General features: G+C 68.8%; 101 protein-coding genes, 1 tRNA gene and 3 rRNA genes (2 of these 105 running past the window's edge). 47 read left to right on the top strand and 58 right to left on the bottom strand.

Translation table 11 applies throughout. The features are described 5' to 3' along the window. The 3 genes from BJ992_RS27795 to BJ992_RS27785 form a co-directional block, all read left to right on the top strand. Positions 1-54, top strand: the final stretch of a protein-coding gene (locus BJ992_RS27795; RefSeq protein WP_184985980.1) for an acyl-CoA thioesterase domain-containing protein. The gene continues 828 nt to the left of window position 1, outside the view; 54 of the gene's 882 nt are visible here — the last part of the coding sequence; its start codon lies beyond the left edge, outside the window; it ends in the stop codon at positions 52-54. Between the two features lie 106 nt (positions 55-160). Further along, positions 161-505, top strand: coding sequence for a hypothetical protein (locus BJ992_RS27790; RefSeq protein WP_184985978.1), 345 nt, complete (start codon positions 161-163; stop codon positions 503-505). Positions 506-630: 125 nt separating this feature from the next. Then, positions 631-900 carry a WhiB family transcriptional regulator gene (locus BJ992_RS27785; protein WP_184985975.1) on the top strand — a complete coding sequence of 90 codons (270 nt, stop codon included), beginning with the start codon at positions 631-633 and terminating at the stop codon, positions 898-900. A gap of 379 nt (positions 901-1,279) precedes the next feature. Here the strand turns inward: BJ992_RS27785 and BJ992_RS27780 are convergent, their stop codons facing one another. Both BJ992_RS27780 and BJ992_RS27775 read right to left on the bottom strand, forming a co-directional pair. After that, entirely contained in the window at positions 1,280-2,617 is a 1,338-nt protein-coding gene (locus tag BJ992_RS27780) for an AarF/UbiB family protein (RefSeq protein ID WP_184985973.1), read from the bottom strand. 363 nt (positions 2,618-2,980) lie between these two features. Next, on the bottom strand, positions 2,981-4,114 hold the full coding sequence (locus tag BJ992_RS27775) for a ThiF family adenylyltransferase (protein ID WP_343072885.1): 1,134 nt from the start codon (positions 4,112-4,114) through the stop codon (positions 2,981-2,983). 230 nt (positions 4,115-4,344) lie between these two features. Here BJ992_RS27775 and BJ992_RS27770 point away from each other — a divergent pair, with 230 nt between their 5' ends. Then, positions 4,345-4,860, top strand: a complete 516-nt coding sequence (locus tag BJ992_RS27770) for a M48 metallopeptidase family protein (RefSeq protein WP_184985971.1) — start codon at positions 4,345-4,347, stop codon at positions 4,858-4,860. Continuing rightward, positions 4,854-5,444, top strand: a complete 591-nt coding sequence (locus BJ992_RS27765) for a hypothetical protein (protein ID WP_184985969.1) — start codon at positions 4,854-4,856, stop codon at positions 5,442-5,444. Before BJ992_RS27770 ends, BJ992_RS27765 begins: the two co-directional genes overlap by 7 nt. 4 nt (positions 5,445-5,448) lie before the next feature. Here the strand turns inward: BJ992_RS27765 and BJ992_RS34435 are convergent, their stop codons facing one another. The 3 genes from BJ992_RS34435 to BJ992_RS27750 form a co-directional block, all read right to left on the bottom strand. Further along, the gene (locus BJ992_RS34435; protein WP_343072883.1) at positions 5,449-6,465 is read right to left on the bottom strand and encodes an endonuclease/exonuclease/phosphatase family protein; all 1,017 of its coding nucleotides are present in this window, start codon (positions 6,463-6,465) and stop codon (positions 5,449-5,451) included. Positions 6,466-6,564: 99 nt separating this feature from the next. Continuing rightward, positions 6,565-7,131, bottom strand: coding sequence for an NUDIX hydrolase (locus BJ992_RS27755; protein WP_184985967.1), 567 nt, complete (start codon positions 7,129-7,131; stop codon positions 6,565-6,567). Beyond that, a complete protein-coding gene (locus BJ992_RS27750) occupies positions 7,131-8,408 on the bottom strand; it encodes a zinc-dependent metalloprotease (protein WP_343072882.1) in 1,278 nt (425 codons plus the stop codon). Before BJ992_RS27750 ends, BJ992_RS27755 begins: the two co-directional genes overlap by 1 nt. An 82-nt stretch (positions 8,409-8,490) precedes the next feature. Between BJ992_RS27750 and BJ992_RS27745 the strand changes: the two genes are divergently transcribed. The 5 genes from BJ992_RS27745 (at position 8,491) to BJ992_RS27725 (ending at position 14,517) form a co-directional block, all read left to right on the top strand. Continuing rightward, on the top strand, positions 8,491-9,561 hold the full coding sequence (locus BJ992_RS27745; protein ID WP_343072881.1) for an NAD-dependent epimerase/dehydratase family protein: 1,071 nt from the start codon (positions 8,491-8,493) through the stop codon (positions 9,559-9,561). A gap of 78 nt (positions 9,562-9,639) precedes the next feature. Beyond that, positions 9,640-10,065, top strand: a complete 426-nt coding sequence (locus tag BJ992_RS27740) for a molybdenum cofactor biosynthesis protein MoaE (protein ID WP_184985963.1) — start codon at positions 9,640-9,642, stop codon at positions 10,063-10,065. 63 nt (positions 10,066-10,128) lie between these two features. Continuing rightward, positions 10,129-11,172 carry a YlbL family protein gene (locus tag BJ992_RS27735; protein ID WP_184985961.1) on the top strand — a complete coding sequence of 348 codons (1,044 nt, stop codon included), beginning with the start codon at positions 10,129-10,131 and terminating at the stop codon, positions 11,170-11,172. A 274-nt stretch (positions 11,173-11,446) separates the two neighbouring features. Next, positions 11,447-14,359: a UPF0182 family membrane protein gene (locus tag BJ992_RS27730; protein WP_184985959.1), complete on the top strand. Its 2,913-nt coding sequence runs from the start codon at positions 11,447-11,449 to the stop codon at positions 14,357-14,359. Positions 14,360-14,443: 84 nt separating this feature from the next. Continuing rightward, positions 14,444-14,517, top strand: a tRNA-Met gene (locus tag BJ992_RS27725). Positions 14,518-14,618: 101 nt separating this feature from the next. Here the strand turns inward: BJ992_RS27725 and BJ992_RS27720 are convergent. From BJ992_RS27720 to BJ992_RS27700, 5 genes are all read right to left on the bottom strand, one after another. Continuing rightward, positions 14,619-14,945, bottom strand: coding sequence for a hypothetical protein (locus BJ992_RS27720; protein WP_184985957.1), 327 nt, complete (start codon positions 14,943-14,945; stop codon positions 14,619-14,621). A 166-nt stretch (positions 14,946-15,111) separates the two neighbouring features. Next, complete coding sequence (locus tag BJ992_RS34430) at positions 15,112-16,860, bottom strand: immunoglobulin-like domain-containing protein (protein WP_184985955.1); 1,749 nt, start codon at positions 16,858-16,860, stop codon at positions 15,112-15,114. A 300-nt stretch (positions 16,861-17,160) separates the two neighbouring features. Continuing rightward, on the bottom strand, positions 17,161-17,382 hold the full coding sequence (locus BJ992_RS27710; RefSeq protein ID WP_184985953.1) for a helix-turn-helix domain-containing protein: 222 nt from the start codon (positions 17,380-17,382) through the stop codon (positions 17,161-17,163). Further along, complete coding sequence (locus tag BJ992_RS27705; RefSeq protein ID WP_184985951.1) at positions 17,382-17,861, bottom strand: DUF2975 domain-containing protein; 480 nt, start codon at positions 17,859-17,861, stop codon at positions 17,382-17,384. Before BJ992_RS27705 ends, BJ992_RS27710 begins: the two co-directional genes overlap by 1 nt. Before the next feature lie 297 nt (positions 17,862-18,158). Then, on the bottom strand, positions 18,159-18,671 hold the full coding sequence (locus tag BJ992_RS27700; RefSeq protein WP_184985949.1) for a hypothetical protein: 513 nt from the start codon (positions 18,669-18,671) through the stop codon (positions 18,159-18,161). Between the two features lie 298 nt (positions 18,672-18,969). On the opposite strand from BJ992_RS27700, the gene BJ992_RS27695 reads away from it, so the two are divergent. Continuing rightward, the gene (locus BJ992_RS27695; RefSeq protein WP_184985947.1) at positions 18,970-19,773 is read left to right on the top strand and encodes a class I SAM-dependent methyltransferase; all 804 of its coding nucleotides are present in this window, start codon (positions 18,970-18,972) and stop codon (positions 19,771-19,773) included. 12 nt (positions 19,774-19,785) lie between these two features. Here the strand turns inward: BJ992_RS27695 and BJ992_RS27690 are convergent, their stop codons facing one another. Continuing rightward, the gene (locus tag BJ992_RS27690) at positions 19,786-21,096 is read right to left on the bottom strand and encodes an MFS transporter (protein ID WP_184985945.1); all 1,311 of its coding nucleotides are present in this window, start codon (positions 21,094-21,096) and stop codon (positions 19,786-19,788) included. A gap of 100 nt (positions 21,097-21,196) precedes the next feature. Between BJ992_RS27690 and BJ992_RS27685 the strand changes: the two genes are divergently transcribed. Continuing rightward, a complete protein-coding gene (locus BJ992_RS27685; RefSeq protein WP_221475005.1) occupies positions 21,197-22,105 on the top strand; it encodes a LysR family transcriptional regulator in 909 nt (302 codons plus the stop codon). 1 nt (position 22,106) lies between these two features. Here BJ992_RS27685 and BJ992_RS27680 read toward each other — a convergent pair whose 3' ends face one another. Continuing rightward, positions 22,107-22,919: a UbiA family prenyltransferase gene (locus tag BJ992_RS27680; RefSeq protein WP_184985943.1), complete on the bottom strand. Its 813-nt coding sequence runs from the start codon at positions 22,917-22,919 to the stop codon at positions 22,107-22,109. 95 nt (positions 22,920-23,014) lie between these two features. On the opposite strand from BJ992_RS27680, the gene BJ992_RS27675 reads away from it, so the two are divergent. Next, positions 23,015-24,655, top strand: coding sequence for a bifunctional 3'-5' exonuclease/DNA polymerase (locus BJ992_RS27675; protein WP_184985941.1), 1,641 nt, complete (start codon positions 23,015-23,017; stop codon positions 24,653-24,655). Between the two features lie 225 nt (positions 24,656-24,880). Here the strand turns inward: BJ992_RS27675 and BJ992_RS27670 are convergent, their stop codons facing one another. Next, positions 24,881-25,279: a hypothetical protein gene (locus BJ992_RS27670; protein ID WP_184985939.1), complete on the bottom strand. Its 399-nt coding sequence runs from the start codon at positions 25,277-25,279 to the stop codon at positions 24,881-24,883. A gap of 680 nt (positions 25,280-25,959) precedes the next feature. On the opposite strand from BJ992_RS27670, the gene BJ992_RS27665 reads away from it, so the two are divergent. The 3 genes from BJ992_RS27665 (at position 25,960) to rrf (ending at position 31,366) form a co-directional block, all read left to right on the top strand. Next, positions 25,960-27,483 (top strand): 16S ribosomal RNA (locus BJ992_RS27665). Positions 27,484-28,007: 524 nt separating this feature from the next. Next, positions 28,008-31,132, top strand: a 23S ribosomal RNA gene (locus BJ992_RS27660). A 117-nt stretch (positions 31,133-31,249) separates the two neighbouring features. Next, positions 31,250-31,366, top strand: a 5S ribosomal RNA gene (gene rrf / locus BJ992_RS27655). The 16S, 23S and 5S rRNA genes sit together here, the layout of an rRNA operon. Before the next feature lie 107 nt (positions 31,367-31,473). Here the strand turns inward: rrf and BJ992_RS27650 are convergent. From BJ992_RS27650 to BJ992_RS27635, 4 genes are all read right to left on the bottom strand, one after another. Next, positions 31,474-35,148: a tetratricopeptide repeat protein gene (locus BJ992_RS27650; protein WP_184985936.1), complete on the bottom strand. Its 3,675-nt coding sequence runs from the start codon at positions 35,146-35,148 to the stop codon at positions 31,474-31,476. Then, positions 35,145-35,492, bottom strand: coding sequence for a hypothetical protein (locus BJ992_RS27645; protein ID WP_184985934.1), 348 nt, complete (start codon positions 35,490-35,492; stop codon positions 35,145-35,147). Before BJ992_RS27645 ends, BJ992_RS27650 begins: the two co-directional genes overlap by 4 nt. 51 nt (positions 35,493-35,543) lie before the next feature. Beyond that, positions 35,544-37,286, bottom strand: coding sequence for a substrate-binding domain-containing protein (locus BJ992_RS27640; RefSeq protein ID WP_184985932.1), 1,743 nt, complete (start codon positions 37,284-37,286; stop codon positions 35,544-35,546). Between the two features lie 144 nt (positions 37,287-37,430). Continuing rightward, positions 37,431-37,910 carry an Lrp/AsnC family transcriptional regulator gene (locus tag BJ992_RS27635; RefSeq protein ID WP_184985930.1) on the bottom strand — a complete coding sequence of 160 codons (480 nt, stop codon included), beginning with the start codon at positions 37,908-37,910 and terminating at the stop codon, positions 37,431-37,433. Between the two features lie 152 nt (positions 37,911-38,062). Between BJ992_RS27635 and BJ992_RS27630 the strand changes: the two genes are divergently transcribed. After that, a complete protein-coding gene (locus BJ992_RS27630) occupies positions 38,063-38,968 on the top strand; it encodes a phenylalanine 4-monooxygenase (RefSeq protein WP_184985928.1) in 906 nt (301 codons plus the stop codon). A gap of 13 nt (positions 38,969-38,981) precedes the next feature. Here the strand turns inward: BJ992_RS27630 and BJ992_RS27625 are convergent, their stop codons facing one another. The 8 genes from BJ992_RS27625 to aroA form a co-directional block, all read right to left on the bottom strand. Next, positions 38,982-39,698, bottom strand: a complete 717-nt coding sequence (locus BJ992_RS27625) for a winged helix-turn-helix domain-containing protein (RefSeq protein WP_184985926.1) — start codon at positions 39,696-39,698, stop codon at positions 38,982-38,984. 16 nt (positions 39,699-39,714) lie between these two features. Further along, a complete protein-coding gene (pstB, locus tag BJ992_RS27620; protein WP_184985924.1) occupies positions 39,715-40,491 on the bottom strand; it encodes a phosphate ABC transporter ATP-binding protein PstB in 777 nt (258 codons plus the stop codon). Between the two features lie 12 nt (positions 40,492-40,503). Continuing rightward, entirely contained in the window at positions 40,504-41,415 is a 912-nt protein-coding gene (gene pstA / locus BJ992_RS27615) for a phosphate ABC transporter permease PstA (protein ID WP_184985922.1), read from the bottom strand. After that, the gene (pstC, locus tag BJ992_RS27610) at positions 41,415-42,392 is read right to left on the bottom strand and encodes a phosphate ABC transporter permease subunit PstC (protein ID WP_184985913.1); all 978 of its coding nucleotides are present in this window, start codon (positions 42,390-42,392) and stop codon (positions 41,415-41,417) included. Before pstC ends, pstA begins: the two co-directional genes overlap by 1 nt. Positions 42,393-42,396: 4 nt before the next feature. After that, complete coding sequence (pstS, locus tag BJ992_RS27605; RefSeq protein ID WP_184985911.1) at positions 42,397-43,503, bottom strand: phosphate ABC transporter substrate-binding protein PstS; 1,107 nt, start codon at positions 43,501-43,503, stop codon at positions 42,397-42,399. Between the two features lie 412 nt (positions 43,504-43,915). After that, positions 43,916-44,719 (bottom strand): histidinol-phosphatase, encoded by an 804-nt coding sequence (gene hisN / locus BJ992_RS27600; RefSeq protein WP_184985910.1) that lies wholly within the window; start codon positions 44,717-44,719, stop codon positions 43,916-43,918. A 109-nt stretch (positions 44,720-44,828) separates the two neighbouring features. Then, the gene (gene rsgA / locus BJ992_RS27595; protein ID WP_343072880.1) at positions 44,829-45,911 is read right to left on the bottom strand and encodes a ribosome small subunit-dependent GTPase A; all 1,083 of its coding nucleotides are present in this window, start codon (positions 45,909-45,911) and stop codon (positions 44,829-44,831) included. Beyond that, positions 45,881-47,155 (bottom strand): 3-phosphoshikimate 1-carboxyvinyltransferase, encoded by a 1,275-nt coding sequence (gene aroA / locus BJ992_RS27590; RefSeq protein ID WP_184985907.1) that lies wholly within the window; start codon positions 47,153-47,155, stop codon positions 45,881-45,883. Before aroA ends, rsgA begins: the two co-directional genes overlap by 31 nt. 101 nt (positions 47,156-47,256) lie before the next feature. Between aroA and BJ992_RS27585 the strand changes: the two genes are divergently transcribed. Together BJ992_RS27585 and BJ992_RS27580 are read left to right on the top strand one after the other, a co-directional pair. Continuing rightward, a complete protein-coding gene (locus BJ992_RS27585; protein ID WP_184985905.1) occupies positions 47,257-48,042 on the top strand; it encodes an SOS response-associated peptidase in 786 nt (261 codons plus the stop codon). 173 nt (positions 48,043-48,215) lie between these two features. Continuing rightward, positions 48,216-48,548, top strand: a complete 333-nt coding sequence (locus BJ992_RS27580) for a TraR/DksA C4-type zinc finger protein (RefSeq protein ID WP_184985903.1) — start codon at positions 48,216-48,218, stop codon at positions 48,546-48,548. A gap of 17 nt (positions 48,549-48,565) precedes the next feature. Here BJ992_RS27580 and BJ992_RS27575 read toward each other — a convergent pair whose 3' ends face one another. Next, entirely contained in the window at positions 48,566-49,306 is a 741-nt protein-coding gene (locus BJ992_RS27575; protein WP_184985901.1) for a methyltransferase domain-containing protein, read from the bottom strand. Positions 49,307-49,531: 225 nt separating this feature from the next. Here BJ992_RS27575 and BJ992_RS27570 point away from each other — a divergent pair, with 225 nt between their 5' ends. From BJ992_RS27570 to BJ992_RS33350, 8 genes are all read left to right on the top strand, one after another. Further along, complete coding sequence (locus tag BJ992_RS27570; protein ID WP_184989122.1) at positions 49,532-50,137, top strand: sigma-70 family RNA polymerase sigma factor; 606 nt, start codon at positions 49,532-49,534, stop codon at positions 50,135-50,137. A gap of 88 nt (positions 50,138-50,225) precedes the next feature. Then, a complete protein-coding gene (rsrA, locus tag BJ992_RS27565; RefSeq protein WP_184985899.1) occupies positions 50,226-50,498 on the top strand; it encodes a mycothiol system anti-sigma-R factor in 273 nt (90 codons plus the stop codon). 67 nt (positions 50,499-50,565) lie between these two features. Then, positions 50,566-51,498: an NAD-dependent epimerase/dehydratase family protein gene (locus BJ992_RS27560; RefSeq protein ID WP_184985897.1), complete on the top strand. Its 933-nt coding sequence runs from the start codon at positions 50,566-50,568 to the stop codon at positions 51,496-51,498. Between the two features lie 105 nt (positions 51,499-51,603). After that, complete coding sequence (locus tag BJ992_RS27555; RefSeq protein WP_184985895.1) at positions 51,604-51,780, top strand: hypothetical protein; 177 nt, start codon at positions 51,604-51,606, stop codon at positions 51,778-51,780. Positions 51,781-51,812: 32 nt separating this feature from the next. Then, on the top strand, positions 51,813-53,168 hold the full coding sequence (locus BJ992_RS27550; RefSeq protein ID WP_184985892.1) for an HD-GYP domain-containing protein: 1,356 nt from the start codon (positions 51,813-51,815) through the stop codon (positions 53,166-53,168). Further along, the gene (locus BJ992_RS27545) at positions 53,165-54,433 is read left to right on the top strand and encodes an HD domain-containing protein (RefSeq protein WP_184985890.1); all 1,269 of its coding nucleotides are present in this window, start codon (positions 53,165-53,167) and stop codon (positions 54,431-54,433) included. Before BJ992_RS27550 ends, BJ992_RS27545 begins: the two co-directional genes overlap by 4 nt. 120 nt (positions 54,434-54,553) lie before the next feature. Then, complete coding sequence (locus BJ992_RS33355; RefSeq protein WP_184985888.1) at positions 54,554-55,891, top strand: ATP-binding protein; 1,338 nt, start codon at positions 54,554-54,556, stop codon at positions 55,889-55,891. A 63-nt stretch (positions 55,892-55,954) separates the two neighbouring features. Next, positions 55,955-56,167 carry a biotin/lipoyl-binding carrier protein gene (locus BJ992_RS33350; protein WP_184985886.1) on the top strand — a complete coding sequence of 71 codons (213 nt, stop codon included), beginning with the start codon at positions 55,955-55,957 and terminating at the stop codon, positions 56,165-56,167. A 23-nt stretch (positions 56,168-56,190) separates the two neighbouring features. Here the strand turns inward: BJ992_RS33350 and BJ992_RS27530 are convergent, their stop codons facing one another. Beyond that, positions 56,191-56,571 carry a thioesterase family protein gene (locus BJ992_RS27530; protein WP_184985884.1) on the bottom strand — a complete coding sequence of 127 codons (381 nt, stop codon included), beginning with the start codon at positions 56,569-56,571 and terminating at the stop codon, positions 56,191-56,193. 108 nt (positions 56,572-56,679) lie between these two features. Between BJ992_RS27530 and bsaP the strand changes: the two genes are divergently transcribed. Together bsaP and BJ992_RS27525 are read left to right on the top strand one after the other, a co-directional pair. Further along, entirely contained in the window at positions 56,680-56,880 is a 201-nt protein-coding gene (bsaP, locus tag BJ992_RS34625) for a biotin synthase auxiliary protein BsaP (protein ID WP_484592960.1), read from the top strand. 130 nt (positions 56,881-57,010) lie between these two features. Then, the gene (locus tag BJ992_RS27525; protein ID WP_184985882.1) at positions 57,011-58,684 is read left to right on the top strand and encodes a serine/threonine protein kinase; all 1,674 of its coding nucleotides are present in this window, start codon (positions 57,011-57,013) and stop codon (positions 58,682-58,684) included. Positions 58,685-58,725: 41 nt separating this feature from the next. Here the strand turns inward: BJ992_RS27525 and BJ992_RS27520 are convergent, their stop codons facing one another. The 5 genes from BJ992_RS27520 to BJ992_RS27500 form a co-directional block, all read right to left on the bottom strand. Beyond that, the gene (locus BJ992_RS27520; protein ID WP_184985880.1) at positions 58,726-60,372 is read right to left on the bottom strand and encodes an acetolactate synthase; all 1,647 of its coding nucleotides are present in this window, start codon (positions 60,370-60,372) and stop codon (positions 58,726-58,728) included. Between the two features lie 111 nt (positions 60,373-60,483). Then, on the bottom strand, positions 60,484-61,482 hold the full coding sequence (gene bioB, locus BJ992_RS27515; RefSeq protein WP_184985878.1) for a biotin synthase BioB: 999 nt from the start codon (positions 61,480-61,482) through the stop codon (positions 60,484-60,486). 31 nt (positions 61,483-61,513) lie between these two features. Beyond that, positions 61,514-62,230, bottom strand: coding sequence for a dethiobiotin synthase (gene bioD / locus BJ992_RS27510; RefSeq protein WP_184985876.1), 717 nt, complete (start codon positions 62,228-62,230; stop codon positions 61,514-61,516). Between the two features lie 42 nt (positions 62,231-62,272). Continuing rightward, positions 62,273-63,019, bottom strand: coding sequence for a UTRA domain-containing protein (locus tag BJ992_RS27505; RefSeq protein ID WP_184985874.1), 747 nt, complete (start codon positions 63,017-63,019; stop codon positions 62,273-62,275). Further along, on the bottom strand, positions 63,016-64,173 hold the full coding sequence (locus BJ992_RS27500; RefSeq protein WP_184985872.1) for an 8-amino-7-oxononanoate synthase: 1,158 nt from the start codon (positions 64,171-64,173) through the stop codon (positions 63,016-63,018). The genes BJ992_RS27505 and BJ992_RS27500 overlap by 4 nt, the downstream gene beginning before the upstream one ends. Before the next feature lie 69 nt (positions 64,174-64,242). Between BJ992_RS27500 and BJ992_RS27495 the strand changes: the two genes are divergently transcribed. Beyond that, a complete protein-coding gene (locus tag BJ992_RS27495; RefSeq protein WP_184985870.1) occupies positions 64,243-65,700 on the top strand; it encodes a histidine kinase N-terminal domain-containing protein in 1,458 nt (485 codons plus the stop codon). Positions 65,701-65,768: 68 nt separating this feature from the next. On the opposite strand, the gene BJ992_RS27490 is transcribed toward BJ992_RS27495, so the two are convergent. Further along, positions 65,769-66,023 carry a WhiB family transcriptional regulator gene (locus BJ992_RS27490; RefSeq protein WP_184985868.1) on the bottom strand — a complete coding sequence of 85 codons (255 nt, stop codon included), beginning with the start codon at positions 66,021-66,023 and terminating at the stop codon, positions 65,769-65,771. 292 nt (positions 66,024-66,315) lie between these two features. Continuing rightward, positions 66,316-67,281 carry a diacylglycerol/lipid kinase family protein gene (locus BJ992_RS27485; protein ID WP_184985867.1) on the bottom strand — a complete coding sequence of 322 codons (966 nt, stop codon included), beginning with the start codon at positions 67,279-67,281 and terminating at the stop codon, positions 66,316-66,318. Between the two features lie 57 nt (positions 67,282-67,338). Between BJ992_RS27485 and BJ992_RS27480 the strand changes: the two genes are divergently transcribed. Further along, positions 67,339-67,716: a hypothetical protein gene (locus BJ992_RS27480; protein ID WP_184985865.1), complete on the top strand. Its 378-nt coding sequence runs from the start codon at positions 67,339-67,341 to the stop codon at positions 67,714-67,716. 13 nt (positions 67,717-67,729) lie between these two features. Here BJ992_RS27480 and BJ992_RS27475 read toward each other — a convergent pair whose 3' ends face one another. From BJ992_RS27475 to sodN, 3 genes are all read right to left on the bottom strand, one after another. After that, complete coding sequence (locus tag BJ992_RS27475) at positions 67,730-68,530, bottom strand: SigB/SigF/SigG family RNA polymerase sigma factor (RefSeq protein WP_184985863.1); 801 nt, start codon at positions 68,528-68,530, stop codon at positions 67,730-67,732. Next, positions 68,527-68,964 carry an anti-sigma factor gene (locus BJ992_RS27470; RefSeq protein WP_184985861.1) on the bottom strand — a complete coding sequence of 146 codons (438 nt, stop codon included), beginning with the start codon at positions 68,962-68,964 and terminating at the stop codon, positions 68,527-68,529. Before BJ992_RS27470 ends, BJ992_RS27475 begins: the two co-directional genes overlap by 4 nt. Positions 68,965-69,175: 211 nt before the next feature. Beyond that, the gene (gene sodN / locus BJ992_RS27465) at positions 69,176-69,577 is read right to left on the bottom strand and encodes a superoxide dismutase, Ni (protein WP_184985860.1); all 402 of its coding nucleotides are present in this window, start codon (positions 69,575-69,577) and stop codon (positions 69,176-69,178) included. A gap of 86 nt (positions 69,578-69,663) precedes the next feature. On the opposite strand from sodN, the gene BJ992_RS27460 reads away from it, so the two are divergent. Further along, positions 69,664-69,993 carry a S24 family peptidase gene (locus BJ992_RS27460; protein WP_343072879.1) on the top strand — a complete coding sequence of 110 codons (330 nt, stop codon included), beginning with the start codon at positions 69,664-69,666 and terminating at the stop codon, positions 69,991-69,993. Between the two features lie 126 nt (positions 69,994-70,119). Here the strand turns inward: BJ992_RS27460 and BJ992_RS27455 are convergent, their stop codons facing one another. After that, entirely contained in the window at positions 70,120-70,665 is a 546-nt protein-coding gene (locus BJ992_RS27455) for a CGNR zinc finger domain-containing protein (protein WP_184985858.1), read from the bottom strand. 957 nt (positions 70,666-71,622) lie between these two features. On the opposite strand from BJ992_RS27455, the gene BJ992_RS27450 reads away from it, so the two are divergent. Beyond that, positions 71,623-72,753 (top strand): NAD(P)-dependent malic enzyme, encoded by a 1,131-nt coding sequence (locus BJ992_RS27450; RefSeq protein WP_184989116.1) that lies wholly within the window; start codon positions 71,623-71,625, stop codon positions 72,751-72,753. 134 nt (positions 72,754-72,887) lie between these two features. Here BJ992_RS27450 and BJ992_RS27445 read toward each other — a convergent pair whose 3' ends face one another. The 6 genes from BJ992_RS27445 to BJ992_RS27420 form a co-directional block, all read right to left on the bottom strand. After that, positions 72,888-73,964: a trypsin-like serine peptidase gene (locus BJ992_RS27445; protein WP_246496796.1), complete on the bottom strand. Its 1,077-nt coding sequence runs from the start codon at positions 73,962-73,964 to the stop codon at positions 72,888-72,890. Positions 73,965-74,329: 365 nt separating this feature from the next. Continuing rightward, positions 74,330-75,868: a trypsin-like serine peptidase gene (locus BJ992_RS27440; RefSeq protein ID WP_246496795.1), complete on the bottom strand. Its 1,539-nt coding sequence runs from the start codon at positions 75,866-75,868 to the stop codon at positions 74,330-74,332. Positions 75,869-76,407: 539 nt separating this feature from the next. Further along, positions 76,408-77,949, bottom strand: coding sequence for a trypsin-like serine peptidase (locus BJ992_RS27435; RefSeq protein ID WP_246496793.1), 1,542 nt, complete (start codon positions 77,947-77,949; stop codon positions 76,408-76,410). Positions 77,950-78,448: 499 nt separating this feature from the next. Further along, the gene (locus BJ992_RS27430) at positions 78,449-79,990 is read right to left on the bottom strand and encodes a trypsin-like serine peptidase (protein WP_246496791.1); all 1,542 of its coding nucleotides are present in this window, start codon (positions 79,988-79,990) and stop codon (positions 78,449-78,451) included. A gap of 508 nt (positions 79,991-80,498) precedes the next feature. Continuing rightward, a complete protein-coding gene (locus BJ992_RS27425) occupies positions 80,499-81,674 on the bottom strand; it encodes a trypsin-like serine peptidase (protein WP_184985851.1) in 1,176 nt (391 codons plus the stop codon). Between the two features lie 166 nt (positions 81,675-81,840). Continuing rightward, positions 81,841-83,352, bottom strand: coding sequence for a trypsin-like serine peptidase (locus BJ992_RS27420; protein WP_184985849.1), 1,512 nt, complete (start codon positions 83,350-83,352; stop codon positions 81,841-81,843). A 272-nt stretch (positions 83,353-83,624) separates the two neighbouring features. Here BJ992_RS27420 and BJ992_RS27415 point away from each other — a divergent pair, with 272 nt between their 5' ends. Next, the gene (locus tag BJ992_RS27415) at positions 83,625-84,158 is read left to right on the top strand and encodes an SSI family serine proteinase inhibitor (RefSeq protein ID WP_184985847.1); all 534 of its coding nucleotides are present in this window, start codon (positions 83,625-83,627) and stop codon (positions 84,156-84,158) included. A 32-nt stretch (positions 84,159-84,190) separates the two neighbouring features. On the opposite strand, the gene BJ992_RS27410 is transcribed toward BJ992_RS27415, so the two are convergent. The 3 genes from BJ992_RS27410 to BJ992_RS27400 all read right to left on the bottom strand — a co-directional run bounded on the left by BJ992_RS27410 (position 84,191) and on the right by BJ992_RS27400 (position 87,367). Continuing rightward, on the bottom strand, positions 84,191-85,390 hold the full coding sequence (locus tag BJ992_RS27410) for a cysteine desulfurase-like protein (protein ID WP_343072878.1): 1,200 nt from the start codon (positions 85,388-85,390) through the stop codon (positions 84,191-84,193). 75 nt (positions 85,391-85,465) lie between these two features. Then, positions 85,466-85,912 (bottom strand): Lrp/AsnC family transcriptional regulator, encoded by a 447-nt coding sequence (locus BJ992_RS27405; RefSeq protein ID WP_184985843.1) that lies wholly within the window; start codon positions 85,910-85,912, stop codon positions 85,466-85,468. A gap of 72 nt (positions 85,913-85,984) precedes the next feature. Continuing rightward, the gene (locus BJ992_RS27400; protein ID WP_221475002.1) at positions 85,985-87,367 is read right to left on the bottom strand and encodes a transaminase; all 1,383 of its coding nucleotides are present in this window, start codon (positions 87,365-87,367) and stop codon (positions 85,985-85,987) included. Between the two features lie 136 nt (positions 87,368-87,503). Here BJ992_RS27400 and BJ992_RS27395 point away from each other — a divergent pair, with 136 nt between their 5' ends. Next, the gene (locus BJ992_RS27395) at positions 87,504-88,973 is read left to right on the top strand and encodes an AAA family ATPase (protein WP_246496789.1); all 1,470 of its coding nucleotides are present in this window, start codon (positions 87,504-87,506) and stop codon (positions 88,971-88,973) included. A gap of 6 nt (positions 88,974-88,979) precedes the next feature. On the opposite strand, the gene BJ992_RS27390 is transcribed toward BJ992_RS27395, so the two are convergent. Beyond that, positions 88,980-89,390, bottom strand: a complete 411-nt coding sequence (locus BJ992_RS27390) for a DUF2000 family protein (protein ID WP_184985841.1) — start codon at positions 89,388-89,390, stop codon at positions 88,980-88,982. An 81-nt stretch (positions 89,391-89,471) separates the two neighbouring features. On the opposite strand from BJ992_RS27390, the gene BJ992_RS27385 reads away from it, so the two are divergent. Then, on the top strand, positions 89,472-90,290 hold the full coding sequence (locus BJ992_RS27385; protein WP_343072877.1) for an AraC family transcriptional regulator: 819 nt from the start codon (positions 89,472-89,474) through the stop codon (positions 90,288-90,290). Between the two features lie 3 nt (positions 90,291-90,293). Here BJ992_RS27385 and BJ992_RS27380 read toward each other — a convergent pair whose 3' ends face one another. The 4 genes from BJ992_RS27380 to BJ992_RS27365 all read right to left on the bottom strand — a co-directional run bounded on the left by BJ992_RS27380 (position 90,294) and on the right by BJ992_RS27365 (position 92,915). Continuing rightward, positions 90,294-90,599: a winged helix-turn-helix domain-containing protein gene (locus BJ992_RS27380; RefSeq protein ID WP_184985839.1), complete on the bottom strand. Its 306-nt coding sequence runs from the start codon at positions 90,597-90,599 to the stop codon at positions 90,294-90,296. Next, positions 90,596-91,093 carry a hypothetical protein gene (locus tag BJ992_RS27375; protein WP_184985837.1) on the bottom strand — a complete coding sequence of 166 codons (498 nt, stop codon included), beginning with the start codon at positions 91,091-91,093 and terminating at the stop codon, positions 90,596-90,598. Before BJ992_RS27375 ends, BJ992_RS27380 begins: the two co-directional genes overlap by 4 nt. A gap of 108 nt (positions 91,094-91,201) precedes the next feature. Then, the gene (locus tag BJ992_RS27370; protein ID WP_184985835.1) at positions 91,202-92,038 is read right to left on the bottom strand and encodes a L,D-transpeptidase family protein; all 837 of its coding nucleotides are present in this window, start codon (positions 92,036-92,038) and stop codon (positions 91,202-91,204) included. A gap of 94 nt (positions 92,039-92,132) precedes the next feature. Then, the gene (locus tag BJ992_RS27365) at positions 92,133-92,915 is read right to left on the bottom strand and encodes an Ig-like domain repeat protein (RefSeq protein WP_184985833.1); all 783 of its coding nucleotides are present in this window, start codon (positions 92,913-92,915) and stop codon (positions 92,133-92,135) included. A 613-nt stretch (positions 92,916-93,528) separates the two neighbouring features. Between BJ992_RS27365 and BJ992_RS27360 the strand changes: the two genes are divergently transcribed. Next, positions 93,529-94,494: a zinc-binding dehydrogenase gene (locus BJ992_RS27360; RefSeq protein WP_184985831.1), complete on the top strand. Its 966-nt coding sequence runs from the start codon at positions 93,529-93,531 to the stop codon at positions 94,492-94,494. Positions 94,495-94,927: 433 nt separating this feature from the next. Here BJ992_RS27360 and BJ992_RS27355 read toward each other — a convergent pair whose 3' ends face one another. The 5 genes from BJ992_RS27355 to BJ992_RS27335 form a co-directional block, all read right to left on the bottom strand. Continuing rightward, positions 94,928-95,716: a helix-turn-helix transcriptional regulator gene (locus BJ992_RS27355; RefSeq protein ID WP_184985830.1), complete on the bottom strand. Its 789-nt coding sequence runs from the start codon at positions 95,714-95,716 to the stop codon at positions 94,928-94,930. After that, positions 95,713-96,507 (bottom strand): DUF4097 family beta strand repeat-containing protein, encoded by a 795-nt coding sequence (locus BJ992_RS27350; RefSeq protein ID WP_184985828.1) that lies wholly within the window; start codon positions 96,505-96,507, stop codon positions 95,713-95,715. The genes BJ992_RS27355 and BJ992_RS27350 overlap by 4 nt, the downstream gene beginning before the upstream one ends. Positions 96,508-96,604: 97 nt before the next feature. Continuing rightward, positions 96,605-96,778, bottom strand: coding sequence for a DUF6104 family protein (locus BJ992_RS27345; RefSeq protein ID WP_184985826.1), 174 nt, complete (start codon positions 96,776-96,778; stop codon positions 96,605-96,607). Between the two features lie 80 nt (positions 96,779-96,858). Then, positions 96,859-100,563, bottom strand: coding sequence for a multifunctional oxoglutarate decarboxylase/oxoglutarate dehydrogenase thiamine pyrophosphate-binding subunit/dihydrolipoyllysine-residue succinyltransferase subunit (locus tag BJ992_RS27340; RefSeq protein WP_184985824.1), 3,705 nt, complete (start codon positions 100,561-100,563; stop codon positions 96,859-96,861). A gap of 296 nt (positions 100,564-100,859) precedes the next feature. Continuing rightward, on the bottom strand, positions 100,860-103,394 hold the full coding sequence (locus BJ992_RS27335) for a glycoside hydrolase family 9 protein (protein WP_343072876.1): 2,535 nt from the start codon (positions 103,392-103,394) through the stop codon (positions 100,860-100,862). Between the two features lie 285 nt (positions 103,395-103,679). Here BJ992_RS27335 and BJ992_RS27330 point away from each other — a divergent pair, with 285 nt between their 5' ends. From BJ992_RS27330 to BJ992_RS27285, 10 genes are all read left to right on the top strand, one after another. Next, on the top strand, positions 103,680-104,255 hold the full coding sequence (locus tag BJ992_RS27330; RefSeq protein WP_184985822.1) for a winged helix-turn-helix domain-containing protein: 576 nt from the start codon (positions 103,680-103,682) through the stop codon (positions 104,253-104,255). Continuing rightward, positions 104,252-105,586 carry an MFS transporter gene (locus tag BJ992_RS27325; protein ID WP_184985820.1) on the top strand — a complete coding sequence of 445 codons (1,335 nt, stop codon included), beginning with the start codon at positions 104,252-104,254 and terminating at the stop codon, positions 105,584-105,586. Before BJ992_RS27330 ends, BJ992_RS27325 begins: the two co-directional genes overlap by 4 nt. 63 nt (positions 105,587-105,649) lie before the next feature. Further along, the gene (locus BJ992_RS27320) at positions 105,650-106,261 is read left to right on the top strand and encodes a DUF305 domain-containing protein (RefSeq protein ID WP_184985818.1); all 612 of its coding nucleotides are present in this window, start codon (positions 105,650-105,652) and stop codon (positions 106,259-106,261) included. Between the two features lie 100 nt (positions 106,262-106,361). Continuing rightward, entirely contained in the window at positions 106,362-107,258 is an 897-nt protein-coding gene (locus tag BJ992_RS27315; RefSeq protein WP_184985816.1) for an SDR family oxidoreductase, read from the top strand. Between the two features lie 175 nt (positions 107,259-107,433). Continuing rightward, on the top strand, positions 107,434-108,615 hold the full coding sequence (locus tag BJ992_RS27310) for an ROK family transcriptional regulator (protein ID WP_343072875.1): 1,182 nt from the start codon (positions 107,434-107,436) through the stop codon (positions 108,613-108,615). A gap of 62 nt (positions 108,616-108,677) precedes the next feature. After that, positions 108,678-110,186: a sugar ABC transporter ATP-binding protein gene (locus tag BJ992_RS27305; protein WP_343072874.1), complete on the top strand. Its 1,509-nt coding sequence runs from the start codon at positions 108,678-108,680 to the stop codon at positions 110,184-110,186. Beyond that, positions 110,183-111,247: an ABC transporter permease gene (locus tag BJ992_RS27300; protein ID WP_343072873.1), complete on the top strand. Its 1,065-nt coding sequence runs from the start codon at positions 110,183-110,185 to the stop codon at positions 111,245-111,247. Before BJ992_RS27305 ends, BJ992_RS27300 begins: the two co-directional genes overlap by 4 nt. Positions 111,248-111,409: 162 nt before the next feature. Beyond that, positions 111,410-112,468 (top strand): ABC transporter substrate-binding protein, encoded by a 1,059-nt coding sequence (locus tag BJ992_RS27295; RefSeq protein ID WP_184985814.1) that lies wholly within the window; start codon positions 111,410-111,412, stop codon positions 112,466-112,468. Between the two features lie 16 nt (positions 112,469-112,484). Continuing rightward, entirely contained in the window at positions 112,485-113,666 is a 1,182-nt protein-coding gene (locus BJ992_RS27290; RefSeq protein ID WP_343072872.1) for a Gfo/Idh/MocA family protein, read from the top strand. A 42-nt stretch (positions 113,667-113,708) separates the two neighbouring features. After that, positions 113,709-114,716, top strand: coding sequence for a sugar phosphate isomerase/epimerase family protein (locus tag BJ992_RS27285; RefSeq protein WP_184985812.1), 1,008 nt, complete (start codon positions 113,709-113,711; stop codon positions 114,714-114,716). A 98-nt stretch (positions 114,717-114,814) separates the two neighbouring features. On the opposite strand, the gene BJ992_RS27280 is transcribed toward BJ992_RS27285, so the two are convergent. Further along, positions 114,815-115,343: the 3' end of a Zn-dependent alcohol dehydrogenase gene (locus BJ992_RS27280; RefSeq protein ID WP_184985810.1), read on the bottom strand. 557 nt of this gene lie beyond the right edge of the window; only the last 529 of its 1,086 coding nucleotides appear in the window; the start codon falls outside the window, past its right edge — the gene reads right to left on this strand; the stop codon is at positions 114,815-114,817.

Raw genomic sequence — 115,343 nt, 5'->3', positions numbered from 1 at the left:
GACCTCGCCGTGTCGGTCGTCCAAGAGGTCATGATCCGTGTCTCGAAACCGTGAAATCGCAGGTAGAAAATATGTTGCCGGGGTGCGGGATCCCCGTTTAGAGTCATGCACAAGCCGGTCGGGCAGACCATGCCCGGCCCATCCGAGATCTGAGAGGGAGGTGACCACGGTGGAGATCAAGATGACGAGGACCGCCACGACGTGGCTCGCCTCCTTCTGCGTTGACTCCGCCGCCGTCGCCGGCACGCGGACCGTCATCGCGCCGGCCGATTGGCGTGGCACCCCCGGCATCACCGCCGCCGGCGCCGCCAAACTCCGACAGGACAAGACTGCCCTCATCCAGGTCCACCTGGGCCGGGGCGTCGCCCGCCACACCGCTACCGACACGGTCTTCGACCACCCGGCCGCCTACGGCCGTGGGCCGGTCGTCGACCCGCTGACCACGAGCACCGCCAATGGCGTGGTGCGAGGTCCGCAACCCTGGAGGCACCCGGTCATAACCTGACCGGGTAAATGAAAAGCCTTCAGGCCGCGGATCCGCACCGGGATCCGCGGCCTTTTTGATTCGCCGCCGCTGATCACCGCCGAAAGGTAACCGCACAATCACAACCAGACAGAAAGGTGACGCAGATGGCGGTTTGGACGACCATGGACCTGGTCGACGAAGCCGATATCCCGTGTCGTACAGAGCCGGACCTGTGGTTCGCCGAGTCCCCCGACGACGTCGAGTTCGCGAAGGCCCTCTGCGGAGGCTGCCCCATCCAGAAGGCCTGCCTGGCCCGAGCGCTCGAGCGCGAGGAGCCCTGGGGTGTCTGGGGCGGCGAACTCGTCCTCAGGGGAGTCGTCGTCCCCAAGAAGCGCCCCCGCGGCCGCCCCCGCAAGACCCCCGTCGCCGCCTGACCACCACCCCTTGACGCCGGTTCCGACCCGGCACCTCGAAAGGACCAGACCTCCAATGAGCTTCCTACCGACCTGGAACGCCGACACACCCTTCATTCATGAAGAACTGGTGCGCGACCGAATACGCACCCTCCACCGGGAGGCGGAACACCAACGCCTGGTCTCCAGCCTCCAACGAGTACAACGCGCCAGAAGGCAGGCAGAACGCGCCTCCACCCGCCTCCGCCACGCCATGGCCCGCCTCGTCTGACAATTGAAGGCGCGGCAGAGATGTCGCGCCTCGTCTGACAACCCATCCACTCTCATGAAAAAGGGACGGCCCCACCCGGGCCGTCCCCTTTTTCATTTTCCGAATATCCGGGTCCGCGGGTGACCGGCCTCAGGTGGTGGCCAGAGCCGGTTCGGCCGGGGGGTCGTCGGCGAAGCCGGGGACCCAGCGGATCACTTCGTCGCGGAAGCGGGCCGTGGCGCCGAGTTGGCACAGGACGCCGATGCCGGCGATGTGGACGCGGTTGATCAGGACGTAGGACGGCGGCAGGTTGAGCTGGCGTACGACGTTGGTGGGACGCAGGTCGGTCACCGTGGCGGCCTGGCGCTGGAGCCATTCGCGACTGAAGGTGAACTCCTCCACCTGCGTGGGTTCGACGTACGGGGTCAGGAACGCGCGCAGGGCCTCGGGGTCGATCTCGATGTGGGGACGGATGAAGCCTTCTTCGCGCAGGCCCCGCACGACCGTGTCCATGTCGCCTTGGATGAAGATGCGGGTCAGGGTGCCGAACGCCTCCGGGTAGCCGTCCGGCATGTGGCTGACGGCGCCGAAGTCGAGCACGCCGAGGCGGCCGTCGGGGAGCACGCGGAAGTTCCCCGGGTGGGGGTCGGCGTGCAGGAGGCCGGCGCGGGAGGGGGAACTGAACAGGAACCGCACGAAGAGCAGGCCCGCGCGGTCACGCTCCTCCTTGGTGCCGGAGGCGATGATCCGCGACAGCGGTGTGCCGTCGACCCACTCGCTCACGAGAATCTGCTCGTTGGCGGCGATGACCTCAGGCACCTTGAAATCGGGGTCGTCGCGGTACGCCACGGCGAACCCGTGCTGGGCCTGCGCCTCCTTGAGGTAGTCGAGCTCCTCGGCGACCCGCTCCCGCAACTCGCCGAGCAGCGCGGTGATGTCCAGGCCAGGCATCAGCACGCCGAAGAGCTTGCCGAGACGGGCCAGCTGGTTGAAGTCGCTGAGCAGGGCCTTACCGGCACCGGGATACTGGATCTTCACGGCGACCTGCCGGCCGTCGTGCCAGACCGCCTTGTGCACCTGGCCGATCGACGCCGCCGCGGTGGGGACGTCGTCGAAGTCCTGGAAGTGCTCCCGCCAGTCGTCCCCGAGTTGCTCGGTGAGGACCGCGTGCACGGCCGAGACCGGCAACGGCGGCGCCGCGTCCTGCAGCTTCGTCAACGTCGCACGGTAGGGACCCGCGATCTCCGGCGGCAACGCCGCCTCGAAGATCGACAAGGCCTGTCCAACCTTCATCGCCCCGCCCTTGAGCTCCCCGAGCACCTTGAACATCTGCTCAGAGGTGCGCTGCTGGATCTCCTGCGCGACGACCTCGGCGGATCTCCCCCCGATCCTCTTCCCCACTCCAAGCGCGGCACGTCCGGCGAACCCCAGCGGCAACGTCGCCAGCTTCGCGGAACGCGTGACGGCATTCCGAGGAAAGTCACTCACCTGTCCATTGTTAACGCCGTTACCACCTCCCGACCACCCATCACCCACCAAACCCCCACACCGGACCCAACTTCCCCCCACCCCACCGCCTCTCTCGTGAACTGTGTTTTTGCTCACACTCATGCAACCGGAGATCAACGACAGGGACCGCCGGGCCGGCGAAGCCTTCAGACTCCGTCCCGGAGGAGTGCGGCGGGAAGTGAGCCGGAGGCTTTTTCGGTGGTGCGCGGCGGGAAGTGAGCCGGAGGCTTTCCCGGTGGTGCGCGGCGGGAAGTGAGCCGGAAGCCTTCCCGGTGGTGTGCGGTGGGAAGCACGACCGGTCCATCCCGGCGGTGTGCGGCGAGTCGGTGATCATTCCGCACCTTAGGGGTCCTCGTACGTGGCTCCCTGCCACGGGCCCTGAGGGGACGGCCGGCAGGTGCAGGTGCAGTGGGGATGGATGGGCCAGGGACGGCGTTTCCACTGCCAGTCGGGGGTGATGTCGATGGAGCGGCCGACGATCTGGCACGGGAGGCCGTCGATGTGGGCCAGCGCGTGGCCGGTCGCCTGAGCGGCGACGACCGTGGCCAGCGCGGTGCCGCACGCGATCTCACCCGGTGGGTAACCCCCGAGGCGCGCGCCGACCAGGGGCCAGGCGGGATCGTGGTCCCGGCGCGTCAACTCCTGGCAGCGCAGGCACGGAGAGCTTCCCGGAAGAACCAGCGGACCGATGGTCCCCACGCCTTCGGTGGCCGAGACCAGCAGGTGGGGGATGCCGGACTGGAGCAACTCGGCGGCGGTCAGCGGGTCGAGAGGATCCACCGGGGCCAGGATCGCCAGGTCCGGCGGGGACGCGCGGTCGGCGGGCCGGGAGGCGGTGCGGCCGGTCCAGATGTTGGCGCCGGGAGCGATCTCGCGGGCCGCGGCGGCCGCGGCCTCCTCTCTCGGGCGGCCCACGTCGCCGAACGACAGGCCGCCTGGCACCACGTGCTCGTGGCGGGCCGGCGCCGGGTCGACGACACACAGGTGGCCGATGCCGGACGCGGCGAGCAGGACGGTGATCTGCGCGCCGACGCGACCGGCGCCGTAGACGCGGACCTGCGCGCGGCGGCGGCGGGCCAGCGCGCTCAGGCCGGCGTCCGCGGCGTCGGCGGGGGAGAGGGACAGCTCGTCCAGGTCGGGACCCAGGCGCTCACGCTCGGCAAGGGACAGGCCGCGCAGCGCGTCGGGACGGAGGGCGGCGTCGTCCAGCAGGCCGCCGTCCGTCAGCAGGCGCATCACCTGCCGTGCCTGCTCCTCACCGATCTCGGCCGTGGCGATCAACTCGTCCAGGGTGCGCGTGCCGTCCAGGGACTCGACGAAACCGCGCGCAGGCGGGTCGAGCTTGGTCAGCATCACCGCGCGCATCGGCTGGACGCCGAGTTGCAGCGTGTGGTCGTCGCGGACCACACGGCGCAGCATGGGCTTGAGGCGGGGCCGCAGCGGATGCGGCCGGGAGGAAGGCCTGGTCTCGGTCACGTCCGGGAGCCTCGCACAGGCCGCAAGGACGCGGATCGGCTCAGGACCCGCCTGTGGACAACTTGGCCGCATCCGGCCGTCCACGGACGATCTCACGATCGGGTGAGTTCACCGTCCGATGTGACGGATGTGAGGCGTGTGGTAGCTGAACACCTGGCGAACAGTGATTGACCAGCGAAAACGCGGATCCCCCCCTGTGGAATCCGGGCACACTCGGCTACCGTGCATATGTGCCCCCCGAGACAGTGGAGGTCCGTCGGAGTGCACGCCGACGGCGAACCGTATCCGCGTACCGCGATGGCGACAAGACCATCGTGCTTCTGCCTGCCGGTCTGAGCAGCACGGACGAGGAACAATGGGTGCGCCGGATGCTCGACCGGCTCGCGGCCAAGGAGCAGCGCAGACGGCCGAGCGACGACGACCTTCTCGAACGTGCCAAAGACCTGTCGGCCCGCTACCTGGGAGACCAGGCGACACCCGTGAGCGTGCGCTGGGTCGACAACCAGCGCCACCGCTGGGGATCGTGCACCCCCGACCACGGCACCATCAGGCTGTCCACACGCCTCAAAGGCATGCCGGCCTGGGTGGTCGACTACGTGATAATGCACGAGCTCGTCCACCTGCTGGTGCCGAGCCACGGCCCGCGCTTCTGGACCCTGGTGGAGCGTTACCCGAAGGCCGAACGAGCGCGGGGTTTCCTGGAGGGTTACTCCATGGCCGCACACGGGGCCACGGACGAGTGCTGAGGCTCGCGGCCGTCCTGGTCACGCCGGGCACAGGTGGTGGGGCACCGCCCGGCGTCGACCCCGGCGAGTTCCTGCGCGCGCTGGCCGAGGACACCTATGAGATCGTGGCGGGCCTCGACCTGGTCGAGCCGATGATCGTCTCGGCAGGCGTCCCCGGCATGCACGAGATCGCCTGGCCGGGTACCCGCGTCGTCGAGCTGCGGCGGGACGCGACACTGGCCGAGGTCTTCGCCGCGCTGCGACCGTACGGCGAGCAGGCCGTGGTGATCTCGGGTGACGCGCCTGACCTGCCGCCGTTGCTCATCGGCAAGCTCTTCCGTGAGCTCGGCCGCGCGCACCTGGCCGTCACACCGGCCGAGGACGGCACCGCCGTCGCCGTCGCCGCACATCTGCCGTACCCGGAGTGGGCCACCGCCGGCCTCGACACCCCCGGTGTCGTCAAGCACCTGCGCGGCGAGGCCCCCGGCCCCCGCATGGTCGCCACCGGCCCCGGCTGGCACCGCCTGCGCACCCCCGGCGACATCGGCCGTCTCGACCCCGGCCTGGAGGGCTGGGACAACACCCGCGCTCTGCTGCGCGCCTGACCGCTCAGCGCGCCGACGGCACCGACAGGTGCGCGAGCACGGCCCGATGGTCGGTGCCGGGGATGTCGTACACGTTGTAGCGCTCGACGGCGACCCGCCGGTCGGTCAGCACGTGGTCGATGGTGATCAGCGGCGGCACACGCTTGTTGGCCGGCCACGTCGGGATCAGCCCTTTGCCGGTGATGTCCGCCGCGTCGTGGTACCCCCGCGCGATCAGCCCGCGCATCTCCGCGTGGTCCAGGCTCGCGTTGAAGTCCCCCGCCAGAACGCGGAACGGCCCGGACGACGTCGCGGACGGCAGCGCGCGCAGCCCGGCCGTCCACAGCACGGTCTGCCGGCCGAGCGGCGGCAGGGTGTGCACGTCCACGATCTGCAGCCGCGCGCCGTCCGGCATCGTCAGCTCCGCCGCCGGCATGTTGTGGCCGATGACCTGGAAGAGCCCGTCCAGCCGGGTGAGCGGCCTGCTGGAGAAGATGCCGCTTCCCGCCGCGCTCCACTCGTCCTCGAGCACGCGGTACGGCATGAGCTCCTTCAGCCCCGCCGCGTCGAGTTCCGCCACCGCCTCCGGCGTGAGCTCCTGCGTGCTCAGCACGTCCGGTCGGTGGCGCCGCACGAGGTCCACCAGTGCGCTCGCGTCGGCGTGACCGAACAGCAGGTTGGACGTGAGCACCGTGAACGGCTGCCCCCCGGCCGCCTGTGCGGTGTCGCCGAAGGCGCGTGGGAGAACGCTCACACCGAGCGCCGCGGTCGTGGCCAGCGCCACCGCCGTCGCGGCCTTCTTGCGTGCGAGCAGCGAGAGCAGCACCGGCAGCAGCGAGCCGGCCGCGGCGTACGGGGTCGCCGTGATGATCTGGGCCAGGAACGATCCACGCTCAAGGCCCGCGACCCGCGCCACGGCCCAGGCCGCGAACGGGGTCACCGCAAGCCAGGCGAGCGTGCCGGGCACGCGCACACTGCGCCAGCGGAACGGTGGCGGGTCCGCGATGACCCCTCCCACCGGTGTGTCGGTCGTCGTGCCCACGTGACCCCCGTGCCTCGGTCGTACGACACCGACCCTATCCACCGGTTCATAGGGCGAGCGTGAAAAACCCGTCCTGACCGGGACGGTTCTCGGCCATGATCAGGAAAGCAGGACGGCCCTGGCGCGGCGGGCCAGCCGGCGGGTCGCCTCGTCGGTCGGCTCGGGGATGTCGTCCACCGGCACCCACCGCAGCTCCAGCGACTCCTCGCTGCGGACGAACTCCGCACCAGGCGGAGCCACCGCGCCGTACTCCACGTCGAGGTGCAGGCTGTGCGGCGGGTGGCACCACACCTGGTGCCGGTCCAGGGCCAGCGGTCCCGGCAGCAGTCGCAGCCCCGCGATGCCGGACTCCTCGGTGGCCTCACGCAGCGCCGCCGCCTCCAGGGACGCGTCCCCCGGCTCGCAGTGGCCTCCCATCGGCAACCACATGCGGGCCTTGGGGTGGTGGGTGAGCAGCACCATGGCGCCGTCGTGCGACAGCACCGCGGTGGTCGCCGTGAGATGTCCCGGCACGCACGAACGCCACATCGCGTCCTCGTGGGCCCGCAGGTGCGCGAGGAACTCCGACCGCAGTTCCTCCTCAGGCCCGGTGGGGGCCGTCCAGCCTGTCAGGGACGCCACCGCGGCCTCGTGCAGGGGAGACGGCGCGAGAAAGGGTGAGGTCATCAGGCGCCGGGGCCGTCGTCCCCGGGCTTCCCCTCGCCGGGCCGCTCGTCGTCGAAGGCCGACATGTCGAGCCCGCCGTCCCCGCGGACGAACGCCTCGGGGTCGTCGAGATCGCCGGCGTCGGGCATGAGGTCGGGGTGCGACCACACCGCGTCCCGGCCCTCGACGCCGCGGGCCGCCGCGAGGGCCTGCCACAGCGCCGCCGCCTCACGCAGCCGCCGCGGCCGCAGTTCCAGCCCGACGAGCGTGGCGAACGTGCGCTCGGCCGGTCCGCCGGTGGCGCGGCGCCGCCGCACCGTCTCCGACAGGGCCGCCGCGGACGGCAGCTTGCCGGTGGCCGCGGCGTCGGTGACCGTGCCGACCCAGCCCTCGACCAGCGCGAGCAGCGTCTCCAGGCGGGCCAGCGCGGCCTTCTGGCGGTCGCTCTCCTCGGGCTTGAGCAGCGCGCCGCCGCTCAGCGCCTCCTGGATCTGCTCGATGTTGTTGATGTCGAGACCGCGGACCTGCTCCTCCAGCGCCGAGACGTCCACGGTGATGCCCCTGGCGTACTCCTCGACCGCGCCGAAGAGCTGCGAACGCAGCCACGGCACGTGCTGGAACAGCCGGTGGTGCGCGGCCTCCCGCAGCGCGAGGTACAGCCGGATCTCCTCGGACGGGATCTCAAGGCCGTGGCTGAACGCCGCGATGCCGGCCGGCAGCAATGCCGCCGTGCCGGACAGCGGCAGCCCGATGTCGGTGGAGCCGATCACCTCGGGGGCGAGCGCGCCAAGGGCCTGACCGATCTGGCCGCCGACCATCATGCCGCCCATCTGGCGCATCATGCCGACCAGCGGCCCGAGCTGGGCCATCGCCGCGCCGCTCTCGCCGCCGAGCCCGCCGAGCGTGCCGCTCATCGTCTCGACCATGCGCTCGGCGATCGGGTCGCACAACTGCTTCCAGACCGGGACGGTCCGCTCGATCCACTCCGAACGGCTCCACGCCTCGGGAGTGCTGAGGCCGCTCGGCAGCGCGGTGGCCTCGTTGAGCCACAGATCGGCGAGGCGCAGCGCGTCGACGATCTGGCGCCGCTCACCCTCCATCACGCTCGGGTCCCCTTCGGCGACGACCGCGTGGCGCGCGATGTTCTTGGCCATGTCCCAGTTGACCGGCCCAGAGCCCTGGGGGGCCGACAGCATGTCGGCGAACTGACGCATGGCCGCGGCCATCTGGTCAGGATCACCGAACATCGCGAACGGGTTCTCGTTGGGGTCGTTTTCGCGACCTGGCAGGTCAGTCACCGCTCTACCTCGTGCAGGATGGAGGAGTCCACATCCGCCACGTTATCCGTCGCAGGGCGGATCAGTGCAAAGTGAGGACCTCGTGCCTACCTCGAAACGCGTCCGGCCACCGGTCATCGCCGTCACCGGCGCCGCCGCGGGACTGGGCCGGGAGTTCGTCTCCCGGGTCGCCTCGTCTGCGGATTTCCGCCGTGTGGTGGCCATCGACGACCAACGCGGCGACGTCCCCGACGTCACCTGGCGGGTGCTCGACGTCCGCGATCCGCTCTTGGCGAACCGCGTCTCGGACGTCGATGTGCTGGTCCATCTCGGCACCGACTGCGGGCTGGACTCCGAGCCCGGCGAGCGCCGCGCGTACAACGTCCGTGCCGCGCAGACCGTGCTCACCGCCTCGGCCGCCGCACGGGTGCGCCGCACGGTCCTCGTGACGAGCGCCATGGTGTACGGCGCCGCGCCGGACAACGCCGTGCCGCTCCCCGAGGACTCCCCGGTGGCCGCGGAACCCGACACCGGGATCGTCGGCGACCACCTGGAGGTCGAGGCGCTCGCACGCAGGGCCGCGCGCAGCCACCCCGGCCTGGAAGTCGTCGTGCTGCGGCCGGCCGCCGTGGTCGGGCCAGGCGTCGACACCGTGGTCACCCGTCACTTCGAGGCGCCACGCCTGCTGACGGTCAAGGGCTCCGAGCCGCGCTGGCAGTTCTGCCATGTGGACGATCTGCTGTCGGCGCTGCACATGGCGGCGCTCGGCACGGTGTCCGGTGTGGTCGCCGTCGGCAGCGACGGATGGCTGGAGATGGAGCAGGTCGAGGAGCTGTCCGGTCTGCGGCGGTTCGAGCTTCCCGCGGGGCTGACCTTCGGCACGGCCCAGCGCCTGCACCGCCTCGGCATCACCCCCGGCCCCGCCACCGACCTCCACTACGTCGTGTACCCGTGGGTGGTCGACTGCGCCGCGCTGCGCGCCGCCGGGTGGAAGCCCGTGTGGACCAACGAGAGCGCGCTCGAACAGCTCCTGGAGCTGCGCGAGGGCAGGCACGCCGTGGTGGGACGGCGGCTGTCGGGCAAGGAGGCCACGATCACGGCCGCCGGCGCGACCGTCGCGGTCATCGGCACGGCAGCCATCGTGCGCCGCGCGCGGCGCAAGCGCCGCGTCTGAGCCGTACCGGACGGACCTTCCGGCAGGCGCCACCGCGCCTGCCGGTGGTTTGTCGGCGCCGCCGAGTAGCCTCGTGGGGTGAACGCGATTCGTCTGCTCGCCATCCGCGACACACCGCTGTCCGTCGACGAGGTGCTCGCCGCGGTCGCCGACCACGCGGCCGGGGGCACCACGCTGTTCGTCGGCACCGTGCGCGACCACGATCAAGGCAAGGCCGTCACCACGCTGTCGTACTCGGCGCACCCCACGGCCGAGGCCGAGCTGCGCCGCGTCGCCGAGAAGGTCGCCGCCGACTTCTCGCTGACCGCGCTCGCCGCCGTCCACCGGGTCGGCGACCTGCGGCTCGGCGAGGCCGCGGTGATCGTCGCCGCCGCCGCGCCGCACCGCGACGAGGCGTTCCAGGCGGCCCGCCGCCTGATCGACGACCTCAAGAAGGAAGTCCCGATCTGGAAGAACCAGGAGTTCGGCGACGGCACCTCCGAGTGGGTCGGCGCTTGCGGCTGACTGCGTGATCTTCCGATGAGTGTTCGGCGCTGCGCCGTCCCGCGGAGAGCATAGAGTTTCTTCATGTCCCGACGAGGTCTGACGCTGGTCGTCGCAGGCTTGCTGACCCTCGCGCTCGGCGGCGCGGGTGCGGTGCTGCCCGTTCCGTACGTCGCGCTGAGCCCCGGCCCCACCGAGGACACCCTCGGATCGGTCAAGGGCAAACCCGTCATATCGATCTCGGGACACGAGACGTACCCGACCTCAGGCAAGCTAAGCCTGGTCACGGTCGCCTACCAGGGTGGCCCGACCGCGCACCTCGACCTGCTCACCGCGCTGCGCGGCTGGGTCGATCCCAACGTCGCGGTCGTCCCCGAGGAGACGATCTTCCCCAAGACCGTGACGGTCAAAGAGGTCGAGGAGCAGAACACCCAGGAGATGACCGGCTCGCAGCAGGACGCCACCGCCGCGGCGCTCAACGAGCTGAAGATCCCCATCGAGACGATCATCGTGGTCGCCTCCACCCAGAAGAACCGTCCCGCCGACGGCAAACTCCGGCCAGGCGACCAGATCACCAAGGTCGACGGCACCGCCATCCGCGACGTCGACGGTGTCGCCGCCGGAGTGCGCAAGCACAAACCCGGCGAGCAGGTGAAATTCGACGTGATCAGGGACGGCAAGCCGCTGACCGTGGACGTCGGCACCGTAGAGGGCAACGGCGGCAGCATCGTCGGCATGGTCATGGGCACGCGCTTCAAGTTTCCCTTCAACGTCAACGTCAACGTCGGCGACGTCGGCGGCCCGAGCGCCGGCCTGATGTTCTCGCTCGGCATCTACGACAAGCTGACCCCCGGCGCGCTCACCGGCGGCACGTCCATCGCCGGCACCGGCACGATCACCGCCGACGGCAAGGTCGGCCCGATCGGCGGCATCCAGCAGAAGATGATCGGGGCACGCGACGCCGGCGCCACCGTCTTCCTCACCCCCGCCGACAACTGCGACGACGCCGTGCGCTCGGTCCCCGACGGGCTCCGCCTGGTCCGGGTCACCACGATGCGCGAGGCCGTCCACGCCATCGACGCGCTGCGCACCGGCTCGGGGAACATCCCCGCGTGCAAGGCCCCCTGATGGCCGCCGCCACCCGCCACCGCTCCGGGGGAACCCGAGCGGCCCCCCGGCCGTTGGGCCACGTGAACGCGCGCGACCTGCCCGCAGGCGCCGCCATGCTCCGAGCCATCGCACCCGCCGGGGACCCCCGGCCCGGCCGCCGGTTGTGGCCGTACCGTGCTCGTGGCCCGAGGCGTGACGACGCCGTCACCGGTGTAGGTTGCGACACACCGACCGTTACTCAAGAACCAAGGGGTGGGCCTTGACCTTCCGGAACCCCGGCGCGGGTCGGGCGATGCGATTGCCCCGGCGACCGCGCCTTCTCGTCCCCGTCGCGATAGCGCTGGTCGGGATCGTCATCCTGTTCTTCGTCTTCGCGGGCCTTTTCACCGACTGGCTGTGGTTCGACTCGGTCGGCTACACCTCGGTGTTCTCCACCATGCTCGTCACGCAGTTGCTGCTGTTCATCGCCGGCGCGTTGCTCATGGCCGGTGTCGTCGGCGGCAACATGCTGATCGCCTATCGCGCACGGCCGCTGTTCGGCATCGGGCTGTTCAACGGGCCGCAGGGCGCCGACCGTTACCGCGCGGCGGTCGACCCCCATCGCAAGCTGATCTTCATCGCCGGCCTGGTGATCCTCGGGCTGTTCACCGGCTCCTCGACCGCCGGCCAGTGGAAGACCTGGCTGCTCTTCATGAACAGAGTGCCGTTCGGCAAGAACGACCCGATGTTCGGCTACGACATCTCGTTCTTCATGTTCTCGTACCCGTTCATCCGGCTGGTGCTGAACTTCCTGTTCACCGCGGTCATCATCTCGATCATCCTCGCGGCGATCGTCCACTATCTGTACGGCGGCTTCCGCTTCCAGTCGCCAGGCGTCCACGCCACCCGTGCCGCGCGGGTCCACCTGTCGGTGCTCGTCGGCCTGTTCGTCCTGCTGAAGGCCGTCGCCTACTGGGTCGACCGGTACGGTCTGGTGTTCTCCGACCGCGGCAAGGTCTTCGGCGCGTCCTACACCGACGTGCACGCCGTGCTACCGGCCAAGAGCATCCTCGCGATCATCGCGCTGATCTGCGCCTTGTTGTTCTTCGCCGGCGTCATCAGGCCCGGCGGCATGCTTCCTGGCGTCGGCTTCGGCCTGCTGGTCCTGTCGGCCGTCCTGGTCGGCGCGGTCTACCCCGCGCTGGTCGAGCAGTTCCAGGTCAAGCCCAACCAGCAGAGCAAGGAACAGCCGTACATCGGCTACAACATCGCGGCCACCAGAGACGCGTTCAACATCGCCTCGGCCAAGACCACGCCGTACAGCGCCAAGACGCAAGGGTCGCAGCAGGAGCTCCAGAGCGAGATCTCCACCATCCCCGGCGTGCGGCTGCTCGACCCGAGCGTGCTGTCGCCGACGTTCCAGCAGCTCCAGCAGATCAAGGGCTACTACCAGTTCCCCGACCAGCTCGACGTCGACCGCTACAACATCGACGGCACCTCGCGTGACACCGTGGTCGCGGTCCGCGAGATCGGCAACCCGCCGGACAGCAACTGGATCAACGACCACCTCGTCTACACCCACGGCTTCGGCTTCGTGGCCGGCCCCGGCAGCAAGACCGACGCCGGCGGCAAGCCCGAGTTCATCGTCAAGGACATCCCGCCGACCAACGGCCTCGGCACCTTCGAGCCACGCATCTACTTCGGCGAGAACTCCCCGTCGTACTCCATCGTCGGCGGCGACAAGAAGATGGAGCTCGACTACCCCGAGCAGAGCAACACCGGCACCGGCAGCGGCCAGGAGAACACCGTCTACACCGGCAAGGGCGGCGTGCCGATCGGCAACTTCCTCACCCGCATGCTGTACGCCGCCAAGTACGGCGAGACCAACCTGCTGCTGTCCTCCGACATCAACCCCAAGTCGCGCATCCTGTACAACCGCGACCCACGTCAGCGCATCGAGCAGGTGGCCCCGTTCCTGACCCTGGACAGCGACCCGTACCCCGCGATCGTGAACGGCCGCATCCTGTGGATCGTGGACGGTTACACGATGTCCGAGGACTACCCCTACTCCGAGCGCCGCAGCTTCGGCGACATGACCCGTGACACCACCACCGAACGCCTGCTGGCCGCGCAGCAGCCGCGCGACCACATCAACTACATCCGCAACTCGGTGAAGGCCACCGTCGACGCCTACGACGGCACGGTCACCCTGTACGCCTGGGACGACAAGGACCCGCTGCTGCGCACCTGGCAGAACGCCTTCGGCGGCGTCATCAAGCCGAAGAGCGAGATCACGCCGCAGCTGATGGACCACCTGCGCTACCCCGAGGACATGTTCAAGGTGCAGCGCGACATCCTCGGCAACTACCACGTCACCGACCCCAACGCCTTCTACGGCGGCCAGGACTTCTGGAAGGTCCCCGAGGACCCGGCGAGCAGCAAGACCAAGCAGCCGCCGTACTACGTGACGCTTCGCATGCCAGGCGAGACCCAGCCCCGCTTCTCGCTCAGCTCGACCATGGTGCCGAACAACCGCGACAACCTCGCCGCCTTCATGGCCGTGGACGCCACCGGCGACGCGAACACCCCCATCCAGATCCTGCAACTCCCGAGCGACACCACGATCCCCGGCCCCAAACAGGCCCAGAACACCTTCGACACCAAGGCCGCCAGCGTCCTGAACGAGCTGCGCATCGGCGGCACCACAGAGACCCTCAACGGCAACCTGCTGACCCTGCCCTTCGGCGGCGGCCTGCTCTACGTCGAGCCCGTCTACGTCCAGCCCAAGGTCCAGAACTCCGCTCGTTACCCGACCCTGGCCCGCGTCCTCGTCATGTTCGGCTCCGACGTAGGCATAGGCACCACCCTCACCGAAGCCCTGGACCAGATCTTCGGCAAGGGCCAGCCCCTCCCCAACACCCCCACAACCCCGACCCAGAACCAACCTGAGCAACCCCAGGTCCCCACTGACCTCGCCAGCGCCTACGCCAACGCGCAAAAGGCCTACGACGAAGGCCAGACCGCCCTGAAGGCCGGCGACTTCGCCGCCTACGGCGAAGCCAACAAGCGCCTGGCCGAGGCACTCAAGGACATCCAGTCCTCCCTGGAAAAGCAGAAGCAGCCAACCCCGGCCACCCCGTCGGCCACGCCAACCCCGACCCCGACCCCGACCCCGGCCCCGTCCTCAGCCACAGCAGCCACACCAGCCCCAACCCCCAGCTCATGACCAAGACGGGGCCGGTCCACCAGGCCGGCCCCGTCTTGATTTGCCTACACCCCCCCAGCCCTATAGTCTTTAGACACAACGCGACGCGGGGTGGAGCAGCTCGGTAGCTCGCTGGGCTCATAACCCAGAGGTCGCAGGTTCAAATCCTGCCCCCGCTACTAGCGAAGGCCCTGGTCTCCGGTTCACCGGAGACCAGGGCCTTACTCATTCCCCGACCAAAACGGCCGTTTGTAAACGGATTTGTCAACGGCGCCGCCATTTAGGCCACTTCGCCACTACCGCCGACCGGTACCGACGCGAGCTGCCCCCCGAGGATCAGCTCAGCCAGCGCCGTAGCGACCTGACGGTCCGCGATCAGATCGGTCTGCACGTACTGCCTCATGGTGAACACCACATCCGCGTGACCGATCCGGCTACTGAGCGCCTTCCAATCGATCTTCGCGTCCCGCCGTGGCGTGGCTGTGCCGGACGTCGTGCAGGTTGATGTCAGGCGGACCCGCTCGCGCCGCGAGCCGCCACCGCCGGAGGACGCGCGTCCTTGACCACCTTCCGATGCACCCAGTTCCAGGCCACGAAGCTCTCCCACGCGCGATGAAGCATGCGATGGCTGTTCACCACAGTCTTCGGTGCCAAGCCCGCAGAATCGCTCTGCGGCGTCCGTCCCGACCGGTACCGCTGCAGTGCGGCCCGAACTGCATGAATGCTCACCCTGGCATCACACGGGGCCGGAGGCGATCGAAGGTCCAGCGTCCTCAGCACCCAAGATCGTCACAAGAATCCTCCTTGCCGGCGCACCGGGTGTTCGCCGCGGCGGACACGTTGACCACGTCGACCTGGAACGTGGCGGTCTTCGTCGTGCCTGCCACCGTGTACGAGACGGTCACGGTTTGCGTCCCAGGAAGGGCTGGATCGTATCCCGACACGGAGTAGCCGCCGTGCCCTTCGGCCAGGACCTCATTGTTCACGCCGTCGGTGTAGTCGGCCGTGACCACGAGGCCCGTCAGGTCAAGGGGCTGGCCGACGGCGTAGACGGTCGTGGCCGGAGGGGTCTTCACCGAGACCGACGACAGGTCCGCCCCACGCAGGGCGGCGTGCTCCGCCTCGGTCAGCGCGAAGACGTGCCCGTGGCGGATGACACCGTTCGCGCGGTTGTAGTCCGGTGTCTGCCAGGTGATGGGTGTCCACTCCCCCGACGCGAGGTCCTTGCCCCAGTAGGGGCTGAGCTGCTCCTCCATGGGGTTCCCCGCGGGGGCGCCGGCCCACTTCTGGTCCGCCCACAGGTAGTAGCCCTTCCCGCGCACGTCGCCGGGGTTCGCCTTGACCACCATCGGCGCCTCGGCGTAGGTCGTGTTCATCGTGTCGTGGGTGATGCAGCCCTTGACCAGCGTCCAGTCCTCGGGCGGCGCCAGCACCGACGTCGCCCGTTCCTGGTAGATGTCGTCGATGGCGCACCCGGGGACATACTTGGTGACCCCGGCGCCGGTGGAGATGCGGTCGGTGACGAACCGGTGGTACGACCCGTCCAGGTCGTCCCTGATGATGACGGCGTCGAGCGTGCCGTGGCCGGGCCTGCCGCTCATCACCTTCGCCGGTGTGAACGTCACGAAGTCGCGCGTCGTGGTGTAGAGGGTCTGGTTCCTCGTCAGCGGACAGCGGCCGTTCGGGTCGTTGCGGTTGGGCGTGTAGGACGTCCCGGGTGGATACATGGACGAGGTCCAGTAGACGACGTAGGCCCCGATCATCACGTCCCAGATGGCCTCCGGGGCGAACGTCATCCCCGCCTCGTCCGGGGCCACCCGGACGTGCCGCTGCTCCGACCAGGTCCGCAGGTCACGGGACTCCCAGACCTCGATGTAGCGGCTGGCGTCGCTCTGCGCCCAGTCCCAGCCCTTCCACCCGTACGCCGTGCCGTCGACGTTCAGGTCCGTGGCGATGAGGTAGAACTTGTCCCCCTCCGGGGATCGGACGATCGACGGGTCACGCACGGCGTGCATGCCCTTGGTGGACTGGAGGACCATCTGCCCGTTGTTGGCCGCCACCCAGCGGGTCGGGTCGTTGCCGACGCTCGTGGCCATGTAGATCTGCTGCCCCGCCTGGCTGTTGGACCTGGCGAAGTTCACCATCCCATACCGCGAGAACGGGGCGAGCTTCACTGCGGGCCGCACCGTCAGGGTGAAGTTGCGGCACGCCTCGGCGGCGTCGACGGTGATGCACGCGGTCAGGGTCACTTTCGCCGGGCCGGCTCCGGCCGGTGGGCGCTTCACCGCACCCGCCGCGATCGCGCCGTCCGCCGTGTCGGACACGATGTCCGGGTTCGACGAGGTCCACCTCACCACCGCCCCCGGCGTCGTCGCCACCGTAGTCGGCAGGGTCACGTTTCCCCGCACGTCGTCGGCATCGGGAATCGCGATATCGGCCAGGGCCTGCTCCGCCGGGCCGGTTGCCGCGGTCACCTCGGCGCGTGCCATCTGACCATCCCCCGTCACCAGATCCACGGTCACGAGCGCCGCCACCATTGACGAGGCCGCTCAATGCCGTTGCCGTCTCCTTGTCATCGCCATTCTTTCTCTCCATTGCAGGGTGTGCCGCCTTACCGCTGTGAGCTTGGCACTCGGCTTTGACGGTCTCCCGATTCACGAGGTCGTATGACTTTGTGACAGGCACACCCGGGCTCCGGTGCATCGACGTGCTGATCATGTAGTGGACGTCCCACTGCTCCTTGTTCTCGGCGGCCGGGACGACACTCTCGCCGGTCGGCGGTGCCTCCTCCCGGTGGCACCGCCGTGTTTCCCCGCTGTACGTCATCCGCTCGCGGCGTCGTCGGCCTCCCAGCGCAGCAGGTCACCCGGCTGGCACTCGAGGACCTCGCAGAGCGCGGCGAGTGTCGTGAAGCGGACCGCCTTGGCGCGGCCGTTCTTGAGTACCGCCAGGTTGGCGGGGGTGATCCCCACGCGGTCCGCTAGGTCGCCTGCGGACATCTTCCGCTTGGCCATCATCACGTCGATGTCGACGACGATCGGCATCAGATCACCTCGTCCAGCTCGGCCCGCATCCGGGTCGCCTCGACGTCGCGCGCGACCGCCTGGGCAAGCAGCATCCGCAGCACGAACACGATGAGCGCGACCCCCAGGATGGCCAGGCCGATGCCACCCATGATGACCGTGACGCCAGGGTCTTCTCGCTGCCCTGGCGCGTTGACGGCCGTGACCGCGAACCACAGCAGGGCGGCCGCCACGATCGCGCCGATCACGGCGTCCACGTGCCGGAAGGCGGCGTGGGAGAACACGGTTCCGCGTCGCACCATCGTCACCAGCCGCCACACGCTGGTCAGCGCGATCTGGGCCGACACCATGCCGAGGACCGTGATCACGCGCATCGGGGTCAGCGGCCCGTCCCGTGGATCGGTGACCAGAGCCCAGAGCATCAACACCTGTACGAACACGGTTCCGGTGAGCACCACCGCGAGCACGGCACGTAGCGCGCGCACTGCCAGCTTTCCCATGAATTGTCCTCCCATCGACTTACGATGGAAAGCTATCGAATTTCGATAGGCTCGGCAAGGCTTGAGACAGAGGTCCGGCGGCGGATCCATGTCATGGCGGGCTCACGGCCACTGGCGACGGCCCAGGTCACCGGTCGGCCGGAGACCAGGCCTCCTCATCGGCCACAGACCTCTCCGGCCTGGCACCCGTCCTCGCCGGTCGCCTCCGATCGACGCGCGGCCAATGCGGAAGGACCGGTCTCCAGGAGAGGAGACCGGTCCTTCGTTCATTCACGCGGCTGTTTCGTCCCGTCCGGGTCAGTTCTGCTCGAAGTAGGTGTAGAGGTTCTTCCAGGTACCGGCGTAGAGACAGTTCAGGGACGGCTTTGCGGCCTTGGGCTCGGAGCAGACCTTGAGTTCCACCTGGTAGACGTTCTTGAAGTCGAAGGAGAACTTCTTGGCCTTGTTGTACTTGCAGGTCGTGAAGGTGCGGAACTTGTGGGGGACGTTGCCGGAGCTGTCGCCGTAGGAGATGCGGAAGACGGCCCAGCCGCAGGCCGAACCGGTGCGGGTCTTGTCGAAGACCTTGCCCTTGACCTTCACCAGGGAGGTGGGCCGGCTCGGGTCGTCCTTCGGAGCCGCCCACAGCGTGCCGTACGCCTTGGCCTTGCGGCCGGGGGCGTAGTAGGTGCCCCACTCCGAGGTCGCGGCGGACTGGGCCGAGACGGTGGTGCTGGGGGCGGCGGCGGTGTCGGCGTTGGCGGCCAGAGGGGTGAGGGCGAGGATGCCTGCGACTAGAGCGAAACCGGTGAGGGTGCGAGCGGCGGTCATTGGGTTTTCCTTTTCTCTTGAGCTGGTAGCAGTTTGTACCGGACCGCTTTCAAGGTTCTTGACGTCACATTGCACGCGGCGGCCTTGGCTTGACGTCGCATTGCATGTCGCTGGACGAGCAGGCCGGGAACGGGTCACGTGACGCGGGATGCGATGCTGGGGATGTGGCGCTCACTTCGCACACCCCCGAGGCCGCGAAGGCCCCGTCAATGAAAGCCCTGGTCACGACGTTCCGGTGACCAGGGCTTCGTCATCTGAGCGCCATGCAGGAGCCCGCCGCCCTCACGGAAGGACCCGCATGAAGCCCGACCAGGCCGCCGAAGTCTTCAACTCGACGAGCATCGAGTTCGCCGAGATCTCCCCCGTCCTGTGGGACCCCATCGGCGCCGCCACCGTCAAGGCCGCCGGCATACGGCAGGGGAATCGCGTCCTGGACATATGCTGCGGCGCAGGCGCCTCCGCGATCCCCGCGGCGCAGGCGACCGGGCCGCACGGTCATGTGGACGCCATCGACGTCGCCGCCGCACTGCTCGACCACGGCAGGCGCCGCGCCGCCGCGCACGGTCTGCGTAACGTCCGTTTCGTCGAGGCTGACGCCACCACGTGGACCCCGGACACTCCGTACGACGCCGCCATCTGCGTCCACGGCGTGTACTTCCTCCCCGACATGGACCGCTCCGTCGACCGCCTGACCACCCTCCTCACACCCGGTGGCCGGTTCGCCGTCACCACCTGGACCCAGAGCGCACTGGAGACGTACGGCGACGTCTTCCGCGCCGCGGTCGGCCACGTCCGCGGCGCTCCTGTGACGTCCCCCTCCTCCAGCCCGTCGGTCACCCGCATCAGAACCACACAGGGCCTCGCCACCTGGCTCACCGAACGCGGCCTGAGCGACGTCCAGGTCGCCGAGACCCCCCTGAGCGTCCCCCTGACCCCCGACATGGCCTGGCTCCTGGTCAACGGCACCGGCTACCGCGCCATGCTCACCGGCATGGACGCCACCGAGATCGCCGCGGTCCAGACGGAACTCCTCTCCCGGCTGGAACACGCAGGCGTGGAGGAACTCGACGCTTCTTTCCTGGTAGGCGTCGGCAGCGTCTGAGCCGTGGATGGTCTACCGCAGGAGGCGGCGGCTCACCGTGGCGCAGATGGCGATGAGGGTCGCGGCGAAGCCCAGAAGAGCCGTGGGGGAGGAGACGTAGTGGGTGGCGAGGCCTAGGGCCAGGATGGGGACGGTGAGGCCGATGTAGGCGGTGAGGAAGAGGCCGGCCAGGGCTTCGCCGCGACGGGTGGGAGTGGCGAGGGTGAGGACGCGGGTGACGGTGGCCTTGAACAGGGTGCCGGCGCCGGCGCCGGACAGGAGGCCGCCGGCGAGGAAGAGGGGGAGGCTGGTCAGCCAGACGGCGGTGGTCAGGGTGATCAGGCCGGTGGGGAGCAGGACCAGGCCGGTGGCGAGCTGTGAGCGCAAGGTCAGGCGGCGCAGTGCGGTCTGAGTGGTCGCGGCGGCGGCGAAGACGAGGAAGGTCGCGAAGCCGGCCAGTGCGCGGGAGGGGTGGTGCAGGGTGCCTGAGACGAAGCCGGGGGCCACGGAGGTGAAGAGGCCGAGGACGGCGAAGGTCGTGAAGGCGGCGGAGGCGGCGGCGAAGTACGCGGGGCGGTGTTCGTCGGGGACGGAGACACGCTGGGGGCGGTACGGGGGGCGGAGGGTCGTGGGTCGTACCGTCTCGGGGACCAAGGTCATGGCGATGACGCTGAGCACGAGGAGGACGAGGAAGACCAGGTAGGGGGTGCGCAGCGGGGACGGCGCGTACTCGGCGAGCAGGCCGGAGGCGAGCGAGCCGACGCCGAAGCCTCCCATGTTGGCGGCGGTGGCGACCAGGTCGGCGCCGGGGTGGACGGCGCGTGCGCGGGTGGAGCCGGAACGGATGGTCGCGCGGGGGTCGTCGGTGTGGGTGGAGGTGCGGCGGGCGGCGGTGTGGAGATCGGTCAGGTAGGCGGTGGCGGTGGCGGTGATCATGCCGATGGCCAGGCCCGAGACGGCGCGCGCGACGATGAGTACGCCTAGGGACGTGGAGGTCAGGAACATCGCGGCGGAGGCGAGTTCGATCAGCAAGGCGGGGATCAGTATCCGGCGGCGGCCGAAGTGGTCGGACAGGTGGCCCGCGAGGAACAGGCTGACGACGACGCCGACGGCGTACGCGGCGAAGGCCACCGTCACCATGGCGGTGGAGAAGCCGTCCTCCCGCTGATAGATGGCCCACAGCGGGGTCGGCACGGTCGTGAAGGCCATCGCCACGAGGAACGTCGCCGCGACGATCCAGAAGCCGGCCCGGTGACCGGCGGCACCGCGCGGCCCCACGGGTGCGGGGAGTACGACTTCTGATGAGATGTCGGTGTCGGGGGAGACGTCGGTCGTGGCGGACATGTAGGTTCTCCTGCTCGCTGCCATGAACTCCTCTCAGGATGCGTGCGTACCTGCTATCGCGTCCAACGCTTGTTTTCGATCGCGGTCATCGCTCCAGGAGATGATCAGAACCATGGAACTGCGCCACCTCGAGTGCTTCCTGGCCGTCGCCGACGAACTCAACTTCACCCGCGCCGCGCAGCGTCTCCACATCGTGCAGTCCGCCGTCTCCGCCGCCATCCGTACCCTGGAGCACGACCTCGGCGCCACTCTCTTCGAACGCGACTCCAAACGGGTCGCGCTCACCGACGCGGGGGCCGCGCTGCTGCCGGAGGCGCGGGCCACACTCGCGGCGGCCCAGGCCGCCAGGGACGCGGTGGGGCAGGTGAGAGGCGGCCTCCGCGGCACGGTGAACGTCGGCACCATGACGTCGGTCGAGATACTCGACCTGCCGGCGTTGTTCGGCGAGTTCCACACCAGGCACCCGGCCGTGACGATCCGCCTGCGCGCGGCGCAGAGCGGCTCGGCGGGTCTCGCGCAGTCGCTCCTGGACGGACGGCTCGACATCGCGTTCGTCTCCCTGCCGGGCCGTCCCCCCTCGGGGCTGACCGTGCGGGAACTCGCCACGGTGCCGCTGGTCGCCGTACTCCCCGTGGGTCACCGGCTGGCCGAGGCGCGGGACGTACGGCTCGCCGACCTGGCCGACGAGCCGTTCATCGACTCGCCGCTCGGCTACGGCAACCGGGGCGTCGTGGACCGCGAACTCGCCGCCGGCGGCATGCGGCGCCACGTCGCCATCGAGGTGACCGACATCGCCACGGCCGCCGCGTACGTCGGACACGGACTCGGTGTGGCGCTGATGCCGGCCTTCGCCGTACGGCCCGACCCCCGCGTGCGTGTGGTGCCGGTCGAGGAAGGCGCCTTGCGGTGGTCTCTCGGTGTCGCGACCGCGGCGGCGCGCCGTCCGAGCGCGGCGGTGAAGGCACTGATCGCGCTGGTGGACGGCCATGTGAGCACCGGCGCACGGTGACTCAGACCAGCCGTCCCCCCTGCGCCACGAAGATCACCAGGTCGACGCCGGCCACGGCCACCGTCACCGCGAACGCCGCGCGCCGCAGCGACCACCGTGCCATCACCGCGCCGGCCACCAGCGCCAGCCCCACCGCGCCGAGCCCCGCCACCGCGAGCACCGCGGAACCCCCCGGCGCCAGCGCGATCACCAGAGACGCGGCGACCAGCGACACCCCCGCGCCGGCCCGCGCGCCGGACGGGCCGAGCCGCTGCGGCAACCCCCGCACGCCGAGCGCCAGATCACCGGGGATGTCCGGCACGACATTGGCGAAGTGCGCACCCACGCCGAGCAGCGCGCCGGCCACCGGGGCCCACCACTGCGGCCACGGCGCACCAGGCAGTCCCAGCGTCACGAACGCCGGCAGCAGCCCGAACGCCACCGCGAACGGCAGCGGCGACAACGGCCCCGCCTTGAGCCACAGGTTGTACAGCCACCCGCACGCCACCGCCACCAGATGCACGACCCCCGCCACCACCCCGCTGGCCAGCGACAACGGCACGCACAGCGCGAGCGCCGTCCCCGCGGCCACCGCGATCGCGTGTGGCGTGACCGTCTCCTCGGCGAGCGGCTTGTCGGCCCGTCCCACGACACGGTCGCGCCTGCGGTCCAGCCAGTCGTTGCTCCAGCCGATCGACAACTGCCCCGCCAGCACCGCGGCCCCCACCAGCGCCGTACCGCCGGGCCCTCGACCGGCCGCCGCCGCCAGCGCGCACCCCGCGACGGTGACGACGGCGGTCGGGCCGGGGTGGGAAGCGCGCAGCACGGTCAGCATGCGACCAATCCTTGCTCACCTGGCACCGTACGACCCCGGATCGCCGTACTCGAACCTGTGATCGAAATGTCGGAGGCGGAGAGTAGTCTGGCGGCGTGCTCATCGCGGTGACGCCTGACGGAGGCGGTGCCACCCTGCGGCCCCTCGACGGAGGCGAAGGGGCCGTGACGCACGTCGACGACCTGGCGCAGGCGATGCGCGACCTCGACCGCGCCGAGCGTCCCCGCTGGGTCTGGGCCGACACCCGTGCCGTCTACCCGCCGCTGCTGGCCCGCGGCGTGCGTCCGGGCCGCTGTCACGACCTCACGCTCACCGAGGGCCTGCTGCTCGGCCACGAAGGCAGGTACGGCGAGCCGCGGTCGGCCGGCGCCGCGTACGCCAGGCTGCGCGGCCTGCCGGTCCCCGCCGACGAGCCGGGTCACCTCGCACGGCAGGCCACCCTGTTCGAGCCGGAGCCGCTGCCGGTCGACGTCGCCGCCGTGCACGCCGACCAGCTCCGGCGCATCGAGCGCACCGCCGACCCCGCGCGGTTCCGCCTGCTGGTCGCCGCCGAGTCCGCGGGTGCGCTCATCGCCGCCGAGATGGGCCACGACGGCATGCCGTGGCGCGAGGACGTCCACGACGCGCTGCTCACCGAGCTGCTCGGGCCACGGCCCGTGCACGGCATGCGTCCCGCCAAGCTCCAGGCCCTCGCCGACCAGATCGGCGCGGCGTTCGGCTCCGCCGTCAACCCCGACTCGCCGCAGCAGATCGTGCGCGCCTTCAAAGCGGCCGGCATCACCGTCGCGTCCACCCGGTCCCACGTGCTCAAGGAAGTCGACCATCCCGCCGTCGCGCCGCTGCTGGCCTACAAGGAGCTGGCACGGCTGCACAGCTTCCACGGCTGGGCCTGGGCCGACCAGTGGGTGCGCGGTCACCGTTTCCGTCCCGAGTACGTCGCGGCGGGGGTCGTGTCGGGCCGCTGGGCCACCAACGGCGGCGGCGCCTTGCAGATCGCCAAGGTCATGCGGCGCGTCGTGGTCGCCGACGAGGGGTGGCGCCTGGTCGTCGCGGACGGTGCTCAGCTGGAGCCGCGGGTGCTCGCGGCCATGGCGGGGGACGGCGGGCTGGCCAGAGCCGCCGGCGAGACCGACCTGTACGCCGCGCTGGCCCAGTCGTTCGGCGGGTCACGCCAGAGCGCCAAGATCGCCATGCTGTCCGCGATGTACGGCGGCACGAGCGGCGACGCGTCCAAGCTGCTCGCCGTGATGCGGCAGCGCTTCCCCCAGGCGTACGCGTTCGTCGAGGAAGCGGCCAAGGCCGGTGAGGAAGGACGGCTGGTGCGCTCCTGGCTGGGCCGCACCTGCCCGCCGCCGTCGGAGCACTGGACCCGCCTCGTCGCCGGCCCCGAGGGGGCTCGCGCGGTCCGCGACCGTGGCAGGTTCACCCGCAACTTCGTCGTGCAGGCCACGGCCGCCGAGTGGTCGCTCACCCAGATGGCACTGCTGCGCGGCCTGCTGCCGGAACCGGCCCGGCTGGTGTTCTTCCAGCACGACGAGGTGATGGTGCACTGCCCCGAGGAGCTCGTGGCCGAGGTGTCGGAGGCGGTACGCCGGGCGGCCACCGAAGCCACCCGGCTCCTGTTCGGGGAGACACCCGTGCGCATCCCCATGGAAGGGGTCGCGGTGACGTGCTACGCCGACGCCAAACCGGTCAGCGAGCCCGAGCCGGGACCAGCAGCGACAGCGACCGCCTGACCGCCCACCCGATCAGGCACACACCGAAGACCGCCTGCCCCGCGCGAACCCACCCCGGGCTGGCCGTGGCGGCGAACACCACCACGCCCAGCCACAAGACTCCGAACACCCCCACGAGCGACACGGCCGCCCAGTTCATCCCCCGCTTCCACATGGGTGGAAGTCTTACAGGCCCATTTCCAGGCCACGGTAAAGCGCGTCATCGGGAAAATGCGAGAATCCTTCTCAGCCGGCGAGCCGCCGTGGAGGCCTGACGCACCGGCGCATCCGCGCACTGGGACGGCTCCTGACCGGCGGCTCGGACAGCTGAGCGAGCAACTCGGCCGCGGTACGCGCGTCGGCGAGTATCCGCGTGATGTCCTCCTCCGCGGTCGGCAACTGGCCGTTCCTGCCGAGCTCGTGCCTCAGGAACGTCAGAGGGTTCGCATCCCCGACCGCGTCCGACGCGATCGTGGCGCGCGCCGCTGTCAGCAACTCCAGATAGCGGGCCCGCAGGGTCGCCTCACGCAGGCGAGCCTGCTCCAAGTCGTCCAACAAGGTCCGTGCCAGCAGCAGCAGACCGTCCGAGTCCCCCTCGTCGGCTGCGATGTGCGCACGGATGTCGTCGAACTCCGACCGCGTCATGATGTCCACCTCCACGGCGGGCCCCGGGCACCGGGTTGGTGCCTGCGGAGTCCCGCACCCTGTTCGTATCGGCCGGCGATTGCGGATGACTTGCCGGTGGGTTGCCCTCGCGCGGATCGCTCGCTCATGGGATGGCTGAGAGGGGCCGAAGGTTTACCGGTGAACGAAGTGGCGTCGGTGACTCCACTGGGCTGCTAGAGTTTTCCCTCGTTGGGCGCGATCGGCCCCCGAAAGATCCAAGAATCTTCCGGGTGTCGGCATGCCTGCGAACTCCCCTAGCTCCCGGTCTGTACCGGTTCGCGCACTTGATGTGCGTGTGTCCGGATCGTCTGGTAAGTTAGAGGGGTTGCCCTGGAGACGGGGCGCTGTGAACTTTAAGCGGTTCGAGATGGTTTCGACTAGATCAAGCGATTTGATCGGAATCGTCGGGATCTGCTAAAGTTACAGAGAGATGAACGCCCTGGTGGGGGCGGGTCTTAAGACCTGAACCGACCGGTGTACGCGTCCGTTTCTTGAGAACTCAACAGTGTGCTAAAAGCCAGTGCATGAAATACATGCATAACCCCGTCCCTTGGGGGTCTGCCGCCGTTGGTGGCAGGTGTTCCGGGGATGGTTTCCTTTGATGAGGGGTTCCCCTTTTAGCGGGGGGATCTTTCGCTGGGGTTTACTTTTTCAGACATTGTTTGGAGAGTTTGATCCTGGCTCAGGACGAACGCTGGCGGCGTGCTTAACACATGCAAGTCGAGCGGAAAGGCCCTTCGGGGTACTCGAGCGGCGAACGGGTGAGTAACACGTGAGTAACCTGCCCCTGACTTCGGGATAAGCCTGGGAAACCGGGTCTAATACCGGATATGACCTGCCACTGCATGGTGTGTGGGTGGAAAGTTTTTTCGGTTGGGGATGGGCTCGCGGCCTATCAGCTTGTTGGTGGGGTAGTGGCCTACCAAGGCGACGACGGGTAGCCGGCCTGAGAGGGCGACCGGCCACACTGGGACTGAGACACGGCCCAGACTCCTACGGGAGGCAGCAGTGGGGAATCTTGCGCAATGGGCGGAAGCCTGACGCAGCGACGCCGCGTGGGGGATGACGGCCTTCGGGTTGTAAACCTCTTTCAGCAGGGACGAAGTTGACGTGTACCTGTAGAAGAAGCGCCGGCTAACTACGTGCCAGCAGCCGCGGTAATACGTAGGGCGCGAGCGTTGTCCGGAATTATTGGGCGTAAAGAGCTCGTAGGTGGCTTGTCGCGTCTGCCGTGAAAGCCCATGGCTTAACTGTGGGTCTGCGGTGGATACGGGCTGGCTAGAGGTAGGTAGGGGCAAGCGGAATTCCTGGTGTAGCGGTGAAATGCGCAGATATCAGGAGGAACACCGGTGGCGAAGGCGGCTTGCTGGGCCTTACCTGACGCTGAGGAGCGAAAGCGTGGGGAGCGAACAGGATTAGATACCCTGGTAGTCCACGCTGTAAACGTTGGGCGCTAGGTGTGGGGTCCTTCCACGGGTTCCGTGCCGTAGCTAACGCATTAAGCGCCCCGCCTGGGGAGTACGGCCGCAAGGCTAAAACTCAAAGGAATTGACGGGGGCCCGCACAAGCGGCGGAGCATGTTGCTTAATTCGACGCAACGCGAAGAACCTTACCAAGGCTTGACATTCATCGGTAACATCCGGAGACGGGTGCCCCCTTTTGGGCCGGTGGACAGGTGGTGCATGGCTGTCGTCAGCTCGTGTCGTGAGATGTTGGGTTAAGTCCCGCAACGAGCGCAACCCTTGTTCCATGTTGCCAGCACGCCCCTAGGGGTGGTGGGGACTCATGGGAGACTGCCGGGGTCAACTCGGAGGAAGGTGGGGATGACGTCAAGTCATCATGCCCCTTATGTCTTGGGCTGCAAACATGCTACAATGGCCGGTACAGAGGGTTGCGATGCCGTGAGGCGGAGCGAATCCCGTAAAGCCGGTCTCAGTTCGGATTGGGGTCTGCAACTCGACCCCATGAAGTCGGAGTCGCTAGTAATCGCAGATCAGCAACGCTGCGGTGAATACGTTCCCGGGCCTTGTACACACCGCCCGTCACGTCACGAAAGTCGGCAACACCCGAAGCCCGTGGCCCAACCCACTTGTGGGGGGGAGCGGTCGAAGGTGGGGCCGGCGATTGGGACGAAGTCGTAACAAGGTAGCCGTACCGGAAGGTGCGGCTGGATCACCTCCTTTCTAAGGAGCACCGATCCCTACCCCACCCCCCGGCCGGGCGACCGGCCGGAACCACGGAGTGCGGGTGCAGGGATCCAGCTGGTGTCGGTGAGCGTACGTCTCACCCACCGGCACGCTCATTAGTGGAGCACTGGCTACTCCGGTCACCAGGCCGGCCTGGTTCAGGTAGTACCGCCACCTCAGACCTTCGCGGGTCGGGGTGGAGTGGGAGTCCTGACGCAGGGGGTCTGGGGGTTGGAGCACACTGTTGGGTCCTGAGGAAACGGACCGTTGGACGCGCCCCGCGACCTGATCCCTGTCACGCACGTTGGTGTGTGAGTGGGTGTGGAAGCGGGGTGTGCTTCGACAGGAGTGTTTTCTCGTCTGCGGGACCGTCCGCCTGTCATACCGGCCTGGTGTCTGTGGTGGTGGTGACCTGGTTCGTCTGGGTTGTTGCTTCACGGCGTGGGTGTTTGGTGACGGTGTTGGTGCGGTTGTCTCGTTTGTTGTTTGTGAATTGCATAGTGGACGCGAGCATCTTTTGTGGCCAAGTTTTTTAGGGCACACGGTGGATGCCTTGGCATCAGGAGCCGATGAAGGACGTGGGAGGCTGCGTTAAGCCTCGGGGAGTCGCCAACCAGACGTTGATCCGGGGATGTCCGAATGGGGAAACCTGGCACCAGTCATGTGGTGTCGCCGCCGTCTGAATGTATAGGGCGGTTGGTGGTAACGCGGGGAAGTGAAACATCTCAGTACCCGTAGGAGAAGAAAACAATAGTGATTCCGTGAGTAGTGGTGAGCGAAAGCGGAGGAGGCTAAACCGGGCGCGTGTGATAGCCGGCGGGCGTTGCGTGTCCGGGGTTGTGGGACCTTGCTTGCAGTTTCTGCCGGGGCTGCGGGGAGTGATAAATCTGTGGGGTAGCCGAGCCTGCTGGGATGCAGGGCCGTAGACCGTGATAGCCGGGTAGGCGAAACTTTGCAGACTTCCTTGTGGGTGTTCCCAAGTAGCACGGGGCTCGAGGAATCCTGTGTGAATCTGCCAGGACCACCTGGTAAGCCTGAATACTTCCTGATGACCGATAGTGGACCAGTACCGTGAGGGAAAGGTGAAAAGCGCCCCGGTGAGGGGTCGTGAAATAGTACCTGAAACCGTGTGCCTACAAGCCGTGGGAGCGTACATCGGGCTTGCCTGATGTGTGATGTGACCGCGTGCCTTTTGAAGAATGAGCCTGCGAGTCATGGTGTGTGGCGAGGTTAACCCGTGTGGGGGAGCCGTAGCGAAAGCGAGTCTGAATAGGGCGTTTTTAGTCGCATGCTGTGGACCCGAAGCGGAGTGATCTACGCATGGGCAGGTTGAAGCGCGGGTAAGACCGTGTGGAGGACCGAACCCACCAGGGTTGAAAACCTGGGGGATGATCTGTGTGTAGGGGTGAAAGGCCAATCAAACTCCGTGATAGCTGGTTCTCCCCGAAATGCATTTAGGTGCAGCGTTGCGTGGTCCTTGCCGGAGGTAGAGCACTGGTTGGCTGATGGGCCTTACCGGGTTACTGACGTCAGCCAAACTCCGAATGCCGGTGAAGTGTAGCGTGGCAGTGAGACTGCGGGGGATAAGCTTCGTAGTCGAGAGGGAAACAGCCCAGATCGCCGACTAAGGCCCCTAAGGGTGTGCTAAGTGGGAAAGGATGTGGAGTCGCAGTGACAACCAGGAGGTTGGCTTAGAAGCAGCCATCCTTGAAAGAGTGCGTAATAGCTCACTGGTCAAGTGATTCCGCGCCGACAATGTAGCGGGGCTCAAGCACACCGCCGAAGTCGCGGCATCGTTGCCACTCTTTGGGTGGTGATGATGGGTAGGGGAGCGTCGTGCGTGCTGTGAAGCGTTCTGGTGATGGGGCGTGGAGTGCGTGCGAGTGAGAATGCAGGCATGAGTAGCGATTCGAGGGTGGGAAACCCTCGCGCCGAATGACCAAGGGTTCCTGGGGCAGGCTGATCCGCCCAGGGTAAGTCGGGGCCTAAGGCGAGGCCGACAGGCGTAGTCGATGGATGACGGGTTGATATTCCCGTACCCGCGGGTTCGCGCCAATACTGAGGCCGGTGATACTAAGACTTGCCTGATCCATTTCCGGCTTCGGCTGGGGCGGTGAGGGGGGTTGGCCTGATCTGGTAGTAGGTAAGCGATGGGGTGACACAGGAGGGTAGCCCAGCCCAGGCGATGGTTGTTCCTGGGGTAAGCATGTAGGGATGGAGCGCAGGCAAATCCGTGCTCCCGTTAGGAAGTCCTGAGATGTGATGCCGAGCCGATTGTGGCGAAGTGGGTGATCCCATGCTGTCGAGAAAAGCCTCTAGCGAGTGGACCGGCGGCCCGTACCCTAAACCGACTCAGGTGGTCAGGTAGAGAATACCGAGGCGATCGGGTGAACTGTGGTTAAGGAACTCGGCAAATTGCCCCCGTAACTTCGGGAGAAGGGGGGCCTCTGCTGGTGATGATACTTGCTGTCTGAGCTGGTGGGGGTCGCAGTGGCCAGGGGGAAGCGACTGTTTACTAAAAACACAGGTCCGTGCGAAGTCGTAAGACGATGTATACGGACTGACGCCTGCCCGGTGCCGGAACGTTAAGGGGACCGCTCAACTCAGATTCGTCTGGGTGAAGGTGAGAACTTAAGCGCCGGTAAACGGCGGTGGTAACTATAACCATCCTAAGGTAGCGAAATTCCTTGTCGGGTAAGTTCCGACCTGCACGAATGGCGTAACGACTTCCCCGCTGTCTCAACCGCAGACCCGGCGAAATTGCAGTACGAGTAAAGATGCTCGTTACGCGCAGCAGGACGGAAAGACCCCGGGACCTTCACTACAGCTTGACATTGGTGTTTGGGACGGCTTGTGTAGGATAGGTGGGAGACGGTGAAGCTGTCACGCTAGTGGTGGTGGAGTCATTGGTGAAATACCACTCTGGTCGTTTTGGATGCCTGAACCCGCGCCCGTGGATCCGGGTGGGGGACAGTGTCTGGTGGGTAGTTTAACTGGGGCGGTTGCCTCCTAAAGAGTAACGGAGGCGCCCAAAGGTTCCCTCAGCCTGGTTGGCAATCAGGTGGTGAGTGTAAGTGCACAAGGGGGCTTGACTGTGAGACCGACGGGTCGAGCAGGAGCGAAAGCTGGGACTAGTGATCCGGCGCCGGCGTGTGGAAGCGGTGTCGCTCAACGGCTAAAAGGTACCCCGGGGATAACAGGCTGATCTTCCCCAAGAGTCCATATCGACGGGATGGTTTGGCACCTCGATGTCGGCTCGTCGCATCCTGGGGCTGGAGTAGGTCCCAAGGGTTGGGCTGTTCGCCCATTAAAGCGGTACGCGAGCTGGGTTTAGAACGTCGCGAGACAGTTCGGTCCCTATCCGCTGCGCGCGCAGGAGACTTGAAAGGAGCTGTCCCTAGTACGAGAGGACCGGGACGGACGAACCTCTGGTGTGCCAGTTGTACCGCCAGGTGCATGGCTGGTTGGCTACGTTCGGCAGGGATAACCGCTGAAAGCATCTAAGCGGGAAGCTCGCCTTGAGATGAGGTCTCCCACCCCGTTGTGGGGGTAAGGCTCCCAGGAGATGACTGGGTTGATAGGCCGGAGGTGTACACGCTGTAAGGCGCCCAGCCGACCGGTACTAATAGGCCGAGGACTTGACCACAAAAACTTTTATCCGGCTCTGAGCACGTTGCGTGTGACGGGTTGGGTGATGCTCGCGTCCACTGTGTGACTCAGAGACAACAAACCCCCCGCAGGGGTGGTGGTTGTTTCATGGGGTTACGGCGGTCATAGCGGATGGGAAACACCCGGTTACATTCCGAACCCGGAAGTTAAGCTGTCCAGCGCCGATGGTACTGCACCGGGGACGGTGTGGGAGAGTAGGACACCGCCGGACAAACATTCACAGCACACTGCTGCTGTCACGAAAAGCCGCTCAGGCACTGCCTGGGCGGCTTTTCGCGTTCAGGATCGTCTTCCGCAGCCGTGCTTCAGACGATGGTCTCAGCCGTCGGGCTGCTTCTCGACCATGGGTGCGAGACGGGAGCAGAACTCCGTCGCGAACCGGATACGTTTCTCATGGGGCATGTTCGCGAGCACTTCAAGCACGTCCTGCCGGTCGGTGACGATGAGGAATCCTCTTCGTTCGATCGTCTCCGCCTCGTACGTGGCGGCCACCCGTTCGATATCGGCCTGCTGGACGGCTTCGCGGATCGTGATGGGGGGATCCGTGAACTGTTCCAGGCACTCACACGCCTGTACGACCTCGGTCAGGTAGCCGGTGATTTTGTCCGTGACACCGGTTCGCGCCACGGGATCGGTGAGCTCCATGAGGACGTGGAGGGCCTCGTCGTACCGCTGAGCGTCGCGGAGGGCGAGGTAGATGTTCTCCAGTGCGATGACCTCGCCCCCGATGTCGCCGGCTCGCCGGAAGTGGAACACGCTCAACCGTAGTAACTCGATCGCGTCGTCCGTCCGGCCCACGCTTGCTACCCGGTAACCCCGGTCGCAGTACCGTTCCCCTTTGCGCCGTTCCTGCGTGAGAGGGGACGCGGCGGAGCCGTCGGAGGTCGTGGGTCCCTTGCTCGCTGTCGAGATCGCCTGTCGGTCGGCCTCCGTGGCCTCCGTCTCGCGCCCCATCGCGTCGAGGGTCGCGGCCAGTTCCAGGTACGCGAGAGAAATCAGTTCCTCGGCCGCAGGCGACGAGAGCTCGATGAGCTTGCGGTAGATCTCGATCGCTTCCGTCTGGGCGAGCCGCTTTTCCTCCAGGTCGCCTTCGCTCGGTGCCAGCCCTTCCGCGTGCTCCCTCAGCACCCCGGCGAACCTCAGGCTGTGTGCGGCGAGGTTTCCGCCGGCTGCCGCCCGGTAGGTCGCGATTCCCCGGCGTGACGCGGCCAGCGCCTCCTCGCGGCGTCCGAGCATGCCGAGTATCACACCGAGCCCGTTGAGTGCCATGCCGAGTGGCTCCTGGTAGTGCGCAGGATCGTCGGCCGAGTGGGTCTCAAGAAGCTCGATGGCCCGCCGCGCCGACAGTAGGGCTCCTTCGGGGTTTCCTTCCCGCACGAGATGCATGGCACGACTGTGGAGCAGCCTGCCGAGATCCGCGTCGTAGGTGCCGGGGTACTCCGATGCCAGCCGCTCGATGATGGCGAGCGATTCGTTGAGCGCACGCGCGGCCGCTTCGGGGCGTCCGGCGGCGGAGAGGTCGTACGCGAGATTTCCGAGCGCGACGCCGAGCTCGTACCGGCAGGATCCGGGGCTCTGTTCCTCCTGGTGCCTGAGGATCTCGACCGCCTGTTCCGACGCGGCGAGCGCGTCGGCGTCCCGGCCCAGCTCGGTGAGGGATCTGCTCGCGGTGACGAGCGACCGGCCGACGTGACCCAGGTGCTTGGGCTCCGGTGGCTGTGCTGTCCGCATGGCCTGGTGCAGCAACGTCACGGCTTCGGTGTGCCGTCCCTGTTCCGCCAGTGTGACGCCCACGAACTCCAGCAGGCGGGTGAGGCCGCGTTCGTGGGCGATCGGGTTGAGCTCGGCCAGGCGCTGTCGTATCGCGACGGCATGTTCGCTGGTCGTCAGGGCCTCGTCGATGAGGCCGAGACCTCGCTGGACCACGATGAGCGTGTCAAGGGAACGTGCCAGTTCGGGCTCGAAACCGGAGGTGCCTCCGTCCACCAGTGCACGGTGAATCCCTGCGACCTGGTCCAGGATCGGCAGTGCCTCCTCCAGCCGCCCGAGCGACGACAGGTGGGTACCGACGTTGAAGAGGGCCAGCGCCAGGTTCGGCTCGTGTGTGCGGGAGGTGTCCTTGGTCAGTCGCCGGTAGATGTCCACCGCCTGCTCCGCCGCGGCCAGTGCCTCCGTGAAGCGGCCCGCGTGCCCGAGGTCGACGGACAGGTTGTTGGTCGCGAGCGCGAGTCCACGTTCGTATGCAGCGGGTGACGCACGCGCGAGTATCCGGTAGATGCCGACGGCCTCCTGGGTCGCCGCGAGTGCCTCGGCCGCGAGACCGTTGCGGGTGAGGTGGGTGCCGTGGTTGATCAGGACGGAGCCGAGTGCGGGGGCGTGACCCGGGTCGCGTTCGAACAGGAGCCGGCTCTCGGCCAGCGCCCGCCGTGAGTTGTCCAGCGCCGGCCCGACGAGGCCGGCGCGGGCGAGCCGCTCGCCGAGCACGGAGAAGAGCCCGGCCCTCCGGCCGGGGTCGGACGTCGTGGCGAGGCGGTGCTCGGTGAGCCGCTGAGTGATCAGAGCGATGGGCAGGTCGAGCCCGGCGTGACGGTCGGTGGGGAAGCCGGCCTCAAGGCCCTCCAGGACGTCGACCGGCGCGTAGCCGACGAGAGCGGACACGGACGCGCTGCCTGCCTCGTGCGTGAAGCCCGGATGACCGCGTAACAGGCGGTACAAGTGTTTCTCGCGGACATGCGGCCACCGCCGGCCGGTCTCGACCAGAACCGTCCAGGTGCGCCTCCGGTGTGCGGGGACGGCGTGAGCGAGGAGCCGTTCCGGCAGATCGGCGCACCAGCCGTCGCCTTCCCTGCCGCGGTCGTCCGTCGCGGCGCCGGGGAGCCGGTCGGCCACGAGGTCCTCACCCAGCCGATCGGGGTACAGCGGTTCGAGCGCCGTAGCGGGCGTGCTCCGGGGATAGCAGCGCGCGTGGTCGTCCAGGAGGGTGAGCGCGGTCGCGGGGGAGTCGGCGAGGCCGAGGGTGGTCAGCAGTGCCGTGGCGGTGGCGTGGGGCAGTGGGCCGGCCAGGGTGGCGGTGGTCGCGAGGCGTGCCATCGTATCTGGATCGGTCGTGATCTTTCCTGCTTCGCGCATCCGCCCCCAGTGGGCGTACTCCCGATCGAGCAGGTACTGCGACAGCTCGCCCGGGTCCGCCGGCGGCCGATGCTTGTGCGCGTCGGCGTGGACGGTCGCCAGCGCGGCCATGTGCACCGTCAGCACCACACCGTAGTCGGGAGCGGCCAGGGAGCCTGCCGGTTCGAGCGGGACACCCGGCGTGCCGTAGATGGCTGAGAACACTCCGGCCGCCTGTGCGAAGACGGCTTCGCGCTGGGAGACGTGGTCCGCCAGGGACGTGAGCTTGTGCTGCGAGAGAGCGTAACCGGATTCACGCAGGGGATGACGCAGCACATCCCACCACCCACCGTCTGTGCGTGCGAGCAGCAGGACGCGTACCGGCCCGTCGCCCGCGAGGAGCGGCTCGGCGCGCAGCAGCCGGTCGAGGACGGTCACGGGCCAGCGTTCGGCGTAGTCCACCACGAGCAAGCGTCCACGTCCGTCCGGCCCGGCGTGTGCTGCTTGCCACGTGCCCTCTCTGTGGCGAGCGATGAGGACGGCCCATCCCTGGTGCGCCGACAACTCGGCGAACCGCGCCGCCAGGCGCGTCTTGCCCTGGCCGCCGGTCGCGTACATCAGCCGCGCCGCCCGGTGCTCGGCGTTGTCCCGCCAGACGGCCAGTTCGTCCAGCTCCGCGCCGCGGCCGGTGAACGGCACCACCGCGTTGCGCGTCGCCAGTAACTCGCTGGGGGCCACGTCCCGCCACTCTTCGGGGGCGCGCCGCGGAGGGACCTCGAACCGGCCGATGGTGTACTCGGACGTGCCGAAATACTGGCTCTGCGCGACGTAGGCGTCGCGGGTGGCGTGGACATGCGGCACCGGGCCGGGCGGCACGGCGGTCATCGGGTGTGCTCGGACGGCCCGCTGTCGCCTTGGCGGTCCGACCGGGGACCGAAGTACTGGGTCTCGGCCACGTAGGCGTCACGTCCGGCGCTCACCGATCCCACCGTGAACGGCGTCGCGGCCGTGGAGGTCTCCGGAGCGCGGCGCGCGTCCCGCCACGCCAGGATCGCCACCACAACCCCCGCCGTGCCCAACGCCACGCCCATGATGTTCAGGAACAGGCCGAACACGCCGGACCATTGATCTGCGCGTTCCAACCCCTGCCCCCGCAGGAAGAAGGCCAACCCCCACAAGGATCCGGCGAAGATCAGCAGACCACCGGCGATCAGCACCTTCCTTCTCATAGTCGTAGATCCTGCAACAGTCGTGTGCCTCACGGTGGCTGGAACACCGAATCAGCCGTTCTGTGTCGGGCAGCGGTCCTGGTCGATGCAGAACTTGGTGGTCAGGGACTGTAGGAAGATCTGTGCGGCCTGGGGGAAGGTTGTGGCGGTGAAGGCGGCGCCGTTGGTCACTTCGGCGATCGCGCGTAGTGCGGCGCGGTCGGTGGATTCTCCCCAGGCGATCAGGGTGATGGGGACGGGGTGGAGGGGGTCGAACTCGCGTTGGAGGGTGGCGGTCAGGTCTTTGTGGGTGATGCCTGATTTGTCGTCGTTCTTGCCGTCGGTGAGGACGACGACGGAGGTGAGCATGCCGTCGATCTGTTGTCTGGACGCGGCGCGGAAGGCGGCGAGTACGGAGTCGTACAGGCCGCTTCTGCCTTTGGTGTGTGACGGCAGCAGGCGCACTTCGCGCAGGATGTCGGGGGTGCTCTGCCGGAGGGGGCCGAGGGGGACGAGTTCCTGGTGGTCCTTGTCGCCGTCGAGGCCCGTGGAGAAGATCCACAGGCCGACGTCGCTGCCTTCCGGCAGGCTGCGCAGGCCTTGGCCGACGAGGTCGGCGGTGGCTTCCATGCGGCTCTTGCCGAGGCCGGGGACGGGTTTGTCCATGGACGTGCCGACGTCCAGCAGCAGAAGTGTGCGGGTGTCGGCGAGGAGCAGGCGCATGGTGAGGAGGGAACGGAGCTGGGTGCGGGGGTCGGGGCTCGGGATGTCGGCGGGTGGCGCGAAGCGGACGCCGTGGCGTGTGTCCATGGCGGGGCCGGCCTTGGCGTCGGGGGTGCGGAACCCGGCGCTCTGGAGGAGGCTACGGCCGGCCGGGGACAGGATGGTCTCCTGGAAGGCGGCCGCGGCTTCCAGCGTGGCGGGGTCGGCGGTGAGGGGGACGTAGGGGTAGTCCAGGGAGATGGCGCCTTCGCCGGGGTAGAGGCCGATGGCGGGACGGTCGGAGCGCAGGGTGTTGTAGCTCCAGATGGCCTGCTCGGTCGCGACGATCACCGGGTCGCCGGACGCCGGGGAGTGGTCGAGGAGGCCGAACAGCGCGTCGTCGGAGGTCGTGATGGAGCGTTTGAGGTTCATCGTGATGCCGCGGACGATCGGGGCCAGCTCGCGCCGGGTCGCGACGACGGTGTCGAGTGAGCTGACGGCGGCGAGGCCGGAGGAGAAGCGGTTCGGTGCGAGAAGCGTCACGGAGGCTTTGGGAAGCTTCTTCTTGTTGCGTGCCGTGGGGAGGAGCAGGGTCCAGCTCGGGTCGTCGCCGATCCGTCCCGCGGTCTCCTTGGGGACGGCGAGGATGACCGGGGTACGCGCGATCGAGACGCTCCGGCGGGGAAGGATCTTGCCGGCGCCTTGGACGCGGGCCAGGGAGATCCAGACCGACGCGTCGGGGATCCAGACGTCGGCCATGTTCGTGCGGACGCCGAGTTCGTCGGCGACCTCGGCGGCCTGGCGGGTGCGGACGGAGATGTCGGCGCAGGCGGCTTCGGCGGCGTGGTGGCGCGCGATGCGTTCCAGTGCGGGGCCGATGTCGGGGGACGCCATGACGCGCAGCCGTGGCCGTTCGGTGCAGAGGGTCTGGCTGATCACGATGTAGGCGCCGCCGGCCAGCACCAGCACGAGGGCCGCGCCGACGGCGAGCGCGGCGATCAGCTTTCGGCGGGCCGCCGCGGTGACGACGGCCGTACGTGACGGTGGCGGCGGTGCGCCGGGTGTGAACGCATCGTAATCGGGTGGAACGGGATTGCGGTGCCTGCCTGCCACGACGTCACATCCACCTTGCGCGAACGGTCACAGTAAGCGAAGAATTCCACCCGAGTATCGCGAAGCTACACCCTTCACACGAGTCACGAACCCAAAACTTAACCAAGCACTTGCCTAAATCTCACATGCCGAGTAATCGCGGCCTCATGAGCCGTCCGGGGCCGTGTGGAGCAGAGGGCCGATCCGGTACGGGATCTGCGTGGACAAGGCGATGGTGGTGTCGGTGCGCTGGACGGCGGGGGACGCGAGGACCTGCGCGATGATCTCCTGGAGGTGCTCGGTGCTGCGGGCCACGACCCGGCACAGCAGGTCGGCCTGGCCGCTGGTGCCGTGGACCTCGAGGATCTCGGGGACCAGGTCGAGCGCCTTCACCGCTTCGGCGAGCCTGCCTTGCGAGATCTGCAGGGAGACGAAGGCGAGGATGGGGTAGCCGACTTCGGCGGGGACGACGGTGGGGCCGAAGTCGCCGATGACGCCGCGCGAGACGAGCTTGTCCACGCGGGCCTGCACGGTGCCGCGCGCGACGCCGAGCAGCCGGGCCAGCTCGGTGAGGCCGACGCGGGGGTTGGCGCGCATGGTGGTGAGGAGGCGGACGTCCAAGGCGTCGATGGGACCATTGGCCATGGGGTGAGACTACGGGGCCGCCGGGAGAGACGGTGGCGAGACTAGGCGGAATGACCAGTCGACTGGTGGGATCAAGGGGATGAAGTGGACGGAAATGCCACTCGGATTGGTCGCTCTTGCCATCCGGTCCGGGGATTGCCGTTAATTGTGACATGTTCGAAGAAGCCCAGTATTTCGCTCCTGTGGCCACCGGGGAGGACGGCTCCGTCGTCGTCCAGCTCGCCACGAGTCACCCGGGGTTCGCGGACAGCGCGTATCGGGAGCGGCGTAACGCCATCGCCGCTCTGGCGTTGAATCACGTGCCGGGAGAGCCGATCCCCGCGGTCGAGTACACCGCCGAGGAGCACCAGGTGTGGGTGCTCGTCGCCAGGGAACTGGCGATCAAGCACCGGACGTACGCGGCGACGGAGTACCTGCGCGGCTGCGAGCGGCTCGGGTTGCCGAAGGACCGCATCCCGCAACTCCAGGAGGTCGGGGACCTGCTGGCCCCGCTGACCGGGTTCAGGTACCTGCCGGCCGCGGGGCTCGTGCCGCTGCGCGAGTTCTACGGCGTGCTGGCGGACGGGCTGTTCCACTCGACCCAGTACATCCGTCATCACTCGGTGCCGTTCTACACACCGGAGCCCGACGTCGTGCACGAGGTGATCGGTCACGCCAACGCGCTGGCCTCCGACCGGTTCGCGCGCCTGTACCGGCTGGCGGGGAACGCCGCGCGGCGGGTGGAGACCACCGAGGCGCTGGAGTTCGTGTCCAAGGTCTTCTGGTTCACGCTGGAGTTCGGGGTGCTCGCCGAGGACGGCGTGGACAAGGCGTACGGCGCGGGGATCCTGTCGTCGTACGGCGAGATCGAGGAGTTCCGCGGCATGGACATCTTGCCGCTGGACCTGACGGTGATGGGCACCACGACCTACGACATCACGAAATATCAGGACGTGCTGTTCCGGGCCGAGTCGCTCGACCACCTGGAGGACGTCGTCGGCGCCTTCTGGGACACCTGTGACGACGACACCATCGCCCGCATGGTCGCCGAAGGCGCAGGCGCCAGAAGCTCGGTGTAGGCGCCTCGCGTCCTCAGGCGGGGGTGACCATCCGGTAACCGACGCCGCGTACCGTCTGGATCAACTGGTCGTCGTCGTCCCCCAGGCGTGCGCGCAGACGTTTCACGTGGACCGCGATGGTGTTGGTCGACATGCCGTCGCCGGCGTGCCACACGTTCCGCATGATCTGTTCGCGGGTCACCGTGCGGTCGGCGTTGCGCATCAGGTAGTGCAGCAGCTCGAACTCGCGAAGCGGCAGGTGGACCGGCATGCCGCCGACCCGCACCTGGTAGGCGCTCGCGTCCAGCTCGACACCCCCGACCGCCAGCACCGGCCGAGCCCGCGCCTCGCCGGGGAACGCCGCCTGCACCAGCGGCATCAGCTCGGGGACGCGGTACGGCCGCGCGACGCACGCGGTGGCGCCGACGGCCAGCGCCTGGACGGCCTGTTCGGCGTGGCCGTCCCCGACGCCGAGCAGCACGGGGACGGGCCGGGTCAACCGCAACGCGCGGATGAAGTCGACCGGCCCGATCACCGTGAGTGTGGCGCTGACCAGCACCACGTCGGGACGCAGCGCTCCTGCCTGGAGCAGGGCCTGGGCCCCGTCGAGTGCCCCGGTGACGAGGACGCCTTCGCGTTCGAGCGTGGCGGCCAGTTCGCCGACCATTCCCGCATCGGGATCAGCGACCAGCAGCATGGGCGCCGACCTGGTGTCCCCGTCCACTTCAGGTGCCGCCTGCGGCTGGCTCACACCATCTCCTAACGGATCATCCGAAGCGTCCGGTGATGTAGTCCTCGGTCGCCTTCTCGGTGGGGTTGGTGAAGATCTTCGACGTGTCGTCCATCTCGATCAGCTTGCCGGGCTGGCCCTGCGCGGCCAGGTTGAAGAACGCGGTCCTGTCGCTGACCCGCGCGGCCTGCTGCATGTTGTGCGTCACGATGACGATCGTGTAGTCGTTCTTCAGCTTGGCGATCAGGTCCTCGATGGCCAGCGTGGAGATCGGGTCGAGCGCCGAGCACGGCTCGTCCATCAGCAGTACGGCCGGGCTGACGGCGATGGCCCGCGCGATGCACAGCCGCTGCTGCTGACCGCCGGACAGCCCCGCGCCGGGACGGTTCAGCCGGTCCTTGACCTCGTTCCAGAGGTTGGCCCCCTTGAGCGAGCTCTCCACGATGCCGTCGGTCTCGGACTTCGACACGCGGCCGTTGAGCTTGAGGCCGGCGGCGACGTTCTCGTAGATGGACATCGTGGGGAACGGGTTCGGCCGCTGGAACACCATGCCGATGTTGCGGCGCACCGACACCGGGTCCACGTCGGTGCCGTAGAGGTCCTGGTTCTCCAGGAGGATCTTCCCGTCGACGCGAGCGCCGGGGATGACCTCGTGCATGCGGTTGAGCGTGCGCAGGAACGTCGACTTGCCGCAGCCGGAGGGGCCGATGAACGCGGTGACCGAGCGGGGCTCGATCGTCATCGTGATGCCCTCGATCGCCTTGAACGAACCGTAGTACGCGTCGAGGTCGGAGACCTCGATCTGACTGGCCATGTCGTTAACCCCTTATCGGCCCTTGGCAGGCGCTCGCCACCACGCGATGAGGCGGGCCACCAGGTTGAGCAGCATGACGATCACGATCAACGTGAGTGCCCCGGCCCACGCGCGCGCGATGGCGGTGTCGTTGGGGCGGCCCATCTGGTCGAAGATGTACAGCGGAAGCCCCATCTGCGGCCCGTTGAACGGGTCGGGGTTGATGGAGCTGGTGAAGAACACCGTGAGCAGCAGCGGCGCGGTCTCACCAGCGACGCGCGCGATGGCGAGCATGACACCGGTGATGATGCCGGTGAGCGCGGTCGGCAGCACGATGCGCACGATGGTCTTCCACCTCGGCACGCCGAGCGCGTACGACGCCTCGCGCAGCTCGTTCGGCACGAGCTTGAGCATCTCCTCGGCGGCCCGCACCACGGTCGGCAACATCAGGATCGACAGCGCGAGCGCGCCGGCGAATCCGGAGAACTGGAAGCCGAGGATCAGGATCCAGAACGCGAGCACGAACAGACCGGCCACCACCGAGGGGATGCCGGTCATCACGTCGACGAAGAAGCTGATGTAGCGCGCGAGGCGGCGGCCCTTGCCGTACTCCACCAGGTAGATCGCGGTGAGCAGACCGATCGGCACCGAGATGATCGTGGCGATCAGCACCTGTTCCAGCGTGCCGAGGATGGCGTGGTAGGCGCCGCCGCCGGGGTCCCGCGGCGCGATGTTGCGCATCGAGTGGGTCAGGAACGTCATGTCGATGCGCGCGAGGCCGTTCTTGACGACCAGCCAGATCACCGACACCAGCGGCACCACGGCGATGGCGAACGCGAGCCACACGAGCACGCGGACGAACAGGTCCTTGAGCCGCCTGCCGAGGGAGACGGACGCGACGACGTCGACCGGGCCGCGAGGGACGATGTCCTGTGTAGTGGTCATTATCCGTTCCCTGAGTACTCGCGCCGGCGGGCGATGATCAGGCGGGCCGCCATGTTGATCAGCAGGGTGATGACGAACAGCACGAGGCCGGACGCGATCAGCGCGCCGCGGCCGACGTCGGTGGCCTCACCGAACCCGTTGGCGATGTTCGCCGCGATGCTGTTGCCGTTGGCCGACAGCACCCGGAACGTGATCTCGAACGTGGCGGGGAAGATGAGCGCGACCGCGATCGTCTCACCCATCGCGCGGCCGAGCCCGAGCATGGCGGCACTGATCACGCCGGGACGGCCGAACGGCAGCACCGACATCCGGATCATCTCCCAGCGCGTCGCGCCGAGAGCGAGCGAGGCCTCCTCCAGCGACTTCGGCGCCTGGAGGAACACCTCACGGGAGATCGCCGCGATGATCGGCAGGATCATGATGGCGAGCACCACGGAACCGGTGAGGATGGACCGGCCCACCACCTGGTCGCCGCCGAACAGCGGGATCCACCCGAAGTAGGTGTTGAGGAACTGCGACGGGCCGACCATGAACGGGACCAGGAAGATCACTCCCCACAGGCCGTACACGACACTCGGCACCGCCGCGAGCAGGTCGATGACGTAGCCGAGCACGCCGGCGAGGCGACGCGGCGCGTAGTGCGAGATGAACAGCGCCACCCCGACCGCGACCGGCAGCGCCATGATCAGAGCGAGCAGTGAGCTGATCACCGTGCCGAACGCCAGGGCGGCGATGCCGAACACCGGCGTGGTGCCGTTCGGCGACCAGACCTGCTCGGTGAAGAAGTTCGCCGTGTTGGCTCGCAGCGCGGGGATGGCCCGGATGATCAGGAAGACGGCGATCGCCGCCATGATCACCAGAAGCAGTACGCCGGCCCCCGTCGTGGCGTACCGGAACGGGCCCTCACCACGGGTGCGCCGGAAGGCGGGCCGGCCGGCGGCCGGCCCGCCTTCGCGAGTGCGAAGTGACGTGGCCATCAGGTCAGGAGATCGCGTCGATCGCCGTGCGGACCTTGGCCACCAGCGCGGACGGCAAAGGCGCGTAGCCGAGGCCGGTCAGCGCCTGCTGTCCCGCGTCGCTCGCCATGTAGGCGAGGAACGGCTTGACCAGCTTGACCTCGTCGGCCGACAGGCCCTTCTCACAGGTGATCTCGTAGGTCACCAGGACGATCGGGTAGGCCCCGGCCGCGCTGGTCCCGTAGTCGATCTTGAGCTTGAGGTCGTTGCCCGTGCCCTGGACCTCGGCCGCCTCGATGGTCTTGGCCGCGCTCTCCGGGGTCAGCTCGACGAACTCGCCGGAGCCGTTGGCGACCTTGGCCTTGGTCAGGCTGGAGTTCTCGGCGTAGGAGAGCTCGACGTAGCTGATGGCGCCTTCGGTGGACTTCACGGCCTGCGCGATGCCGTCGGAGCCCTTGGCACCCTGGCCCTTGGCCTCGGCGGGCCAGGCCTTCGCCGGCTCGTACGGCCACTTGTAGGCGGCGAGGAACTTGGTGAAGTTGTCGCTGGTACCCGACTCGTCGGAGCGGTGGAACGGCTGGATCGCGGTGGACGGCAGCTTCGCGTCCGCGTTGTCCTTCTTGATGGCCTCGTCGTCCCACTTGGTGATCTTGCCGTTGAAGATCGCCACCAGGTTCGCCGGGGTCAGGTTCAGGCTCTCCACACCGGGGAGGTTGAACACCACGGCCACCGGGCCGGTCACCATCGGCAGGTTGATCGCCTTGCCGGTCTTGCACCGCGCGTCGGCCTGCGCCGGCTCACCCTTGTCGTCCTTGAGCGCGGAGTCCGAACCCGCGAAAGCGATGGTGCCCTGGATGAAGGACTGGACACCGGCGCCGGAACCACTCGGCTGGTAGTTGATGCTCACGCCGGGGTTGGAGGACTGGAACTGCTTGGTCCACTCGGCGATCGCGTTGGCCTGGGCGGAGGACCCGGCCGCGTTGACGGTGCCGCTCAGCGTGGCGCCGCTCGCGTCACCCGACGGGGCCGCGGCGGCCTCGTTGCCACCAGGATTGTTGTCGGTCCCGCAAGCGGCGAGCGAAAGCACGCCGGCGATGGCGGCCGCGGCGGCGAGCCGGCCTGCATATCTCACAACTATGTCCTTCCACGTCGTTCTCTCAACGGGTAGGACGGTAGGGAGCCAAGATGACTTGATTCCCGGTGAAAGGTGAACGAGGGGTGAACGTGCCCGGTCACTCTCGTTGTGAACGGTCCAAACCGCTTTGCCCCGGCTTGACGCACCGCACCTGGCTCGTCACGCGCCTGCTCGCCACCGCGTGACCGTCCCGTTCCTGCGCGTGAACCCGACTGTGGCGCGGCGGTCACGGCGCGGGTGGCGGCGCCTGCCGTACTTTCGAGGCACACGAGAGGAGAGGCGCATGCTTCCAGGGTGCGGGCAATGTGACTGTTACCTCGACGACCGGGTGAACCTCAGGCCGCCGGACGAGCGCTGAGCCGCTTCCCGCGGGCCGTTCACCCGCTGGACGGGCCGCGGGGACGGGTGCTTAACGTACGCTGACACCGCCGGTGCCGAGACGCTTGATCACCTCGGCGTGCAGTGCCGGGTTGCCGCACACCATGCTGCCGCCGTCGACGTCCGGCGTGCCGGACAGGTCGGTCCACACGCCGCCGGCCTCCTCGATGATCACGGTGAGTGCCGCCATGTCCCACGGCGACAGCTCGGGCTCGGCCGAGATGTCCACCGCGCCTTCGGCCACCAGCATGTGCGACCAGAAGTCGCCGTACGCGCGGGTGCGCCACACGGCCCTGGTGAGGTCGAGCACGGCGTCCAGTTTGCCGCGGTCCTCCCAGCCGGTGAGGCTGGAGAACGAGAACGACGCGTCCGCCAGCGTGCTCACCCCGGACACGTGGCACCGGGTCGCCTTGGTCAGCCCGCGGCCGGTCCACGCGCCGCCGCCCTTGGCGGCCCACCAGCGGCGGCCGAGCGCCGGAGCCGACACCACGCCGACGACCACCTCGCCGTACTCCATCAGCGCGATCAGCGTGGCCCACACCGGGACGCCGCGCACGTAGTTCTTGGTGCCGTCGATGGGGTCGATGACCCAGCAGCGGGTGCCGTGGCCACGGGTGCGGCCCATCTCCTCGCCGATCACGGCGTCGCGGGGCCTCGCGCGCCGCAGCGTGCCGCGGATGGCCTCCTCGACCGCCTTGTCGGCGTCGCTCACCGGCGACAGGTCCGGCTTGGTCTCGACCCGCAGGTCGGAGGCCCGGAACCGGCGCATGGTGAGATCGTCGGCACTGTCGGCCATCATGTGCGCCAAGCGCAGATCGTCGCTGAAGCCCGTCACACCGACAAACGCTATCGTGCGGCCTCCGCCGGCAGCAGTCCCCTGCCGATACCCGTCCGTACCGGAGCCGTTCCCCGGCGTGTCCTCAGGCGGTGTTTCAGGTGGGGTGTCAGGTGGGGTCGCCGGCCTCCACGGGAAGCTCCCCGGTCTCGCCGGCGTCGTCGGGCTCGCCTTCCCGGCTGGCCAGCAGGCGGCGCAGTGACGCGAGCCGCACCGGCTCGGCGTTGCCCTTGGCGACCCACTCGTCCAGGGAGCAGTCGTCGCCGCGGTGCGTGCAGCCCTTGGGGCAGTTGACGGTGCCTTCGGCGAGGTCGGGGAACGCGGCGAGCACGTTGTCGATCACCACGTGGCCGAGGCCGAAGCTGCGCACCCCCGGCGTGTCGATGATCCAGCCGCCTCCCGGCAGCTCCAGCGCCACCGCGGAACTGGAGGTGTGCCTGCCGCGTCCGGTAACGGCGTTGACCTGGGACACCGCGCGTCCGGCGTCCGGTACCAGCGCGTTGACCAGGGTGGACTTGCCGACCCCCGAGTGGCCGACGAGCACACTGAGCCGGCCGTCCAGCCGTGCGCGCAGCTCCGACAGGTCGCCGCCTTTGCGCACCACGAGATAAGGCACGCCGAGCGGTTCGTACCTGGCGACGATGGCGTCCGGCGGGGCGAGGTCGGCCTTGGTGAGACACAGCAGCGGCTCGATGTCGGCGTCGAACGCGGCCACGAGGATGCGGTCGATCATGCGGGGCCGCGGCGGCGGGTCGGCGAGCGCGGTGACGATCACGAGCTGGTCGGCGTTGGCCACGATGGGCCGCTCGACCTCGTCGGTGTCGTCGGCGCTGCGCCGCAGCATGGACGTGCGCGGCTCCACCCGCACGATGCGCGCCAGCGTGTCGGCGCGGCCCGAGGTGTCGCCGACCAGGCCCACGCGGTCGCCGACGACGATGCCTTTGCGGCCGAGCTCACGGGCCCGCATCGCCATGACGGCCACCGGCTCGGCGGCCGGGTGACCGGTGAGGTCGGTGCCGACCAGGCAGGTGTAACGGCCGCGGTCCACCGCCACCACGGCCGCCGGCACGGCGTCCTCGTGCGCGGGACGGCGCCGGGTGCGCGGCCGGGACCCCTTGCCGGGCCGGACCCGGACGTCGTCCTCGTCGTACTCGCGTCGTCTCAGCGGCCGTCCCCCAGCATCTCGGCCCACATGCGGGCGAACTCCGGCAGGGTCTTGGCGGTGGTCGCGATGTCCTCGACCTGGACCCCCGGCACGGCCAGGCCGATCATCGCGCCTGCCGTGGCCATGCGGTGGTCGGCGTAGCTGCGGAACACGCCGCCACGCAGCGGACGCGGCCGGATGACCAGGCCGTCCTCTGTCTCGGTGACGTCGCCGCCGAGACCGTTGATCTCGGCGGCCAGCGCGGCGAGCCGGTCGGTCTCGTGTCCCCTCAGGTGCGCGACGCCGCGCAGCGTGCTCGGCGAGCCGGCGAGCGCCGCGAGGGCCGCGATCGACGGGGTCAGCTCGCCGACGTCGCGCAGGTCGGCGTCGATGCCGGTCAGCCGGCCGCCGGTCACGGTGAGGCCGTCCGGGCCGCGGGTGACCGTGGCCCCCATGGCGGCCAGCAGGTCGCGCAGCGCGTCGCCGCCTTGCGTGGTGTGCTCAGGCCAGTCGGGGACGGTCACCGAACCGCCGGTGATGGCGGCGGCGCCGAGGAACGGCGCGGCGTTGGACAGGTCGGGCTCGACCACCATGTCACGCGCGCCGATCGGGCCGGGCTCGATGCGCCAGACGTCGGGCTCGGTGTCGTCCACGCTCACCCCGGTGGCGCGGAGCATGGACGTGGTCATCTCGATGTGGGGCATGGACGGCACCGGCGGGCCGTCGTGGCGCAGGATCAGGCCCTTGGCGAAGCGCGGCGCGGCGAGCAGCAGGCCCGAGACGAGCTGTGAGGACGCCGAGGCGTCCAAGGTGATCTCCCCGCCGGTCACCGGCCCGGTGATCGTGAACGGCAGCGCGTCGCCGTCCACCGTCGCGCCGAGGCTCCGCAACGCCGACAGAAGAGGGCCCATCGGACGCACCCGGGCCTGCGCGTCGCCGTCGAAGAAGACCGGCTCGGCGGCGAGCGCCGCGACCGGGGGGACGAACCGCATCACCGTGCCGGCCAGGCCGACGTCGATGGATGCGCCGCCACGAATGGCGTGCGGCGTGACGTGCCAGTCGGCCGTGGCGGTGCCGCCGCCGGCCGCGGTCAGCTCGGTGCCGAGCGCGCGCAGCGCGGCCACCATGAGGTCGGCGTCACGGCTGCGCAGCGCGCCGCGCACGACGCCGGGAGCGTCGGCGACGGCGGCGAGCAGCAGCGCGCGGTTGGTGATCGACTTGGACCCCGGCAGGCGCACGGTCGCGCGCACAGGACCCGGCGCCGACGGCGCCGGCCACAAAGGAGCTGGCATGCTCCGAGCCTACCGGGACCCGCGGTCCCACAGGGGCGGCGCGGGCTCGGGTGTGTGGTCCGGGGTGACCATGACAGGGGGATTGGTGGCAGGCTGAGGACATGTGTGGGAGATACGCATCCGCGCGCAAGCGTGAGAAGTTGCTGCAGGAGTTCGAGATCGGGTACGACGGCACGTCCGAGGAGCTCGCCGCGGACTACAACGTCGCCCCCACCAAGAAGGTCTACGCCGTGCTCACCCGGCCGCACGAGGACGACAGCGACAAGAAGGACAAGAAGGACAAAAAGGAGAAGGCGGAGCCGACCCGGCAGCTTCGTGTCCTCAAGTGGGGCCTTGTGCCGAGCTGGGCCAAGGACCCCTCGGTGGGCTCACGCATGATCAACGCGCGGGTCGAGACGCTGGCCGAGAAACCGTCGTACCGCCGCGCGTTCGCGCAGCGCCGCTGCCTGTTGCCGGCCGACGGCTACTACGAGTGGTACAAGGTCGACAAGAAGACCAAGCAGCCTTACTTCATCCACCCCGCCGACGGCGCCGTGATGGCGATGGCCGGGCTGTACGAGTTCTGGAAGGACCCCTCGCGCGCCGACGACGACCCGGACAAGTGGCTCGTCACCTGCACGGTCATCACCACCACTGCCGAGGATCGGCTCGGCCGCATCCACGACCGCATGCCGATGATCATCACCCCCGACAAGTGGGAGGACTGGCTCGACCCCGGCCTCACCGACGTCGACCGCGTCCGTTCCCTGCTCCAGGACTCCACGGCCCCGCGCGGCCTGGCCGCCTACCCGGTCTCCAGCGACGTCAACAACGTCCGCAACAACGGCCCCCACCTGCTCGATCCCGAAAGCGAGGAGGAGTCCCTGTTCCGTATCGAGGCCGGGTAGGAAAAGCAGGCTCACACCGGTGTAAGTAACCGGCCGGATGGGCATCCGGTGAAGAAAGAGCGATGGCTCATGTGCAGACGGTCACCGCCTCAGGCACCCCCTCGGCGCCTGGCGGGAGTTCCGGGGGATCCCGCGCACAGCCGTGTCCAGATTCTTCCCGGAGGTGCGGATTCGTGGACGACGCGACCGCTCGTACCCAGCTGGAAACCATGCTGACCGAACTCGACCGTTCCATCACCGTCCTGCGCGGCGACCCCGCGACCCCCGCCGACCGCTCCCAGGCCGACGGCGGCTCCCTGCTGACGGAGACCGACCGCGCACGCGCCATGCTCGAAGCCGCCACCCGCCAGCGCACAGCCGTACTCGCCGCACTCAAACGCCTCGACACCGGCGACTACGGCCGCTGCGTCGACTGCGCGCAACCGGTCCCCGAAGGCCGCCTGGCCGCACGACCCGAGGCGGCCCGCTGCGTCCAGTGCCAGTCCGCGCGCGAACGCCGCCGCTGACCGTTCTCGCCGCGGCCTCAGCCGGGCCGGCGCGCGCTCGCGACCAGGTGGATGCCGACCGTGTCGTCGTCGTCGGGGTGGGCCTCGAGTTCGGTGCGGACGAGCCAGGCGAGGGCCTTGGCGTCGGCGGCGAGGACATGGTCCACCGTGGACGGGGAGAGGACGGTGCGGGGGCGGACCCATTCGACTTCGAGGCCGGCGTCGGTCAGGAGTTCGCGTAGCTGGGTGCTGGTGAAGCAGCGGGTGATGCTGCCGTCGGGCCAGGGGACGAGCATGACCTCGCTGGTCTGGCAGAGGTGGGCCCAGTAGTTCTGCTCGGCCATGATGGCCATGCCGAGGACCAGGGAGTCGACGGAGGCGAGGACGCGGCCGCCGGGTTTGAGTACGCGGACGACGTCCTGCACGGTGGACTCGGCCATGAGTTCCAGGGAGAGCACGCGTTCCTCGGCCACGACGGCGTCCACGCTGGCGTCGGGGAGGAAGCTCAGGTCGTCGGCGCGGACCCGGCGGATGTGGTCGGGGATGTCGCGCTGGCTGGGGTCGAGGGGACGGCGGAAGTCGACGACCTCGATCACGTGGTGGCCGGCCTTGGCGGCCTGGACCGGCCAGTGGCCGCGGCCGCCGGACAGGTCGAGCAGGAGGCAGGGGCGGTCGGGGAGCCAGCGGCGCAGCTGCTCGGCGACGACGGCGTGGTAAAAGGTCCAGTACGGCCCTAGTGCGCCTGAGCCGTTCAGTTCGTTGGCCGGGATGGGCAGCACACGTGGCTCCTGGACGGTCGGGGCTGGACCAGCCGGTACGTATCTTTTTCCCCGTACCGGGTCGTTCGTCACCTTCTAGTTACCGGGAACAGATGCTATGCCTCGCGTGTTGCACACGTGCGTAAACACGCGAGGAGGTTCCGTCTCATGCTGATGGCCGAGGTCGGCGATCGGGTCGTGACGCACCAGCCGGTATTCTCGGCTGTGTACGGCGCGCATGAGGGGGTGGGTCCGGTCTCAAGGACAGCCGAGGAGACACTGGAGCAGCGCAGCGAGCGGTTCGAGCGCGACGCCATGCCGTACCTCGACCAGCTCTACTCAGCCGCGCTCCGGATGACGAGGAACCCCGCCGACGCCGAAGACCTGCTTCAGGACACCTTCGCCAAGGCGTTCGGCTCGTTCCACCAGTTCCAGCAGGGCACCAACCTGAAGGCCTGGTTGTATCGCATCCTCACCAACACCTTCATCAACAGCTACCGCAAGAAGCAGCGCGAGCCCAAGCAGTCCGGCACCGAGGACATCGAGGACTGGCAGCTCGCCCGTGCCGAGTCGCACACCTCGGCCGGCCTGAAGTCCGCCGAGATCGAGGCGCTCGAGCACCTGCCCGACAGCGACATCAAGGACGCGCTCGCGGCGTTGCCCGAGGAGTTCAGGATCGCGGTCTACCTGGCCGATGTCGAAGGTTTCCCCTACAAGGAGATCGCCGACATCATGGGCACCCCCATCGGCACCGTGATGTCACGTCTCCACCGGGGACGGCGGCAGCTGCGGACCCAGCTAGAGGATTACGCGCGCGAACGCGGGCTCGTGCGATCGGAGGACGCGTCGTGATGGCGCTCGGCGGCATGGATGTGAACGGGGCCGCGCCGGCGGCGTGGGGGACGTCGCCGGCACCGACGGTACTGGTGAGGTGTTGGCGATGAGTTGCGGCGATCCGCATGACACCGACTGCAGGGAAGTGCTCGACCGGGTCTACACCTTCCTGGACGGTGAGCTCGACGAGAGCAAGCGTTCCGACATCCGGCAGCACCTGGACGAGTGCGGTCCGTGCCTGGAGGAGTACGGCCTGGAGACGGTCGTGAAGCAGCTCGTGGCCAAGCACTGCGGCTGCGACGCCGTCCCCGAGGACCTGCGGGCCAAGGTGCTCAACCGCATCGCCTCCGTCCGCAGCGAGCTGGCCGAGGCCGAGTAGCGCCGAGGCGCGCGGCACGTCCGTCCACCAGGCGTGGGACGACGCGCCGATCTCCTAGGATGCCGGGATGCGGGTACTCGTAACCGGCGGCGCCGGCTTCATCGGATCCACTCTCGTCGACCGCCTGCTGGCCGACGGCCACGAGGTCGCCGTGGTGGACGATCTGTCGTCAGGAGACCACGCCAACCTGGCCGGCGCGGAGCGCAGCCCGCGGTTCACCCTACACACGCTCGACGTGCGCGACCCGGCCCTGACGGGCCTGATGGCGCAGGTGCGGCCCGAGGTCGTGTGCCACCTGGCCGCGCAGATCAGCGTGCGGATCAGCGTCGCCGACCCGGTGCGCGACGCGCGTACCAACGTCGAGGGCACGGTCAACGTCCTGGAGGCCGCGCGTGCCGCCGGCGGCAGGAAGATCGTGTTCGCGTCCTCGGTGGCGGTGTACGGCAGGCCCGAGGTGATCCCGGTGCCGGACGGTGCGGCGACCGATCCCCGCTCGCCGTACGCGGCGTCCAAGCTCGCCGGCGAGACCTACCTGTCCATGTACCGCGCGCTGCACGGCCTCGCGTACACGACGCTGGTGCTGTCCAACGTGTACGGCCCCCGCCAGTCGCCGGACGGTGAGGCGGGAGTGGTGTCGATCTTCACCGACGCCTTGCTGCGCGGCGAGCCCACCGTGGTGTTCGGCGACGGCTCGCAGACCCGCGACTACGTCTACGTGGACGACGTCGTGGACGGCTTCACGCGCGCCTGCGGCCCGCACGGCGACGGCCGCAGGCTGAACCTCGGCACCGGTGTGCGCACCACCGACCGTGAGCTGCACTCTCTGGTCGCCGCCGCGGCCGGCGCCCCCGACGAGCCGCGTCCCGCGCCGCCGCGCCTCGGTGACCTGCCGGCCATGGCCGTCGATCCCGCTCCCGCGCTGGACGCGCTCGGCTGGCGGCCGCGCACCGACCTGGTGACCGGCCTGAAAGCCACCGTCGAATGGGCCAGATCGCGTTAGCTGCGGGTAGTGGTTTGATTACGCTTTGGATGCGATTCTTTCGACTTCCCGTACGCGAGCGGCGGTTTCTGTAGCCTGAGTCCCGACTCGATGGGGAGGGGGAACATGGTGAAGGAACTGGCCAGACGCATGATGGCGGCCATGATGACGGCCGTGGTGAGCCGCACGGTGAGAGGTGCCGGCCCGGTGTGGGTCATGGCCGCTCTCACGGTCGTCCTGGCCGCGGCGGCCATCGTCACCGGCACAGGCGGCGGCGTGCCGACGGGGATCTCCTGGATCTGAGCGCGTGGCCGTGACGGCCGGAGGTGGCGGCGATGCGTGATCTCCCGTGGCCGGCGAGGGTCTATCTGACCGCGCTCGTCGGCGCCGCTGTGGTGTTGATAGGACGCGGCCTTTTCCCGCCGGACCGCTTCGCGGGGCACGAGTGGCCGACGTTGCTGGTCCTGGCCCTGCTGTTCCTGGTGTGCGAGTCGGTGCCGACCTTGCTCAACGTCGAGCAGGCGGCCATCTCGGTCAGCTTCTCGGCGGCGCTCGCCGCCGTGGTGCTCGTCGGTGACGTCGGCGCCGCCATCGTCGGCGCCACCGCCGTGCTCAGCGTGCGGCCGGGCCTGGCCCTGCACAAACGTCTGTTCAACGGCGCGCAGTTCGCCGTCTGCGGCCACTCCGCCGGGCTGGTCTACGCCATGCTCGGCGGCCCGTCCGACGTGCCGTCCATCGACGGGTTCCCGGCCCTGCTCGGTCCGTTCATGGGGGCCGCCGCGGTGTACGTCGTGTTCAACGTCCTGCTGTTCGGGGCCATGCTGTGGCTCGTCGGCGGCCTGCGCGCTCCTGAGCTGTCCCTGCGGGCCCTCGTGCAGCCGCTCGGCTCCTACTTCGGCTACGCGACCTTCGGCCTGCTGATCGTGGGGCTGTGGGCCACCGTGCAGTCCATCTCGGCGGTGCTCGTGCTGCTGCCGTTGTTCATCGCGCGGTGGACCTTCGGCCAGTACCGCGCGCAGCAGCGCTCGTACGACGCCACCATCGCGGCGCTGTGCCAGGCGGTCGAGACCAAGGACTTCTACACCAGGGGCCACTGCACCAGAGTGTCCAGCGCCGCCACGATGATCGCGCAGGAGATCGGCATGGGCTCCGAGCGCACCAAGGCCATCGGGTACGCCGGCATGCTGCACGACGTCGGCAAGCTCGGCGTGCCGACCAAGGTGCTCCAGAAGGAAGGCAAGCTCACCGAGGAGGAGTTCGCCGCGATCCAGCTCCACCCGATGCGAGGTCTCGAGATCGTGCGCGGCATCGACTTCCTCGACGAGGCGTTCGCCGGCATCATGCACCACCACGAGCGCCAGGACGGCCGGGGGTACCCGATGGGCCTCGCCGGCGCCGAGATCCCGGAGTTCGCGCGGGTCATCGCGGTGGCCGACGCGTTCGACTCGATGACCTCCGACCGCTCCTACCGCAAGGCCAAGTCGATCGACGAGGCCCTCACCGAGCTGCGCAAAGGCGCCGGCACGCAGTTCGACCCCGAGATGGTCACCGCGTTCGTCCGCGCGATCGACCGCCGCGGCTGGGATCCCCCTGGCCGGGTCACCCGGCCGCAGGCCGGTGAGGTGGTCGAGCCCGTGGCCAAGGACCACGACGACCCGACGACACCCATCGAAGTGGTGTCGGAGCGGTGACCACGGCCGAGCGGGCCTTCCCCAGAGTGGACACCGGACGGCTGCTGCTGATCTGCGCCGCCGGGCTGGTCACCGTGGCCGGTCTCGCGCACACCGCGGCGACCGGCCTGCTCGACTACGAGAACGCCGTGGCGTTCGGCGCGCTGGTCGCCGCGGGGGAGCTGGCGCGGCTGACGATGCCGGGCAACCGCGAGGTCGCGCCGATCGGCGCCGCCGCGGCCCTCGGGTACACCCTGCTGCTCGACGTCGGGGGCCGGCCCGCGACGCATTCGGCGTTCCAGGTGGTCGCGGTCATGGCCGGCGGCATGGCAGTGGGTGCGTTGCCGCACCTGGCGGTCGGCCGGCCGCCGTACCTCGACGCCATCGCGAGGCGCCTGCTGTGCGGCGCGCTGCTGGCCTTCGCCTACCGTCCGCTGGCCGCCGATCTGTTCGCGACCACCGGGCCGGGCCATGACTCGTGGTGGGTCGTCCTCGGCGTGATGGCGCTGCTCGTCACCGTGACGCTGGCGGCCGACATCGTCGTCGCGGCGCTGTTACGCGCCGAGCAGGTGCGCACCGCGTTCCGTGTCGCGGTGCGCGACGAGATCAACATGGCCGCGCCGCTCGGCGCCGCGGTCGCCGCGTCCGGCATCCTGCTGGCGCTGGCCTCTCACAGCATGAGTCTCGCGGCGCTGCTGGTGTTCGCCGCGCCACTGCTGGTCACCCAGATCGCGTTCCGCAAGTACGCCGGCATCCGCGCCACCTATCTGCAGACCGTCCGCGCGTTGTCCCGTGTCACCGAGGTCGGCGGGTACGTCGAGCCGGGGCACTCGCTGCGGGTCAGCCGTCTCGCGCTCGCCATCGGCAGGGAGCTCGGCATGGCGGAGCCCGAGCTGCTTGAGCTGGAGTACGCCGCGCTGATGCACGACATCGGCCAGCTCTCGCTGCGCGACCCGATCCCCGGCGGCGCGACCGTGCTCGCCGACCCCGAGCAGGCCCGCAGCATCGCCGAGCTCGGCGCCGAGGTCATCCGCAAGACCGGGGTGCTCGGCCGGGTCGCCGAGATCGTGCGGCGCCAGTGCGACCCGGTGACCGCCGCCGACCCGCCACCCCTCGCCAGCCGCGTCATCAAGGCCGCCAACGCCTACGACGACCTCATGGGTGGTTCCGCCGACCGTGACCGCGCCGCCGCCACCCTCGACCGTCTGCGCCTCGATCCCCGCCGTGAGTTCGACCCCGTCGTCGTGGAGGCGATGGCCAAAGTGGTCGATCGTCCCGCGCGATGACCCTTCCGTCCGGCATTGTGGGTTTCCTACAGACGCGACACGGGGGTTCGGTGGTTTCCCCGGGGGCTGTGGATGTGGTCGCGGTCATAGGGTTGTGATCCGTCGAAGGGAGCCTGCACGGTGTTCGGAAGCGTTCTTGTGGCGAACCGCGGGGAGATCGCACGACGGGTGATCCGCACGGTCAGAGGCATGGGGTTGCGCGCGATTGCGGTCCATTCCGACGCGGACGCCGAGTTGCCGTTCGTCGCCGAGGCGGACGACGCGTTCGCGCTCGGGCCGGCGGCGCCGGCCGGCAGTTATCTCGACATCTCCCGCGTGCTCGAGGCGTGCCGCGCGACCGGCGCGGAGGCCGTGCACCCGGGGTACGGCTTCCTGGCGGAGAACCCCGCGTTCGCGCGTGCCGTCACCGAGGCGGGCCTGGTGTGGATCGGGCCGTCCCCGGACGCCATGGAGCGCATGGGTGACAAGATCAACGCGCGGAACCTCATGGAGGCGGCCGGGGTGCCGGTCGCCGCGGGCACCCGCGAGCCGGTCACCGATGTGGACGGCGCGCTGGTGGCCGCGGCCGAGGTCGGCTACCCCGTCATGGTGAAGGCCTCGGCGGGTGGCGGCGGCATCGGCATGGGGGTCGCGCACGACGAGGACGGGCTGCGCAAGGCCTTCGACGCGGCGGCGAGGGCCGCCGCGCGGTTCGGCGGCGTCCCGTCGGTGCTGATCGAGCGCTACATCGCGCGCGCCAGGCACGTCGAGGTGCAGATCCTCGGCCTGGCCGACGGCACGGTGGTCGCGCTCGGCGAGCGCGACTGCTCGGTGCAGCGCCGCCACCAGAAGGTCGTGGAGGAGTCGCCGTCACCCGGCGTGAGCGCCGGCCTGCGTGCGCGCATGCTGGAGGCCGCGGTCCGTGCCGGTGAGGCCGTGTCCTACCGCGGCACCGGCACGGTGGAGTGCCTGGTGGACGTGGAGCGGGACGATTTCGTGTTCCTCGAGATGAACACCCGGCTTCAGGTGGAGCACCCGGTGACCGAGCTCGTCACCGGCGTCGACCTGGTGGAGCAGCAGCTCCTCGTCGCGGCGGGTGAGCCGGTCACGTTCACCCCGGGGGCCGATCCGCAAGGGCACGCCATCGAGCTGCGTGTGTACGCGGAGGACCCGAAGCGGTTCTTCCCCGGACCCGGCAAGATCGACGTGTGGGAGGAGCCCACGGGTGCCGGCGTGCGGGTCGACTCCGGTTACACCACCGGCAACACCGTCACGGCGTTCTACGACCCACTGATGGCGAAGCTGTGCGTGTACGGCGCCGATCGAGGGGAAGCGCTCGCTCGGGCCCGTGCCGCCGTGGCGGCGTTCCGCGTGGAAGGTCCGAAGAACAATCTGCCGTTCTGCGCGGAGCTTCTGGAGCATCCTGAGTTCGTGACCGGTGACTACGACACGGGATTGGTGAGTCGCATGCGTGCGTGACCGGTAGCCGCAGAAACGGTTCCGGTCCGTATAGTTCTTGATCATCGATTGAGGGGAGTAGCCGTGGCGGAAGTACGCGCGGAGCTGGTGGCCAACGTCTGGAAAGTCGTGGTCGCCGAGGGGGACACGGTCGAAGAGGGTGACACCTTGGTCATCCTGGAGTCCATGAAGATGGAGATCCCCGTGGTGGCCGAGGACGCCGGCGTGGTGAGCGCGCTGAAGGTGTCGGAAGGCGACGTGATCCAGGAGGGCGACCTGATCGCCGTCATCGATTGACCTGTGAGCGGCGACCGGGGGCCTCAGCGGCCGAGGCCGCCGAGGAAGCGCTCGCGATCCACGACCAGCCGTTCGATGACGGCCGTGGCGACGGTCCGCGTGCGGTCGTTCGCGGTGACCTGGAAGACCAGGCGCCTGCCGTCCACCTCGACCAGCTCGGCCACCACCTCGACATGGGTGCCGACCGGGCTGGCCGCACGGTGCTCAAGGGTGACCTTGGTTCCCACCGAGGTGCTCCCGGCCGGCAGGTGACCCTGCACCGCGCGCACGGTGGCGGCCTCGGCGAACGCCAGCAGCCGGGGTGTGCCGAGCACCGGGACGTCGCCACTGCCCTGCCTGATGGCGGTGTCCCCGCGCTCGACCATGATGAGGAGCTCGGCGCGCAGCCCGGCGGCGATCGTCATGCGGGTCACCCTATTGGAAGAGAGTCGCATGCGAGGTGCCGCGCACAGGGGACGCCGCTCGTCCCGGCTCGTCCCGGCTTCACCGGTTCCCGGTCCTGACGGGGAACCATGCAATACGCTTCTGGCGTGAGCCCCTTCTGCGACCACTGCGGTCGCCGTCACGACGACGGCGAGCATTCCGCATGCCGTGCGGCGCGGCTCATGGAGCCACCTCGCTACTGCCCGGCGTGCCGGCGTCGGCTCGTCGTGCAGGTGACCCCACGGGGCTGGTCGGCCCGCTGTGTCGAACACGGCATGACGGCGAGCTGAGCGGCCCATGTGAATCCAGTGACCACAGGGTTTTGTGATGGTGGCGTGACCTGGCCGCGACACTGATCCGCTTTGTTGGAGAACTCTGGGGCGTCATCTGGTTGTACGGATTGGGGTAAGCGGGGGAGACATGGTGGCCCAAGGGACCACGCTGGCGGGACGTTACCGTTTGGACGTCCGTATCGGCGCCGGCGGCATGGGTGAGGTGTGGCGCGGTGAGGACATCGTGCTGGCCCGCACCGTCGCCGTCAAAGTGCTCTTACCCGGACGCAGCGACGACCCGGGCTTCGCGGCACGCTTCCAAGGGGAGGCGCGTGCCATGGCGACGATCAACCACCCGGGGGTCGTCGATGTGTACGACTACGGTGTGAGCGACGTGCCGGGGGCCGGGCCGACCGCCTACCTCGTGATGCGTTTCGTGGACGGCGAGCCGCTGGACCGCCTGCTGGCGAGGCTCGGCCGCATCGCGCCTGAGCCCGCCGTCGAGCTCATCGCGCAGGCCGCGTCCGCGCTCCAGGCCGTGCACGACGGCGGCATCGTGCACCGTGACGTGAAGCCCGGCAACCTGCTGGTCAGGCCGGACGGCACGCTCGTGCTCACCGACTTCGGCATCGCGCGCGCCGAGGTCGGCCACCGGCTCACCGACGCCGGCATGGTGCTCGGCACCGCGGCCTACTGCGCGCCTGAGCAGGCCGAGGGCCAGCCGGTCACCCCGGCCGTCGACATCTACGCGCTCGGCGTGGTCGCCTACGAGTGCCTGGCGGGCCGCCGTCCGTTCGACGGCGACACCCCGGTCACCATCGCCTTGAAGCACATCCGCGAGGATCCGCCGCCGCTGCCTCCCGACATCCCGCCACCGGTGCGTCATCTGGTGGAACGTGCCCTCAGCAAGGATCCCGCGCGCCGCTGGCACAGCGCCGCCGAGATGAGCGCCGCGGCCCGTCTCACGCTGCGCGGCGACACCGGCACCCCCGACGGCGTCGTGACCGGCCTCACCGGCATGGTGTCCACCGGACAGCACCTCCATCTGGCGTCCCCCGAGACCGGCACGAACCTGGCGTGGCGGGAGAGTGACCCCGGCAGGCCCACCACGGCCACCCCGCCGCCGTACATCATGTCCGCCCCCACCCAGGGCTCCGCCGTCCCGCCGCGCCAGGACCCTTCCGGGCCTCCCGGTGGGCCGTCGTCCGGATCCCGGCGCGGACGCCGGGCCGCGCCGCGCCGTGGCCGCGTGGGGCTGGTCGCCGGCATCGTCGCGGTCGGCGCGCTCCTCGGCGGCGGAGGCGCGGTGGTGTTCAACCAGCTCGCCAACACCGGGGCCTCCGCCGCGGGGACCACCCCGACGCCGACGGTGGAGCCGACCGAGAGCCACGCGCGGTCCACACCCTCCGGCCGGCGTCCCCGCCCCACGCCGACGCCGCGCACGCCGACCCGTGCCGTCGAGCCCACCGAGAACGACCCCACCCCCACTCCTACCCCCACCCCGACCCCCACGACGACCAGGACACCTTCGCCGTCCCCCACCCCCACCAAGGAACAAGCCGCCAAGAAGGTCGTCCCCGCGGTCATCAACCTGACCCAGACGCAGGCCACCACCCGCCTGCGCGCCGCCGGGTTCAAGACCAAGGTCGACATCAGTGGCGAACCGAGCGACGAGGGCTGCACCCGCGTGCTCGACCAGACCCCCGCCGCCGGCACCTCGTGGGCCGTCGACCGTTACGTCACCATCGTGGTCGAGCAGGGCATCCCGTGTCCCGGCCAGAACGAGCCGTCGACGCCGACCCCCACCCCGTCAGGCGGCTGACCTCCCCGGCCGGCCAGGAGCCGGCCGGGGGACGAGGCGCGTCAGATGCCGGTGGTGGTGCGGGGGTAGGCGATCTGCGGGTCGGTGGCGATGTTGACGAGGTACGGCACGCCGGAGTCGAACGCGCGGCGCAGCGCGGGCCCGATCTCGGCGGGTGAGGTGACCAGCTCGCCGGCGCCGCCGAGCGCGGTCACCACCTGGTCGTACCGGCACTGCGGCTGCAGCTCCGCGGCCACGTCGTAGCCGTACAGCATCTGCATGGGGTGCTTCTCCAGGCCCCACATGCCGTTGTTGCCGCACACCATGACGACCGGCAGCTTGTGCCGCACCAGGGTGTCCACGTCCATCAGCGAGAACCCCGCGGCGCCGTCGCCGAGCAGCAGCACCACCTGCGACCGCGGCCGCGCGAGTCGCGCCGCGATGGCGTAACCGAGGCCCGTGCCGAGGCAGCCGTACGGCCCGGGGTCCAGCCAGCAGCCGGGCCGGCGCGGCTCGACGTACTTGCCGGCGTACGACACGAAGTCGCCGCCGTCGCCGATCACCACGGCGTCGTCGTCGAGCAGGCGGTTCAGCTCGCCGTACACCCGCATCGGGTGGATGGGGTCGGCGTCGGACTCCATCAGCTCGGCGTCCCCCGCGATGGCCGCGGCGGCATTCTCCGACAAGGTGGTGAGCCACGGCGCGTACGCCTTGGGGGACACCCCGGCCTCGCCGCAGGCCGTGCCGAGGCTCCAGAACAGCAGGGACAGGTCCCCGGCCGCGGACGCCGCGGTGCCGACGTGCGTGGCGAGTTGCGACGGCGCGCACGCCAGGTGGACGACCTTGGCGAGCGGCGCGCCTTCCTTGCCGCCGAAGAAGCCGTACCCGAGCCGGAAGTCCAGCGGTGTGCCGGCCACGATGACCAGGTCGGCCTGCGAGAACGCCGTGCCGCGAGCCCGGGTGACGAGCAGTTCGTGACCGGCCGGCAAGATGCCGCGGCCCTGGCCGTTCGGGACGACCGGCAGCCGGTAGGTCTCGGCGAAGTCCCGCGCGGCCTCCTCGGCGCGGTCCATCCAGACGTCGGAACCGAGCACGAGCACCGGACGCTCGGCCTCGGCGATGAGCCGCGCGATGCCGGCGAGCGCCTCGCCGTCCGGCTCAAGCGGTGACGGGGTGAGGGTCTCGGCCTCGTGCGGCGGCGACGGCGCGAACAGGTCGTCCATGTAGAAGTCCAGGAAGACCGGGCCGCGGTGCGGGGAGATGGCGGTGCGGAACGCCATCTCGACGTCCTGGCCGATCGAGTCGGCGCCGCCGGCGGTGAACGCGAGCTTGGTGATGCTCTCGAACAGCGGCGGGTGGTCCATCTCCTGCAGCGCGCCGGAACCCCAGCGCGACCGCGGCGCGCGGCCGCCGAGCACGACCACCGGAGAGCCGTTGAAATGGGCCGTGGTGACGCCGCTGACGCCGTTGGTGATGCCGGGCCCCGCGGTCAGCACGGCGAGACCGGGCCGGCGGGTCAGCCGGGCCATGGCCTCGGCGGCGAACACCGCGCTCTGTTCGTGCCGTACGTCGACGATGCGCATCCCCTCGTGGACGGCCCCGTCGTACAACGGGAAGACGTGGCCGCCCGAGAGGGTGAACATGATCTCGGCACCGTAGGCTTGTGAGACGGCGACCGCGATGTCGCCGGCGTGCTTTGCAGACTCCATGCGCTGAACTTACCTATTTACCGCCGGGTCAATCCTGCTGGTGGCCCCGTGTTCGAGGCCGGGACGGCGGCCCGCTCACGGGCCGCCGCGCGCAGGGGACCGCGCACCCTGTCAGAGGGTCGGCGACAGCGCCTTGATCGGCATCTTCAGGTCGGCGAGCAGCTCGAGATCCTGCTCGGGGGTGCGGCCGAGAGTGGTCAGATAGTTGCCGACGATGATCGCGTTGATGCCGCCGAGCATGCCGTCCCTGGTGCCGAGGTCGCCGAGCGTGAGCTCGCGGCCCCCGGCGTACCGCAGGATGGTGCGCGGCAGCGCCAGGCGGAACGTCGCGATGGTCTTCAGCGCCTCGGCGCCCTCGACCAGCGGGTAATCGGCGAACGGCGTGCCGGGCCTCGGGTTGAGGAAGTTCAGCGGCACCTCGTCGGGGGCCAGCTCGCCGAGCTGGCCGGCGAACTCGGCCCGCTGCTCCCTCGTCTCACCCATGCCGATGATGCCGCCGCAGCACAGCTCCATGCCGGCCGCGCGGACCATCTGGCACGTGCTGAGCCGCTCCTCCCAGGTGTGGGTGGTGACGACCGCGCCGAAGTGGGACCGCGCCGTCTCCAGGTTGTGGTTGTAGCGGTGCACCCCCATCTCGGCCAGCTCGTCGACCTGCTCCTGGGTGAGCATGCCGAGCGAGCAGGCGACGTTGATGTCCACGGCGTCCTTGATGGCCTTGACGCCTTCGCGCACCTGGTCCATGAGCCGCTGGTCGGGCCCGCGCACGGCCGCGACGATGCAGAACTCGCTGGCCCCGGTCTTGGCGGTCTGGACGGCGGCCTCGACCAGCGAGGGGATGTCCAGCCACACCGATCGCACGGGGGACTCGAACTTGCCGGACTGCGAGCAGAAGTGGCAGTCCTCGGGGCACCCCCCGGTCTTCAGCGAGATGATGCCCTCCACCTCGACCTCGGGGCCGCACCACTTCATGCGTACCTCGTGGGCGAGCCCCAGCAGCTCACCGAGACGCTCGTCGGGTAGTTCCAGGCAGGTCAGGGCCTGCTCGGCGGTCAGGCCGCGACCTTCGTCGAGCACCTGAACCCGGGCGATCTCCAGGATGTCCATACTCATCGGTCCCGCTTGCTCCCTCGCGTCGGCTGGGTCACAGACTAAGGGCTGCCCGGAAGCCGGAAGGATCGAACCCGCCTCCAAGTGGCGATCCGAGCCCTCGCCTGGCCGTCCGCGCGAACTCCGCACGGTCCAGCGCGGCCGCGCCGGCCGGCAGCACGCCGGCCAGGGGCCGCGCGGCCAGCATCTCCAGGTCCGGTACGTTGCACCGCTCGGCGAGGCCCGGCTGTTCGGGCCAGGAGCCGATCACCACGCCGGCGAGGTCCAGGCCGCGGCCCGCCAGGGCCTCCAGGGTGAGCGCGGTGTGGTTGAGTGTGCCGAGACCGGCCCGCGCCACGACGAGGACGGGGGCCCGCAGCGTGCGGGCCAGGTCGGCGATGGTGGCGCCGTCCTCGTCGAACCGCACCAGCAGCCCACCGGCGCCTTCCACCAGCACCAGGCGGTGCGTCTCTGCCAGCTCTGAGACGCGCGTGGCCGCGGCGTCCAGGGACAACGGCGGCAGCCCGGCGGTGCGCGCCGCCGCGGCGGGGGACAGCGGGTCGGGGTAGCGGGCCAGCTCGAACGTGGTGGTGACCCCGGCGAGCCTGACCACCTCGTCCAGGTCGCCGGGTTCACCGGGGCCCACACCGGTCTGCGCGGGTTTGACCACGGCGACCGGCGCGCCGCGTTCGCGGGCCAGCGCCGCCAGCGCGGCCGTGACGACCGTCTTGCCCACCCCGGTGTCGGTGCCGGTGATCACCAGAACGCTCACCGGCACCACACTAGGGGTTGTCACACACAGGCGCCGCGCGGCTCAGGCGCCGTGCGTGCCGTCCTGCCGCGCGGGCCGGTGCAGGCGCGTGACGAACTTGTACCGGTCCCCCCGGTACAGGGACTGGGCCCACTCCACCGGCTGGCCGTCGGCGTCGAAGGCGTGCCGCGTGAGCAGCAGCATGGGGAGCCCCACGTCCACGCCGAGCACCTGTGCGTCGTACGGCGTGGCGAGCACCGTCTCGATGACCTCCTCGGCGTCGGTGAGCCGTACGTTGTAGGCGTTGTGCAGCGTCTCGTACAGCGAGGCGTGCACCTCCAGCTCGCGCCGCAGCCGCGAGAAGCGCCGCGCGGACAGGTGGGTGGTGTCGATGGACATCGGCTCGCCGTTGGCCAGGCGGAGCCGGTGGATGCGCAGCACCCGGCCGCCGGGGTTGATGCCGAGCCGCTTGGCGAGGGTCTCGTCGGCGGAGATGTAACTGATGTCCAGGATCTTGGTGTCCGGTTCGAGGCCGACGGTCCGCAGGTCCCCGGTGTAGGAGGTCAGGGCGAGCACCTGCGCGACCTTGGGCTGGGCCACGAACGTGCCCTTGCCCTGGATGCGCAGCAGGCGTCCCTCGACGACGAGTTCCGTCAGGGCCTGCCTGACGGTGGTGCGCGACGTCTCGAAACGCACGGCGAGCGCGCGTTCCGGCGGCAGTGCCGCACCGGCGGGCAGAGACTTGGTGAGCTCCAGCAGGCTGCGTTTGACGTCGTAGTACTTGGGGATCCGGGGAGATTCTTCCGTCACACGTTCACCTTCATCTCGGCCACCGCGGTGAGCGCGCGTCCGATCACCACGAGATCATCCGAACTCAGATTGGCCCGTGCGGTCAATCTCAGGCAAGACCGGCCGGACGGCACGGACGGCGGACGGAAACATCCGGCACGCACGCCGAGCTCGGCCAGCATGGCCGCCGCGCGCACGGCGGCGTCCGGCGGGCCGAGCACCACCGGCACGACGGCCGCCGCCGGGTCCGCGGTGGCGAGACCACGGTCCCCGGCCATGCGTGCCAGCGCCGACGCGTTGTCACGGGCCTGCCTTGGCAGGTCGGGATGGCCGCCAACGATATCAATGGCCGCGAGCGCGGCCGCGGCGGCCGCCGGGGCGAGCGCCGTGTCGAAGATGAAGGGACGGCCGGTGTCGATCAGGGTCTCCACCACCTCAGGCGCGCCGAGCACGGCGCCACCCTGCGAGCCGAGGGACTTGGACAGCGTGACGGTGCGCACGACGTCAGGCGCGCCGGCGAGGCCCGCGTCGTGCACCGCGCCTCGGCCGCCGTCGCCGACCACGCCGAGGGAGTGCGCCTCGTCCACCACGAGCAGCGCGCCGTGCGCACGCGCGGCGGCGTGCATCTCGGCGACCGGCGCGAGGTCGCCGTCCACGGAGAACACCGCGTCGGTCACCACCAGCGCGTGCTCCTCCTCCCGGTCGGCCAGCACCTTGGCCACGGCGCTCGCGTCCTTGCGCGGCGTCACCACCACGCGCGACCGCGACAGGCGGCAGGCGTCGATGATGGACGCGTGGTTGCCGGCGTCGCTCACCACCAGGCCGCCGGCGCCGAGCGTCGCCACCGCCGCGAGGTTGGCCAGGTACCCCGAGGAGAACACCAGCGCGCGCGGCGCCGCCGCGAAGGCCGCCAGGCGCTCCTCCAGCTCGGCGTGGACCCCGGTGGTGCCGGTGACCAGCCGGGAACCGGTGGACCCCGTTCCCCAGCGTTCCGTGGCGCGTACCGCGGCGGCGATGAGGCGCGGGTCCCTCGACAGGCCGAGGTAGTCGTTGGACGCCAGGTCGATCAGGCCGTCGTGGTCGGGGGTACGGGGACGCGCGGCCCTGCGCAGCCCCGCGGCGTCACGCGCCGCGGCGGCCACACGCAGGCGGGCCAGGGGATCGTTGTGCTCCATTCGCAGAATCTTCCCAGTGGCCGCCTGCTCGATTCGCTTTCCGGGGTGGTTAGCACGCATGATGCACACGTGCCGACGCTCAGCGACCTCGTGGGTCGCCACACGACCCTGGACCCGGCCGACCTGGAATGGATGCAGTCCCTGGTGTCGGACTGGCAGCTGCTGGCCGACCTGTCGTTCGCCGACCTGATCCTCTGGGTGCCGCTGCGAGAGGAGTCGGCGTGGCTGGCGGTGGCGCAGATGCGGCCGACCACCGGCCCCACGGTGTACCACGACGACGTCGTCGGGACCATCGTCGCGGCGGGGGAGCGTCCACTGATCGACACGGCGTGGCAGGAGCGGCGCATCTGCCGTGAAGGTGACCCCGACTGGTCCAGTGGTGTGCCGGTGCGCGAGGAGACCATCCCGGTGCGGCGCGACGACCACTTCGTGGCGGTCATCCAGCGCTCCACCAACCTGTCGTCGGCCCGCACACCCTCACGCCTGGAGCTGACCTACCTGCAGAGCGCCTCCGACCTCGCGCAGATGGTCGCCGAGGGCCGGTTCCCCTTCCCCGACGAGGGCCCCATCCTGGTCCGTTCGCCGCGCGTGGGGGACGGGCTGCTGCGCCTGGACCGCGCGGGCCGGGTGACGTACGCCTCGCCGAACGCGCTGTCGGCGTACCGGCGGCTCGGGCTGCACGCCGACCTCGTCGGCACCGACCTCGGCCGCACCACGGCGGCACTGTGCTATTCCGACGAGCCCATCAACGAGGACCTCATGCTGGTGGCGAGCGGCCGCACGCCGCGTGAGACTGAGGTCGAGGCGGGGGCCAGCGTCGTGCAGCTGCGCGCCATCCCGCTCATCGTCGGCGGGGGCCGCATCGGCGCGCTCGTGCTGATCAGGGACGTCACCGAGCTGCGGCGCCGTGAGCGCGAGCTGATGACCAAGGACGCCACGATCCGTGAGATCCACCACCGGGTGAAGAACAACCTCCAGACCGTGGCGGCGCTGCTGCGGCTCCAGGCGCGGCGGCTGCGGGTCCCCGAGGGCCGGGAGGCGCTGGAGGAGGCGGTGCGGCGCGTCGGGTCGATCGCGATCGTGCACGAGACCCTGTCGCACACCCCTGAGGAGATCGTCGACTTCGACGACATCGCCGACCGCGTGATCGCGATGACGGGTGACGTGTCGGCGGCCAATGTCATGCCGCGGCGGGTCGGCAGTTTCGGCATGCTTCCCGCGATGGTGGCCACGCCGATGGCCATGGTGCTCACCGAGCTGCTGCAGAACGCCGTGCAGCACGGGTTCTCCTACGGCAGCGGCAGCATCACGGTGGTGGTCGCGCGTACCGAGGAGCGTCTCGATGTGACCGTGGCCGACGACGGCCAGGGCCTGCCTGAGGGGTTCGACCTGGAGTCCTCGACCAGCCTCGGCCTGCAGATCGTGCGCACGCTCGTGGTCGGCGAGCTTTCCGGCCGGCTCGCCGTGCGGCCGCGCCAGGGCGGGGGAACGGAGGTGTCGCTCACGATTCCCGTTCAGCCGGCCTAGCGCGGTGTCCTCGTCGTCCGCGGACCTCGGGGTCCCGCGGTCGTGCTTGTGCTTGTGGTGGTGCTCGGTCAGACGGCCAGGCGTGCGCGGGTGCGCGCGCTGCGGCGCTTGAGAGCGCGGCGCTCGTCCTCGCTGAGCCCGCCCCACACGCCGGCGTCCTGGCCGGACTCAAGGGCCCACTTCAGGCAGGAGTCGACTACCGGGCACGAACGACAGACCTGCTTGGCTTCTTCGATCTGCATCAGTGCGGGGCCGGTGTTGCCGATCGGGAAGAACAACTCGGGGTCCACGTCACGGCAGGCAGCGCGGTGGCGCCAGTCCATGCGTTCCACTCCTTCGTAGGCGGAGCCTCGTCGGGGGCTCCGAGCGGTGACGAATGATTGTGAACTCTTTCACTAGCAAGGGCGAAATTTTGCCTGGACCTTGGGATGGGGTCCAGGAAACATCGCTGTGACCGCGGCGGGGACCTTTGAGGACAGTTCGCACCCTCAAACGTCCTACGTTCCGACGTCACGTTGAGCTTTTCAGGCATGCCCAGGTCACGCAAGAGGTTTGGGGGAAGGTTTTGCCGGAGTTAGATGTCGGATGCGTCACACTATGACGGGAAGTGAGCGTTTAGACCAAAACGTGTAACGCGGCCGGAACCGAAACAAAGGTCACCCGTTCCCGCTCCCCGAGGTAGTCACCGTCGAGCTGGAACGCCGTCGGACGCCGCGCGACCAGCGTGAACTCCTCCTCGTCGTGGAGTTGCACCAGGTGACTGCCCCGTGCCAGGCCCGTGCGCTCACCGATGATCTGCTGGACGATGCTCGCCATCGCCACCGGCCCCATGCGCCGCAGACCCAGCATGTCCAGGCCCGTGTCGAACCCGGCCCACGGGGTGGGGTTGACCGGCCGGCCACCCGCGTACGTCCACGGCGCGGTGTTGGAGATGATCGCCATGTGGATGCCGTCGATCGGGTGGCTGTGCGGCCGCTCCAGGCGCAGCGCCGGACGGTGGCGGTCGGTCATGAGGTAGTGGCGCACCGCCGTGCCGATGTACCGGGTGGGGGAGGCCTTGTACCCGGCGGCGCGCAGGCCCTCGACCGCGCGGATCACCTCCGCGTCGTACCCCATGCCGGCGGCGAACGTGAAATACCTGCTCCTGGTGGTGCGGCCCGCCACGCCACCACCGATCGCCGCGTCGTCCCACGTCGCCTTGCCGAGCCCGACCGTGCGGCGGCGATCCTCACGCAACGCCTCGAGCACCGCGCCGGTCGCCTCCACCGGATCGTTCGGCAGCCCGAGCGAGCGCGCCATGACGTTCGCCGAACCACCCGGGATCACGATCAGCGCCGGCGGCTCACCTTCGCCGTCCAGCATGCCGTTCACCGCCTCGTTGACGGTGCCGTCACCGCCGAGCACGGCCACCGTGTCGAAACCCTTGGCCCGCGCCGTACCCGCGAGCAGCGAGGCGTGACCCCGGTAGGCGGTCTCCTCGACCGTGAGGTCCACAGCCGCGCCGAGCGCGCGGATCAGCACCTGGCGGGTGCGCCGGTGCGTGGAGGTGGCCTTGGGGTTGACCAGCAGGAGAGCGCGCATGTCGCCAGCGTAGCCACCGGCCGCCGGGCCGGCGCACCGGTCCAGTAGGGTCCCGATATGTTCAACCGCCCGGTGACCCTGATCGTCGCCGCCGCCGTGCTCGCGGTCGAGGGCCTCACCGCGATCGGCCTCGGCGGCTACGCCGGTGTGGAGACCGTCGCCGGCGGCGCCACGACCCTCGGCGACTCCATCGTGATCTCGGCGTTCGGCGTCGTCATCGGCGCCGCGCTGCTGTGGGTCGCCTGGGGAGTGCTGTCCGCCGCGCGGTGGAGCCGCGCACCCGGTGTGGTCACGCAGATCTTCTGCGTGCCGGTAGGCGTGTCGCTGGTGCAGTCCGAGCAGTACGTCCCCGGTGCGCTGCTGCTGGCTTTCGCGCTGGCCGGCACGGTGGCGCTGCTCGCACCACCGACGACCCGAGCGATGATCAGGGAATGAGGACGGCCGCCGGTCAGTCCTCGGCGGTGAGGCCCTCACGCAGCTGCGCCAACGTGCGGGCCAGCAGGCGTGAGACGTGCATCTGCGAGATGCCGAGCTCGGTGGCGATCTGCGACTGCGTCATGTTGCCGAAGAACCGCAGCAGCAGAATGCGCTTCTCCCGCGGCGGCAGCCGCTCCAGCAGCGGCTTCAGCGACTCGCGGTACTCGACGCCTTCAAGCGACTCGTCGACGATGCCGAGCGAGTCCGACACCGCGGGAGCGTCGTCGTCCCCCGAGTCCGGCGCGTCGAGCGACACCGTGGAGTAGGCGTTGGCGGACTCCAGGCCCTCCAGCACCTCCTCCTCGGTCATCGACAGGTGCGCCGCGAGCTCGGCCACGGTGGGGGCCCTGCCTTGGCGCTGGGACAGCTCGCTGATCGCCTTGGTGAGCGACAGCTTGAGCTCCTGCAGCCGGCGCGGCACGCGGACGGCCCAGCCCTTGTCACGGAAGTGCCGCTTGATCTCACCCACGATGGTGGGGGTGGCGTACGTGGAGAACTCGACGCCACGGGCCAGGTCGAAACGGTCGATCGACTTGATCAGGCCGATCGTGGCCACCTGGGTGAGGTCGTCGAGCCACTCGCCGCGGTTGCGGAAACGACGTGCGAGGTACTCGACCAGCGGCAGGTGCAGCTCGACCAGCTCGTCGCGGATGCGCTGACGCCGCGGATCGTCGAGAGGCAGCTCCGACAGCTCGCTGAACAACCCACGGGCACGGACCCGGTCGGGAACGGTGCTGTCACTGCCGGCCACGGCGCGGGCCCTGTCGCTCACAACGGCCTCGCAGCGCCTCGGCGCTTGTGCAGCACGATGGCCATGCGGTCGGGGGTCTCGGTCTCGGCGTCCACGCTGTCGGTCAGCGCGGTCAGCACCATCCAGGCGAAGTCGTCACGCTTGGGCTCGGCCTGGCCGACGGTGCTCACCTCGACCCGGACGATCATCTCCTGGCCGGTCAGCTCGAACTCGGCCACCAGATCGGTGCCGGGCACGGCATGGCCGAGCAACATGGCGCACGCCTCGTCGACGGCGATACGGAGATCCTCGATATCGTCCAGGGTGAAGTCGAGGCGTGCCGCGAGGCCCGCGGTGGCCGTACGGAGCACCGACAGGTAGGCGCTCGCGGCGGGCAACCGCACGCTCACCGCGTCACGGATCCCCGCCAAGCCGTCGGAGATGCCATCTGCACGCGTCGCTGTCTCGTCGGTCACGTTCCTCCTCGCGCAGAGCTGCTGACTAGCAACTTACCGCCCCCGGACCGCTGATGCAGGATTGGGACGCGCCGATAGTGCTGATCTTGCGTGATTGCGGCCCGGTTTCCGTGACGTCCCGCTGAACCTGTCTTGACGTCTATGCCACGAGACCTGGTCCCGGCCCCACGTGGTCCTGGTGCCACGCGAGGCCGGTGACGGGCCAGGGGGCTCAGGCGGCCTTGGTCTCCCAGAAGATCTTCGAGATTTCCTCGATCTTTCCGAGGAGCTCGTCGGCCTTCACGACGTCGACGGTGCCCTTGGCGCCGGCCGCTCCCGCGAGCTTGGTGGCGTCCCAGAAGAGCTTGTGCAGCTCAGGGTACTGCTCGACGTGCGGCGGCTTGAAGTAGTCGGTCCACAGCACCCACAGGTGGTGCTTGACCAGCTCGGCCCGCTCCTCCTTGATCGTGAGGGCCCGCGCGCGGAACACCGGGTCGTCGTTGTCGGCGTACTTCTGCATGATGGCCTTGACGGACTCCGCCTCGATGCGAGCCTGCGCCGGGTCGTAGACACCGCAAGGGAGATCGCAGTGCGCGGAGACCACGTGAGCCGGCCGCAGCAGTCGTGCGAGCATCGGTTTCCTTCCTTGACGCTTGAATAGGGAACAGTCGTTGTCCCGGTTCCCAACTTACTCGCGTCGATTCACCCCGGAGGAGCCGGATGTCGTTCATGAAGGTCCGCGTCGCCGGCGACTCCATGCTCCCCACCCTCCACCCCGGCGACCTCCTCCTCATCCACCGCAACGCCTCCATCCACCCCGGCGACCTGGTCGTCGCCCCCCTCCCCGGCACCCCGTCCCAACTGATCGTCAAACGCGCCACCATGCACACCAAAGACGGCTGGTGGCTCGAAAGCGACAACCAACGCGCCCCCGGCAGAAAAGACAGCTGGGACTTCGGCCCCCTCCCCCCCTCAACCCTCCTAGGCCGAGTAATCCTCCGCTACGCCCCCCTCCACCGCACCCACCTCTTCCGCCCCTCCCCAACCTGACCCCATCCACCGACCCCTACGCCGGCCGGTCAGGTGCGTCCCCTTCCGTGCGGACGTCTCCTTTCGGTGCCGACGCGGTGGGACGTTGTACGGCGATTCCGGCGCCGTCGTACGGTGGCCGGCCGGTCAGCGGCCCGGGACGCGTGCGGCGTCGCGGCGGCGGGCCCGGTAGGCGGCGACGTTGGCGCGGCTGGCGCAGCGTTCCGAGCAGTAGCGGCGGGAGCGGTTGGAGGAGGTGTCGAGGTACGCACGGCGGCACGGGTCGGCCTGGCAGACGCCGAGGCGGTCGACGCCGAGGCCCGTGACCAGTGCGGTGAGGCCCATGACGGCACCGGCCGCGTATTCGCCGCTGAGCCGGCCGCCTTCAGTGAGGTGGAGGTGCCAGCGGTGACCGTCGTGCCGGGTTATCTGGGGGTGCACCGGGTGCAGGGTCAGCAGCGCGTTCAGCCGCTCGACGGCTCCCTGCTCGTCCTGCCGCGCGGCGGCCGCGAACACAGCGATCAACTCGTGCCGTAGTTCGGAGAGGATCGCGAGATCGGCCCGGGTGAGCCGCGCCGCGTCCCTCTCACGACCGGCGGCGGCGAGAAACCGCCTGGCCTCCTCCAAGGAGTCCAGCGCGTGACCACTGTTGACCAGCAGCACCGCGAGTTCCGCGTACGAGGTGAGGTCCACGTCCTGTCCAGGTAAGGGATGGGTAGGAACTACGAGTATTACACCCCATCCTTCCCACACGGTGCCCGTCTGACAGCCCCGGGCGAGCCGCCGTAAACGGCGCCGGATTCGCCGTACAACGTCCCACCGCGTCGGCGCCGAAAAGGACGTCCGTACGGCCGGGGTGGACATCTGACCGGCCGACGCAGGGGGTCGGCCATGGCACGACATGGGAACACCCGGCCCGACCACCATGAGACCCCACTCGGCGAGCCGCCGTACGACGGCGCCGGAATCGCCGTACAACGTCCCACCGCGTCGGCGCCGGAATGAGTGGAGCCATGCGGTGCTGGGGGCAGCTTTGGCCTTGCGGGGGCAGGTTGTTGTGTCGGCCTGAAAGGGGGTCGAGGTGGTGCTGGGGGCGGGGTTGGTCTTGTTGGGGTGGATGTGGAGGGTGTCGCTGCAGGTTGTCGTTTCGGTGTGGAGTTGGGGTCATGTGGTGTGGGAAGCGGCTTGGTCATGCTCGGGTGATGGGGTGGGGGTCGGTGGACGGGGTCTGCCAGGGAGAAGGAGGGCTTCTCGTGGGTGGCAGGGGTTTGCGGTGGTTTGCGGGTGGTGGGGAGGAAGTGGAGGTAGTGGGGGATAAGGACGGGGTACGGGCGGGAGCAAGGGGGAGGTGGGGGTCGGGCCGGTCTCTGGGGTGGGATATGGGACGGGGGCCCCGGTGTCGGGAGTTGTGCCATGTGGGCTTCGGCAGGGGGCGGGGTTCGTGTGGCACAATCGAGCGAACGGGTGACCCCCGTACCCCCTCACGAGACGACCGTCAACGACGACGGCCGCCGGGCGGCTACCGAAGCCTGGGCCTCGCTCCAAGCGGCGTCTACCGAAGGAATCCGTCCTTACGACACAGGGGTCGCTGTGGCAGTCACGCCGTTCTCCGCATCCTTGCAAGATCTCGATCTGGATCCCGCTTTCGCCATGCATCGCGGCGGCAAGCTGGAAATCCGTTCCACCGTCCCGGTCCGCGACGCCGACGACCTGTCCCTGGCCTACACGCCAGGGGTGGCGCGGGTCTGCACCGCCATCGCCGAGCAGCCGGATCTCGTCAACGACTACACCTGGGTCTCCAACGTCGTGGCCGTGGTCAGCGACGGCACCGCCGTGCTCGGGCTCGGCGACATCGGCCCGGCCGCGGCCATGCCGGTCATGGAGGGCAAGGCCCTGCTGTTCAAGCAGTTCGCCGGCGTGGACGCGGTTCCCGTCTGCCTCGACTGCACCGATGTCGACGCGCTGGTGGAGACCGTGGCACGTCTCGCGCCGTCGTTCGGCGGCATCAACCTCGAGGACATCAGCGCTCCCCGCTGCTTCGAGGTCGAGGACCGCCTGCGGGAGCTGCTCGACATCCCCGTGTTCCACGATGACCAGCACGGTACGGCCATCGTGGTGCTCGCCGCGCTCCAGAACGCCGCGCGGCTGACCGGCCGTGCGCTCGGCGACCTGCGGGCCGTCGTGGCGGGGGCCGGCGCCTCCGGTGTCGCGGTCACCAACATCCTGGTGAACGCCGGCATCGGCGACATCGCGGTGTCCGACTCCAAGGGCCTGATTCACCAGGGCCGCGACGGGCTGAACCCCGTCAAGCAGGTCTTGGCGTCCCGCACCAACAGGGCCGGGCTCACCGGCTCCACCGAGGAGGCGCTCACCGGAGCCGACGTGTTCATCGGCCTGTCGGGCTCGACTCTCGCCGAGAGCGCCGTGGAGTCCATGGGACGCGACCCCATCGTGTTCGCGCTGTCCAACCCGACCCCGGAGATCCACCCCGAGGTCGCGAGGCGGCACGCCACGGTCGTGGCCACCGGCCGGTCCGACTTCCCCAACCAGATCAACAACGTGCTGGCCTTCCCCGGTGTGTTCCGCGGCGCGCTGGACGTGCGGGCCTCGGCCATCACCGAGAACATGAAGGTCGCCGCGGCCCACGCGCTGGCCGACGTGGTGGGTGGCGACCTGTCACCCGAGTACGTCATCCCGAGCCCGTTCGACGCGCGCGTGGCCCCCGCGGTGATCGCCGCCGTCGCCGCGCAGGCCCGTCAGGACGGCGTCGCGCGCAAGTAGTCACACCGGCTCACGACAGAGCCCTGTCCGCTGTTTCCGGCCGGCGGACAGGGCTTCTTGCCGACCTGCCTTGCTCTTCACACGAAATGGAACGGGGCCCGGCGTTCTCGCCGGGCCCCGTCACCGGGTGGAACTCACTTGCCGATCTTGCCGGTCCACAGGTTGGCGGCCAGCGAGTAGACGGCGTAGGTCTCGCTGTCGAAGTACGGCGAGGTCGCGAAGTCGAAGCGGCCGTTGGCGTCCTTGTCGCCGACCAGGCTGGTCACACCGTTGATGTAACCGAGGCGCTTGGTGCTGCTGTACCCGGCGATCCAGGGGCCGCCGGAGGCGCCGGCGGTGAAGGAGCACTTGATGGCGATCTGCGCCTCGGCCTTGAACGCGCTGACCGGGCTCGCGGCCGTGGTCTTGCCGTAGCAGTACTTCGGCGTCTGACCGGTGTAGGGGAAGTCGCCGTCGGGGTGCGGGCCCGCGGGGTAGCCGAAGGCGTACACCGGCTTGCCGATGGGCTGGTTCCACGCGAAGCCCTGGCCGCCGACGTTGTCGCCGAGCCGGCCGGCGTCCTTCCAGGTGCCGGCCTCGACGCCGTTGTAGACGTTGACGAAGCCGTAGTCGCTGTCGAAGTCCTCGTACACCGCGAAGTCGAAGTGGGTGTAGGCGGACTTGCCGACGTAGATGCCCCACGGCGCCTTGCCCTGGTAGTAGCCGGGGATGAAGACCCAGCGGTCCAGGGTGTCGCGGTTGGCGTCGGTGTCGTACACGCAGTGGCCGGCGGTGGCGACCAGGTTGCGGTACTTGCCCTGGACCGACGAGCCGGAGCACCAGTAGGTCTTGCCGTCGAGGCGGAAGAAGACCTTGCCGATGGTACGCGGCAGGTTGACGTTCTTGACCTTGGTCGGGGTGACCTTCTCCTGGCCGATCGGCGGCACGGTGCCGGTCTTGCCGTCGGGCTCGGCGTCCCCGCCGCCGAGCTTGATCTTCGCCTTGGTGGCGGCGTCCTCGGTGTACTTGGTCGCGGACTTCAGCGACTTGCCCCCGTTGGCCGCCCAGAACTTGACGGTCTCCATCGCGGCGGCCTTGGTGGTGGCCATCGGGTCACTCGCGGGAGCGGCCGCGGCGGCGCCGCCGGCGGTGGTGAGGGAGACGGCGATCATGCCGGTGGCGACGGCCGTGCCACCGAGAGGGAGCATGAGGCGCTTGACTCGGGTGTTCAATGAGACTCCTTGTTTAGCCACAGGAGAGGACTCCTGCCCCAGTGGTCCCTAAAGGGACGTAAATGAACCTAGCGGTGGATCTTGAAATAGGGGCTGAGTACGGCAACCGCCTATGAGCTTGGACAAGGGTGGCGATAGGGACGGATCACTGATCACCACTCGGAAGCGCTGGTGGAAACGGTCCAATGAACTGAGGCGCAGGCGGTGGGAGAGGTCCGGTGTGACGCGAATCACATATGCTCGCGGTACACCGTCCGGGGCCGACGTGCGTCGTCGGCCCCGGACGGGGCCCGTACAAGGCGAAGGGCCCGGCGCGAACGCCGGGCCCTTCGTTAGGTGCTGCTGCGTTCTGGTGGAGCGGAACGTCAGGCCTTGGTGACCAGGTCACCGTCGGCGGTCACGATCTTGCCGGACCAGAGGTTGGCGGCGCTCTTGTAGATCGCGTAGGTCTCGCTGTCGAAGTACGGCGAGGTGCTGAAGTCGATCCGGCCGTTGCCGTCGGCGTCGCCGATGAGGCTGCTGACACCGTTGATGTAGCCGAGACGCTTGGTGCTGCTGTACTTCAGGATCCACGGCGCACCGGAGGAGCCGGCGGTCATGGAGCACTTCAGGCCGATCTGGGCCTCGGCCTTGAACTTCGCGGCGGGCTTGGCCGCGAAGGTCTTGCCGTAGCACCACTTCGGCGTGACACCGGTGAACGGCTTGTCACCGTCGGGGTGCGGGGCCGCGGGGTAGCCGAAGATGTAGACCGGCTGGCCGACCTTCTGGTTCCAGGTGAAGCCCTGGCCACCCACGTTGTCGCCGAGACGACCCGCGTCCTTGTACAGCTCGATGATGAAGACGGTCTTGTAGTACTTGGTGGAGCTGCTCTTCTTCACCTTGTAGGCCACGTAGTAGTGGGTGATGGTGAAGGCGCCGTCGACGATCTTCTTGTAGCCCGGGCCGGTGTAGGCCTTGTAGGTGGCCTCGTCCACGATGTCCGTGCGGGTGAGTTCCTTGGCCTGGTGGTAGTTCTGGTTCATCGGAACCGAGGCGGCCTTGTCGAACTCTTCCTTGGTGACTTCCTTGGTCGCGGTGTCCGCGCCCTCGGTGGTCCAGGGGACGACGACCTCGCTACCGGTGGTCTTGGCCCAGCAGTCGAACGTCTCGCCGCCGTTCTCGTCGAAGCACTTCTTGTACTCCGCGGCCGTGATCTCCACGTCCTTGGCGTACTTGTAGCCCTGCCACTTGTCGTACGCGTCCTTGGAGACAGCCTTCTCGCCGGCGTAGGCGATGCCGTTGTAGACGGTCACGAAAGCGTAGTCGCTGTCGTAGTCCTCGTAGACGGCCAGGTCGTAGTGGGTGTAGGCGGCCTTGCCGACGTAGATGCCCCAGGGAGCCTTGCCCTGGTAGTAGCCGGGGACGAACACCCAGTTGTCCAGAGCGCCGTTCTGCAGGCCCTCGTCGAAGACGCAGTGGCCGGCGGTGGCGACGAGGTTACGGTACTTGGCCTGCACGGAGGAACCGGAGCACCAGTACTCCTTGTCCCCGACGGTGAAGAACACCTTGCCGATGGTCTTGGGCAGGTTGACGTTCTTGACCTTGGTCGGGGTGACCTTCTCCAGACCGATCGGGGGAACCGAGCCGGCCTTCCCGTCCGCCTTCGCGTCGCCGCCACCGAGCTTGACCTTGCCGGCCACCTGCGAGTTCGCGGTGTACTGCGCCGCGGCCTTGAAGTTGGCGCCACGGTTGCTCGTCCAGTAGTCCGCGACCTTCTGCGCGGAGCTGGAGGAGGCCAGGGAGACGACCTTCTTGGCGGGGGCGGTCGAGGCCTCGGCGGAGGCGACCATCGTGGCGCCGATCATGCTGGTGGCGGCCAGGGCACCACCCAGGGGGAGGGCGAGACGCTTGACTCGGGTGTTCAAGGAAACTCCTTGGGCTGTCGTGGAACGCATCGTGCGTCCCATGCGTCAGTAAAGGGATAGCCATGAAGATACATAGGGGATCTTGGGCTGTGTGCCCCCTTGGCTATGAATTTTCGGCCTTGCCGGGCCGTGACCCTTCCGTAACCTGATCGCCGGATCAGTGGCACCGTGACCCGGTCGTCGGCGTCGATGCTTACTCGCAGATCAGGCAGTATGTGAAGTCGGTGGTTCGAAAGTGGTCAAAGTGATCCGACGCCGCCGGACGCCAGGGCTAATGTGACGTACATCACACAGATTCGATGGAGCCGATCCGGGGTCTCTCTACGTCTAAGCGCCTCACACCGCGACAGGACGTCCCCATAAGGCTCCATGCGGCCCTCAACACGCTCCTGCGGCTCGCCGGCACACCGTCCGCGCCATGGAGAGCCCGACCACAGAACCGCTCCGGAAACGCCGACAGGGCCCGGCGCGAACGCCGGGCCCTGCTGGTTGGTGCTGCGGTACTACATCACACCGCTGAGCTCTAGTCGCCTAGAACGTCAGGCCTTGGTGACCAGGTCACCGTCGGCGGTCACGATCTTGCCGGACCAGAGGTTGGCGGCGCTCTTGTAGATCGCGTAGGTCTCGCTGTCGAAGTACGGCGAGGTGCTGAAGTCGATCCGGCCATTGGCGTCGGCGTCGCCGATGAGGCTGGTGACACCGTTGATGTAGCCGAGGCGCTTGGTGCTGCTGTACTTCAGGATCCAGGGGCCACCGGAGGAGCCGGCGGTCATGGAGCACTTGAGGCCGATCTGGGCCTCGGCCTTGAACTTCGCGGCCGCGGCGGCGGCGAAGGTCTTGCCGTAGCACCACTTCGGCGTGACACCGGTGAACGGCTTGTCACCGTCGGGGTGCGGCGCCGCGGGGTAGCCGAACGCGTAGACCGGCTGGCCGACCTTCTGGTTCCAGGTGAAGCCCTGGCCACCCACGTTGTCGCCGAGACGACCCGCGTCCTTGTACAGCTCGACGATGAAGACCGTCTTGTAGTACTTGGTGGAGCTGCTCAGCTTCACCTTGTAGGCCACGTAGTAGTGCGTGATGGTGAACGCACCGTCGACGATCTTCTTGTAGCCCGGGCCGGTGTAGGCCTTGTAGGTGGCCTCGTCGACGATCTCGGTGACGGGCTTCTTGAACTTGGCCTTGTGGTAGTTGACCGGGCTGTTCTCGCTGGGAGCCTTGTCCCACTCGTCCTTGGACACTTCCTTGTAGGCGACGACGCCGCCCGGGGTGGTCCAGGGAATGACGGTCTCGGAGCCGGTGGTCTTGGCCCACGCGTCGACCGACTCGCCGCCGTTCTCGTCGACCTTCTTCTTGTACTCCTCGGGCGTGATCTCCACGTCCTTGGCGTACTTGTAGCCCTGCCACTTGTCGTACGCGTCCTTGGAGACGGCCTTCTCGCCGGCGTAGGCGATGCCGTTGTACACCGTGACGAACGCGTAGTCGCTGTCGTAGTCCTCGTACACCGCGAGGTCGTAGTGGGTGTAGGCGGCCTTGCCGACGTAGATGCCCCACGGCGACTTGCCCTGGTAGTAGCCGGGCACGAACACCCAGTTGTCCAGAGCGCCGTTCTGCAGGCCCTCGTCGAAGACGCAGTGGCCGGCGGTGGCGACGAGGTTACGGTACTTGGCCTGGATGGACGAGCCGGAGCACCAGTACTCCTTGTCCCCGACGGTGAAGAACACCTTGCCGATGGTCTTGGGCAGGTTGACGTTCTTGACCTTGGTCGGGGTGACCTTCTCCAGACCGATCGGAGGCACCGCGCCGGCCTTGCCGTCGGGGGTCGCGTCCCCGCCGCCGAGCTTGACCTTGCCGGACACCTGCGAGTCGGCGGTGTACTGCGCCGCGGCCTTGAAGTTGGCGCCACCGTTGGCGGTCCAGTAGTCCGCGACCTTCTGCGCGCCGCTGGCGGAGGCCAGGGAGACGACCTTCTTGGCCGGAGCGGTCGAAGCCTGAGCGGAGGCCACCATCGTGGCGCCGATCATGCTGGTGGCGGCGAGAGCGCCACCGAGGGGGAGGGCGAGACGCTTGACTCGGGTGTTCAAGGGAACTCCTTGGGCTGGCGTGGAACGCTTCCTGCGCCCCATGCGTCAGTAAAGGGATAGCCATGAAGATACATAGCGGATCTTGGGCTGTGTGCCCCGTTGGCTATGAGATTTCCGGCTTGCCATGCCGTGACCCTTCCGTAACCTGATCACCAGATCGGCGGTGCCGTCCTCTGGTCGCGGACCGCGATGCTTACTCGCAGATCAGGCGGTATGTGAACCCAATGGTTCGAATGTGGTCAAAGTGATTCGAGGGTACGTGATGGCCGAGTCGATGTGATGCACATCACACTGATTTGATGGAGCCGATCCGGGACCTCGCTACGTCTAAGCGCCTCATGCGATCGGCGGACCCCCGTCCGGAAGACCTCCGTGCGTTGGGACCGATCCATCGCGATCTGCTCCTTGAAACGCCGACAGGGCCCGGCGCGAACGCCGGGCCCTGCTGGTTGGTGCTGCGGTACTACATCACACCGCTGAGCTCTAGTCGCCTAGAACGTCAGGCCTTGGTGACCAGGTCGCCGTCCTTGGTGACGATCGAGCCGGACCAGAGGTTGGCGGCGCTCTTGTAGATCGCGTAGGTCTCGCTGTCGAAGTACGGCGAGGTGCTGAAGTCGATCCGGCCGTTGCCGTCGGCGTCGCCGATGAGGCTGGTGACACCGTTGATGTAGCCGAGGCGCTTGGTGCTGCTGTACTTCAGGATCCAGGGGCCACCGGAGGAGCCGGCGGTCATGGAGCACTTGAGGCCGATCTGGGCCTCGGCCTTGAACTTCGCAGCCGGGGCGGCGGCGAAGGTCTTGCCGTAGCACCACTTCGGCGTGACACCGGTGAACGGCTTGTCACCGTCGGGGTGCGGGGCCGCGGGGTAACCGAAGACGTAGACCGGCTGGCCGACCTTCTGGTTCCAGGTGAAGCCCTGGCCACCCACGTTGTCGCCGAGACGACCCGCGTCCTTGTAGTACTCGATGAAGAAGACCGTCTTGTAGTACTTGGTGGTGCTGGTCTTCTTCACCTTGTAGGCCACGTAGTAGTGGGTGATGGTGAAGGCGCCGTCGACGATCTTCTTGTAGCCCGGGCCGGTGTAGCCCTTGTAGGTGGCCTCGTCGACGATCTCGGTGACCGGCTTCTTGAACTTGGCCTTGTGGTAGTTGACCGGGCTGTTCTCGCTGGGAGCCTTGTCCCACTCGTCCTTGGACACTTCCTTGTAGACGACGACGCCGCCCGGGGTGGTCCAGGGAATGACGGTCTCGGAGCCGGTGGTCTTGGCCCACGCGTCGACCGACTCGCCGCCGAGCTCGTCGACCTTCTTCTTGTACTCCTCGGCCGTGATCTCCACGTCCTTGGCGTACTTGTAGCCCTGCCACTTGTCCCAAGTGTCCTTGGAGACGGCCTTCTCGCCGGCGTAGGCGATGCCGTTGTAGACGGTCACGAAAGCGTAGTCGCTGTCGTAGTCCTCGTAGACGGCCAGGTCGTAGTGGGTGTAGGCGGCCTTGCCGACGTAGATGCCCCACGGCGACTTGCCCTGGTAGTAGCCGGGCACGAACACCCAGTTGTCCAGAGCGCCGTTCTGCAGGCCCTCGTCGAAGACGCAGTGGCCGGCGGTGGCGACGAGGTTACGGTACTTGGCCTGCACGGAGGAACCGGAGCACCAGTACTCCTTGTCCCCGACCGTGAAGAACACCTTGCCGATGGTCTTGGGCAGGTTGACGTTCTTGACCTTGGTCGGGGTGACCTTCTCCAGGCCGATGGGGGGAACCGAGCCGGCCTTGCCGTCGGGGGTCGCGTCGCCGCCGCCGAGTTTGACCTTGCCGGCCACCTGCGAGTTCGCGGTGTACTGCGCCGCGGCCTTGAAGTTGGCGCCACCGTTGGCGGACCAGTAGTTGGCGACCTTCTGCGCGTTGCTGGAGGAGGCCAGGGAGACGACCTTCTTGGCCGGAGCGGTCGAAGCCTGAGCGGAGGCCACCATCGTGGCGCCGATCATGCTGGTGGCGGCGAGAGCACCACCCAGCGGGAGGGCGAGACGCTTGACTCGGGTGTTCAAGGGAACTCCTTGGGCTGGCGTGGAACGCTTCCTGCGCCCCATGCGTCAGTAAAGGGATAACAAGGAACATACAGAGCAGATCTTCGTCGCGGTAACTCCAAACCGAAGCGTTTTCGGCACCGGTCAGGCCGTGACCTGCTCGTTACCAAGCCGTCTGTCGACTCCTGCTGTCAGAAGTGGTCCGGCCGCCTCTGTTCCCGCAGATCACCCCGTGTGTGCGCAGAATGGGACGAATGTGACTCCAGTGAACCGTGCCGGTGTGCGTCGCATCTGATGTGACGCAGATCACACTGAATTGATGGAGCCAAATCGGGGACTGGCTACGTCTAAGGGGCCTGGCACTCCCGGGAAATCGGGCAAACCGGACGGGTTGGTGGTTGGTGTCTCTCCGCGGACAGAGATGGCGACTCATGGGAACGGTGCGATCCCAAGCCCCGGTCCGCAGGAACCACATGAACGACGAAAGGCCCGGCGACGCCGGACCTTCTTCACGCGGAGGGTCGGCTCCTCAGTCGGTCTTCTGCCGGGTCGCGTACGCGTACACCTGGTAGGTCGCCGTGTTGAAGTACGGCGAGGAGATGCCGTCGTACTTGCCGTCGCCGTTCAGGTCCCACGTGAGGCTGTTGACCCCGTTGAGGTACCCGAGGCGCTTCACCCCGCTGTACTTGATCAGCCAGGGCCCGCCGCTCGCGCCGGCCGTGAACGCGCACTTGCCGAACAGCACACCGTTGTCCAGCTCCCACTTGGCAGTGGAGATCTTGCTCGTGGCCCGCGTCAGGCACGACTCCATGCGCCGTCCCGTGTACGGCCGCGTGCCGTCGGGATGCGGACCGGCGGGATAGCCGAAGGCGTACGCCGCGACGACATGACCGCGGTTCCACGCGAACCCCTGTCCTCCGACGTTGGTCTCCAGCCGTCCGGTGTCCACCACCTTGTAGACCGGCAGCCCCTTGGCGTCCTTCTCCGGCGTGCCGTCGGCGTTCTTGGCGAGATCCCACCGATAGCCGTGGTGCACCGTGACGAAGGCGTAGTCGAAGTCGAAGTCCCCGGTGGCGGCGTACCGCTCGTTGAGATGCAGCGTGTGGCCGACGTAGATGCCGTACGGCGTCGCGCCGTCACCGGTGTACGCGGGGATGAACACCCAGTACTCGACCGGTTTGGCCTGCTTGACGTCGTACGCGCAGTGACCCGCGGTCGCCACCAGGTTGCCGTACCGCGGGGAGTGCAGCGACGAGGCCGAGCACCAGTACTCGGCGTCACCGATGCGGAAGAAGACCTTGCCGACCGTCGGCGGCAGGTTGACGTTCCTGGAGCTGAGGCCACGCGGCGGCGCCTTCGGCGGCACCACGCCCTTCACCGAGGTCACCTTGCTGCTCGCCGACGAGACGCCTCGGCCCACCGCGGCCGACGCGGGTGTCGCCGCCGGCGTCGAACCGGTCGACGAGCCGGTGCCGCCGCCGGACGAGTTGCGCGGCGCGTAACTGCTGGCGTGCTTGAGCCGGTCCGGCGTCCACCACTCGACGACCTTCTGCTTGTCCGTCTTGGTCTGCGCGAGCGCGACGGTCGTGATGCCGTCGGGAGCGCCGGAGGCCGCCTGCGCCGGGCCCGGGACGGCGGACAGCATCACACCGGCGGCCAGTGCGCCGCACAGCGTGAGCGTGATCCGCTTCGCTCGGGAGGGCATTCGTACCGTCCAGTGATCAAAAACAGTGGACACAACAGTGAAGGGCGATTTTTCCAGACTCGTTACTGAGATACACGTGACTTGATGGAGCTGGGTTCACTTCGTTATGGGCCGGGACGCAGGTAGGGGCCGGGCCAGGCCCGGCCCCTACCTCACCGCTCAGGCGTCAGCGAGCGCTCGTGGAGAGCTTCCCGGTGTACAGGTTGGCGGCGTACTTGTAGATGCCGTACGTGTCGCCGTTGAAGTACGGCGTGGTGATCCGGTCGTACCGCTGGTTGCCGTCGGTGTCCAGCGTGAGGCTCACGACACCGTTGAGGTAACCGGTGCGCTTGGCGCTCTTGTACTCGATCAGGAACGGACCGCCGGTGGCGCCGGGAGTGAACGCGCACTTGATGCCGATCTGCTCCTCGGCCTTGAACTTCGACACCGCCGGAGCGGGGGACGTCTGGCCGTAGCACCACTTCATGGTCTCGCCGGTGTACGCCTTGTTGCCGTCGAGGTGCGCGGCCGTCGGGTACCCGAACGCGAACTGCTTGGCCTTGGTGCTGCGGTTCCAGGTGAAGCCCTGGCCGCCGACGTTGTCACCGAGACGGCCGGCGTCCGCCAGCTCCTTGATGTAGAAGACCGTCTTGTAGTACTTCTTCGTGCTCGACTTCTTCACCCAGTACTTCACGTAGTAGTGGGTGATGGTGTACGCCGAGTCGACGATCTTCTTGTAGCCGGGGCCCTTGTAGGCCTTGTAGGTGGCCTCGTCCACGATCTCGGTGGACGTCTTGGCAGGCGCCTTGGAGTAGTTGACCTTGGCGTTCCAGGCCGGAGCCTTGTCGAACTCCTCCTTGGTCACCTCCTTGAGCACCTTCTCGCCACCCGCGGTGCCCCACGGCAGCACGACTTCGCTGCCGGTGACCTTCGACCAGCAGTCGGCCGTCTCGCCACCGTGCTCGTCGTAGCACTTCTGGTACTCGGACTCGGAGATCTCGACGTCCTTGGCCCACTTCGGGCCGGTGTACTTGTCGAAGGTCTCCTTGTTGACGACCTTGTCACCCGTCTGCTTCACGCCGTTGTAGACGTTGACGAACGCGTAGTCGTAGTCGTAGTCCTCGTACACCGAGAAGTCGTGGTGCAGGTTGACCTTGGCGCCGACGTACATACCCCAAGGAGCCTTGCCCTTGTAGTAGCCGGGGATGAAGACCCAGTTGTCGACGAAGTCGTTCTTGTCGGTGTCGTAGACACAGTGACCGGCCGTGGCGACCAGGTTGCGGTACTTGGACTGCACCGAGGTGCCGGAGCACCAGTACGGCTTGCCGTCCACCTGGAAGAACACCCTGCCGACATTGGTCGGAAGGTTGACGTTCTTCGACGTGCCCGCCGTCTTGCCGCCGGCCCCGATCGGAGCAACCGCCCCGGCCTTACCGTCGGCCGACGCCTTCTGCGTGCTCTTCTTGAGGTTCCCCGAGTGGGTGGAGTCCTCAAGGTAGTTCTTGGCCGCCTTCAACTTGCTGGGGGTCCAACTGCCCGCGATGGCCTTCGCGCCGTTGCTGGACACCAGCGTCCCCGACTTCCGCGGCGACGGCTTGACCTCGGCCTGAGCCGGGGTGATGAGGGTCGCGCCGATCATGCCGGTGGTGATGACCACGCCACCGAGAGGGAGGATCAGACGCTTTGCTCGGGAGTTCATTGAGCTCCTTCTTTGTCATGGGATGCCCGGGAAGGTCCCACGCGTACGTAAAGAGACAAGCCACGACCGTACTCCGCCGATCTTGGTCACGAGGCCCCAAAGCGGACAAATGGCATGGTCCGTTATCGGCTTGTTATGAAACCCGTGGAACCGGACAGATACCTGATGCGTCCAATTTCGCTCGTTGATCAGGCGCTCAGCGCCTCGATCACCGCGCGTGACGCACGGGGCCGGCGAAACCCAAGTTCCACAAGAAACCGGGGGAACCACCGATGCGACCGCACCTACTACTCGCCCTGACCTGTGCTCTCACCGCGACCACCCCAGCACCCTCGGTAACCGCCGCCGCCTCGGTCCCCACCACCCCCGGCAGCGCCGTCACCCACCCCACAACCGCTCGCCCCAGTACCCCCGGCATCCGCCTGGCCCGCCTGAAGAAACCCACCACCTCGTCCCTGACCCCCCGCCTGAAACCCCACCAGGAGATCGGCAAAGTCCTCCTCCTGGCCATCGCCAAAGGCGAATCCCCCACCCCCGCCGACCACGCCGTCCTCCTCCAATGCACCCCACCCGGCGGCACCCACCCCAACCGCGAAGCCGCCTGCCGCCTCCTCGACCCCGTCCACGCCGACTTCAACGAACTGAACGCCGACCCCAAAGCCGCCTGCAGCCGCGACTACAACCCGATAACCGTCTACGCCACCGGCCTCTGGGACACGTCCCGCCTGAGCTACGAACACACCTTCGGCAACACCTGCGAACTCCGCGCCACCATGGGAGCCGTCTTCGACATCGCTCCCCGATAGACCCCTTCGAAATGCACTGCTTCGTACAGGGATCAGGTGCTGAGCTCTGTGATGGCCTTCACCAGGCGGTCCACGTCGGACTCGTCGGTATATGGAGCTATGCCGGCTCGGATGGCGCCTGCGTCGCCGAGGCCGAGGTGGCGGCTGCATTCCAAGGCGTAGAAGCTGCCGGCCGGTGCGTTGACGTTGCGTGTGGCGAGGAATTCGTAGGCGGTGGATAGGGGGATGCCGTCCAGGGAGAACAAGGTTGTGGGGGTGCGGTGGCGGTCGGGAGTGCCGTGGAGGTGGACTTTCGGGATCTCCTTCAGGCCGTGTTCCAGGCGGTCGAGAAGGGTTTGTTCATGGTGTTCCAGGGTGGTCATCGAGTGGAGGAGACGCGTGCGGCGGGGGCCTTCGGTGGGGGTGAGGTCGGCGAGGAAGTCGACTGCGGCGGTGGTGCCGGCGAGGAGTTCGTAGGGGAGGGTGCCTTGTTCGAATCGTTCGGGGACGGCGTCGGTGGCGGGGAGGAGTTTGTCGGGGTGGATGGTCTCCAGGAGGGTGGGGGAGGCCGCGAGGACGCCTAGGTGGGGGCCGAGGAATTTGTAGGGGGAGCAGGCGTAGAAGTCGGCGGCCAGGGCTTCGATGTCCACGGGGGCGTGGGGGGTGAGGTGGACGCCGTCTACGTACAGGAGTGCGTTGGTGGTGTGGACGTGGCGGGCTATTTCCGGGATGTCGGGGCGGGTGCCTAGGAGGTTGGAGGCGGCGGTCACGGCTACCAGGCGGGTGCGAGGGGTCAGGAGGGTGGTGATGGCTTCTACCGGGAGGATGCCGGTTGCGGGGTCGAAGTCGGCCCAGCGGACGGTCACGTCGTTGGCTTCGGCGGTTTGGACCCAGGGGCGGATGTTGGCGTCGTGGTCGAGGCGGGTGACGATCACCTCGTCGCCGGGGTGCCATTGTCTGGCGAGGGCCCGGGCCAGGTCGTAGGTGAGCTGGGTCATGCTGCGGCCGAAGACGACGCCGGTGGGGTCGGCGCCTAGGAGATCGGCCATCGCCTGGCGGGCTTCCAGGACGATGTGGTCGGCGCGGCGTTCGGCGGTGGTTTCGGTGCCTCGGTTGGCCACGGCCGCGCGGAGGGTGTTCGCCACGGCGTCGGCCACGGCGTCGGGGACCTGGGTGCCGCCGGGGCCGTCGAAGTGTGCGGCGCCTTCCCGCAGAGCGGGGAATCGGCTTCGTACGGCGGCGACGTCATACACAGGTGACCTCCCATATGTCGGCATATGTCATGACGATATGTCGGTCGGCGGCGGCGATCTACGGGGGGCGAACCGTCAGGTGGCGGGCCAGGCGAAGCGGTGGGTGTGGATGCCGAAGTAGGTGAAGGCTTCGGCGCGGGTGACGCCGGGGACGCGTTTGATGTGGTCGTTGAGTACGGCCAGCAGCTCGGCGGGTTCCTTGCAGACGACCTCGGCGAACAGGTCGAACGAGCCGGCGGTGAGGACCACGTAGATCACGCCGGCGAGTTCGCTGATGCGGTCGGCCACTTCGTGGACGTCGGTGTCGACGCGGACGCCGATCAGGGCCATGACCGGCAGGCCGAGGGCCATGGGGTCGGTGACGCCGACGATCTGGACGACACCCTCGTCGCGGAGACGCTGCACACGCTGGCGTACGGCCGGCGCGGACAGGCCGGTCGCCTCGGCGAGCGCGGTGTACGAGGCGCGGCCGTCGCGTTGCAGCTCGCGCAGCAGGACGTGGTCCACGGCGTCGAGGTTCATGCGGCCGGCTCGGTGACGGAAGTGGCGGATTCGAGGTTCATGCGGTCAGCTCCGCGATGGCGGCGGTCAGCTTCATGCGACCAGTTCCGCGACGGCGGTGGCGAAGACCTCCTGGTGGCGGTCGACGTCGGCCTCGGTGGTGGCGGGGCACATCAGGGCCATGTTGTGGAACGGGGTGAGCAGCACGCCGCGGTTGGCCAGATAGACGTGCAGGTAGTCGTCGAGATCGGGGTCGGCGGCGGCGTTGGACTCGCCGCCGTCGCGGGGAGCGGGGCTGGTGAAGCGGTACTCGGCCCGCGCGCCGAGCTGCGTGACCGACCACGGCAGGCCGTGCTCGTCGATGACCTGCTGGACGCCTTCCGTGAACCGTCCGGCCAGCGTGATCATGCGGTCGAACGCGGCGGCCGTGAGGACGTGCTCCAGCGTGGCGCGCATCGCGGCCACCGACAGCGCGTTGCCGGCGAGCGTGCCGCCGACACCTCCCATGTCGATCAGGTCCAGCCCGCTCATGCCTTCGAGACGCGCCGCCACCTCGGCAGACAGGCCGTACCCGCCGCTCGGGATGCCGCCGCCGACGGCCTTCCCGATGGTCACGATGTCCGGCGTCAGCCCCCACGCCGCCGTACAGCCCCCCGGCCCCGCCGAGAACGTGTGCGTCTCGTCGTTGATCAGCAGGCTGCCGTACCGGCGGGTCAGCTCCCGCACCCCTGCCAGGTATCCCGGCTCCGGCAGCACGATGCCGATGTTGGTCAGCGCCGGTTCCATGAGAACGGCCGCCACGTCCCCGTACGCCAGTTCCCGCTCCAGCCCGTCGAGGTCGTTGAACTCGACCACCCGTGAGGTCACCGTCGGATCCACCGGAGCCCCGACGTTCCCGTCACGGGACACCTGCTCACCGTCCGGCCCCACCACCAGCAGCACCTCGTCCACACTGCCGTGGTAGCAGTAACTGTTCACCAGGATCTTGGGCCGTCCGGTGACGGCCCGCGCCAGCCGTATGGCCCACCGGTTCGCGTCCGTGGCCGTCAACGAGAAACTCCAGTACGGCACCCCGAACCGCCGTCCGAGCTCACCCCCCACCCAGGCCGCGTCCTCGGTCGGCATCATCACCGTGGCCCCACCCAGCACCCCGAACCGCTCCGCCACCGCGTCCACCGTCGCCTGCGGCGAATGCCCCGCCATGGCCCCCGTGTCCCCGAGGCACAGATCGACGTACTCGTGCCCGTCCACATCGCTGACCCGAGCCCCACGCGCACCCGCCAGGTACAACGGAAACCCGGCCGCCGTCTTGTTCATCCACGTCATCGGCACCCCACCGAACAGCCGGCCCTTCGCTTCGGCGTACGCAGCCGCCGACCGAGGGTTCCGCTCCCGGAACGCCTGCCGTTCCCGGTCGAGCAGGCGCTTGAGTGTGTTGGGGTCCACCATGCTGATGCCTCGGATTCTGCTGATCATTACCGGTTGAACGACTGTTTCTTAAGGAAACGTAGCGGACAGGCCGTGGAATCTAAAGAAGTCTCATTGGTATCTGTAGCTATGATAGGTATGGCTATTATAGCTGTAGCTATAACTTGTATGAAGGAGGCCGCTGTTGCCGCGGAAGCCGGAGCAACTGTTCGGCAGGGACGCCGAGTGGGACAGCCTTATGGACTTCGCCGACTCAGCCTCGGCGGGAGCCACTCTCGGGCTCGTGTACGGTCGGCGTCGGCAAGGGAAGACCCTGATGCTCGAACTGCTGGCCCAGCAGACCGGTGGGTTCCTGTTCGGAGCCACGCAGCAGACCGAAGCACAGAATCTCGCCGACCTCGGAGCGGCGTACGCGGCGCATCTCGGCAGGCGTCAACCCATCGTCTTCCGTTCCTGGCGTGACGCGATCGACGAGGTGCTCCGCGTCGGCGAGAACGGAAACACCCCGCTCATCATCGACGAGTTCCCCTACCTCGTCGCGGCCACGCCTGCGCTGCCGTCCTACCTGCAGCAGGCACTCAGCCCACTGGGATTCGCCAAACAACACACCAGGACGCGGCTGATCCTCTGCGGTAGCGCTCTCACCACCATGTCGCAGCTGCTGGCAGGTGGTGCGCCGTTGCGCGGCCGGGCCACCATGGAACTGGTCGTACGTCCCTTCAGGTTTCGTGAGGCGGCGACCTTCTGGAGTGTGGCCCACGATCCGGAGCTCGCCTTTCGGCTGCACGCGTTGCTAGGCGGCACCCCCGCCTACCTGGAGATGAGCGGTGGCACGGCGCCGGACGGTCTCGGCGAGTTCGACCGGTGGGTGCAGCGGCGCGTGCTGAACCCGGCCTCGGCGATGTTCCGTGAAGGCGCGCTCCTGCTCCGGGAAGAGCCCTCGATCAGTGACCCCACTTCCTACTCCGCTACATTGAGCGCGATCAGTGCCGGCAACCGCCGCCGCTCGGAGATCGCGGCGACCCTCGGCCGTCCGAGCAGCGCTCTGGCCCACTTGCTCTCCGGGCTCCAGGACATCGGCCTCATCGAGCAGGTCGACGACGCGCTCCGCGGCAAACGCAGTGTGTTCCGTATCGCCGAGCCGGTCGTGCGCCTGCATCAACTCCTCATCCAGCGCCATGAGGCCGAACTGGTCGCCGGCCGCGCCGATCGCGTGTGGCTCGCCAACGCCGATACGGTCGCATCGCAGATCTACGGCCCGCATTTCGAGGACCTGGCCCGCCAGTGGTGCTTCGAGCACGCGTCCCCTGAGAGCCTCGGCGGCACCGCCACCGCTGTACGTCCGACCGAGCTCCCGTGTCCGGCGCACCGTCAAGGTCATGAGCTGGACGTCGTCGTCATGGAGACCACGTCTTTCGCCGCCGACCGCGTGACCGCCATCGGCGAGGCCAAGAGCACCGAGGCGCCGGTGGACACGCCGCAACTGGAGCGACTGGAACACCTGCGCACCCTCATTCCCGCAGCCAAGGTCGCTGCCCTTCCCAAATTGCTGCTGTTCTCCCGATCCGGCTTCTCGGCCGGTCTTGCTCGTCTCGCCGCCGAGCGTGCGGACGTCGAGCTCGTCGATCTGGCGCGGCTGTACGAAGGCGACTGAGCACGATCAGGGGTGGAGCGAGAGGTCCTTCAGGATTTTGTCCAGAGGGTTGCGGGGGCCGTGGACGGCAAGGCCTACCAGGGGGAGTTCGTCGGCTTGGAAGGCCTGGACGGTTTCGCGGTTGGCGGTGTCGTGGGTGGTCTTGAACATGTCTTCTATGTAGACGGCCGTCGGGAAGGCTCGGGTGAGGGCTCGTCGGTGGAGGTGGTTCAGGGCCTGGGTGTCGGGGGCCGTGTAGATGAGGACGGGCTGGCGGAGCATGGGGAGGTAGGTGTTGCCGGTGGCGTCGGTGTAGGGGGTGCCGATCAGGTCGTCGAGGGTGGCTACGGCGCTTGACAGGAAGGCGGTGACGTTGAGTTTCTGCCAGGTGGCCAGGTCTTCTCGGACGACTATGGCGATCTTGGTGTCGAAGCGCATGGGTCGAGGGTGGCGCGTGCGGAGGCACGGGGTCTTGTACGAAGGTGCGGGGGGTCGGCGCGGGTGAGGGAGAATTCGGGGGTGGGTGGGGACTGGGCTCGGTACTGGCGTGCGGGGGATCGTGCGGTCGAGGCGATGCATGCGCATTTCGAGCGGCATGTGTATCACCGGCACAGTCATGAGACGTACTCGTTCGGGTTCACCGAGAAGGGGGTGCAGACGTTCACGTGCCGGGGGGCTCGGCATCGGAGCGCGGCGGGGATGGTGATGGTGTTCAACCCGGACGATCCGCATGACGGACATGCGGATGACGATGGGGGGTTCACGTACCGGATGGTGCATGTGGGGCCGGAGCTGGTGGCGGAGGTGCTCGACGAGGTGGGTGGTGGTGGCGGGTTGCCGTTGTTCAGTGAACCTGTGGTGCGGGACGCTGAGTTGGCCCGGGGGTTGCGGGGGTTGCATGAGGCGCTGGTGGGGGACGTGTCGGTGCTGCGGCGCGATGAGTTGTTCGACCAGGTCGTTGCGCAGGTGGTACGGCGGGGTGGCGGGGGTCGTGGCGGGGAGGACGAGGCGGCGCCGGAGGCCGGCGCGGCGCGGGTGGTCAGGGAGGCGCTGCATTACGGCGATGACCCGGGGATCACGGCGGGGGAACTGGCCGCGGTGGCGGGACGGAGCCGGTTCGCGGTGTACCGGTCGTTCCGCGCGGTGTACGGGATGGCGCCTAGCGACTACCAGCGGCAGTTGCGGTTGCGTACGGCGCGGCGGCTGCTCGACGAGGGGCGGCCGCTGGCGGAGGTCGCGGTCATGGCGGGGTTCACCGACCAGAGCCATCTGACGCGGTGGTTCACGCGGTGCTTCGGGGTGACGCCGGGGGTGTACCGGCGAGCGGTCACGTCCTGATCGCTATTCGGGGATGAGGGTCATGCCTGAGCGCGCGACTATGTCGTGCAGGGCCTCCACGTGGGCTTTGTACGCCTGACGGCCGGTGGGGGAGAGTTTGAGCCAGGTGCGGGGACGTTTCCCCACATGACCCTTGCGGATCTGGACGTAGCCGGCCGTCTCCAGAGCGGTGGCGTGTTTGGACATGACCGAGTCGCTGACGCCGGTCTCGTCGCGGAGGAAGGAGAACTCCGCCTCTTCGACGGCGGCGAGCAGGGACATGATCTGGAGTCTGGCGGGTGCGTGGATCACCGGATCCAGGTCGCTCATCGGGCCGACTCGATCGCGGCGGCCATGCGGCCGGTGATGTGGCGGGCCACGACGGAGCCGGTCGCCGCCATGTAGACGGTCATGACCAGTGCGGCGTACGTGCGCGCGTAGGGGATCCCGGCGGCGTCCAGAGGGAGTGCCAGGGCCAGGCACAGGAGGATGGCCGTGACCAGCCACGCGGCGAAGACGCCGAGGATCTTGGAGGTGACGAGGGTGCGGTGGGGACGGCGGCGGGTGCGGTACGCCAGGGTGAGCACCAAGGCGAGCAGTGCGACGGACAGGACCGCGATGCCGGTGGTCATCGTGTTCATGGGGGTGCCGGGTTCGGTGAGGAACTGGACTCCGGTGACGTAGAGGGCCACGCCTGTGGTGTACCAGGCGGGGAACCAGGGACGGGATCTGATCACCCGGGCCTGGGACGTGCGGATCTCCCGCAGGGTGCGTGCGGCGTCCTCGGGGGTGATGTAGGGGGCGTCTTCGGGGGTGGCGGTCATGGCGGGCTCCTTACTTTCCAACTAGGAAAGTACTTTCCACTTTCCATTGCGTCAAGTACTTTTCGGCAAGGAAGTCGGAGCGCCGGCGGTCGTCCGTCCGGGACGGGGTCAGGCGGAGACGAGGACCGGAGTGCCGAGAGGGAGATGGGACAGCGTGGTGAGGGCTTGACGGGGAAGGCGGACGCAGCCGTGGGACAGGGCTTTCCCGAACACGCTGGAGTCGGGCCAGCCGTGGAGGCCGATGGTTCCCGGGCCGCCGTCGTAGGTCTGCAGAACCTCCGAGTGCGCGCCTAGAGGGAGGATCAGAGGGCTGTAGGTGATCTCGGGTGGGGTCAGGGAGGCGAGGAGGAAGGTGCGGCCGGTGGGGGTCGGCGTGTCCGGTGCGCCTACGGCCACCGGCCACGAGCCGGTGGGTGCGCTGTGCTTGAGGAGGGTCAGGCGGCGGTCGCTGAGGTCGACGCGGACCTCGTACGGGTTGGCGGTCTGTTCTGTGCTGTTGTCGGCGGTGTGGAGCCAGCCGGTGGCGCCGTTGGGACGGGTGGGGAGCAGGACGCGGGTCCAGCCGGGGCGGGTCTCTATGACGGGGAGCCAGGTGGGGTTGTCGAGCTGGGTGGTGGGGAGTACGGCCAGAGGTGGGCCACCGGGGGTGGTGTAGAGGATTTTGGTGTGTTTGGGGTGGAGGATCTGGCCGGTGGCGGAGGCGTGAGGGGCCGGGTCCTTCTCCGCGTGCCGGAGTTTCGCGTACGTGGTGGCTCGGGGGAGTGCCGCGAGTTGTTTCTTCGTCACGTGGACGGGGGCGACCGGGGGCTCGAGTGGCGGCTTGGCCGTGGGGGTGGCCTTCTGTCCGGCGGTCAGGTACGCGATCAGGGTCACGACCGCCAAGGCGGCGAGCGCCACTGCGGCGAGCACAAGTGCGGTGCGGCGGGACGGACGGCTGACGTACACAGGGACCCCCGGGTGCCTGTCGGTGGTCGGTGGTGGTGGGGGGGTGGGGGGATGAGGGCCCGCGTCGCGCTTATGGCGGGCCCTCTCGTGGTGGTCAACCCGTTACGGCGAAGTGCTTGACGGGTGGCCTGGGCGGCATGGGCCTGGGACGGACGTGCTCCTTCTTGTAGTGGGGCCGCTCGTGGCGGTGCACCGGGATCCAGCGCTTCTTGCTGGAGTCCCAGTACTCACGGCCGCCGCCGCCCTGGTCGTAGTGGCCGAAGATGTGGCGGCGGATGCCCTTGTCGATGAGGACGACCTGGTCGTCCTTGCGGTGCCAGTGGTCCTCGCAGTACTGGCGGAGTTTCCGCCACCTCGGGTCCTCCCAGCCGCCCTCGCCGCGGTGGTGGCGGAACCTGCGGCAGACGCGGCCGAACTCGTCGTCGTCGTCATCGTCGTGAACGACGGCCGGCGTTTCGGGCTCCACCACCGGCTCCGGCTGAGGCGTTTGAGTGTGAGTAGGAGTGGGAGCGGGAGTGGGTGGGCTCGCGAGGCGCTGCTGGATCAGGGAGGCCGAGGTGCTCGGGTCGAACGAGACGTTGCCCTGGTAGGCGGCGGTGATGCTGTGGTTGCCCGCGATCAGGGCTGATGTGGTGAACGAGGCCTGGCCCGTGCCTTCGAGCGGTGCGGTGCCGATGTCCACGCCGTTGTCGCGGAACACGACGTTCCCTGTCGGGATGATCACGGTGCCGGTTCCTGCCACCGTGGCGGTGAAGGTGACGGCCTCGCCGACCTTGGACGGGTTGCGCGACGACACGAGCGTGATGGTTGTGGCGATGGCCCGCCGGACGATCATGGAGAAGCCGTTCTGCACGGGCGCGGCCGGAAGCAGGGTCACTGCTTTCGTCCCCAGGTCTTGCGGCGCCAGAACGGCGCCGGCGGTGCCCGGTGTCGCGGCGAGTACGCCCAGCGCGAGGGCGCCCGTGAGAGAGGCTGTCAGCCACGAACGACCGACGTTACGGTGTGTAGACCGAGGATGACCGACGTCTATCATAAAGCGGTCCTTTTCTTTTTGCAGTTCAAAGTAAAGGAGCACCTTGATACATGGCGCGCCTGCATGTCCGACCCTACTCATGCTCGACGTGCAGTCCGTTGTCCGACATGCGGGAGATTCGCGCCAGCAGGCAAAAAATATGACGCGGCGCGTCGCTGATATATGCGTATAAAACGGAAATGAATACTTGGCCGGAGTGGCGGATTGGCCGGTCAGAGCGGGGAAACCGTCGCGCACGACCTCCTGGCCGAGTGAGTCGGTAATTTCTCCGGAACTCGGGTTCCGGTCCGCGCGTGTCGGCCCGGTCATGTGCGTGCATTCGACGGCGTTCGCCCTTTGTTCCGGTACTCGCCGCAGGTGCCGCGGAATACGCCGAGTGTAATTTCACGGGTGGCGGTGAATCGCGGTGAAGGAGGCCGGAGGGAGGGACGGAAGAGCGCGGGGATAGGGTTCGGGCATGTTCGCCGTTACATGCACGCGCACCGACCAGGACGATCCGCTCGCCGGGCTCACGCTGGGTGAGCACCCCGACCCCGAGCCCCCCGCCGGCTGGACCACCGTCACCGTCAAGGCGGCGGCCCTCAACCACCACGACCTCTGGACCCTCCAAGGTGTCGGCATCCGGCAGGACCGTCTCCCCATCGTGCTCGGCTGCGACGCGGCCGGTGTGGACGAGGACGGCAACGACGTCATCGTCCACTCGGTGATCGGCGCGCCGGTGCACGGGGACGAGACCCTGGACCCTCGGCGGTCCCTGCTGTCGGAGGTCCACGACGGCACGTTCGCCGAGCGGGTCACCGTGCCGCGCGCCAACCTCGTGCCGAAACCGGCGGAGCTGTCCTTCGAGGACGCCGCGTGCCTGCCGACGGCGTGGCTGACGGCGTACCGCATGCTGTTCGAGAAGGCCGGCCTCGAGCCCGGGTCCACGGTGCTGGTGCAGGGTGCCGGGGGTGGCGTCGCGACCGCGCTGATCAGGCTCGGACGAGCGGCCGGGTATCGGGTGTGGGCCACCAGCCGGTCGGAGGAGAAACGGGAACGCGCTCTGACGCTCGGCGCCGATCAGGTCTTCGCATCGGGAGCACGGCTGCCTGAGCGGGTGGACGCCGTGATGGAGACCGTGGGTCAGGCGACGTGGGACCACTCACTGAAGTCCCTACGGCCCGGTGGCCGCGTCGTGGTGAGCGGCGCCACCAGCGGCGCCGTGCCACCTGCCGACCTGAACCGGGTCTTCTTCCTCCAGCTGTCGGTGATCGGCTCCACCATGGGGACGCGCGACCAGCTCGGCAGACTCGCCACGTTCCTCGGCCAGACGGGGGTACGGCCCGTCGTGGACCGGGTGCTGCCACTGGCCGAGGCCCCAGAGGGGTTCGCGGCCCTGCGCGACGGCGACTTCTTCGGCAAGATCGTCTTCACCGTGGATTAGCCGGCGTCACCACGCCACGCGGGACGCCGTACGGCGGCGCCGGATTCGCCGTACATCGTCCCGCCGCGTCGGCGCCGGAGAGGTGCCATGTGTCGGACGGTGGAGAATGCCGTCGTGGTGGGGGTCGTCGGCACTGTCCCGTTGGGTTGGTGTCGGTGGGGTGCCATGTGTCGGACGGTGGAGGATGCCGTCGTGGTGGGGGTCGTCGGCACTGTCCCGTTGGGTTGGTGTCGGTGGGGTGCCATGTGTCGGACGGTGGAGGATGCCGTCGTGGTGGGGGTCGTCGGCATTGTCCCGTTGGGTTGGTGTCGGTGGGGTGCCATGTGTCGGACGGTGGAGGATGTCGTCGTGGTGGGGGTCGTCGGCATTGTCCCGGTGGGTTGGTGCCGGGTGGTGGAGAGTGTCGGTGGGGTGTGTTGGTTGCGGGGTGGGGTCAGGGGTTCAGAGAGGAGCGGATCTTGGTGCTGGCTTCGTAGAGGGTGTCCTGGGTGGTGGCGAGGGTTTCCTCGGTCACGGTGCCTTCGGCGGCGGCTTCGCGGATCTCGTTGACGAAGTCGGCGAGCATGCGGCCGAGTTCGGCGTCGTGGCCGGTGGCGTCGTGGCCGGGGTGGCCGGGGTGGATGGTCGGCCAGAAGGTGCTCAGCCAGTCGTCGCGCCAGCGGTAGGTCTCCTCTTTCCAGGCCTGCTTCTGGCGTTGGAACTCCTGCTTCTGCTGCTGCCAGGCCTGCTTCTGCTCACGCCAGACGCGGCGGTACTCGTCGCGTGCGTTGCGGATCTCCTCCTGCGCGGCGCGGAGGTTCTCCTTGGTCTCCTGACCGCTTTGCTGGTTGCCTTGGCGGACGTCGCGGGCCATCTGGGTGAGTTCGTCCCGCAGGGAACGCACGGTGTCGCGCACGTCCTCCTTGACCTCGCGTGCGATGTCCTGGACCGACCGGGTGATCTCCTGCTCGAGGTCGGCCAGCTCGTCGAGCCGGCTCTCCAGTTCGGCGCGACCGTTGTCGGTGATGGTGAAGACCTTCTTGCCGTCGACCACCTCGTGGGTCACCAGGCCTTCCTCCTCCAGCCTGGCGAGACGGGGGTAGATCGTGCCGGGGGACGGCGAGTACACCCCGAGGAAGCGGTCCTGGAGGAGGCGGATCACCTCGTAGCCGTGTCTCGGGCTCTCTTCGAGGAGCTTGAGCAGGTACAAACGGAGCCGCCCATGGGCGAAAACGGGGCTCACTGGTCTCTCCTCAGAAGGGTCACGTCGGCCGAGATCGTGGTGGCCGACAGGGAGGCCATCCCGCCGCCGAGCCGGCCGGACAGCGAACGTGTGCCGGGACGGCTGGCGCCGTTCAGGCCGTCGAACGCGGTGTCCAGCCGGCCGGAGGTGGACCGCAGGGCGACGTCGGCGTCGGTGTCCTTGGGGAGGCGCACCACGATGGGCCCTGACACGCTGTGCAGGGTGACGTGCCCCGTCGGCGGGAGTGCCAGGTCCGCGGTGACGCGGCCGGACACGGTGTTGACGCGCAGCCGCCGGGGGGTGCCGCCGGCGACGGTCAGCTCCCCGGCGACGCTCGTGAAACGGAAGTCGCCGGTCAGGCCGCGGCTCTCGACCGGCCCTGACACGGTCTCGGCCTCGGTCTCGCCGCTGAGCCCGTCCAGCACGATCTCACCGGACACGCTCTTGACGTTGGTGCGTTTCTCGAAGCCCGCCACGACCGCGGACGCGGAGATGACGCCTGCCTGCACGGCGCAGTCCTTCGGCACGGTCAGGGTCAGCGTGGTGGACCGCCGGCCCTGCCGGAGCCAGCCGAGGACGCCGTCCCAGGTCAGGTCCTTGTACGCGACGGTGAGCCGCCCGTCCTCGTCGTGCTCGACGACCAGCGGCGCCGTGTCGATCTCGGTCACCTCCAGGGTGGGTGGCCCGTCGCTGGCGAGCACGGCCAGGCGACCGGCCACGATGCGCACGCTGAGCGCGGTCACCGGCTCGAACGTGTGCCGGCCGGGCTGGTCGATGATCCACTGGGCCATGACATTCGCCTTCCGAGGGGGACACGATGCGTCTTCCACAAACACGATATGTCGCGTCCGTGAAAAGTCAAGATGTATCGCGTCTGCCCGGCGTGGTTCAGTCCTCGTCGTCCAGCCGCGCGAGCCAGGTCGCCAGCCGCTCCACCGGCACCTCGAACTCCGGGTTGAGGTCGACGAACTCACGCATGCGCTCGGCCAGCCACACCATGCCGACCTCCTCCTCGCCGCGGCGCTCGACCAGCTCCTCGATCCCCCGGTCGGTGAAGTACATGGCGTCTCCTAACGATGATCCAGATACACGCGAAGTCCCCCACGAGAACCACCAGTGGGGGACTTCGATGCGTGTGAACGTCAGCCGAGGCTCTCGGTGGTGATGCGCTCCAGCTCGGCGTCGTGCGCGGCGTGCGAGCCGACCGCCGGCGAGGAGTTGGCCGGCCGGGACACCCGGCGCAGCCCGCGACCGCCGAGCACACCCGGCTCCTCGGCCAGCTTCAGCGTGAGGTACGGCCACGGGCCCATGTTGATCGGCTCGTCCTGGGCCCACACCAGCTCGGCGTCCAAGCTGTAACGGGACAGCTCGGCACGCAGCTCCTCGGCGGGGAAGGGGTAGATGCGCTCAAGCCGCACGATCGCGACGTCCGAGCGCTCCTGCTTGTCCCGCGCCGCGACCAGGTCGTAGTACACCCGGCCCGAGCACAGCACCACGCGCCGCACCTCGGACGGGGTGACCGTGGCGTCGCCGATCACCGGCCGGAAGGCCCCGGAGGTGAACTCCACGGCAGGCGAGGACGCCGCCTTGAGCCGCAGCAGCGACTTCGGCGTGAAGACCACCAGCGGACGGCGCCGGTTGCTCAGCACCTGCCAGCGCAGCAGGTGGAAGTAGTTGGCCGGCGTGCTCGGCTGCGCCACCGTCATGTTGTCCTGCGCGCACAGCTGCAGGAACCGCTCGATCCGCGCGGAGGAGTGGTCGGGACCCTGGCCCTCGTAGCCGTGCGGCAGCAGCAGGACCACCGAGGAACGCTGGCCCCACTTCTGCTCACCCGACGAGATGAACTCGTCGATGATCGACTGCGCGCCGTTGGCGAAGTCGCCGAACTGCGCCTCCCACGCCACCAGCGCGTCCGGCCGCACCACGCTGTAGCCGTACTCGAAGCCCATCGCCGCGAACTCCGACAGCAGGGAGTCGTAGACGTAGAACTTCGTGGTGCCCTGGTTGAACGCCTTCAGCGGCGTGTGGTCCTCACCGGTGACCCGGTCGACCAGCACCGCGTGCCGCTGGCCGAACGTGCCACGACGGGAGTCCTGGCCGACCAGGCGCACCGGGTGGCCGTCGAGCAGCAGCGAGCCGAACGCCAGGGTCTCACCCATGGCCCAGTCGATGGCGTCCTCCGACACCATGCGGCCGCGGCGCTGCAGCACCGGCGCCAGGCGCGGGTGCGCGGTGAAGCCCTCGGGGAGGTTGAGCTGGGTCTCCACGACCCGCTTGATCGTCTCCTCGCTGACCGCCGACGGGGTCTCGTCGTGGGACCACGGCACCACCTCGTCGGGGGCCGGCTTGACGACCGCACCCGGCTCCAGCGGCTTGTGACCGGCCTCGCGGGTCTCGGTGAAGGCGCGTTCGAGCTGGCTCTGGTAGTCGCGCAGCGCCTGCTCGGCCTCCTCGACCGTGATGTCGCCGCGGCCGATCAGCGCCTCGGTGTACAGCTTGCGGATCGAGCGCTTGGCGTCGATCAGGTCGTACATCAGGGGCTGGGTGAAGCTCGGGTTGTCGCTCTCGTTGTGGCCGCGGCGGCGGTAGCAGACCAGGTCGATCACGACGTCCTTGCGGAACGCCTGGCGGTACTCGTAGGCCAGCCGGCCCACCCGCACCACGGCCTCGGGGTCGTCGCCGTTGACGTGGAAGATCGGCGCCTGGATCATGCGCGCCACGTCGGTGGCGTACACGCTGGACCGCGACGACGCCGGCGAGGTGGTGAAGCCCACCTGGTTGTTGACCACGACGTGCACGGTGCCGCCGGTGCGGTACCCGCGAAGCTGCGACAGGTGGAGCGTCTCGGCCACCACACCCTGGCCGGCGAACGCGGCGTCGCCGTGCACCAGCACGGGAAGGACGGTGAAGCCCTCCTCGCCGCGCTCCAGCAGGTCCTGCTTGGCGCGGACCACACCTTCGAGCACCGGGTCGACGGCCTCCAGGTGGGACGGGTTCGCCACCACGGACGTCGCGATCTTCTGGCCGCTCGGCGCGGTGAAGTCGCCGCCGGCGCCGAGGTGGTACTTCACGTCGCCTGAGCCGTGCGCGCTGCGCGGGTCGAGGTTGCCTTCGAACTCGCCGAACACCTGCGCGTACGACTTGCCGACGATGTTGGCGAGCACGTTGAGCCGGCCGCGGTGCGCCATGCCGATGACGGCCTCGTCGAGGCCCTCCTCGGCCGCCGCGCTGATCACCGAGTCGAGCAGCGGGATCAGCGACTCGCCGCCTTCGAGCGAGAAGCGCTTCTGGCCGACGTACTTGGTCTGCAGGAACGTCTCGAACGCCTCGGCGGTGTTGAGCCGGTGCAGGATGTGGAGCTGCTCCTCACGGGTCGGCCGGGTGTGGCCCTTCTCGACCCGCGCCTGGATCCAGGACCGCTCCTCGGGGTTCTGGATGTGCATGTACTCGATGCCGACCGTGCGGCAGTAGGAGTCGCGCAGCACGCCGAGGATGTCGCGCAGCTTCATCAGCGGACGGCCGCCGAACCCGCCGGTCGCGAACTCGCGCTCGAGGTCCCACAAGGTGAGGCCGTGGGACTTGATGTCCAGGTCGGGGTGCTTGCGCTGGTTGTACTCCAGCGGGTCGGTGTCGGCCATCAGGTGGCCGCGCACGCGGTAGGCGTGGATCAGCTCGATGACGCGGGCCGACTTGGCGACGTCGTCGTCGTGGGAGGCCGAGATGTCCTGCACCCAGCGCACCGGCTCGTACGGGATGCGCAGGGCCTGGAACACCTCGTCGTAGAAGCCGTCCTCACCGAGCAGCAGCCGGTGGATGCGGCGCAGGAACTCACCCGACTGCGCACCCTGGATGATGCGGTGGTCGTAGGTGCTGGTCAGGGTCATGACCTTGCTGACCGCGAGGCGGTTGAGCGTCTCGGGGGAGGCGCCTTGGTACTCGGCGGGGTACTCCATGGCGCCGACGCCGATGATCGTGCCCTGGCCCGGCATCAGGCGCGGCACCGAGTGGACGGTGCCGATGGTGCCGGGGTTGGTGAGGCTGATCGTGGTGCCGGTGAAATCGTCCACGCCGAGCTTGCCGGCGCGGGCCTTGCGCACGACCTCTTCGTACGCCGTCCAGAACTGGCGGAAGTCCATGGACTCGGCGGCCTTGATGGACGGCACGAGGAGCTGACGGCTGCCGTCGCTCTTCTGCACGTCGATGGCGAGGCCGAGGCCGACGTGCTCGGGCTTGACCAGGGTCGGCTTGCCGTCGACCTCGGCGTAGGAGTGGTTCATGTCCGGCATCACGGCGAGCGCCTTGACGATGGCGTAGCCGATCAGGTGGGTGAACGACACCTTGCCGCCGCGACCGCGGGACAGATGGTTGTTGATGACGATGCGGTTGTCGATCAGCAGCTTGGCCGGGATCACGCGCACGCTGGTGGCGGTGGGGACGGCCAGGCTGAGGTCCATGTTGGCCGCGGTGCGCGCGGCGGCGCCGCGCAGGCGGACCTCTTCCGCACCGGACGGCTTGGCGGACTTGGCCGGCTCGGCGGCCTTGGCGGCGGGCTTCTCGGCGGGCTTGGCCGCGGCCTTCTGCACGGGCTTGGCGGGCTTCACGGGCTCGCGCGGGGTGGGCTCGGGCTCGGCGGCGGCCGGCTCGGTCACCGGTGCGGCGGCGCCGTTGGCCTCCGGCAGTGCTGTGCGGCTCGTGCCTGACTCGGGGTTGTAGTCGGCGAAGAAGTTCCACCAGGCGCGGTCGACGGATTCGGGGTCCTGGAGATACTTCTGGTACAGCTCATCGACAAGCCACTCGTTCTGTCCAAAGGTGGCCAGCGGGTTTGTCCCCGACGACTCAGACGACACGGCCGAAATCGCCCTCTTCCGCAGATCGGCGTTTCAAGAAATAGAACCTGTCCAAGGCTACTCGCCGTACGAAGTGGCGTGTGCGCTCTCGGAGCGGGTCACGGCCTGATCCTCCCAGGACAGTTCAAACTGGTCACGTGGGGGTGGCCCGTCCGGAGGGTGAGGCCATGCTCACCATGGCGCCGTATCGCTGTGGCCCCGCGGCCATGGTGGCGTAGGTCACAGAGGAGGTCGGTGGAGTCGCGGTCACGGTGCCGGGCCGCCGCGAGGGGACGCGGCGGCCCGGCGGTCCGGGATCAGGCGCAGGCGGCGCCGTTCAGCGTGATCAGGTCGGGGTTGGGGTTGGGTCCGGGTGCGGAGTTGCCGTTGAAGCCGAAGGTGATCGACTGGCCCGGCAGGATCTTCTTGTTGTGCGAGAGGTTCTTGGCGCTGACGGTGGCGCCGCTCTGCGTGATGTCGGTGTTCCAGAAGTGCGTGGTCGTCTGGCCACTGAGGAACGACCACTTGAGCGTCCAGCCGTCGATGGCCGTGGTCCCGGTGTTCTTGACGGTCACCTGGGTGGTGAACCCGCTCGGCCAGGAGCCGTGCGTGGTGTAGGTGACCTGGCACTTGCCAGGCGCCTTCACCGTGCCGTCACCCTGGTCGGCGACGAACGCCGAGACCCACGACAGCGGCGAGTTCCAGTTGATCGTCAGCTCGTTGGTCGACCAGGACTCGATGTCGTCGATGTAGCAGAACTGGCCGACGCAGCCGGTCAGCTTCGACTGGGCCAGCGGGTCCTGGATGTAGCTGTTCGGGCCACCCGCCAGAGTGCCCTTCGGCGGGTTCGGCAGGCTGCTGTCGAGCTGGTGCGCGTACCAGCGGCTGTGCTGGTTGTGCGAGTTCACCTCGCCGTACCCGGTGACGTAGGACATGTTGAGCGCGTTGCGGCCGAAGATGTAGTCGATGCCCTGGAGCACGCCGTCGCGGTACTTGCGCTCGCCGGTGAGGTCGTACGCCGCGGCCACGACCACCAGGTTGTTCAGCACCAGGTTGTTGGAGCCCCAGTCGTAGTCGGTCACGCCGTACGCGATGCCGTACGGGTGCGCGTTCAGGGTGGCGAGGTACTTCTCGGCCCCCTGGACCACCGAGGCGCGCACGTCGGCCCGGCCCGGCAGATTGTTCGGCACGGTCGCGAGGTCGAGACGGCCGAGCGCGGCGGTGCTGCCCCAGTCGAAGCCGCGGTCGCGCCAGATGTCGGACGTGTGCAGCGGCGATGCCAGGAGGTAGTCCTTGTACTTGGCGTCACCGGTCGTGATGAACAGCTCCGCCGCGGCCCAGTAGAACTCGTCGCCGACGTTGTCGTCGTTGTAGGCGCCGCCGCCGGTGCCGTCCGCGGCGGAGGCGAGCTTGGCCGGGTTGGCCACGGCCGCGTCCCATGCCTTGCGCGCGGCGGTCAGGTTGCGCGCCGCGAACGCCGCGTCGTACGGCGCGAACAGGCGGGCCGCCTGCGCCGCGGTGGCGGCCAGGTTGAGGGTCGCCGCCGTGCTCACCGGGTGCAGCTCACGAAGCTGCGGGTCCAGGTGCGGCATCAGGGGCAGGCCGGTCCAGTTCTGGTCGTGGATCTTGTGGTGCGCCATGCCGGCGAACGGCTTGCCGTCCGGCACCTGCATCTTGAGCAGGAACTCCTGCTCCCAGCGCGCCTCGTCCAAGATGTCCGGCACGCCGTTGCCGCTCTCCGGCAGCGCGAGCGTGGAGTCGCCGAGGGCCCCCGCCGTCACGGCGTTCTTGGTGCGCTCGAACTCGCTCATGAGCTGCGCCACCGAGATTCCGCCGTTGACGACGTACTTGCCATGGTCGCCGGCGTCGTACCAGCCGCCGGCGACGTTCAGCCGGTAGTCGCAGACGCCGGGCTGGCACGGCACGTCGAGGTCACCCTGGTTCGGCGCCACACCGATGTGACCGGCGGGCCTGCCGTACCCGGGCCGCAGCGCGTCGTCGATCGCGATGCCGCTGCGCTGGGTGTAGTAGAACTTCAGCGCGTCCAGCCGCAGGTCGCGGTACGGCGCGCCGTTGCCGATGTCGAACGGCCTGCTGGTCTCGCCGTCCGCCACCAGCGTGTAGCCGGTGCCGGCCTTGGTGACGGAGCTGAAGTCGATCGAGTGGACGTTCTGGCCGGAGCTCGCGTCAACGCCACGCGGCGTGGTCTGACCGTTCGCGACCTTCTTGCCGCTCGCGTCGTTGAGCCGCCACGGGAGCGCCGTCGTCGACTCGGTCACCACGGTCGCGTTCTTCGGCCCCTTGGTCAGGTACGCCACCTGGTTCACCCGCACGCGGGGCCCGGTGTCGGGGATGTAGACGTCCGGCGGCGCGCCACCCTTGAGCGACACGTTGTCCAGGCAGAACCGCCACGGCGTGGCGCTGCCGCCGATCTGGAACACCACCTGCGCGTTCGGCAGGTCGACCGGCGAGGTGAACGTGTAGCTGTAGGTGTTGCCTGAGGTGCTGACCTCGGGGTTGGCGGCCAGGTAGGCCGTGTACGGGTCCGTCGGCATCTGCACGAGCGCACGCACCACCCGCGGCGGCGTTGCCGTGGCGAACATGCTGAACGCGTAGGTCTCACCGGCGACCAGCGGGATGTCGTTCTGGCCGATGATGGCGTCCCACGGGTTGATCGTCCCCCCGGGGACGTCCGTGCAGAACTGCCCGCCGACCACGGTGGCCGTCAGGTTGCCCGTGGTCCACCACGGTGCGGTGCCGTTGTCGAAGGACCCGTTGACGATCTGCTCGGGTCCCTCCTCTGCCGCGTACGTGGCGGGTGCGGACAAAGTGGAGGCGGCCAGAGTGGCCACTGCGGTCAGGGCGAGCGAAGCCGCCCACCGCCGGGATGGTCTGATCACGAAGGGTTCCCCAGTACGTCAGGGTGGGAGCGCTCCCACAGGAGTCGTGACCACGCATGGTTCCAACGCTCCAACGGGCCGTCAATGGACCACCCGCGACCGCGGAGTGACAAGACGCGCCTTGGCCCGTCCGGCGCACGTCGCGCTGCTCATGGTGGTGAGGAAGTCTGAAATTTTCATCGCACAGACGCCAAAGCTATCTTTGCAAAGATAACTTCGCAAAGATAGCTTTGGCATATGGAGGAGTCCGAGGTCTACCGGGTCACCGACCCCCGCGCGCTCAAGGCGGTCGCGCATCCGCTGCGCGCGCGCCTGCTCGGCGCGCTGCGTGTCGAAGGTCCCGCCACCGCCACAGAACTGGCCGCAAGGTTCGGGGAGAGCTCCGGCTCCACCAGCTACCACCTGCGGCAACTCGCCAGGTACGGCTTCGTCGAAGAGGACCCCGGCCGCAGGGACGCACGCGAGCGCCGCTGGCGCTCCGTCCACCGGTACACCGCCTGGAACGAGGCCGACCTCGACACCACCCCGCAAGGCCGCGAGGCCGCCGGTGACATGCGCGAACGGCAGCTGCGGGTCCTGATCCGCGACCACGGCGCCTTCGAGCGCGAACGCGACGCCTACGGCCCCGAGTGGATCGAGGCCGCCGGCATGTACGGCGACTTCGCCTACCTGACCCCGGCCTCGGTCACCCTCCTCTACGAGCGCGTCAAGGAGCTCCTGCGCGAACTGGAGGCCGCCGACGCCGATGCCCCCGGCCGTGAACGCGTCGTGGTCCACACCGCGGCCTTCCCCATGAGGGGGTATCCGCGGTGACCTCCCCCGGCCCCGCTCCGCCGCCGGCCCCACCGGCCCCCACGCCGAAGCACCCCGGCGCGCTGTCCCCGAGGGCCGCGTTACGGCGGTACACGCTGGTGAGCTTCCTCGCCTGGCTTCCCTCGGGGCTGGCGGCCCCGGCGACGGTGCTGCTCATGACGTCACGCGGTCTCGGGCTCGCGCAGATCGGCACGGTGACCGCCGTGTTCTCGATGGTCGTGGTGGTGCTCGAACTCCCGACCGGCGGCCTGGCCGACGTCGTCGGCCGGCGCGTGGTGCTCGCCGTGTCGGCGGCGCTCAGCCTGGTGGCGCTCGTGCTCATGGCCACGGCCACCACGTTCTGGCCGTTCCTCGGCTGGGCCGTGCTCCAGGGGACGGCGCGCGCGCTGTCCAGCGGCCCGGCTCAGGCGTGGTACGTCGACACGCTGCACCGTGCGGCGGGCCCGGACGCCGACCTGCGGCCGGGGCTGTCCCGCGGTGAGGCGGCGGGCTCGCTGTCGCTGTGCCTCGCCACCCTGACCGGCGGTTTCCTCCCCTTGGTCGTGCCAGGCGGCCTGATGGTGCCGGCGCTCGGCGGCGCGGGGGCCGCCGTGGTGCTGCTCGCCGTCGTGCTCGCCGTGCTCGGTGAGCCGCCGCGACCTCGTGCTGGGGTGCGGTCGGTGCTGCGCGACGTGCCGGTCACGATCGGCGCCGGGCTGGCGCTCGCCGTGCGGGACGGCGGCCTGCGCCGCCTGGTGTCGATCGCGTTCCCCGTCGGCGTCGGCCTCGGGGTGATCGAGCTGTTCACGCCGGGACGGCTGGCCGGGCTGACCGGGGACGCCGAGTCGGGAAGCTCGGTGTACGCGCTCGTGTACGCGGCCGGTTTCGGCGCGTCCGCGCTCGGGTCATGGGCCTCGCCGTGGGTGGCGCGGGTGATGGGCCGGCCGTCGCGCGCCGCGGTGGCGGGGATGACCGGCGTGGCTCTCGCCTTCGCCGTGCTGGCCGCGACGGCCGCCGTGACCGGCGTCGCGGGTGTGGTGTCCGCCGCCTTCGCGTACGTCCTGCTGTACGCCGGGCTCGCGGTGGCCGAGGTGGTGCGCGTCTCGCTGATGCACGAACGGGTCGAGTCGTCCCGCCGCTCGACCCTGATGTCGGTGGACTCCTTGCAGTTGCACGTCGGCTCCGCGCTCAGCGCCGCCGGTTTCGGCGCGCTGGCCGGCGTGACGGGCCCGTCGCTCGCCTGGTGGGTGACCGCGCTGCTCAGCCTGGGGTGCGCGTCGCTGTACGTCCGCCTTCCCGCGCGCGGGACGGCCTCCGCCGGTCTTGTGCGCGCCGGGCCGGAAATCGGTTGAACGCGGCCGGGGTGCGGCGCGTATCTCGGTGTGTCCGGGAGCGCCGGGTGGAGTGAGGTGCCGATGAGGGGTGGCCGTGAGCTGGTCGCCGGAGTTGTGGTGATGCTGGCGCTGGCGGGGTGCGCCGGGAGGCCGGTGGCGGCCGGCGTGCCGGCGGCTGTGCCGGCGGGGGTGGCCCCTCGGGAGGTCACCGAGGCGGATGTGCCGTACAACCTGACCGATGTGCTGTTCTGCAGGGAGATGATCCTGCATGATCGGCAGGCGCTCACGTTGGCGGGGCTGGTGGAGGGGCGGAGCGAGGACGCTTTTGTCGGCGGACTCGCGGACCGGATCAAGGCTGGTGAGGCGTCCAGGGTGGCGGCGTTGGCGGAGCGGTTGCGGACGTGGGACTTCAGTGTTCCTGATGCGGCGAATCCTCCGATGCATGACATGCCGGGGATGTTGACGGATGCTCAGCTTGTGCTGCTTCGGGGGAAGCGTGGGGCGGACTTCGACAAGCTGTGGCTCACGACCTTGGCGCGGCACACGGGGTACGGCATGCTGCTGGCGGAGAAGGCTCGGGACGACGGTAAGGACCGCACAACCAAGGACATCGCCGGCAGGTTGGCGGTGGCGCAGCGTGCCGAGGTGAACGAGATGGCCACTCGTCTCGCGCGGCTGCGGGGTGGTGGCTGAACCGCGGATTTCATGACGGCCGGTGGTTTCTGGGTTCGCGCGGTGCGGCGGGTTATCGTGGGGAACCACTAGAAGGTTGTTCTCCTGAAGGGTGGGCGGCATGCCGGAACTGAGGTTCGACGGGAAGGTCGCGATCGTGACCGGAGCGGGTCACGGGCTCGGCAGGTCGCACGCGTTGCTCCTCGCCGAACGCGGTGCCAAGGTCGTCGTGAACGACATCGGCGGCGCGCTGGACGGCAGTGGCGCCTCGGCGGGGCCGGCCGCGGACGTGGCCGAGTTGATCGTCAAGAACGGCGGGGAGGCGGTGGCCAGCGCCGACAGCGTGACCACGCCTGAGGGGGCCGAGGCGATCGTGCGTACGGCGATCGACGCGTTCGGCCGGGTGGACGTCCTGGTCAACAACGCCGGCATCCTGCGGGACAAGTCGTTCGGCAAGATGACGGTCGAGGACTTCGACTCCGTCCTCGCCGTGCACGTGCGCGGGTCCTTCCTCGTCAGCCGCGCGGTGTTCCCGCACATGAAGGAGCAGCGGTACGGCCGCATCGTCAACACGACCTCGCCGGCGGGGCTGTTCGGCAACTTCGGCCAGGCCAACTACTCGACCGCGAAGATGGGCCTGGTCGGACTGACCAAGACCCTCGGCATCGAGGGTGCGCGGGCCGGCATCAAGGCCAACGCCATCGCCCCCATCGCCTGGACCCGCATGACCGAGGCGCTGCTGCCGGCCGAACTGGAGCAGAGACTCGGCGCCGACAAGATCAGCCCGGTGGTGGCGTTCCTCGCGCACGAGAGCTGCGAGACCAGCGGCGAGGTGTTCAGCGTCGGCGGCGGCCGGGTGGCCCGGGTCTTCGTGGCGGAGGGTCCCGGCTGGCACACCGACGACCTCACCGCGGAGGCCGTCGCGGAGAACTGGCAGGCGATCCTCACCGAGGAGCCGCACCTGCAGCCGACCACGCTCGGCGAGCAGGCGGCGGCGTCGATGCGCGCGATGTTGTAGGCGTCCACGACCTGGACCGGCGGGGTTTCGTGACTCCGCCGGTCATTTTTGTCCGCACTGCCAGCAAGCTTTCGTCCATAACGGCGAAAGTTATGAATCGCAATCAAAAAGCCCTTCACCTGGTGGCGGAAGTGGTCTAGCTTCGGGGACGTATCACCCCAACCCCGGAGTGGCTGTGAAGCGGATCCCCCTGCGTCCTGAGAACCTGCATCAGGCGACGCTGTTGCGTCTGCTGCGGGACGGCGGCAGGTCGCGCGCGGAACTCGGGGACGATGTCGAGCTCTCCCGGTCCAAACTGAACCTGGAGCTGGACCGCCTCATCGAGGTGGGCCTGGTGGAGCAGGCGGGGCTGGCCGCCTCCCGGGGCGGACGCCGCTCCGGCATGGTGCGCCTGTCACCGGCCATCCGCTTCGCCGGCATCGACATCGGCGCGACGTCGATCGACGTCGCGGTCACCAACGGCGAGCTGGAGATCCTCGGTCACGTCAGTGAGCAGTGCGACGTGCGTCAGGGCCCGGCCCGCGTGCTGGACCGCGCGATGGAGCTGCTGCGCAAGCTCCGTGAGCAGCGGTTGTTCACCCAGCTCAACGGTGCGGGGATCGGGGTCCCCGGCCCGGTGAGCTTCGCTGAGGGTGTCCCCGTGGCTCCTCCGATCATGCCGGGCTGGGACCGTTTCCCCGTCCGGGACATGGTCAGCCAGGAGCTCGGCTGCCCCAGCAAGGTCGACAACGACGTCAACCTCATGGCGCTCGGCGAACTGCACGCGGGACTCGCGCGTCAGGTCGACGATTTCCTGCTCATCAAGTTCGGTACAGGCGTCGGCTGCGGCATCGTGGTCGACGGCAAGATCTATCGCGGCGTGTCCGGCAGCGCGGGTGACATCGGGCACATGCGGGTCGACGATCAGGGGCCGGTCTGCACCTGTGGCAACACCGGCTGCCTGGAGGCGTACTTCAGCGGTGCCGCGCTCGCGAGGGAGGCGGTGCGGGTCGCGCCGCGTTCGCCGTACCTCACCGAACGTCTCGACGTGGTGGGCTCGCTCACCGCGGAGGACGTCGCCGCCGCGGCGACGCTCGGGGACCCTGTGGCTTTGCAGCTCATCAGGGACGGCGGACGGCAGGCGGGCCAGGTGCTCGCCGGGCTCGTCAGCTTCTTCAACCCCGGCCTCATGATCATCGCGGGAGGAGTGGCCCGTTTGGGCCACGTACTACTCGCGGAGATCAGAAGCGTCATCTACCGCAGGTCACTCCCGCTCGCCACCGGGAACCTGCCGATCGTCCTGTCCGAATTAGGAGACACCGCCGGCGTCATCGGCGGTGCACGACTGATCAGCGATCACGTCTTCTCTGTGCAATAGCTCCACGGCACCCCGGTGCCAGGAACCATCGTCCCCCTACTAGGACCCCACCCGGAGGCCCCGTGAGCGACCTGCTGGTCATGCGAGGCATCGTCAAGCAATTTCCCGGCGTGCGCGCCCTGGACGGCGTGGACCTGGACGTCCGCGCAGGCGAGGTGCACTGCCTGCTCGGCCAGAACGGCGCCGGTAAGTCGACTCTCATCAAGATCCTCGCCGGAGCGCACCAGCCGGACGAGGGAACCATCACCTTCGGCGGCGAGGAGGTGCGGTTCACGAGCCCGATCGCGGCCATCAAGGCGGGTATCGCGACCATCTACCAGGAACTGGACCTGGTGGCGGGCCTGTCGGTCGCGGAGAACATCTTCCTCGGCCACGAGCGCGCCAGGCTGGGCTTCACCCGCAGGAGCGGCATGAACCGCGCCGCGGCCGAGCTGCTCGGCCGCCTCGGCCACGGCGAGATCAAGCCCACGACCGAGGTGGGACGGCTGTCCGCGGCCGGCATGCAGATCGTCAGCATGGCCCGAGCGCTGTCCCACGACGTACGGCTGATCATCATGGACGAGCCGTCGGCCGCGCTCGCGCACGACGAGGTGGCCAACCTGTTCCGCGTGATCAGGGATCTCACCCAGCAGGGTGTGGCGGTCGTCTACATCTCCCACCGCCTGGAGGAGATCCGCGAGATCGGCGACCGCGTGACGGTGCTCAAGGACGGCCGGACCGCCGCCGTGGGCCTGCCGGCGCGTGACACCCCGACCTCCCGCGTCGTGTCGCTGATGACCGGCCGGGACGTGGAGTACGTCTTCCCGAAGCGTCCCGCGCCAGGCGCGCACGACGGCAGGCCCGAGGTGCTGCGCGTCGAGGGGATCACGGTCCCCGGACACGTCAAGGACGTGTCGCTGACCGTGCGCGAGGGGGAGATCGTGGGGCTGGCCGGCCTGGTCGGATCGGGCCGCTCGGAGATCATCGAGGCGGTGTACGGCGCGCGCCGTCCCGTCACCGGCAGGGTGCTGCTGTCCGGCGAGCCGGTGCGGCCCGGCAGCACGACCAGAGCGGTGCGGCTCGGCATGGGACTCGCCCCTGAGGAGCGCAAGGCGCAGGCGCTGCTGATGAACGAGTCGGTGGGTCGCAACATCACCATCGCCGGCCTCGGGAAGTACTCAAGACTCGGCTGGGTGGACCGCCGCGCCGAGCGCCAGGAGGCCGAACGGCTGGTGCGGACCGTGGACATCCGTCCCCCCGACCACCGTCGGCCGGTGCGCACCCTGTCCGGTGGCAACCAGCAGAAGGCGATCTTCGCGCGCTGGCTGGTCGAGGGCCGCAAGCTCCTGCTGCTGGACGAACCCACGCGCGGCGTCGACGTCGGCGCGCGCGCGGAGCTTTACGCCGTGATCCGGCGGCTCGCCGACGAGGGCGTCGGCGTCCTACTGGTCTCCAGCGAGGTTCCCGAGGTGCTCGGGCTCGCCGACCGGGTCCTGGTCCTCCGAGAGGGCCGGGTCATTCACGAATCGGACGCCCGCGAGCTCGACGAGCCCCGCGTGCTTGACATGATCATGGAAGGGAGCGCGTTGTGACGCCGCAGGACGGCACCCGGGACCTGCGTACCGGTTCCGGTACGCCAGATGACACCCCGCACGACACTCCGCAGACCAAGGTGGCCGCACGCCGCCCCGCCACCGCGTCGAGCCTGCTCGGCGGCATCGGACAGGCCCGCCACCTCGGCCTGGTGGTGGCGCTGGTGCTGCTGGCCGTGGTCGGCCTCGTGACCGTGCCGGACACGTTCGCGACCTCCTCCAACTTCGTCAGCATCCTGGCCCTGGCCGCCACGATCGGTGTCATCACCGTCGGCATGACGTTCGTCATCATCGGCGGCGGCATCGACCTGTCGGTCGGCGCGATCATGGCGCTGGCGTCGGTGTGGGCCACGACGCTCGCCACGCAGGCGTACGGGCCGGTCGTCATGGCGATCTGCGCCATCGCGGTCGGCACCGGAGCGGGCCTGCTCAACGGCTTCCTGATCTCCTACGGCCGCATGGTGCCGTTCATCGCCACCCTCGCGATGCTGGTGGCCGCGCGCGGCCTCGCGCAGCGCATGTCGGACCGCAGGACCCAGCTCGTCCAGCCCGACAACTCCGCGCTCGTGGAGCTGTCGACCACCCGGGTGTTCGGCCTGCCGCTGCTGGTGTACATCTTCGCGCTGGTGGTGGCGGTCGGCTGGCTGGTGCTCAACCGCACGACGTTCGGCCGCCGCACGTACGCGGTCGGCGGCAACCCCGAGGCGGCGCGCCTCGCCGGCATCAACGTGCGGCGGCACACCCTGATCCTTTACGCGCTCTCCGGCCTGTGCTGTGGCATCGCCGCCATCCTGATCATGGCGCGCACCACCACCGGTTCCAGCACCCATGGCGACCTCTACGAGCTGGACGCCATCGCCGCCGTCATCATCGGCGGCACGCTGCTCACCGGCGGCCGGGGCACGATCATCGGCTCGATCCTCGGCCTGCTGATCTTCACGGTGATCACCAACCTGTTCATCCTGAACGGCCTCAACACCAGCGACCAGCTCATCGCCAAGGGCTTGATCATCGTGATCGCCGTGCTCCTCCAGCGGCGCAGCCTGAACACACCTACTTAGCCGGGCTCCGGCGCGACGCCAGGACCGGCGGACACCGCCGTACGGCCGCGGGGACCCCGCGGCCGGGGGCCGCCGGCTCCCGGCGATCAACTGAAGACGAATCAATAGCGAAATTCACCCTCAAGGGTTCCTCTCTCAACCCCGGAACAGGAGCAAGACACTATGGAGAAGCGCGTCGGCAGGCGGGGTTTCCTCGTCAGCGGGGCCGTGGTCGGAGCAGGTGCGCTGGTCACGGCGTGCACAAGTAATGAGCCGGCTGCGGCTCCGAGTTCGGCTGCTCCGCAGGCGACGACGGCGGGTACCGACAATGATCAGCCGGGTGAGAAGGTCGTCATCGGGTTCTCGGCTCCGGCGGCGGACCATGGGTGGATCGCGGCGATCGCCAAGAACGCCGAGGCTCAGGCCAAGCAGTACAGCGATGTGGAGTTCAAGCCGGTCGAGCCGACCAATGACATCAACCAGCAGATCTCGGCGGTGGAGTCGCTGATCCAGGCGAAGGTGAACGCGCTGGTGATTCTGCCGAACGATGGTGAGCAGTTGAACCAGGTGGCGCGGCGGGCCACGGACGCGGGGATCCCGGTGATCAATTTGGACCGGGTGTTCCCGGACAAGTTGTCGTACCGGACGTGGATCGGCGGGGACAACTACGGCATGGGGGTGGCGGCGGGTCATTTCATCGGTGACCGGCTGAAGCAGGCGGGGGTGTCGAATCCGGTGATCCTGGAGATCCAGGGGATCGCGACGCTGCCGTTGACGCAGGATCGCAGCAAGGGGTTCGCCGATGCGCTGAAGACCTACGGGTTCAGTGTGACCGCGCAGCAGGACGCGAAGTTCACGGTGGAGTCGGGGACGCAGGTGGCGAGCAATCTGCTGCAGGCGCACAAGAAGATCGATGCGATCTGGAACCACGACGACGACCAGGGCATCGGTGTGCTGGCGGCGATCAAGGAGGCCGGTCGGGATGAGTTCTTCATGGTCGGTGGTGCGGGGTCGGCGAACGCGATGCGGGACATCCAGGCCGACAGTGGTGTGCTGAAGGCGACGGTGACCTACAGCCCGACGATGGCGTCGTCGGCGATCAAGCTGGCTCGTCTGATCGCGCAGGGCAAGGGCATGAGCGACCTGGTGGAGCAGCAGGTTCCCCAGTCGATCACCCTGGCGTCGGAGACCATCACCAAGGACAACGCCGCCCAGTACCTGCCCCTGGGCTTCGAATCCTAGAGAATCGGGGTTACTCGTGACTGACTCAAGGCCGGCGCTCGGGGTCGGCATGGTCGGCTACGCGTTCATGGGACGCGTGCACTCGCAGGCATGGCGTGCCGTCGGCGCGTTCTTCGACCTGCCGGTCGCTCCGGTCATGGCGGTCCTGTCGGGACGTTCCGCGGAACGCACGGCCGCCGCCGCCGCCCAGCTCGGCTGGGCGGCGGTGGAGACCGACTGGAAGGAGCTCATCAAGCGCGAGGACGTCCACATCGTGGACATCTGCACGCCGGGTGACTCACACGCCGAGATCGCCATCGCGGCGCTGGAGGCCGGCAAGCACGTCCTGTGCGAGAAGCCGCTGGCCAACACCGTCGAGGAGGCCGAGGCGATGGTGGCCGTCGCCGAGCGTGCCGCCGCGCGCGGCGTGCGCAGCATGGTCGCCTTCAACTACCGCCGGGTGCCCGCCGTGGCCCTGGCCCGTCAGATGGTCGCCGAGGGCCGCATCGGCGAGATCCGCCACGTACGCGCGCAGTACCTGCAGGACTGGATCACCGATCCGGAGTTCCCGCTGGTGTGGCGGCTGCAGAAGGACAAGGCGGGTTCCGGCGCGCTCGGCGACATCGCCTCGCACATCGTCGACACCGCGCAGTTCATCACCGGCCAGCTCATCACCGGTGTCTCCGGCCTCACCGAGACGTTCGTCAAGCGGCGTCCGCTCGCCGAGGAGTCCGCGGGCCTCAGCGCCGCCGGTGGCGGTGGCGCGACCGGTGAGGTCACCGTGGACGACGCCGCGCTGTTCACCGCCAGGATGTCGGGTGGCGCGGTCGCGTCGTTCGAGGCCACCCGGTTCGCCACCGGCCGCAAGAACGCCATGCGGATCGAGGTGAACGGTTCGCTCGGCAGCATCGCCTTCGACTTCGAGTCGATGAACGAGCTGTGGTTCTACGACCAGAACCTCCAGGCCGAGGAGGCCGGGTTCCGGCGGATCTACGTGACCGAGTCCGGTCACCCGTACGCCGGCGCCTGGTGGCCCCCCGGTCACGGCCTCGGGTACGAGCACACGTTCACCCACGAGGTGAAGGACTTCCTTGAGGCGGTCGGCAACGGCACCGACCCCGCGCCGTCGTTCGCCGACGGGCTGCGGGTGCAGCGGGTGCTCGCCGCGGTCGAGCGCAGCGCGGCCGACGACAGCCGCTGGACCACGGTCGACGGCTGACCGCCGCCGTCCACCACCGACGAGATCCTTAAGGAGCGGACAATGACGCGACCGATCACCCTGTTCACCGGCCAGTGGGCCGACCTGCCGTTCGAGGAGGTGTGCCGCCTGGCAGGGGAGTGGGGATACGACGGACTCGAGCTCGCCTGCTGGGGTGACCACTTCGAGGTCGACAAGGCCCTGGCCGACGACTCCTACATCCCGCGCAAGCTGGAGCTGCTCGAGAAGCACGGCCTGAAGGTCTGGACGATCTCCAACCACCTGGTCGGGCAGGCGGTCTGCGACAACCCGATCGACGAGCGCCACAAGGGCATCCTGCCGTCCCGCATCTGGGGCTCCGGCGACGCCGAGGAGGTGCGGCGCAACGCGGCGGAGGAGATGAAGGACACCGCGCGCGCCGCGGCCAAGCTCGGCGTGAACACCGTGGTGGGCTTCACCGGCTCGTCCATCTGGCACACCGTCGCGATGTTCCCGCCGGTGTCCCCGTCGATGATCGACGCGGGCTACCAGGACTTCGCCGACCGCTGGAACCCGATCCTCGACGTGTACGACGAGGTCGGGGTGCGCTTCGCGCACGAGGTGCACCCGAGCGAGATCGCCTACGACTACCACACCACCGTGCGCACCCTGGAGGCCATCGGGCACCGTCCGGCGTTCGGCCTCAACTGGGACCCCTCGCACATGGTGTGGCAGGAGCTGGACCCCGCCGGGTTCATCCTCGACTTCGCCGACCGGATCTACCACGTGGACTGCAAGGACGCCAAGGTGCGCACCGGCGACGGCCGCCGCGGCCGGCTGTCGTCGCACCTGCCGTGGGCCGACCTGCGCAGGGGCTGGGACTTCGTGTCGACCGGCCGGGGTGACGTGCCGTGGGAGGACTGCTTCCGCGCGCTCAACTCGATCGGCTACGACGGCCCCATCTCGATCGAGTGGGAGGACGCCGGCATGGACCGCCTGTCCGGTGCTCCCGAGGCCCTCGCCTACATCCGCACCCTCAACGCGATCACCCCGCCGACCGCCGCCTTCGACGCGGCGTTCTCCTCGGAGTGAGCGCTCGATGACGACGGCGGCCGCCGGTTCATCCCCGGCGGCCGCCGTTCACCGTCCGGCCGGTCCTCCCTGCTCCGGTGGGCCGGCTGTGGCGTTCCCTAGTCGAAGACCACGATCTGCCGCAGCACCTCGCCGCCGCGCAGCGCCGCCACGGCGTCGTTGAGGTCGCCGAGCCGGATCCGTGAGCTGATCATGCTCTCCAGGTCCAGCTTGCCGGCCTTCCACAGCCCGGCGAACAGCGGGAAGTCGCGGCGCACGTCGCTGTCGCCGTACAGCGAGCCGTGCAGCGTCTTGCCGTCGAACATCAGGTTGAACGCCGACAGCGACACCATGTCGTCCATGGCGCCGGCCCCCACGACGACCACGTCGCCGCCTCTGCGCGTGGCCTGCCAGGCCGCGAGGATGGTCTGCGATCTGCCGACCACCTCGAAGCCGTAGTCGAAGCCCTGGCCGCCGGTGAGCGACGCCACGGCCTCCGTCAGCTGCTCGGGGGTGCAGGCGTCGGTGGCGCCGACCTTCTTGGCGAGCGCGTGCTTGGACGTCAGGGGGTCGACCGCGAGGATCGTGGTGGCGCCGGACAGCCGGGCCCCCTGGATCACCGACAGGCCGACGCCGCCGCAGCCGATC

It is taken from the genome of Sphaerisporangium rubeum, from assembly GCF_014207705.1.
In the GTDB taxonomy this organism is placed as follows: domain Bacteria; phylum Actinomycetota; class Actinomycetes; order Streptosporangiales; family Streptosporangiaceae; genus Sphaerisporangium; species Sphaerisporangium rubeum.
Note: the sequence above shows the minus strand (reverse complement) of the source record. Positions and strands in the feature narration are given on the sequence as shown.

What these genes read in the sequence shown, in the direction of transcription:
- BJ992_RS27785 (WP_184985975.1), top strand. Translation starts at nt 631, where the DNA reads ATGGCGGTTTGGACGACCATGGACCTGGTCGACGAAGCCGATATCCCG.
- BJ992_RS27755 (WP_184985967.1), bottom strand. Translation starts at nt 7,131, where the DNA reads ATGACCTCACCCTTTCTCGCGCCGTCTCCCCTGCACGAGGCCGCGGTG.
- BJ992_RS27735 (WP_184985961.1), top strand. Translation starts at nt 10,129, where the DNA reads ATGTCCCGACGAGGTCTGACGCTGGTCGTCGCAGGCTTGCTGACCCTC.
- BJ992_RS27730 (WP_184985959.1), top strand. Translation starts at nt 11,447, where the DNA reads ATGCGATTGCCCCGGCGACCGCGCCTTCTCGTCCCCGTCGCGATAGCG.
- BJ992_RS27710 (WP_184985953.1), bottom strand. Translation starts at nt 17,382, where the DNA reads ATGCCGATCGTCGTCGACATCGACGTGATGATGGCCAAGCGGAAGATG.
- BJ992_RS27705 (WP_184985951.1), bottom strand. Translation starts at nt 17,861, where the DNA reads ATGGGAAAGCTGGCAGTGCGCGCGCTACGTGCCGTGCTCGCGGTGGTG.
- BJ992_RS27700 (WP_184985949.1), bottom strand. Translation starts at nt 18,671, where the DNA reads ATGACCGCCGCTCGCACCCTCACCGGTTTCGCTCTAGTCGCAGGCATC.
- BJ992_RS27695 (WP_184985947.1), top strand. Translation starts at nt 18,970, where the DNA reads ATGAAGCCCGACCAGGCCGCCGAAGTCTTCAACTCGACGAGCATCGAG.
- BJ992_RS27690 (WP_184985945.1), bottom strand. Translation starts at nt 21,096, where the DNA reads ATGTCCGCCACGACCGACGTCTCCCCCGACACCGACATCTCATCAGAA.
- BJ992_RS27685 (WP_221475005.1), top strand. Translation starts at nt 21,197, where the DNA reads ATGATCAGAACCATGGAACTGCGCCACCTCGAGTGCTTCCTGGCCGTC.
- BJ992_RS27680 (WP_184985943.1), bottom strand. Translation starts at nt 22,919, where the DNA reads ATGCTGACCGTGCTGCGCGCTTCCCACCCCGGCCCGACCGCCGTCGTC.
- BJ992_RS27670 (WP_184985939.1), bottom strand. Translation starts at nt 25,279, where the DNA reads ATGACGCGGTCGGAGTTCGACGACATCCGTGCGCACATCGCAGCCGAC.
- BJ992_RS27650 (WP_184985936.1), bottom strand. Translation starts at nt 35,148, where the DNA reads ATGACCGCCGTGCCGCCCGGCCCGGTGCCGCATGTCCACGCCACCCGC.
- BJ992_RS27645 (WP_184985934.1), bottom strand. Translation starts at nt 35,492, where the DNA reads ATGAGAAGGAAGGTGCTGATCGCCGGTGGTCTGCTGATCTTCGCCGGA.
- BJ992_RS27635 (WP_184985930.1), bottom strand. Translation starts at nt 37,910, where the DNA reads ATGGCCAATGGTCCCATCGACGCCTTGGACGTCCGCCTCCTCACCACC.
- BJ992_RS27630 (WP_184985928.1), top strand. Translation starts at nt 38,063, where the DNA reads ATGTTCGAAGAAGCCCAGTATTTCGCTCCTGTGGCCACCGGGGAGGAC.
- pstB (WP_184985924.1), bottom strand. Translation starts at nt 40,491, where the DNA reads ATGGCCAGTCAGATCGAGGTCTCCGACCTCGACGCGTACTACGGTTCG.
- pstA (WP_184985922.1), bottom strand. Translation starts at nt 41,415, where the DNA reads ATGACCACTACACAGGACATCGTCCCTCGCGGCCCGGTCGACGTCGTC.
- pstC (WP_184985913.1), bottom strand. Translation starts at nt 42,392, where the DNA reads ATGGCCACGTCACTTCGCACTCGCGAAGGCGGGCCGGCCGCCGGCCGG.
- aroA (WP_184985907.1), bottom strand. Translation starts at nt 47,155, where the DNA reads ATGCCAGCTCCTTTGTGGCCGGCGCCGTCGGCGCCGGGTCCTGTGCGC.
- BJ992_RS27585 (WP_184985905.1), top strand. Translation starts at nt 47,257, where the DNA reads ATGTGTGGGAGATACGCATCCGCGCGCAAGCGTGAGAAGTTGCTGCAG.
- rsrA (WP_184985899.1), top strand. Translation starts at nt 50,226, where the DNA reads ATGAGTTGCGGCGATCCGCATGACACCGACTGCAGGGAAGTGCTCGAC.
- BJ992_RS27560 (WP_184985897.1), top strand. Translation starts at nt 50,566, where the DNA reads ATGCGGGTACTCGTAACCGGCGGCGCCGGCTTCATCGGATCCACTCTC.
- BJ992_RS27555 (WP_184985895.1), top strand. Translation starts at nt 51,604, where the DNA reads ATGGTGAAGGAACTGGCCAGACGCATGATGGCGGCCATGATGACGGCC.
- BJ992_RS27550 (WP_184985892.1), top strand. Translation starts at nt 51,813, where the DNA reads ATGCGTGATCTCCCGTGGCCGGCGAGGGTCTATCTGACCGCGCTCGTC.
- BJ992_RS27530 (WP_184985884.1), bottom strand. Translation starts at nt 56,571, where the DNA reads ATGACGATCGCCGCCGGGCTGCGCGCCGAGCTCCTCATCATGGTCGAG.
- bsaP (WP_484592960.1), top strand. Translation starts at nt 56,680, where the DNA reads ATGCAATACGCTTCTGGCGTGAGCCCCTTCTGCGACCACTGCGGTCGC.
- BJ992_RS27525 (WP_184985882.1), top strand. Translation starts at nt 57,011, where the DNA reads ATGGTGGCCCAAGGGACCACGCTGGCGGGACGTTACCGTTTGGACGTC.
- BJ992_RS27520 (WP_184985880.1), bottom strand. Translation starts at nt 60,372, where the DNA reads ATGGAGTCTGCAAAGCACGCCGGCGACATCGCGGTCGCCGTCTCACAA.
- bioB (WP_184985878.1), bottom strand. Translation starts at nt 61,482, where the DNA reads ATGAGTATGGACATCCTGGAGATCGCCCGGGTTCAGGTGCTCGACGAA.
- BJ992_RS27500 (WP_184985872.1), bottom strand. Translation starts at nt 64,173, where the DNA reads ATGGAGCACAACGATCCCCTGGCCCGCCTGCGTGTGGCCGCCGCGGCG.
- BJ992_RS27490 (WP_184985868.1), bottom strand. Translation starts at nt 66,023, where the DNA reads ATGGACTGGCGCCACCGCGCTGCCTGCCGTGACGTGGACCCCGAGTTG.
- BJ992_RS27485 (WP_184985867.1), bottom strand. Translation starts at nt 67,281, where the DNA reads ATGCGCGCTCTCCTGCTGGTCAACCCCAAGGCCACCTCCACGCACCGG.
- BJ992_RS27480 (WP_184985865.1), top strand. Translation starts at nt 67,339, where the DNA reads ATGTTCAACCGCCCGGTGACCCTGATCGTCGCCGCCGCCGTGCTCGCG.
- sodN (WP_184985860.1), bottom strand. Translation starts at nt 69,577, where the DNA reads ATGCTCGCACGACTGCTGCGGCCGGCTCACGTGGTCTCCGCGCACTGC.
- BJ992_RS27460 (WP_343072879.1), top strand. Translation starts at nt 69,664, where the DNA reads ATGTCGTTCATGAAGGTCCGCGTCGCCGGCGACTCCATGCTCCCCACC.
- BJ992_RS27450 (WP_184989116.1), top strand. Translation starts at nt 71,623, where the DNA reads ATGCATCGCGGCGGCAAGCTGGAAATCCGTTCCACCGTCCCGGTCCGC.
- BJ992_RS27425 (WP_184985851.1), bottom strand. Translation starts at nt 81,674, where the DNA reads ATGCCCTCCCGAGCGAAGCGGATCACGCTCACGCTGTGCGGCGCACTG.
- BJ992_RS27420 (WP_184985849.1), bottom strand. Translation starts at nt 83,352, where the DNA reads ATGAACTCCCGAGCAAAGCGTCTGATCCTCCCTCTCGGTGGCGTGGTC.
- BJ992_RS27415 (WP_184985847.1), top strand. Translation starts at nt 83,625, where the DNA reads ATGCGACCGCACCTACTACTCGCCCTGACCTGTGCTCTCACCGCGACC.
- BJ992_RS27405 (WP_184985843.1), bottom strand. Translation starts at nt 85,912, where the DNA reads ATGAACCTCGACGCCGTGGACCACGTCCTGCTGCGCGAGCTGCAACGC.
- BJ992_RS27400 (WP_221475002.1), bottom strand. Translation starts at nt 87,367, where the DNA reads ATGATCAGCAGAATCCGAGGCATCAGCATGGTGGACCCCAACACACTC.
- BJ992_RS27390 (WP_184985841.1), bottom strand. Translation starts at nt 89,390, where the DNA reads ATGCGCTTCGACACCAAGATCGCCATAGTCGTCCGAGAAGACCTGGCC.
- BJ992_RS27380 (WP_184985839.1), bottom strand. Translation starts at nt 90,599, where the DNA reads ATGAGCGACCTGGATCCGGTGATCCACGCACCCGCCAGACTCCAGATC.
- BJ992_RS27375 (WP_184985837.1), bottom strand. Translation starts at nt 91,093, where the DNA reads ATGACCGCCACCCCCGAAGACGCCCCCTACATCACCCCCGAGGACGCC.
- BJ992_RS27360 (WP_184985831.1), top strand. Translation starts at nt 93,529, where the DNA reads ATGTTCGCCGTTACATGCACGCGCACCGACCAGGACGATCCGCTCGCC.
- BJ992_RS27350 (WP_184985828.1), bottom strand. Translation starts at nt 96,507, where the DNA reads ATGGCCCAGTGGATCATCGACCAGCCCGGCCGGCACACGTTCGAGCCG.
- BJ992_RS27345 (WP_184985826.1), bottom strand. Translation starts at nt 96,778, where the DNA reads ATGTACTTCACCGACCGGGGGATCGAGGAGCTGGTCGAGCGCCGCGGC.
- BJ992_RS27330 (WP_184985822.1), top strand. Translation starts at nt 103,680, where the DNA reads ATGGAGGAGTCCGAGGTCTACCGGGTCACCGACCCCCGCGCGCTCAAG.
- BJ992_RS27320 (WP_184985818.1), top strand. Translation starts at nt 105,650, where the DNA reads ATGAGGGGTGGCCGTGAGCTGGTCGCCGGAGTTGTGGTGATGCTGGCG.
- BJ992_RS27315 (WP_184985816.1), top strand. Translation starts at nt 106,362, where the DNA reads ATGCCGGAACTGAGGTTCGACGGGAAGGTCGCGATCGTGACCGGAGCG.
- BJ992_RS27295 (WP_184985814.1), top strand. Translation starts at nt 111,410, where the DNA reads ATGGAGAAGCGCGTCGGCAGGCGGGGTTTCCTCGTCAGCGGGGCCGTG.
- BJ992_RS27285 (WP_184985812.1), top strand. Translation starts at nt 113,709, where the DNA reads ATGACGCGACCGATCACCCTGTTCACCGGCCAGTGGGCCGACCTGCCG.